Source organism: Pseudomonas sp. Irchel s3f7 (assembly GCF_900187615.1).
In the GTDB taxonomy this organism is placed as follows: domain Bacteria; phylum Pseudomonadota; class Gammaproteobacteria; order Pseudomonadales; family Pseudomonadaceae; genus Aquipseudomonas.
This window is the reverse complement of the sequence record NZ_FYDO01000006.1, coordinates 1-113,393: the sequence shown is the minus strand read 5'-3', so window position 1 is coordinate 113,393 and position 113,393 is coordinate 1. Positions and strand designations below refer to the sequence as shown.

The following is a 113,393-nucleotide window of genomic DNA, read 5'->3' as shown; positions in this document are numbered from 1 at the left end:
ACAGCAAGGTCGGCCCGAACACGCGCATCGAAGTGGTCACCGAAGGCATCCTTACCCGGCGCCTGCAGGATGACCCGGCGCTGGATGGCGTGGGCTTGCTGATCTTCGATGAATTCCACGAGCGCAGCCTCGACGCTGATCTGGCGCTGGCCCTGAGCCTCAATGGCCGGGAATTGTTCCGTGATGACCAGCCGCTGAAAATCCTCTTGATGTCGGCCACGCTCGAAGGCGAGCGCCTCGCCGGGTTGCTCGACGACGCGCCGATCCTGCGCAGCGAAGGGCGCATGTACCCGGTGGCGATGCGTTGGGGGCGGCCGTTCCAGTCCGGTGAATTCATCGAGCCGCGTCTGGTGCAGACCATCCTCGAAGCCTTGAACGACGAGACCGGCAGCGTGCTGGTGTTCCTGCCGGGGCAGGCTGAAATCCGGCGCGTGCATCAACAACTGGCCGATGCGTTGGGCGAAAACACTCAGGTCTTACTTTGCCCGTTGCACGGTGAACTGGACCTGGCCGCGCAGCGTGCGGCGATCGATCCGGCACCCGCGGGCAAGCGCAAAGTGGTGCTGGCCACCAACATCGCCGAAACCAGTTTGACCATCAACGGCGTGCGCGTGGTGATCGATGCCGGGCTGGCGCGGGTGCCGCGTTTCGATCCGGGCAGCGGCATGACCCGCCTCGACACGCAGCGCATTTCCAAGGCCAGTGCCACCCAGCGCGCGGGTCGTGCCGGGCGACTGGAGCCGGGTGTGTGTTATCGCTTGTGGTCGCAGGATCAGCACGAGCAACTGGCCGCTTACGGCAGTGCAGAGATTCTTTCGGCGGACCTCGCGGGGCTGGCCTTGCAACTGGGACGTTGGGGCGTGACACCGGGGCAATTGGTGTGGCTCGACGTGCCGCCTGCGGCCGCTTATGCACAGGCTCAGGATTTGCTGCAGCGCCTCGGTGCGCTGGAGGGGGAAACGCTGACCCGTCACGGTCAGTCCATGGCCGAGCTGCCGGCGCATCCGCGCATCGCCCATTTGCTGTTGCGTGGTCAGGCGCTGGGGTTGGCGGACATGGCTTGCGATGTCGCGGCGCTGCTTGGCGAACGCGATATTTTGCGTGGCGCCGGGGCGGATCTGCACAGTCGGTTGACGCTGTTGTCTGGCGAAGAACGTGCCGCTCGCGGTGCGCAGGGCGGGGTACAACGAGCCCGGCAACTGGCGCGACAATATCGCGGTTATCTGCGCGGTAAAGCCTCGGAGCCGGTCAGCGATCCGGATCATCCGCGCTGGCTCGGCGCATTGCTGGCGCTGGCCTATCCAGACCGCGTGGCCCAACAGCGCCGGGCCGGTGGCGCGGAGTATCGCCTGGCCAACGGTCGCGCCGCGTTGTTCGCCGAAGCCGACAGTTTGATGAAACAACCGTGGCTGGTGATTGCCGATCTGGGCAGTCGTCAGGGGCAGCGTGAAGAACGGATTTATCTGGCGACGGATTTCGATCCGGCGCTGTTCGATTCAGTGCTGGCCGAACAGGTTCGCTGCGTCGATCAACTGGATTGGGACGAACGCGAGGGCGTGCTGCGCGCCGAACGTCAGCGCAAGGTTGGCGAACTGATCCTCAGCCGCGAACCGCTGACCGGCCTCGACGAAAGCGCCCGCAACCAGGCGCTGGTCAATCTGGTGCGACGCAAAGGTCTGGAGCTTTTGCCGTGGACGCCGGAGCTGCGTCAGTGGCAGGCGCGGGTCGCGATGTTGCGGCAACTGGATCTGGCCGCCAAGGGCGAAAGCGAATGGCCGGATGTCAGTGATGCCGCGTTGCTGAAGAGTCTCGAAAACTGGTTGATGCCGTATCTGGGCAAAGTCTCGCGGCTCAGTCATTTTGCCAATCTCGACCTGTCGAGCATCGTGCGCAACCTGCTGCCGTGGCCGCTGCCGCAACACCTCGACGAATTGGCGCCGCACCATTTAAACGTGCCGTCGGGCTCGTCGATCCGGCTGGACTACAGCGAGCAACCGCCGATTCTGGCAGTGCGGTTGCAGGAGTTGTTCGGCCTGGCCGAAACCCCGCGCATCGCCGGTGGCCGGCAAGTGGTGAAACTGCACCTGTTGTCCCCGGCACGGCGACCGGTGCAGGTGACGCAGGATCTGGCGAACTTCTGGCGCAGCACCTACTCCGAGGTGAAGAAGGATTTGAAGGGGCGTTATCCGAAGCATTATTGGCCGGACGATCCACTGGTGGCTGAGGCCACTGCGCGGATCAAACCGCGTAAATAATTCAAACGCCGATAGCACGCTGCGCGCATACCTTGTAGGAGCCGGCTTGCCGGCGAAGAGGCCCTTGAGACTTGCTTCGGCCTGGATGACGCCATCGCTGGCAAGCCAGCTCCTACAGGGGAGGGTGTGAGCTTTCGGATTTGGCGGTGAGTTGTTCGCGGCAATAATCGGCAAACAACTGCGCCGGTTTGGTCAGTTGCCCGCGCTTGAGCCATGCCGCCACCAGCCCTGAACCGGTGACCTCTTCTGCAATGTTCACGCACACCACTTTCTTCCCGTCGTAGGTGCACTCCGAGTGTGGCTTGGTGACCAGGATCGAGAAGCCGAATCCCTGGCCGACCATGCCGCGCACCATCTCAATGGAAGGCGAGCTAAAGGCGATGCGTGGGGTCAGGCCCAGCTCATCGAACAGGCTGACGAAGTAGGTCCGGCTCGGTTGCACGTCCAGCAGAATCATCGGTTCCAGGCACAAATCCCGCAGCGACACCTGCGCCTGCTGGGCAAAGCGGTGATCGGCCGGTAGCAGCGCGTAAGGCCGTTGTGCCGGCATCAATGGTTCGGTCTCGATGGTGCCGTCGAGATCGTGCTCATACAGGATCGCCAGATCGAACGCGCCGGACGTCAGGCCTTGCACCAGCTCTTGCTGCTCGCCGTCGCGGATGCGGATTTCCACCCCCGGGTACAACGCCGAAAACCCGGCAATCAATTGCGGCAGGTACAGCGGCGCGACCGTTTCGAAGCAGCCGATATCGATTTGTCCGGACACCACATCGTTGTCGGCCAAAGCGTTCTGTTCGAACTCCTTGGCCATGCGCAGCAGTTCCTGGGCCTTGCGGTAGAAGCGTGCACCACTGGGGGTCAATGACACGCCCTGTGCATGGTGACGAATCAGCAGTTGCACGCCGAAGCTGTCTTCCAGCCCTTTAATGGCGGTGGAGATCGATGGCTGGGCGATGTACAGCTTGCGCGAGGCCTCGGCGACGCTGCCGCACTCGACGGTGGTGATGAAGTATTTCAGTTGACGCAGATTGTAGGCAGCCACAGCAAACCTCGGGGAAGAGCGGATCAGTCATCCTGGCAATTTGCGCGCCACCCCGATCCGCTCGGGTGGCGATTTGTTGTGTTTGAACAATAACCACATGCTGCGCCAGTGGGGAGATTGGCTAAGCAGTTTTTTGTTGGCCTGCGAACACATATTTACTGGTTTTCCACCGCTTGGGCCTGAGCGACTATCCAATACACAAGAATGTCCACCGGAGCATCTGAACGTGTTCGAGCTTGAGTATTGGCAACGCAAGGCCGCTACGCTGCGGTTTCCCGACCTGGCGGTGATCGACGGTCAGCACCTCCCGGCGCAGTCGGGGCAGACGTTTGCCGCGATCAATCCTGCCACCGGGCAATGCCTGGCCAACGTTGCCGCGTGCGGCGAAGAAGATGTGCATGTGGCAGTGCGCAATGCGCGGCAAGTCTTCGAGGCCGGCACCTGGGCTGCGCGGTCACCGAGCGAACGCAAGCAAGTGCTGTTGCGCCTGGCCGACTTGATCCTGGAAAACCGTGAAGAACTGGCGCTGCTCGATTCGCTGAACATGGGCAAACCGGTCACGGACGCCTACAACATCGACGTGCCGGGTGCCGCCGGGGTGTTCCGCTGGTACGCCGAAAGCCTCGACAAACTCTACGATCAGGTCGCACCCAGTGCGCACAACGTGCTGGCAACCATCACCCGCGAAGCCCTTGGCGTAGTGGCTGCCGTGGTGCCGTGGAATTTTCCGCTGGACATGGCCGCCTGGAAACTTGCCCCGGCCCTGGCCGCTGGCAACTCCGTCATTCTCAAACCTGCCGAGCAGTCGCCGTTTTCCGCTCTGCGCCTGGCTGAGCTGGCGCTAGAGGCGGGGATTCCAGCAGGAGTGCTCAACGTGCTGCCGGGTCTCGGCGAACAAACCGGCAAGGCCCTCGGTCTGCACCCGGACGTCGACTGCCTGGTGTTCACCGGCTCCACTGAAGTCGGCAAATATTTCATGCAGTACTCGGCGCAATCGAACCTCAAGCAGGTGTGGCTGGAGTGCGGCGGCAAGAGCGCGAACCTGGTGTTCGCCGATTGCCAGGACCTCGATCTAGCCGCCGAAAAAGCCGCGTTCGGCATCTTCTTCAATCAGGGCGAAGTGTGCTCGGCGAATTCGCGGTTGCTGGTGCAGCGTTCGATTCATGACGAGTTTGTCGAGCGCCTCAAGGCCCAGGCCGAACGCTGGCTGCCGGGCGACCCGCTGGACCCGTCGAGCGCCGCCGGGGCCATCGTCGACAATCGTCAGACCGCGCGCATCATGAAGTTCATCCAGCAGGCCGAACAGCAAGGCGCGACCAAAGTCTGTGGCGGTCGGCAGTCGATTTTCAACGGCTCCGACAACTTCATTCAGCCGACAATTTTTACCGGCGTGACGCCGGACATGCCGTTGTTTCGCGATGAAGTGTTTGGCCCGGTATTGGCGATCACGCCATTCGACGACGAGGCCCACGCGTTGCAACTGGCCAACGACAGCGTCTACGGTCTGGCGGCTTCGCTGTGGACCGACGACCTCAACCGCGCCCACCGGGTGGCGCGACAATTGCGAGCAGGCACGGTGTCGGTCAACAGCGTCGATGCGCTGGACGTGACCGTACCTTTTGGCGGCGGCAAGCAGTCCGGTTTCGGTCGCGACCTGTCGCTGCACTCATTCGATAAATACACCCAGTTGAAGACCACCTGGTTTCAATTGCGCTGATAACAAAACGGAGAACCGGCGATGACCACACCACGTGAAACCCGCGACTACCAGGCCGCCGACGCTGCGCACCACATCCATGCGTTCGTCGATCAGAAAGCCCTCAACGACGAGGGGCCACGGGTGATGGTCCGTGGCGAACGCCTGCACCTGTGGGACAACGACGGTCGGCGTTACCTCGACGGCATGTCCGGGCTGTGGTGCACCAACCTCGGTTACGGGCGCAAGGACCTGGCCCTCGCGGCGAGCCAGCAACTGGAGCAGTTGCCGTACTACAACATGTTTTTCCACACCACCCACCCGCAGGTGATCGAGCTGTCCGAGCTGCTGTTCAGCCTGCTGCCAGCTCACTACAGCCACGCGATCTACACCAACTCCGGCTCCGAAGCCAACGAGGTGTTGATCCGTACGGTGCGTCGTTATTGGCAGGTGCTCGGCAAGCCCGAGAAGAAAATCATGATCGGCCGCTGGAACGGTTACCACGGTTCGACCCTGGCCGCGACGGCGCTGGGCGGCATGAAGTTCATGCACGAAATGGGCGGCATGATTCCGGATATCGAGCACATCGACGAGCCGTACTTCTTCGCCCACGAAGGCAACCTGACGCCGGCCGAATTTGGCCTTCGCGCAGCACAGCAACTGGAAGCGAAGATTCTTGAACTGGGCGCAGACAAGGTCGCTGGCTTCATCGCCGAGCCGTTTCAGGGCGCTGGCGGGATGATCTTCCCGCCGGAAAGCTACTGGCCGGAAATCCAACGCATCTGCCGCAAGTACGACGTGCTGCTGTGTGCCGATGAAGTGATCGGCGGCTTCGGTCGTACCGGCGAATGGTTCGCCCATGAGTATTTCGGTTTCGAGCCGGACACCCTGTCCATCGCCAAGGGTCTGACCTCGGGCTACATCCCCATGGGTGGCTTGATCCTGTCGAAGAAAATGGCCACGGTACTGGTGGAGCAGGGCGGTGTGTTTGCCCACGGCCTGACCTATTCCGGACACCCGGTGGCGGCGGCGGTGGCGATTGCCAACCTCAAGGCCTTGCGTGATGAAGGCGTGGTGACGCGGGTCAAGGACGACATCGGCCCCTACCTGCAACAGTGCCTGCGCGAAGTGTTCGGCAAGCACCCGTTGGTGGGTGATATCCAGGGCACGGGCATGGTCGCGGCACTGCAACTGGCCGAAGACAAAGACAGCCGCAAACGCTTTGCCAACGAGAACGACATTGCGTGGCGCTGCCGCACGATTGGTTTCGAGGAGGGTGTGATCATTCGTTCGACGTTGGGGCGGATGATCATGGCGCCGGCGTTGATTGCCAGCCGTGAAGAGATTGACGAACTGATCAGCAAGACCCTGAAAGCGATGGATCGCACGGCGCAGGAATACGGCCGGCTCTGATATCGCCTGAAGGTCCTTCGGACCTTGATCGCCGGCAAGCCAGCTCCTACAGGTTTTGCGTCGCCCCTGTTTTTTGGGTGCGACAAAGAACCGTAGGAGCTGGCTTGCCGGCGATCGCTATTGCACATTCAACACATTCTCCAGGTTCTGCACCCACCTCGGGCATCCCCGCCCGCAGCGCTCTTTTCCGGTGCGCGCTAAGCAGTTTTTTCATCGTCCACATCCACATATTTCCTCATTTTCCTAAGCCCTCCCATGGGCCAACATCGATCTCGCCAGCCCACCGAATGCTGCCCATCGAAGGGTCCCTTAGAGACCCCAGGTCGCAGCCGATTCAGGGCTCGCCGTACTGCCCATGACAAAACTAAATCAACAGCTTTGGGAGTGCTCCATGACCAAGTCCTTGCTCACACGCATCACTTATCCACTGGCGGTCACCGCCATCGCCGCGACGGTCGCCACCAGCGTCCAGGCCGGCACCTTGTCTATCGGTCATACCACCTGGGTCGGCTACGGCACCTTGTACCTGGCCCGGGACCTGGGCTACTTCAAGGAAAACGGTTTGACCGTCGAGTTGCCGGTGGTCGAGGAAGCGGCGATGTACATGGCCGCACAAGCGTCCGGCGAGTTGTCGGGCTCGGCGTCGACCATCGACGAAGTGCTCAAGTACCGTCCGCAATTCTGCTTCAAGGCCGTGGCCGCGCTGGATGACAGCCATGGTGGCGACGGCGTGCTGGTGGGCAAGGACGTCAAGAGCCTGCAGGAACTCAAGGGCAAGTCCGTTGCGGTGAACGAAGGTTCGACCTCGCAATTCTGGCTGTCCTATCTGCTGAAGAAACACGGCATGAGCATGAGCGACATCACCGTGCAGAACATGACGGCCGACGACGCGGCCACCGCATTCATCGCCGGCCGCGTACCCGCCGCCGTGACCTGGGAACCGCACCTGTCGATGGTGCGCGACAAGCAGCAAGGCAAGGTGCTGATCGACAGCAGCAGTACCCCAGGCGTGATTGTCGACGTGGTGGCACTGAACTGCTCGGTCATCGAAAAACAGCCGGAAGACGTCAAGGCCCTGGTGGCCGGTTTGTACAAAGCCGTGCAGTACACCAAGGATCATCCGCAAGAAGCCTACAAAATCATGGCCAAGGGTGTCGGCGGTTACCTGTCCGATCCGAAAGAGCTGGAAGCCGCCGCCCAAGGCGTACGTTTCTACGATCAGGCGATGAGCGAAAAACTGCTGGGCTCGCCGGGCAAGCCGGGTGACAGCGCACCGCTGATCAAATTGGCCAACGAGACCGCCAGCGAGCTGCAAGGCAAACCGTACAACGTCAGCAATGACGACCTGATCGACAACCGTTTCGTCACCCCGCTCTAGGAGGCTGCATGTTCAAGCGCAATTCATGGCTGAGCCGCTGCATCACGCCCAAGACCGGTTTGCCGGTCTCGGTGATCTGGAGCGCGAGCGGCCTGGCCTGGGTGTTGTTGGTCGGCCTGTGGGCCGGGTTGTCCTACGGCGGCGTGGTGCCGGGCATGTTCCTGCCGACACCGGGCGCGGTGGTCGAAGCCGCCGTGCGGTTAGGCCGCGACGGCACCCTTGGCCAGCATGTGTGGGCCAGTGTCGAAGTGGTGATGGTCGGCTTCATTGTGTCGTCTCTGGTGGCGGTGCCGTTGGGCTTGCTGATGGGCAGCTTTCGCATCGTCCAGGCCTTCCTTGAACCGCTGGTGAATTTCATTCGCTACCTGCCGGTGACCTCGTTCGTGCCGCTGTTCATCCTGTGGATCGGCATCGGTCTGGAGCAGCGGGTGTCGGTGATTATTTTCGGTGTGTTCTTCCAGCAACTGGTGATGATCGCGGACGTGTCCAAAGGTATCTCCAAGGACTTGATCAACGCTTCCTACACCCTCGGTTCGAACCGTCGTGACGCGGTGCTGCACGTGATTGCCCCGGCTTCCCTGCCAGGTGTGCTCGACACCCTGCGTGTGACCATGGGCTGGGCCTGGACTTACCTGGTGGTGGCTGAACTGGTCGCCGCTTCCAGTGGCCTGGGTTACCTGAGCCTCAAGGCCATGCGTGGTTTTCAGGTGGATGTGATTTTCCTCGCCATCGCGATCATCGGCCTGCTGGGTCTGTTCACCGATCAACTGTTCCGTTTCCTTCGCCTGAGGATCACCGCATGGGCTCAGTAACCGCCGCCACTCATCGTTTTGTCGCCCCTCAGGCTGCCCCGGTAAATGCCCCGCGGCTGAAGGTGGACAAGGTCAGCCTGCGTTACAAGAAACCCGATGGCGGCACTTTTACCGCGTTGGAGGAAGTGTCGTTCGAAGTACCAGACCAGCAATTTGCGGTACTGGTGGGGCCTTCGGGTTGCGGCAAGTCGAGCTTGCTGTACCTCACCGCTGGCCTGGCCGAACCGACATCAGGCGAGATCTACGTTGGCGGTCAGCAGGTCGAAGGCCCCGGTGCGGATCGCGGGATGGTGTTCCAGAGCTACACGCTGTTCCCATGGTTGACCGTGCGGCAGAACGTCGAGTTCGGCCTAAAACGTCGCGGCATGCCGGCGGCGCAACGCAAGGACATCGTCGATTACTACGTCAATGAGGTGGGTTTGAGCGGCTTTGCCGACAACTACGCCAAGCAGCTTTCCGGCGGCATGATGCAGCGCGTGGCGATAGCCCGGGCGTTGGCGAACGATCCGCAGATCCTGCTGATGGACGAACCCTTCGGCGCCCTCGACAGCCAGACCCGCCTGCAAATGCAGCAGCTGTTGTTGCGGGTCTGGGGCAACAGCAAGAAGACGGTTTTGTTCGTGACCCACGACATCGACGAGGCGATTCTGCTGGGTGACCGGGTCTACGTCATGGGCGCCAGACCTGGGCGGATCAAGCGGATTCTGGACGTGCCGATCGAGCGTCCGCGCAATCTGGACATGGTCATGGAGCGCTCCTTCATCGAGATGAAGCGCGAGATTTTCGGCCTGCTGCATGATGATCTGGAGGAGGTGCATTAAGCCGCCAACGCACATCCCCTGTAGGAGCTGGCTTGCCAGCGATGGCGATTGATCATTCAACGATGATGTCGACTGACACTACGTCATCGCTGGCAAGCCAGCTCATACAGGTTATGCGTTAAGGCGCAGCCGGTAGAAGGAACCGTGCAATCACCGGCAGGTGATCGGAGATGCGCAACGTATCGTCCTGCCGGACCTGTGCTTCGACCCGTTTGATTCGCGGACTGTAGAACAGGTAGTCGGCGGTCCGGTCCGGGCCGTTCAGTCTCGGATCATTCGGGTAGTGGGTCAGCCAGCGTTCGCGGTCGACGCCACCGGCCTCGTTGTTGTTCGGGATCATCGGGTATTTGTCCCACAACACATGCAAGGCGCTGTCGGCGGAGTAGGGCGTGCGTTGCGTGTCGGGCAGGCGTCGGTATTGGCCCAGCGGCAACAGATTGAAGTCGCCGCCGATCAGCCACGGTGTGCCACGGCTTTCGAGCTTGTCGAGCACCTTGGCCACGGCGCTCACCTGGGTTTGCAGCGTATCGTCGGCCTGGGCCGAGCGCTCCAGATGGGTGTTCAGAACCGCTATTTGCCCGCCGTCACTCAACGGCAAGTAAGCCACCAGCAAGGCGTCTTTCGGTTGGAACTGGTGGCTGATTGGGTTGGTCGAGGCGACCGGCAATTGCAGCCGTTCAGCATGTTCGATCTGGAAGCGGCTCAGGGTTGCCAACTGCCGGCCAACGCTGCCGAAGATATGCGTGTTGGGGACGAAATCGGCCTTCCAGTCGAAGGCGCTGGTGCTGCACGGATACAAGTCGGCGACCCGTTCCTGTAACAGTTTCAGCTGGTTCTGGTAACCGCTGGCCTTGGCGCCGTTGTCGAGTTCCTGCAACAGCACTATGTCCGGTTGCTCGTCTCGAATCACCCGCGCCACTTCGTCGAGGCTGAAGGCCATGTCTTCCGGCGTAGGGCTGTCGTCGGTGCCAGCGGCCAAGTCATTCCAGAACACATACCGCTTGCCGGCCAGGTACTGAACGTTCCAGGTCATCACCTTCAGCGCCTGGCCGGGCGCCAACGTCGGTGCCTGGTCGCTGCAATTGACCGCCAGCACTTCCTTGGCCTCGGGGCGCCAGGTCAGGCTGTAGATCGACAGTGCGATCAGACCGATCAACATCGTCAGGCCCAGCAGGGTGTAGCGCAGTAGACGGGTCATGGCTCGGCTTATTAGCGTTACAAAATTGTTCCCGAGCATACTCGAGAGTGATGACTGCGCCCAAGGTCAGAGCGGTGCGTCATTGTTCTCGGGCAGTGGGCTGATCAGCATGAACAGTCGGAACAGCACCACGCTGGTGAACAGCTGCAGGAAACTGTGGGCGCTGTCGATCAGTATGGAAACCACCGGGTTTTGAGGTTCCGGGTACGCCGCCAGCGTCAGGCCTTTGAGCAGCCACAGCGGCCCCATCACACACAGGATGCACAGCAGGATGCGCATGAAGTGACCTTTAGTCATGCGCAGGCTTTCTTTCATCGCCGCCAGTGGCGCCAGGCCCCGCAGGACCAGCAGGTATTCGCCGAATGCCAAGGTCACCATCAGGTAGATGCCCGGCAGGAAATACAGCGACAGGCCCAGCAGAATCAACACGGTGTTGAGGGCCGTCAGCAGGGCAAAGCGTGGCCACAGATAGGCGGACCGCGACAGCAGCTCGCGGTTGCTCGGCGATTCGCCCCGGCTGCGGGCATCGAGAAACAGGATCAGTGCGGCGGTGTACAACGGGTACACCAGCAGGCCGACGATCACGCTGATGCCGGGGAAACTGTCCGGCTCGGTGGAATGATCAACCACCTGTTGCAGCAACGCTTCAAGGATCACCAGCGGCAGGCACAGCTGCACGATCTGACCCAGATTGCGCTTGAAGAAATACAGGGAGTCACGCAGTACATCTAACGGATTCATCAGTCGGTATCGCTGGTTGTAATCAGGTGCACACTGTAACCGATGATGTGCAGGCGTAAGCAAACGTAAACGTTCGGTAAAGGACATTGAAACATCTTGTTTCAGCCTCCATTAAGGTCGAGCAGCTTATCCTCAATGGATGAAGGCAACGATTTTCCCGGCAATCTACGAGGTCGCCATGAACAGCGAAGAACAAACCCTGATCGATGGACTGTTTTCCCGGCTGCAACAGGCCGAAACGGACGCAGCCCCGCGCGACGCCCAGGCCGAGGCGCGGATCAAGGAACACCTGACGCGCCAGCCGGCGGCAGGTTATTTCATGACCCAGGCGATTCTGGTGCAAGAGGCGGCGATCAAGAGTCTCGATGAACAGAACAAGCAACTGACCCAGCAGGTCCAGCAATTGCAGGCTGAGCTGCAACAGGCCAGGACACAGTCGGCCCCGGCTTCAGCACCGAGCAGCGGTGGCTTTTTGTCGAGCATCTTCGGCGGCGCTTCCCGCGATCCACAGCCCGCGCCAACCCAGAGTGCGCCACCTTCGAACGCGGGCTGGCGTGAACCGGGGCGTTCGTCGTTCGGCTCACAGCAGAACTTCGGAGCAGCGCAGCAGAATTACGCCCCTCAGGCGCCAGCAGCGGCCGGGAGCAGTTTTCTCGGCGGGGCACTGAAAACGGCTGCGGGCGTGGCGGGTGGTGTGATGCTGGCACAAGGCATCAGCAGCCTGTTCCAGCACAATCAGCAACCGCAGGAAGTCGTCGAAGTCATCAAGGAAGAGCCGGCCCAGGTCAACGACCAGAGCAACAACACCTGGGGCGATGACCAGCGCATGGCGGGCAACGATCAGGGCGGCTTCGACGACGCCGATTACAGCGATGAATCATTCTTCAGCGGCGACGACGATTCCTTCGTCTGACACACCTGTGGCGAGGGAGCTTGCTCCCGCTGGACTGCGTAGCAGTCCCCTTGGGTTCTAAAGCAAGTGGGCTGCTTCGCACCCCAACGGGAGCAAGCTCCCTCGCCACATAGCCGATTATTCGCGGAATATTCCTCGACGCTGGCATACTGGGCGCCTTTCGGGCCTGGAGCCTGATTTCAGCCTTGAGGAAAGCCGGTGAAAAAAATCGCAGTGTTCGCCGATGTCCAAAACCTCTACTACACCGTGCGTCAGGCCTATGGTTGTCATTTCAACTACGCTGCGCTGTGGGCTGACATCAGCAAACAGGGTGAAATCGTTGAAGCCTATGCCTACGCCATCGATCGTGGCGACAGCAAGCAGCAGCAGTTCCAGCAGATCCTGCGCAACCTCGGTTTCACCGTGAAGCTCAAACCCTATATCCAACGCAGCGACGGCTCGGCCAAGGGCGACTGGGACGTGGGTATCACCCTCGACATCATGGACGCCGCCGACCATGTCGACGAAGTCGTCCTGGCCTCCGGCGACGGTGATTTCGACATGCTGCTCGAGCGCATCATCAACAAGCACGGCGTGCAAGCGGTGGCCTACGGGGTGCCGGGCCTGACCGCCAACTCGCTGATCCGCGCCGCCAGCCGCTACGTGCCGATCGAAGGCGCATTGCTGCTCAAGAATTGATTTTTACGGAGTTGAAACAGGTTTGGAACGCATCGCAGTCATCGACTTTGAAACCACCGGGATCTCCCCAAGCAGCAGCTGCCGGGCCACGGAAATCGCCGTGGTGATCCTTGAACAGGGGCGCATCGTCGAGCGTTACCAGAGCCTGATGAACGCCGGCGTGCGCGTCCCGGCGTTCATCGAGCAACTCACCGGCATCAGCAACGCCATGCTGCGCACGGCGCCATCGGCGGAGCAGGTGATGAACGAGGTCAACGAGTTCGTGGGCACCACGCCGTTGCTGGCGCACAACGCCGCGTTCGACCAGAAGTTCTGGGACTTCGAACTGGGGCGGATCAAGCGCACGCGGTTGCAGAACTTCGCGTGCTCGTTGCTGTTGGCCCGACGCCTGATGCCTGCGGCGCCGAACCACAAACTCGGCACCCTCACCACGTTTGCCAACCTGCCCAATACCGGCAAGGCCCACCGGGCCATGGCCGATGCCGAGATGGCGGCCAACCTGACCACACACCTCGCCGAAGAGTTGTTGCAGAAGCATGGCTTGCGCGAGCTGTCCCATGATTTGCTGTGCAAGTTGCAGAAAGTACCGGCCGCGAAAGTAACCGAGCATCTCCAGCGCTATCGCTGACCCCGAGTACACCGCACATCCCCTGTAGGAGTCGGCTTGCTGGCGAAAGCGGTGAATCAGCCAGCATTGGGTTTGAATTTGAATCCGTCATCGCTGGCAAGCCAGCGCCTACATGTAACTATTTGCCATTGCCTTCGATATGCCCCAACGGCACGCGCTTCTCTATCGCACTCGACAACACAATCGACGTCTTGCTGAACCCGAACGTGGCAATCCGGTTGATCAGCTCTTCCAGCTCCGGCATCGAGCCCACCGCCGCTTGCATGATCACGCACGGATCACCTGTCACCCGATGGCACTCGGTCAATTGCGGGATTTTGATCAGGTCGTCGTAGGCCTTCTGGTTGCCGTGCTGGTTCAGGCGCAGTTCGATCACGCACTGGATCGGCAGGCCTAGCTTGGCCATGTCGACTTTCGCCTGGTACCCGGTGATCACGCCGCTGGCTTCGAGCTTGGCCACGCGTTCGGCCACCGCCGGGGCGCTCAGGTTGACCTTGCGCGCCAGGTCCGCGTAGGACGCGCGACCGTTTTCCAGCAGGGCGCTGAGCAGCATGCGGTCGTATTTGTCCATGGTGGCGACTCCTGAAAATGACTGACTTTCGAAAGCACGGCTTAGCGCAATAATCTCCGTGGTTTGAAAAGTGTACCGGCCCTATAAACACGTTTTGTAACTTATTTTCCGCCGTTGGCCTTTCTAGAATAGCCGTTCACTTGTCTTGCCTGCGAGCTGCTCCCCATGCCTGGCCTCCGTCGTTTTCCCTTACCGTTGATCGCTGCCTTTTTCGCGTTGTACGTGATTTGGGGTTCGACTTATCTGGTGATTCGCATTGGCGTGGAGTACTGGCCGCCGTTGCTGCTGGCGGGCGTTCGTTTCGTGATTGCCGGGACGCTGATGTACGCCTACCTGCGTTGGCGCGGGGTACCGGCACCGACCTGGGCGCAATGGAAAGCCGCGGGCATCATCGGGATCTTGTTGCTGGCGTGTGGCAATGGCGCGGTCACTGTGGCGGAACACACCGGCGTTGCTTCCGGCGTCGCAGCGCTGGCGGTGGCGACGGTGCCGCTGTTTACCTTGCTCTGCGGATATTTCTGGGGCGCACGTAATACCCGTCTCGAATGGGCCGGGATTGTGCTCGGGATCATCGGCATCGCCATGCTCAACCTGGGGTCCAACCTGCAATCGAGTCCATTGGGGGCGGCGTTGCTGATTTTTGCAGCGGCGACCTGGGCCTTTGGCTCTGTTTGGAGCAAACACCTGCCGTTGCCTCAGGGCGCGATGGCCAGCGCGGTGGAAATGCTGGTGGGCGGCGTCGTGTTGTTGATTGCCAGCGCAGTGAGCGGGGAACACCTGGAAAAAATGCCGCCGATTGAAGGCTGGGCCGCGTTGGCGTACCTGACCGTGTTCGGTTCGATCATCGCTTTCAACGCTTACATGTACTTGTTGAAGCACGTGCGCCCGGCGGCAGCGACCAGCTATGCCTACGTCAACCCGGCGGTGGCGGTGTTGCTGGGCATCGTGTTTGTCGGTGAAACCATCGGCATCGAAGAAGCGCTGGCCATGCTGGTGATCATCAGTGCGGTGGTGTTGATCGGCCTGCCGCAGTGGCGTCGTGCACCGCAACGGCCAGTGGTGACGGCAGTGCCGACAGAATCCCGCGTGAATTAGGGTAAACTGCGCGGCATTGCACACCCGCGCTGATTTTTCCTACGGTACTCCCATGACTTTCGCCACCCTTGGCCTGATCGAACCCTTGCTGCGCTCCCTCGAGACGCTCGGCTACCAGACTCCGACGCCGGTTCAGGCGCAAGCCATTCCGGCGGTGCTGGCCGGTCGCGACCTGATGGCCGCCGCCCAGACCGGCACCGGCAAGACGGCCGGTTTCGCCTTGCCGCTGCTGCAACTGCTGGCCATGGAAGGGCCGAAAGTCACGGCCAACTCGGTGCGTGCGCTGATCCTGGTGCCAACCCGCGAACTGGCGGAACAGGTTCACGAAGCCGTGCGCCAGTACGCCGAAAACCTGCCATTGCGCACTTACGCGGTGTACGGCGGCGTCAGCATCAACCCGCAAATGATGAAGCTGCGCAGCGGCGTTGATCTGCTGGTGGCAACCCCGGGGCGTTTGCTCGACCTGTTCCGCCAGAACGCGCTGAAGTTCAACCAGTTGCAAACCCTGGTGCTGGACGAAGCCGATCGCATGCTCGACTTGGGCTTTTCCGAGGAGCTGGCGAACATTTACCGTGCGCTGCCGAAGAAACGTCAGACGCTGTTGTTCTCCGCGACCTTCTCCGACGACATCCGCCTGCTGGCCGGGCAGATGCTCAACGACCCGCTGACCGTTGAAGTGAGCCCGCGCAACGTCGCGGCCAACACCGTCAAGCAATGGATTGTGACGGTGGACAAGAAGCGCAAGCCGGAACTGTTCGTGCACCTGATGCGCAAGGGCAAGTGGAAGCAAGTGCTGGTGTTCGCCAAGACCCGCAACGGCGTGGACGCGCTGGTGGAAAAACTCCAGGGCCTGGGCATCAACGCCGATGGCATCCACGGCGACAAGCCCCAGGCAACCCGTCAGCGCGCACTGGACCGTTTCAAGGCCAGTGAAGTGCAGATCCTGGTCGCTACCGACGTGGCCGCCCGTGGCCTGGATATCGAAGACTTGCCGCTGGTGGTCAACTTCGACCTGCCGATTGTGGCCGAGGACTACATCCATCGCATCGGTCGTACCGGCCGAGCGGGCGCGACCGGCGAGGCGATTTCGCTGGTGTGTGCTGATGAAGTGAATTTGCTGTCGGCCATCGAGATGCTGACGCGCCAGACCTTGAAGCGTCAGGGCGAGCCTGATTTTGAACCCGAACACCGCGTGCCGGACACCGATGCCAGCGGTCAGGTGGTCAAGAAGCCGAAGAAACCGAAGAAGCCCAAGGCATCCGGTGGCGGCGGTGGTAAGCGCAATCTGGGTAAATGGGTCGATAGCGGGGAAGCGGCGCCAGTGGAACCTTCGATCAAGCCTGTGCGCAAAGTGCCGGTGTTCAACACTGGGCCGCGTAAGCGTAAGCCTTAATTTCGCACTGCGTCCGTTAGGTCGTCATCGCCAGCAGGCTGGCGCCCACAGGTTTTTGTGAACGACACAAATCCCCTGTGGGAGCCAGCCTGCTGGCGATGGGCGCTGCGCGGTCTTCAGCCCTTGCGCTGCAACCACTGCAACATTCCCAATCCGGCCGCCCGGCCACTGGCGAAACACGCGGTCAGCAAATAGCCGCCCGTCGGCGCTTCCCAGTCGAGCATCTCCCCGGCGCAAAACACGCCAGGCATTTGCTTGAGCATCAATCGCTCATCCATTGCTTCGAACAAAACTCCACCCGCGCTGCTGATGGCCTCATCGAGTGGACGGGTTTTCACCAGCGTCAGGGGCAATGCCTTGATCGCGTTGGCCAGCAGGGCCGGGTCAGTGAATATTTCGGCAGGGGTCAGTTCCCGCAGTAGCGCCGCTTTCACGCCATCGATGCCCAACTGACTGTGCAAGTGCTTGGCCATGGAGCGTGAGCCCCGGGGTTTGCTCAATGCCGCCGTCACTTTATCCACAGGCCGGCCCGGTAACAGGTCCAGATGAATCGTTGCCGAACCGTGCTGGTTGATTGCTTCACGAATCGGTGCCGACAGGGCGTAGATCAAACTGCCTTCGATGCCGGTGGCGGTGATCACGCATTCACCCAGCCGTGGCACGTCGTCGTTGAGACCGATGGCGATGTTTTTCAGCGGGGCGCCGGCGAATTTGCTGACCATCAAATCGCTCCATGCCTGCACCTCGAAGCCGCAATTACTTGGCTGCAAGGGCGCGAGTCCTACACCGCGTTGCTCCAATGGCAACATCCACGCACCGTCCGAGCCCAGGCGCGACCAGCTGCCGCCGCCGAGGGCGAGGAGGGTGGCGTCGGCTTGCACGGTTTTTTCGCCTTCCGGGCTGTCGATGCGCAAGTCACCTTGGTCATTCCAGCCCAGCCAACGGTGACGGGTGTGGATAACGACGCCGCTGTCCCGCAGGCGCTTGAGCCAGGCGCGCAGCAAGGGCGCGGCTTTCATGTCGGTCGGAAACACCCGGCCGGAACTGCCGACGAAGGTTTCGATGCCCAGATCATGAATCCATTGGCATAACGCATCGGCACTGAAACCTCGCAGCAACGGCGCGATCTGCGGGGCGCGTTCGGCGTAGCGTGAGAGAAATGCCGGATAGGCTTCGGAATGGGTGATGTTCATGCCGCCGACACCGGCCAGCAGGAATTTTCGACCGACTGAAGGCATGCCGTCGTACAGGTCGACCTTGATCCCGGCCTGGCTCAACACTTCAGCCGCCATCAAACCGGCGGGGCCACCGCCGATGATGGCGACCGTAGAAGGGGAGGTATTTGAAGGCTGGGTCATGGAATGCGCTGCGGTTTGGCTGGATAAGTCGCGCATTCTACCAGCCCGATACCCTGTAGGAGCGAGCGTGCTCGCGATAGCGGTCTGTCAGAAGGTTATGCCTTGAATGTGCCTACGCCATCGCGAGCACGCTCGCTCCCACAGGGGGAGCGGTGTTTTCTAATGCTGGTTAAAAAACAACCACTGTTCTGTAGCCTTTAAGTAGCAAGGGCTGTAGGCCCTTTCACTCAGGTTATCCACAGGCAGTTCCACAGGCATTGTGGGTAAAGCATCCACACGTCAGTGACAACCTGATGACGCCCAGACCCGTTGCGCGCTGTGATGGAGGATGCCGTGCCGACGAGCCAGCGCCAGGCGGTCCTTGCTGTAGCCGCCGCCGATCACCCCGACTACCGGGATGTCCCGGCCCAGGCAATGACGCATGACGCTTTCATCCCGGGCGGCGACGCCTTCGTCTGTCAGCTTCAGATAACCCAGGGCGTCGTCTTTGTGCACATCGACGCCTGCGTCGTACAGCACCAGGTCCGGTTGGTAGAGCGGCAACAGATAATTGAGCGCGTCATCCACCACTTTCAGGTAATCCGCATCGCCCATGCCCTTGGGCAGTGGAATGTCCCAGTCACTTTCGGCCTTGCGTGCGGGAAAGTTCTTCTCGCAGTGCAGGGAAACGGTCACCGCTTCCGGGGTGTTGTGCAGAATTCGTGCAGTCCCGTCGCCTTGGTGCACATCGCAATCGAAGATCAGTACCCGGTTCACACGACCGCTTTGCAGCAGGTAATGGCTGATCACCGCCAGGTCATTGAAGATGCAGAACCCGGCCGGGTAGTCGTAGTGAGCATGGTGGGTGCCGCCCGCCAGGTGACAGGCCAGGCCATGTTCCAGCGCCTGTTCGGCCGCCAGTATCGAACCGCCGACCGCCCGCACCGTTCGCCGCGCCAGCGCTTCGCTCCACGGCAGGCCGAGGCGGCGCTGATCTTCGCGGGACAAATCGCCACTCATGTAGCGTTCGATATACGAAGGGTCATGGGCGAGGGCGAGAATCTCTGCCGGGCACAGCGGCGGGCGCAGCAAATCGGCGTCGCGGGTCAGACCACTGTCTATCAGGTGATCGCGCAGCAGGCGAAATTTGTCCATGGGAAAGCGGTGATCCGCCGGGAATTCAGGACTGTACTCTTCGTGATAAATCAGCGGCAGCGGCATGATGATTTCGTGCGGGAATGAGAGACGGATCCTACCAGCGTTGTAGACTTGCAGCATGCAAACGGAGGGGCGGGGAACGATGGAGCCAATACTGGAACTCGAAAGCGCTCGGCTGCTGTTACGCCAGTGGCGAGACGAGGATTTGCCGGAATTTGCGGCGATGTGTGCCGATCCGCAGGTGATGCGTTACTTTCCGGAGCCTCTGAGCCGACTGGAAAGTGCATCATTGATCGGGCGAATCCGTGGTCATTTTGCCGAGCATGGTTTCGGTCTCTGGGCCCTGGAACGCAAGGACACGGGCCAGTTCATCGGTTTTACCGGGCTGGGCGTGGTCGGTTTCGACGCACCGTTTACCCCAGCGACCGAAATCGGCTGGCGCCTGGCCCGCGAACATTGGGGGCTGGGTTATGCCAGTGAAGCGGCATGGACCGCTCTGCGCTGCGGGTTTGATCGCTTGTGCGTGAATGAAGTCGTGTCGTTCACCGCTGACAACAACCTGCCCTCGCAGAAAGTCATGCAGGCGATCGGCATGCATCATGATCCGGCCGATGACTTCAACCACCCGAAACTCTCCGCGGATCATCCCTTGCGTCACCACGTGCTGTACCGCATCAGCCGTGAACAATGGCTGCAAACCTTGCATGGCTAAGCCGGCACGGACGTTTACAATGGCCACCATGGGCCGGTCCGGAAACTGTATCGACCGCCGCAGCCAAGACTGCGCGGCAATGTGTTGTGTGAGGAGAGTCTGAATGAGCCAAGTGTTGGAAGATCTGGTCGACCTGTTGACCCTGGAACCGATCGAAGAAAACCTGTTCCGTGGTCGCAGCCAGGACCTGGGTTTTCGCCAGTTGTTCGGCGGCCAGGTGCTCGGCCAGTCGCTGTCGGCGGCCAGTCAGACCGTTGAAGAGGCGCGCCATGTGCATTCGATGCACGGCTACTTCCTGCGCCCGGGCGACGCCGGTTTGCCGGTGGTGTACCAGGTTGACCGGGTGCGCGATGGCGGCAGTTTCAGCACGCGCCGGGTGACGGCGATCCAGAAAGGCCACCCGATCTTTACGTGCAGCGCGTCGTTCCAGTACGACGAAGAAGGCTTCCAGCACCAGACTGAAATGCCGAAAGTGGTCGGCCCGGAAAACTTGCCATCGGAGCTGGAAATCACTCAGCAGCGCGCCCATCTGATCCCCGAGACGATGCGTGAAAAGCTGCTGTGCCCCAAGCCGATCGAGTTCCGCCCGGTGACCGAAAAAGATCCCTACAACCCGCTGCCGTCCGACCCGGTCAAGTACGTCTGGTTTCGCGCCGACGGCGCCTTGGCCGACTCCGCGGCACTGCACAAATATCTGCTGGCCTATGCCTCGGACTTCGGCCTGCTGGTGACTTCCATGCAACCTCACGGCAAAACGGTCTGGCACAAGGATATGCAGGTCGCCAGCCTCGACCACGCGCTGTGGTTCCACCAGGATTTGCGCGCGGACGACTGGTTGCTCTACGCGATGGACAGCCCTTGGGCCGGCAACTCGCGGGGCTTCAACCGTGGCAGCGTGTTTAACCGTGCCGGGCAACTGGTGGCGTCGGTGACCCAGGAAGGGCTGATCCGTCATCGCAAGGATTGGGCATGAGCCTGGCCGACGTGCGTCATTGGGTGTTCGACATGGACGGCACCCTGACCGTGGCGGTGCATGACTTCGCGGCGATTCGTGTGGCGTTGGCGATTCCGGCCGAGGACGACATCCTGACCCATCTCGCCGCGTTACCGGCGGATGAAGCGGCGGCCAAACACGCTTGGTTGCTGGAGCACGAACGAGACCTGGCGCTGGGTTCGAAACCCGCGCCGGGTGCCGTGGAACTGGTGCGTGAACTGGCGGGTCGCGGTTATCGCCTGGGCATCCTCACGCGCAACGCCCGCGAGCTGGCGCACGTCACGCTGGAAGCTATCGGTCTGGCCGACTGCTTTGCGGTGGACGATGTACTGGGTCGCGATGAAGCGCCACCGAAGCCACATCCCGGCGGTTTGCTGAAACTGGCCGACGCGTGGAACGTGCCGACGAGCGAGATGGTGATGGTCGGTGACTACCGGTTTGACCTGGATTGCGGCCGCGCAGCGGGTACGCGGACGGTACTGGTGAATCTGCCGGACAATCCGTGGCCGGATTTGACCGATTGGCATGCGGCGGATTGTGTGGCGTTGCGGCAGATGCTTTGCGCTTGATTTCTCTGCATCAAAAGATCGCAGCCTTCGGTAGCGCCTACTGAAGGCTGCGATTTTTTAATCAAACAACGCCTTCTGCCCCTGCGGCGATGTAAACATCCCGTCGCCGTCATGCCCGACCCCGGGCACTTCTATCAGTTGCTGATGCAGTCCTTTGGGTTGCAACCGCTTCAGATAATCAAAATAGAACCGCCCCCGCGCCAACCGATACGGCCCTTGAGCCTTGGCCTCACAGCTTTTATCCAGCGCCGGATGATTCGGGTCGGTGTCCTGCTGGCCCAACAGGTAAACGATGTCACGCTTGAGGTACTTTTCCTGCAACTGCGCGGGCGATTGTCCTTCGCCGTACGCGGGTAAATCAGCCAATCCATATTTCCAGCGATTGAACTGCGGGCAACCGGCGTGGCTGAACGCCACCGGCCGACGCTCATCGAAATAGGCGTAAGACGACGGGTTGGCAATCACATATCGCACCTTCACACCCGCCGCTTCGAGGGCTGGCTGAGCGTGGCCAAGCAGTGCATAGCGCTGAACCACCTGCGCGCCGCCGGAATGCCCGGCAACCACAATCTGCTTCACATCCGCAAACTGCTGGCGGTCACCCAGGCGGGCGATGATGTCGTCCAGCGCCTGGTAGGCGCTCATGCGAAACGGCGCCGTGGATTCGCCGCCGGCCATCCACTCGTTGCCTTGCCAGCGTAAAACGGTGTCCGCCACCGGTTGCAGCGCGACGTCGGTTTCGTTGAGAAACTGCGGGGCGATCACCAGGGTCGTTGCGCTTTGCCCGGCCAGCTCGACCGCGCGTTCACCCGTCTGCAGATAGGTTTGCGCGTTGCGCGAGCGACCGTGGAGGATGATCAGCACCCGCTCGATTTTTTCCGGCGCGGGGCTGATGCCCACCGCTATTTCGCCGGATCTCAAGAGCAGGCGTCCGGGACTGACTTCCTTGACCCCATGCTCGGTGGCCTGGGACGTTGTGCAAGTGAACAGCAAAAACAACAACCACTTCTTCATTTACAGATTTTTCGCCGCAAAGGTATCGCACTGGCCCACCTGGCCCTGGGCGAAACCGGTTTTGAACCAGCGCATTCGTTGCGCCGACGTACCGTGGGTGAACGAGTCCGGCACCACACGGCCCTGACCTTGTTGCTGCAAACGATCGTCACCAATGGCGTTCGCTGCATTCAGTGCTTCTTCGATATCGCCCGGTTCCAGCCAGTTCAGGCGTTTTTGTGCGTTGTTGGCCCAGACCCCGGCCAGGCAATCGGCTTGCAGCTCCTGGCGGACCAGCAAGCCGCCGTCACCTTCCATCTGCCGACCCTGTTGACGTGCTGCCTGAATTTTCGCGGAGACGCCGAGCAAGGTCTGCACATGGTGTCCGACTTCGTGAGCGATCACGTAGGCCTGGGCGAAATCGCCAGCGGCAGAAAATCGTCGGGACATCTCCTCAAAGAACGCCATGTCCAGGTAAACCTTCTGGTCCGCAGGGCAGTAGAACGGGCCGGTTGCGGAGGTGGCCAGGCCACAGGCCGAATTGACGCGGTTGCTGAACAGCACCAGCGTCGGCTCCTTATATTGACGACCGGCCTGCTGGAAGATCTGGCCCCAGGTGTCTTCGGTATCGCCGAGGATCGAGCGTACGAACTCAGCCCCTTGATCGTTGGCCGGTGGTGCCTGACGACTCGGGTTGGTCGCCGGTGCCGATTGCTGATCCATTTGTCCGGTCAACTGCCCGAGGATTTGCAGCGGGTCCTGGCCGGTGATCCAGCCGATGCCGACGATCAGGAGGATCGCCGTCAGGCTCAAACCCTTGCCGCCACCAAAACGCATGCCGCCACCGCCACCGCCGACATCATCACCGCGGGCATCGACCACGTTGTCGCTGCGTCGGCCTTTTTTCCATAGCATGTAGAAATCCTCTGGTTGTCCGTGCGATGAGTGTTGCTGTTGAGTAGGACCGGCGCCAGTCCGGTCGTCAGACTGCTCGTTGTGCTTCTGGTTCCAGATTTCGCTTCATTGGTCTTATCTTCTAGAATCAGCAAAATTTCGTTTTGGAACGTCCCATGGCTGGCAGTCAGATCGAGCGTGTCTTCAGCGTGTTGGAAAGTCTCACGGGGGAGCCTCAGGGGCTGCCGATGCAGACGTTGGCCGAGCAACTGGATATCCCCAAAAGTGCGACTCATCGTCTGCTCGCCGAGCTGATCCGTTTGGGCTACGTACGGCAAAATCCGGAAAACCTGCGCTATCACCTGTCGACCAGACTGGTCGCCATGGGGTTTCGTTATTTGTCGGTCAGCGGCGCGGATATCGTTCAGCCGGTGCTCGATCGTTTGGCCCGGGAAACCGGTGAACTGGTTCGACTGGGCGTCATCCAGGGCGAGCGACAAGTCTGGATCGCCAAATCCCAAGGCGCCCGCTCGGGCCTGCGTTACGACCCGGACATGGGACGCGACGCGCCGTTGTTCTACACCGCTTCCGGGCACGCGTGGCTGGCCAGCATGAGTGATGCCGAGGCATTGTCGCGGGTGGAGCAGCAAGCACAAGAATTGCCTTACGACATCGGGCCGAATGCGCCACGCTCGAACATTGAATTGCTGGAACGTTTGCGTCTGGCTCGGGAGCAGGGTTATGCCTGGGTCGAAGAAAGTTCGGCAGTGGGCACATCGGCGATTGCGGCGGTGATACGCCACCCGCTGGATAACCGTGTGATCGGCGTGCTCAGTGTGGCGGGGCCGAGTGCACGATTGCCTGGTGCGCTATTGCATGAACTGGCACCCACGTTGCTGAAATACACTGAGGAGTTGTCGGAGGCGAGCCAGGCGTCTGAGTTGTTTATTTGAGCGCGTGTCATCTGCTTCACTATGAAGCGTGCGGTGTTCGCCCGTTATTTCGCTTTCCCTGTGTGAAAAAGTGGAACCAGGTTCTAGATTGTTCGAATCGCGCATCAACTTTAAAAGGACTTCGTCTTGACGTCGCTTAACAGCACCCCGCTTTCCGGCGTCAATCAGCCCTTCAAAGGGATCCTGTTGATCGTTGTCGCCACCTTCCTGTTTTCCACTCACGACGCTTTTTCCAAATACCTCTCTGGGTTCTATCCAATCGTCATGGTGGTGTGGGCGCGTTACGTGGTGCACACATTGCTGATGGCCGGGATTTTCCTGCCGCAATCCGGGCTGCGGGTGCTGCGCACCAAACGGCCGTGGCTTCAGCTGATTCGCGCATTGTGCCTGTTGGGCACCAGCCTGTTTTTTACCACGGGGTTGATGTACATACCGCTGGCCGAAGCCACCTCGGTCAACTTTCTCGCGCCGGTGCTCGTTACCGCGCTGTCGGTGCCGCTATTGGGCGAACGAGTGACGCGGGGGCAGTGGCTGGCGGTGATTTTCGGGTTTGGCGGGGTGCTGATCATTGTGCACCCGGGGGGGGATTTGTTTACCCCGGCGGTGTTGCTGCCATTCTGCTCGGCGTTGTTTTTCTGCTTCTATCAACTGCTGACGCGCAAGCTCAGCGAGATCGACAGCCCGACCACCAGCAACTTCTTTGCAGGCTTGTGCAACACGCTGGTGATGAGTGCGCTGGTGCCGTTCTTCTGGCAGACGCCGAACCTGGAGCATGGCGCGATGATGTTGGCGCTGGGCGCCTGCGGGATGACGGCCCATCTGTTTTTGACCCAGGCGTTCCGTCTCGCGGCACCGGCGCTGCTGGCGCCGTTCAGCTATTGCCAGATCATCTTTGCCGGCCTGCTGGGCTGGCTGCTGTTTTCCCACACGCCGACCTTGACCACCGTGATCGGTATCGCCGTGATTTGCTGTAGTGGGTTGGCGGCGGCGTGGCAGCAAAGCCGCCGGTAAAAGCCCAAAAAGAAACGACCTGTAGGAGCGAGCCTGCTCGCGATGTTCGTTAACGATGACGCGGGTTGTCTGGATACCCGCATCGCGCTCGGTTTTTCGCGAGCATGCTCGCTCCTACAGGGGGTAATGCGCCGAACGTCAGTCGGTGATGGTCGGAATCTTGCGCGGCGCCATGAAGTACATCCAGGTCAGCGCAATGAAGTACATCGCCGGAATCATGGTGAACAGCACGGTGTAGTTGTTATTGGTGACGGTCAGGATATGGCCGACCAACTGAGTCATGAACATCCCACCAATCGCCGCACACATCCCGCCGAAACCGAACACCGTACTCATCATGTGCTTGGGCGTGTAGTCCATGACCAGGCTCCAGATGTTCGCGGTCCAGGCTTGATGCGCACCGATGGCCAGGGAGATGGCGGCTACCGCGACCCACAGGTTGCTGGAACCGGCCGCCATGATCACGCCGATGATGCAGCAGGCGAACAGGAACATCGACATCAGCCGCGCCTTGATCGGGTTGACTCCGCGCCCGATCAGGAACGAGGAAAGGATGCCGCCGCCGACGCTGCCGAAGTCGGCAGTGAGGTAAATGATGATCAGCGGGATACCCATCTGGGTCACGTTGATGCCCAGGTTGTATTGCTGATTGAGGAACGGTGGCAGCCAGTACAGGTAGAACCAGAAAACCGGCGCGGTCATCGAGTAGGCGAGGGCGAAGGCCCAGGTGCCGCGCATGCGCAGGATTTTCGAGAACGGTACGCGGGTTTGTTCCGGTTCGACTTCGTTCTGGATGTAGTCGAGCTCAGATTGATTCACGCTCGGATGATCTTCCGGGTTGAAGTATTTCAGGCCCCAGAACAGCAACCAGATCCCGCCCAGTGCCGACATGCACATGAACGCGGCTTGCCAGCCCCACACATGCAGGATCAGCGGCAACAGCATGGGGGTGAACATTGCCCCGACGTTGGTGCCGGCGTTGAAGATACCGGTCGCTACGGCGCGCTCGCCGGCCGGGAACCACAGGCGCGTGGTCTTCACGCAGGCCGGGTAGTTCGCCGCTTCCGTCAGGCCGAGGATGAAACGGCAAACCATAAAGCCGACCGCCGAAGTGGCGAGGCCGTGTGCGCCGGTCGCCAGGCTCCAGAGCAGCACGGCGCAGAAGAACACGCGCTTGACGCCGACCCGGTCGATCAAGCGCCCTTGCAGCACGAAACCGATCGCATAACCGACCTGGAACCAGAAGTTGATGTTGGCGTAGTCCATCGCCGTCCAGCTCATTTCCTTGGCCAGGATCGGCTGCATCACGCCCAGGGCGGCGCGGTCTATGTAGTTCAGGGTGGTGGCGAAAAACACCAGTGCCAGCATGCCCCAACGGGTTTTGCCAACCGCCATGGCGCCGCGGATTTTGTCGCCGATACCGCCGGCAGTGACGCTCATGGCCGGAGCCATGCGTGAGCTTTGGGAAGGAATCATGTGTGCCACCCGTTTTTGAATTTGTTATGTGGTGTTCTGAAGCATCGAACTCGTTGTTATTCACCGCGACCGGTATGGCCTCAATGTGGAGTCGATGTTGGGCAGTGGACGAAAAACCGTCAATTCGCCTACGGCCATTTTGTTCGATAATCGCACACAAAACTAACTGGATAGTACACTTTGAATTGCTGTGTCAGCCTGTCAGCTCAATAATTCTCGCAAGCCAAACGCGACCCTCTACTCAAAGCGTGCAACGCCCTTAACAAGATTGCCTCCACCGGGAGCCGAACCATGCAGCGTTCCATTGCCACCGTGTCCTTGAGCGGTACCCTGCCGGAAAAACTCGAAGCCATTGCCGCCGCCGGTTTCGACGGCGTCGAGATTTTCGAGAACGACCTCCTCTACTACGACGGCAGCCCGCGGGAAATTAAACAGATGTGCGCCGATCTCGGGATCGCCATCACCCTGTTTCAACCGTTTCGCGATTTCGAGGGCTGCCGCCGCGATCGCTTGGCACGCAACCTGGAGCGGGCTGAGCGCAAGTTCGACCTGATGCAGGAACTGGGCACTGACCTGGTGTTGGTGTGCAGCAACGCCTCGGCCGACTCCGTTGGCGATGAACAAATTTTAGTCGATGACTTGCGCCTGCTGGCGGAACACGCCGGTGCGCGTGGTTTGCGCATCGGCTACGAAGCGCTGGCCTGGGGCCGGCACGTGAACACGTATCAACAGGTCTGGAACATTGTCCGTCAGGCGGATCATCCGAGCCTCGGCGTGTTGCTCGACAGCTTCCACACGTTGTCGCTCAAGGGCGATCCGAGTGCCATCGCCGAGATTCCGGGCGACAAGATCTTCTTCGTGCAAATGGCCGACGCGCCGATCCTGGCCATGGACGTGCTGGAGTGGAGCCGGCATTTCCGTTGCTTCCCCGGCCAGGGCGAATTCGATCTGCCGGGGTTCCTCGCGCCGATCATCAAGAGTGGCTACACCGGGCCGTTGTCGCTGGAAATCTTCAACGACGGCTTCCGCGCCGCACCACCGAGGGCCAATGCCGCCGATGGACTGCGTTCGCTGCTGTATCTGGAAGAGAAAACCCGTGAGCGTCTGGCCATGGAAACCCAGCCAGCGACCAATACCGAGATCCTGTTCGAGACGCCCAAGGCCAGTGAATACAACGGCATCGAATTTCTCGAATTCGCCGTGGACGAAAGCCTCGGCGCCAAACTCTCCCATTGGCTGGAACGGTTGGGTTTTGCCAAGGCCGGGCAACATCGCTCCAAGAGCGTCAGCCTGTTTCGTCAGGGCGATATCAACCTGATCCTCAACTCCGAACCGTACTCGTTTGCCCACAGTTTTTTCGAGGCCCACGGTCCCTCGCTGTGTGCCACCGCTGTTCGGGTCACGGACAGCGCCAGTGCGCTGGCCCGGGCCGTGGCTTACAAGGGGCAGCCGTATCGCGGACTGGTCGGCCCCAATGAGCTGGAGCTCGCCGCTGTGCGCGCACCGGATGGCAGCCTGATCTACCTGGTGGACCAGCACGCCGATGTGTACGGCACCGACTTCAATCTGTTGGCGGATGCAGTGGCTGGTGGCGGACTCAAGCGCATCGATCACATGGCCATGGCATTGCCGGCCGACAGCCTCGACAGCTGGGTATTGTTCTACAAAAGCCTGCTGGATTTCGAAGCGGACGATGAAGTGGTGTTGCCCGACCCGTATGGTCTGGTGAAGAGCCGGGCCCTGCGCAGTCGGGACAGTTCGATCCGTCTGCCGCTGAACATTTCCGAGAACCGCAACACCGCGATCTCACACGCGCTGTCGAGTTATCGCGGCTCCGGGGTGCATCACATCGCGTTTGATTGTGACGATATCTTCGCCCAGGTCAGCCGAGCGAAAGAGGCGGGCGTGCCGCTGCTGGACATCCCGCTCAATTACTACGATGACCTGGCGGCACGCTTCGATTTCGACGATGAGTTCCTCAGCGAACTGGCGTATTACAACGTGCTGTACGACCGCGATGCCCACGGCGGCGAGCTGTTTCATGTGTACACCGAGCCGTTCGAAGGGCGGTTTTTCTTCGAGATCATCCAGCGCAAGAACGGTTACGCCGGTTACGGTGCGGCTAACGTAGCGGTGCGGTTGGCGGCGATGGCAAAATCCAGAAGCGGCGCCGTACGTCAGACAAAGTTGTAGGAAAATCGTAATCACGGCGACAAAAGCGCTACCGCGCGGCTTCCTTCACTGTGCCGCGCGGCCCATAATCGCCAGCCTGTGCAGTGATGGCCGTGAGCCCGCGATGACAACTATTTCAGAACCCTCCCCAGTGCCCGACCAGACCGTTGCCGAGCCGCGCAAGAGTCGCAAGAACAACCCGGAAAAGACCCGCGAAAACATCCTGCAGGAGGCGATCGTCGAGTTCGTCCAGCAGGGGCTGTCCGGTGCCCGCGTCGACGCAATCGCCGAGCGCATCCACACCTCAAAGCGCATGATCTATTACTACTTCGGCAGTAAGGAACAGCTCTACGTCGAGGTGCTGGAGAAGCTCTACGGCGATATTCGCAACACCGAAAGCCGCTTGCACCTGACAGAGTTGGCGCCGGTAGAAGCGATTCGACGTCTGGTTGAATTCACCTTTGATCACCACGACCGTAACGTTGATTTCGTGCGGATTGTCAGCATCGAAAACATTCACAACGCCGAGTTTGTGAAGCGTTCCGATGCGATCAGGGCGATGAACAACACCGTGCTTGATTCCCTCGGAGTGATTCTGCGTCGGGGTGTCGAGGAAGGTGTTTTCCGCGCAGGCCTGGTGCCGCTGGATGTGCATCTGCTGATCAGCTCGTTCTGCTTCTATCGGGTTTCGAACCGCCATACCGTGGGTGAGATTTTTCAGATCGACCTGCCGGCCGAGGCGGTCAAACAACGTCATCGCGAGATGATTTGTGAGTCGGTGTTGCGTTACTTGCAGGCTTGATTGTCTTGGTTCTCAACCAATCACATTCACGCAACACCCTGTAGGAGCTGGCTTGCCAGCGAAGGCGGCTGACCTGATTCACCGCATCGCCTGCTTCGCCAGCAAGCCGGCTCCTACGAAACATCCAGGGTTGGCGCTTCAGTCATTCATGCTCTGGAAATGCTCAAGCATGCGCTGGGCATCCGGCACCACGCCGCTGAACAACTCGAACGCCTTCACCGCCTGAAACACCGCCATGTTGCCGCCATCCAGCGTCCGGCAACCGAGGGCGCGGGCGTTGCGCAGCAGTTCGGTTTCCAGCGGGAAGTAGACGATCTCCGCGACCCACAGTTCGGCGCGCAGCAGCTCCACCGGCACCGGCATGCCCGGCAGTTTTTTCATGCCCATCGGCGTGGTGTTCACCAGACCATCAGCCTGGGCCAGCGTCAGCGCCAAATCATGCCCGGCCACCGCACGACCATTGCCGAAATGCTGGTTCAGATTGTCGGCGAGGCTTTGGGCGCGGCTGATATCCACGTCGAAAATACTCAGCTGTTGTACGCCTTCGCTCAACAATGCGTGGGCCACCGCCGCACCTGCTCCGCCGGCGCCCATCTGGACGACACGCTCAACGGCAACGCCTTTCAGGCCCCGGCGAAATCCCTCGGCAAATCCAAGGCAATCGGTGTTGTGGCCGATGCGCTTGCCATCCTTGAGCACCACCGTGTTGACCGCACCGATGCCGCGCGCCTCCGGCGACAGTTCGTCGAGGAGCGGGATGATCGCCTGCTTGCACGGAAAGGTAATGTTCAGCCCGGTGTAGTTCATGCGCTCGGCCGCCATCAACAGGTCGGGCAGGGCATTGCTGTCGAGCTTCAACTGATCAAGGTCAATCAAGCGATAGAGATAACGCAGACCTTGGGCATCGCCTTCATGCTCATGCAGCGCAGGCGTGCGGGAGGCCTGAATGCCGGCGCCGATCAGCCCGGCCAGGATCACGGAGTTCTGAGTCACGGTGGTCACCCCTTCAAACGCTGACTGAAATACTCCAGCGCCAGGCGATAGCCATGGCTGCCGAAACCGGCAAGCACGGCCGTTGCGATGGCGGATACAAACGAGTGGTGGCGGAAGGGTTCACGGGCGTGGACGTTGGACAAGTGGACTTCGATCACCGGCAGTTCGCTGGCAACCAACGCGTCGCGGATGGCGACGGAAGTGTGCGTCCACGCCGCCGGGTTGATCACGATCCCGGCGCAGCGACCACGGGCGGCGTGAATCCAGTCGAGCAATTCGCCTTCATGATTGGTCTGGCGAAACTCCACCGTCAGGCCGAACTCCTCGCCCGCGCGTCCGCACAGGGCCGAAATATCGGCCAGGGTTTCATGGCCGTAGGTTGCCGGTTCGCGGGTGCCGAGCAGGTTCAGGTTCGGGCCGTTGAGCACCAGAACGATAGGGGACATCGCAATCTCTCCACTTATTATTTTTGGAATCGGCCGAAGATTTCAGCCTGTGGAGATAAATTGTACTAACTGGTTAATTCGGTCAATTGACGTGAATGCTCGCGGGCTGTTTCTGGGCGGTGATCGGACACTTTCAGCGTTTAACGCGGCAAACGCTCGACGAGGAAATCGATGAACGCCCTCAAGCGCAGCGGCACATGGCGACTTTGCGGGTACAGCAGAGTAAACGGCCGCGAGCGCTCGCCATAAGGCTTGAGCACTTAATACAAAAAAACCGTCACGAGGACGGTTTTTTTGTAGGTTGCAGATGCAATCAACGCCGGGTCAACAACACTCCGGATTCCATGTGGTGAGTCCACGGGAACTGGTCGAACATCGCGCATTGGGTGATGCGATGCGTGTCGTGCAGTTGGGCGATGTTGGCTGCTAGGGTCTCCGGGTTGCAGGAGATGTACAGGATGTTGTCGAAGCGTCGGGTCAGCTCGCACGTGTCCGGGTCCATGCCGGCGCGCGGCGGGTCGACGAAGACGCTGCCGAACTCGTAGCTCTTGAGGTCGATGCCGTGCAGGCGACGGAACGGGCGCACTTCGTTCAGGGCTTCGGTCAGCTCTTCGGCGGATAAACGCACCAGAGTGACGTTATCCACAGCGTTTTCGCTGAGGTTGCTCAAGGCTGCGTTGACCGAGGTCTTGCTGATTTCAGTGGCCAGCACTTTGCGCACGCGGGTGGCGAGGGGCAGGGTGAAGTTGCCGTTGCCGCAATACAGCTCTAGCAAATCATCGGAGCGATCGCCAAGCGCATCGTATGCCCAGTTGAGCATTTTCTGGTTCACCGTGCCGTTGGGCTGGGTGAACGCGCCTTCTGGCTGGCGGTAGCTGAAGGTGCGGCCGCCGACTTCCAGCTTCTCGACGACGTAATCGAGACCGATGACTTCGCGCTTGCCCTTGGAACGGCCGATGATGCTGACGTTCAGGTCGGCTGCCAGTTTTGTGGCCGCCGCGTGCCAGTGCTCGTCCAGCGGACGGTGATAGCACAAAGTGATCATCGCATCGCCGGCCAGGGTGGTCAGGAACTCCACCTGGAACAGCTTGTTGCTCAGGGGCGCACTGGCTTGCCACGCGGCCTTGAGCTTGGGCATCAGTTCATTGATGCGCAGGCTGGCAATCGGGAACGCTTCGATCAGGATCGGCGTGCGTTTGTCTTCCTGGGAAAACATCGCGTAATGACGATCGCCGGCTTCACGCCACAGGCGAAATTCGGCGCGCAGGCGGAAGTTCTGCAGCGGTGAGTCGAACACGGTCGGCTCGGGCGCATCGAACGGGGCCAGCAGGTCACGCAAGCGCGTGACCTTGTCTTCGAGCTGTGCGGCGTAGGCCTGGGAATCAAAAGTCATGCGTTGAACCAACCGAGCTTGATCACGAACAGAATCGACAGGATCACCAGCGCCGGGTTCAGCTCACGGCCGCGACCGGACATCAACTTGATGGCGGTCCAGGCAATGAAGCCAAAGGCGATGCCGTTGGCGATGGAATAAGTGAACGGCATGGCCAGCGCGGTGATGACCACCGGCGCGGCGACGGTGATGTCGTCCCAGTCTATTTCGGCCAGGCCGGAAGTCATCAGCACGGCGACGAACAGCAGCGCTGGCGCAGTGGCGAAGGCGGGAACGCTGGCGGCCAGTGGCGAGAAGAACAACGCCAGCAGGAACAGGATCGCCACGACGATGGCGGTCAGGCCGGTGCGGCCCCCGGCACTCACGCCCGCAGCAGATTCGATGTAACTGGTGGTGGTCGAGGTGCCCAGCAGGGAACCGGCCATCGCGGCTGTACTGTCAGCGATCAGCGCACGGCCCATTTTCGGCATATGGCCGTCCTTGCCCATCAAGCCGGCGCGCTTGGCGACGCCGATCAGGGTGCCGGAGTTGTCGAACAGGTCGACGAACAGGAAGGCGAAAATCACGCTGACCAGACCGATGTCCAGTGCGCCTTTGATATCCAGTTGCAGGAACGTCGGCGCCAGCGATGGCGGCATCGACATCACGCCGCCGAACGGGGTGAAGCCCATGACGATGGCAATAATGGTCACCACCAGAATGCCGATCAGCACCGCACCGCGCACGGCGAGGGCTTCAAGGGCGACGATCAGGGCGAAACCGAGGGTGGCGAGGATCGGTGCCGGTTGTTTCAGGTCACCGAGGCCAACCATGGTCGCCGGGTTGCTGACCACGATGCCGGCGTTGTGCAGGGCGATCAGCGCCAGGAACAGGCCGATACCGGCGGCAATCGCCGAGCGCAGCGGCAGCGGGATGCTGTTGATGATCCATTCGCGGATGCGGAAGATCGACAGCAGGAAGAAGCACACCGCCGAGATGAACACCGCACCCAGCGCCACTTGCCAGGTATGGCCCATGTGCAGGACCACGGTATAAGTGAAGAAGGCATTGAGGCCCATGCCCGGTGCGAGCGCGATCGGGTAGTTGGCGATCAGGCCCATGACTGCGGAGCCGATAGCGGCTGCCAGACAGGTGGCGACGAACACCGCGCCCTTGTCCATGCCGGTCTCACCGAGGATGCTCGGGTTGACGAACAGAATGTAGGCCATGGCCAAGAAGGTCGTGACGCCCGCCAGAATCTCGGTCCGCACGTTGGTGTTGTGTGCCTTGAGTTGAAACAGCCTTTCCAGCATGTCTGCTCCCCGTGGCGCGCCCGGCGCCGTGAATGTATCGACCTCAACAGCAAAGCACAGACCGCAGAACGCGCCTGAAAAATACTGTGGACCGGAAAAAGCCGCGCATCATACCAGCAGCGTGGGGTTATGGCTGCTTATGGCTGTGATCGTCGTCGATGTTTTGCGAGAAAGCCAAGTGCGCCATACTGCGCGCTGTTTTTTGAGGTGGACAGGTCCTGCATGAAAAAGCGTCTGGCTGGCGTATTTGGCGTATTGATGGCGTTGTTTTTCGGGACCCAAGCGGCCGAGGCAGCATCGGCCCCGCGCTTGAGTGAAGTGAAGGTGCTCAAGGTCGCTTCACCTTCCTGCGGCGTCGAAAGCATCGACGAGGGACAAAAACAGACGCGCTGTGACCACAGCGGCTCGAACATTCTTGTTTACGTGCTGGAAGTCGGTTACGGCCGTGAGCCCCGTGTCGCGCTGGACGGTTTCGAAGTGAATGGCACCCGCACGCCGGTCTGTGCTTTCAGGAATGGCAACCTGACCACCTGCACCCCGGGGGAAAAAACCGTCGGCTATTTATATGCCTTCGATCTCGCGGGCAAACAGGAAGGCACTTTCAGCTTCAGCAACACCTCGCTCAACGCGCCGGGCAATACGCTGTCGACGCAGCTTCACATCAAGTAACGACCAGTCCCGAACAGGGGCGGGAAAGCTGACTACGCTTTAAGAATCATTCTTTGGATCGTAGCCCATGACCTTTCGTGCCTTGATTGCCCTCGCCGAGGGCACCGATGATTTGCAAACAGTTATGCTGATCGATGTGCTGCGCCGCGCTCAGGTCGAAGTCGTGGTGGCGAGCATCGAGGGCCGACGGATGTTGACCTGCGCCCGCGGTACCCGCCTGACCTGCGATGCGATGTTGGTGGATTTGCTCGCTCAACCTTTCGACCTGATCGCCTTGCCGGGTGGTGCGGTCGGGGTGCAGCACTTGGCGGGCCATCAACCCTTGCAACAATTGATCAAGGACCAGGCCGCAACCGGTCGCCTGTTCGCCGGTATCGCCGAAGCGCCTGCGGTGGCGCTGCAAGCCTTCGGTGTATTGCGGCAACGGCGCATGACCTGCCTGCCTTCGGCCAGTCATCAGCTGTCGGGTTGCAATTTCGTCGATCAGCCGGTGGTGGTCGACGGCAATTGCATCACCGCCCAAGGCTCGGGCGCGGCATTGGCGTTTGCCCTGGCCCTGGTCGAGCAACTCTGCGGCAAAGCCACGCGTTCGGCAGTGGCGGGGGAGTTGTTGGTCAAGTGAGGGTCAGGCCTTCACTTCTTCCTTGGGCACATGCATCCGGTCGCGATTGGCCAGGCTCGGGAACAGCTTGATCCAGGTGCCGGTCACCACCAGCGTACCGATGCCACCCATGACCACGGCCGGTACGGTACCGAACCAGTGGGCGGTCAACCCCGATTCAAATTCGCCCAGCTGGTTGGAAGCACCGATGAACAACCCGTTCACGGCGCTGACCCGGCCGCGCATTTCGTCCGGGGTTTCGAGTTGTACGAACGACGCGCGGATCACCATGCTGATCATGTCGGCGGCGCCCAGCACCACCAGCACGGCGAGCGAGAACCAGAACGAGGTCGACAGGCCGAAGGCGATGGTCGCCACGCCGAACACACCCACGGCCGTAAACATCACGCGGCCGACGTTGCGTTCCACGGCAAATCGCGCCAGGAACAGTGACATCAGCAAGGCACCCACTGCCGGTGACGAGCGCAACAGGCCGAGCCCCCACGGTCCGGTCAGCAAAATGTCCTTGGCGAATACCGGCAGCAGCGCCGTTGCACCCCCCAGCAGCACGGCAAACAAATCCAGCGAGATAGCCCCGAGAATGTCCGGTCGGCTGCGAATGAAGCGAATACCTGCCAGCAGCGAATCCAGCGTGGCCTTGCCTTTGTTCAGCGGCGTTTGCCGTGCGGGCAGGTTGAGCATCAAGGAACAGGCGATCACGTAAAGGAGCACGGTGGGGCCATACACCCAGACACTGCCGAAGGCATAGAGCAAACCGCCGAGGGCTGGCGCGACGATGGTTGCCGATTGCTGGGCCGACTGCGCGGCAGCAACAGCCCGGGGAAACAACGCGCTGGGCACGATGCTCGGCAGCAGGGCCTGAGTGGTCGGCATTTCGAAGGAGCGGGCCGCACCGAGCAGAAAGGCGAGGATGAAGATCAATTCCCGAGTGACATGATCGGTCGCACTGCCAATGGCCAGCGACAGGGCGATCAGTGCTTGCAACGACTGGCAGATCGCCGCGACCTTGCGCCGGTCATAGCGATCCGCGACGTGCCCGGTGTGCAGCATGAACAACACGCGTGGGGCGAACTCCACCAGGCCGACCAGCCCGAGGTCGAGTACGTTGCCCGTCAGTTGGTACAGGTTCCAGCCGATGGCCACCGTGAGCATCTGAAAACCGCTGGCGGTGAAAACCCGGGCCAGCCAGAACGCTAGGAACGGACGATGGTGACGTAACAGCAAGGGCTCTTGGCTGGGCATCTGCGGCAAATCTGGGGGAGGGGAATGGCGAGGTTATCATCAACCTGTAACAGGAAGTTGCAGTGACGGAAAATTTAGTTAGCCAGACATCGATTGTCCACTCAATGGAAAATCATGTGGCGAGGGAGCAGGCTCCCTCGCCACACCAAGAATGTTTCAGGCCATTTCGCCAACCCTGAGGCAACTTGTCACGCGGCAAAAGACCACGCGAGTCATCCCCGGAAATGGGACTACTCTTTCAACGTTGATTGATCCAGATCAAAACCCTCAAACGGAATTGATCCGGTGGCCGGTTGGCCAGACCCTGCGTTGTGATGCGTATAAAAAAAGAACAAACAGAGATTCGCCACAGTCCATACCCGTGGGGGCCGTGGGTGCAGGCTTTCAGCCCGCAGCCGTACTACCTGACAGAGGAAGACTTATGTTCGGTTTAGAGGCACTTGATCTCGCCCGAATTCAGTTCGCGTTCACCATCTCGTTCCATATCCTGTTTCCGGCCATCACCATCGGTCTGGCGAGTTACCTGGCGGTACTCGAAGGCCTGTGGCTGAAAACCCATAACGACATCTACCGTGACCTCTACCACTTCTGGTCGAAGATCTTTGCCGTCAACTTCGGCATGGGGGTGGTCTCGGGCCTGGTCATGGCCTATCAGTTCGGCACCAACTGGAGCCGCTTCTCGGACTTCGCCGGGTCCGTGACCGGTCCGCTATTGACCTATGAAGTGTTGACCGCATTCTTCCTCGAGGCCGGGTTCCTCGGGGTCATGCTGTTCGGCTGGAACAAAGTCGGACGCGGCCTGCACTTCTTTGCCACGGTCATGGTGGCCATAGGCACACTCATCTCGACCTTCTGGATTCTCGCGTCCAATAGCTGGATGCAGACCCCGCAAGGTTTTGAAATTATCAACGGCCAGGTGATTCCGACCGACTGGCTGGCGGTGATCTTCAACCCGTCGTTCCCGTACCGCCTGATGCACATGGCAACGGCGGCGTTCGTTGCGACTGCGTTCTTCGTCGGCTCCTCGGCGGCCTGGCATTTGTTGCGCGGCAAGGACAACCCGGCGATCCGTAAAATGCTCTCGATGGCGATGTGGATGGCCCTGATTGTCGCGCCGATCCAGGCCGTCATCGGTGACTTCCACGGCCTTAACACGCTCAAGCATCAGCCAGCGAAAATCGCCGCGATCGAGGGACACTGGGAAAACAAAGGTGACGAGGCGACGCCGTTGATCCTGTTCGGCTGGCCGGACATGAAAGAAGAGAGAACCAAATTCGCCGTCGAAATTCCGTACCTCGGCAGCCTGATCCTCACGCACTCGCTGGACAAACAGGTGCCGGCGCTCAAGGAGTTCCCGCCTGAAGACCGGCCGAATTCGACCATCGTGTTCTGGTCGTTCCGGATCATGGTTGGTCTGGGTTTCCTGATGGTCTTCACCGGGTTGTGGAGCTTGTGGCTGCGCAAGCGCGACAAGCTCTACACCTCGCGACCGTTCCTGTACCTGGCGTTATGGATGGGACCGTCCGGCCTGATCGCGATTCTCGCTGGCTGGTTCACCACGGAAATCGGCCGTCAGCCATGGGTGGTGTATGGCTTGATGCGCACGGCGGACGCGTCCTCCAACCATAGCTTCATGCAGATGAGCATCACCCTGATCCTGTTCGTCGTGGTGTATTTCGCGCTGTTCGGCGCCGGTCTTGGCTACATGATGCGCCTGGTGCGCAAAGGGCCGAAGATCGACGAAGGCAAGGAAACCAACGACGGTGGCCCCGGCCAGAAACGCACGCCCGCCCGTCCGCTGTCCGCCGCCGACGACGATCACGCTGATGCCGGCCACACCGTGACCAAGGAGATTTGAATCATGGGTATTGATCTTCCGCTGATCTGGGCCGTGATCATCATCTTCGGCATCATGATGTACGTGGTCATGGACGGCTTCGATCTGGGTATCGGGATTCTCTTCCCGTTCATTCCGGGCAAAACCGACCGTGACGTGATGATGAACACCGTCGCCCCTGTGTGGGACGGCAACGAAACCTGGCTGGTACTGGGTGGTGCAGCGCTGTTCGGCGCCTTCCCGCTGGCTTATTCGGTGGTGCTTTCGGCGTTGTATCTGCCGCTGATTTTCATGCTGATCGGGCTGATTTTCCGTGGTGTGGCCTTCGAGTTCCGCTTCAAGGCCAGGGACGACAAACGACACTTGTGGGACAAGGCGTTCATCGGTGGCTCGGTCACTGCAACATTCTTCCAGGGTGTTGCGCTCGGGGCTTTCATCGATGGGCTGCCAGTGGTCAATCGGCAGTTTGCTGGTGGTTCACTGGACTGGCTGACACCGTTCACGATGTTCTGTGGTGCGGCCCTCGTCGTGGCGTATGCGCTGCTCGGTTGTACATGGCTGATCATGAAGACCGAAGGCAAGTTGCAGGAACAGATGCACGACCTGGCGCGGCCCTTGGCGTTCGTGTTGTTGGCGGTGATCGGCATCGTCAGCATCTGGACCCCGCTGGCCCACGCCGAGATTGCGGCGCGCTGGTTCACCTTGCCGAACCTGTTCTGGTTCCTGCCGGTACCGATTCTGGTGTTGGTCACGATGTACGGCCTGATCCGCGCCGTCGCACGCAACGCGCATTACACGCCGTTCCTGCTGACGCTGGTGCTGATCTTCCTCGGCTACAGTGGGCTGGGTATCAGCCTGTGGCCGAATATCGTGCCGCCGTCGATCTCGATCTGGGACGCCGCCGCACCGCCGCAGAGCCAAGGCTTCATGCTGGTAGGCACGCTGTTCATCATCCCGTTCATCCTGGGTTACACCTTCTGGAGCTACTACGTGTTCCGCGGCAAGGTGACCCACGAGGATGGTTACCACTAAAGGAGGTCTAAACAATGAGCGGCAAACACACCTTGCACGACATTGAAGAAGCCGAAAAAAAGCCGCTGTGGCAGCGGCTTGGCTGGTTGGCCATGATCTGGGCGGGCAGCGTCGGTGCATTGTTCATCGTCGCCAGCCTGATGCGCATGTTCATGAACGCCGCTGGCCTGACCACCCACTGAACCACCAGACATCCCATCCCGTCGCCATCAGGCGCGGATTTACAACCCTCCGGCTGGAGGGTTTTTTTTGCCTGTTACTTGCGTGCCTTGAGGATCACGAATTTCGGATTGGCCGCCACTTGCTCGACACCACGGAACAACCGCGCCAGTTTGCTGTGATAGCCAAGGTGACGATTACCGACGATGTACAGCGCGCCCCCCACGACCAGCGCTTCCCGGGCCTGCTGAAACATCCTCCAGGCGAGAAAGTCGCCCACGACCTGTTGCTGATGAAAGGGTGGGTTGCACAGCACCACGTCCAGCGATTGCGGTTCCTGCCCGGCCAGACCGTCATCGGCGCGCACGATCACTTCCCGGTCACTCAGCGCCGCGCGCCAGTTTTCGCCGGCCGATTGCACGGCCATGTACGATTCATCCACCAGCGTGTAGTGGGCTTGCGGATTTTGCAGGGCGCTGGCGATAGCCAATACCCCGTTGCCGCAGCCGAGATCGGCGACCCGCGCCGTACCCAGGTTTTTTGGCAGGTGCGGCAAGAAGGCTCGCGTGCCAATGTCCAGGCCTTCGCGACAGAACACATTGGCGTGGTTGAGCAGTTCAATCGCAGGCGTTTCGAGTCGATAACGAGTCGGGTAGGGTGAAGTGGCGGGCGCTTTGGTTTCGGCTGTTGCGATCAATAAACGCGCCTTTTTCACCGCCAACGAGGCTTGCACCGGACCGATGTAACGCTCCAGCAAGTCGCCCGCCGCCCTTGGTAAATGCTTGATCATGGCACCGGCAATCACTTGAGCGCCGGGCGCCAATTGGCTTTGCAGGCGGATCAGTTGCTCTTCCAGCAGTGCCAGGGTTTTCGGTACCCGGACCAGCACGCGATCGAACGGCCCGACCAACGCTTCGCTGGCCGGCACGCTCGCCACGGCATCAAACGCCAAGCCGTTGCGTACAAGGTTTTTTTCCAGCCCCTGTGCGGCCAGGTACGAATCACCACTGCTGATCACCTGGACTTTTCCTGCCAGACTGGCGGCCAAAGCGCCGAAGCTGTCGTTGAGCACCAACACCCGGGTGTCCGCTGTCGGTTGCTGTTCGGCCAGATAGTTGAGCAGGTATTCGTCAGCGGCATCGAAGGCTTGCAGCGGTTCGTTTTGCTGTTCCGGCTGACGGATCAGGTCAAGGTTGGCGAAAGGTGTTTCGAGCAAAGGCATGGGGCGGGGCTCTGGGTTGTCAACGGATGTTCCGCAGCCCGAGGGCGTTGAAGCGGGCGGAGCCGTCCGAGTGTATTGCGTCGCGAAAGGATCACGCGTCATCACTCAGGAGGGTCGCAAATGGTACTTTTTTTTCGGTGGGATTACTCGCAGGTTTTCCCGCTGGTGAGCGTTTTCAGATGGCTCCGGACCTGGTCGCGGCGATGACTGCCGCCATTTTGTTGTTAACGCCTAGCTTCTGGATGGCTTTGTGTACATGAAAATTGACTGTGCGTTCACTCAAACTGAGAATCTTGGAGATCTCAAAGGCGGTCTTGCCATCGGCTGACAGCCTCAATACTTCTATTTCCCGCACCGATAATGGTGATGTCTCGAGGCAGGGCGGTTTTTTCGGGTGTGTCCGGGCTGCCAAGGCGTGCAGGTGGCGGCTGATGAAAACCGTGAACCCCATGTTTTCATACAGCTCAAAGGCTGAAATCGGGCAGTGGCTTCTTGCCAGGCTCAGGATGCTGAGCAATCCTGTTTCTTCATCGTGGATCGCTTGCGACCAGCCGTGGTGCAAACCTTGATGTTGCAGCGTTTGCCAAAGCCGTGGCACCCGGGAAAAAAGCTCTTCGCTCCAGAGAATCGGCAGCTCGGATTGATTGCAATGGGCTACTATCGGGTTTTTGTGGATAACGCTGTTTGGTTCAGGCGGATGACTCCTCATCCGAGGGAAATTGTTCAGGTTCACAATATTTAAATCTGCCGCACTGCTGTTAGACGTTACTGAAAATCCACAAAATTCGTATCCGAGATTCCTGATAAAATTAAGCGACAATCGGTAGGCAGTATTGATCTCTTGTGTATGTGAAAGCGTTTTAAGCTGTGATTCCTTCCAGATCTCCATTCTTGCTCTCCATTTGCGCGAGTCCTCTGGGTGCTTTCTTGGATCCGAAATCCGGCACGCCACGAGTGTAGGATAATTCCTAGCGCAACGCTGTGACTTTTTTGCTCTTGTAAATAAGAAAAAGTACACCTCTGGTTCTTAATCAGAAGAGTACTATTGAAATGCCATCTGACATTTAATGTTGTTATCGAACGTGATAATTCAATATCAATAACTTACAGGCATTAAAGACATTACAAACTATGGGTGGTTACGCTCCGGACTTTGCGGGACACTGCCCGTATCTGTTGAATGGAGCGCCCCATGACCGCCAGCGAAGAGAAATTCACGCATCAGACCTTGCTCGACGTACAGCCGTTGACGGAGAACCTGTTCACGTTGCGCACCACCCGTGATACAGGCTTCCGTTTTCGCGCAGGGCAGTTTGCACGGCTGGGGGTTATCAGAGCGGATGGCAGTACGGTATGGCGCGCCTATTCCATGGTGTCATCGCCCTTTGATGAGTTCCTGGAGTTCTTTTCCATCGTCGTCCCGGGAGGCGAGTTCACCAGCGAGCTCAGTCGCCTGGGTATCGGCGATACACTGCTGGTTGACCGCCAGGCCTTTGGTTACCTGACGCTTGACCGTTTTGTCGACGGGCGTGACCTGTGGCTGTTATCCACCGGCACGGGCATTGCCCCGTTTCTTTCGATACTTCAGGACTTCGAGGTCTGGGAGAAATTTGAGCGCATCATTCTGGTCTACAGCGTGCGTGAAACCCGGGAATTGGCCTATCAGGCGCTGATTGCCGGGCTGGCACAACGAGAGTATCTGGCGGAGTACGCACATAAACTGCAATTCATCGCGACGGTCACGCGCGAACTGCATCCCGGAACCCTGAACGGACGAATCACGACGCTCATCGAAAATGGCGAGCTGGAGCGGGCGGCTGGCGTAGCGCTGAGCCCTGAGCACTCGCGGGTGATGCTGTGCGGTAACCCGCAAATGATCGATGACACACGCAAACTGCTCAAGCAGCGCGACATGCACCTGAGCTTGAGCCGACGACCCGGGCAGGTGGCGGTGGAAAACTTCTGGTAAAAAAAACGGCGCCTCACGGGCGCCGTTTTTTATCCAGCCAATGCATTCAAGGCCTGTTGTTCTGGGCCTTCAGCAGGTCGCGGATCTCGCCCAGCAACTCTTCTTCCTTGGTCGGAACCGGCGGCAGGGAAGGCGCCACGGATTCTTCGCGCTTCAGGCGGTTGATGGCTTTGACACCCATGAAGATCGCGAAGGCGACGATGATGAAGTCGATGATGGTCTGAATGAATTTGCCGTATGAAAGCATCACCGCCGGGGCGGCACCGTCCGCAGCTTTGAGCGTAATCGCCAGGTCACTGAAGTCCACGCCACCGATCAGCATCCCGATTGGCGGCATGATCAGGTCGCCGACAAACGACGTAACGATCTTGCCGAAAGCAGCGCCGATGATGATGCCGACAGCCATGTCGACCACGTTGCCTTTGACCGCGAAGGCCTTGAATTCATTGAGCACGCCCATAGGTTATTTCCTTGTTACAGATGAGATTGATGAGGGCAGTGTAAATCAGCTGATCGCTTCTTGCTCGAAACAACCTCTCACAGCATTAGCGTGCTATCAGCCAGGCCATCGGTGAAAAGGGCGCAGGGAGTGCTCGAAGATGGGGCCCGGGTTGTGGACGGCCCTGAAGTTTCATCATGAATGTGCCGAGCGATATTCAGCGCTATCTGGCAGGTTCGGTCAGTTGTATTTATTAGGCGTTTAGACGGCTAATTATCTAAAGAGTTAGTTTGTGCAAGTGCTGTGAACGGTGCATTGAATTGTTGCGCAGCGTGAAGGTTGTAATGGAAAGGTATTAGGTTTGAATGTCTTGTTTAAAATAATTCAAACAAGAAGCGTTCTCTCTGGCTAATTGTGCAGTGCATATTGAACTGGTTAAAGGTTGTATAGGTTTTGTGTGGGATCCTTGGTGATCATCGTCGGGTTTGTATAGGTTCTGATACAGAAAACTTATACAAGAGTTAATTGCGCAGTGATCGTGTCTCGATAAATGCCAGTTAAACGGATACATCATTGAACTCCAAAACATCAGTCATCATCTTGCCGCGCTGATGGGCTCAACCTGAGCTATCATCGCGTTTTTTTCCGGGAGTTCCGATGGCCAAGGCCAAGCGCATGTACGGCTGCACCGAGTGCGGCTCAACCTTCCCCAAGTGGGCTGGCCAGTGCGGTGAATGCGGCGCCTGGAACACGCTCACCGAAACCATGGTGGAAAGCGGCGGGGCAGCAGCGCCCAGCGGTCGTACCGGTTGGACCGGCCAGCAGGCGCAGATCAAGACACTGGCAGAGGTCAGCGTCGAGGAGATACCGCGTTTCTCTACCGCGTCCAGCGAACTGGATCGGGTACTGGGCGGAGGCCTCGTCGACGGTTCGGTCGTGCTGATCGGTGGTGACCCCGGCATCGGCAAGTCAACCATTCTGTTGCAAACCTTGTGCAACCTCGCCAAAAGCATGCCCGCGTTGTACGTCACTGGCGAAGAGTCCCAGCAACAAGTAGCCATGCGTGCCCGGCGACTCGGTTTGCCCCAGGATCAGCTGCGGGTCATGACTGAGACCTGCATTGAAACCATCATCGCCACGGCCCGGGTGGAAAAACCCAAAGTGATGGTGATCGATTCGATCCAGACCATCTTCACCGAGCAACTGCAATCGGCTCCCGGCGGTGTATCCCAGGTGCGCGAGAGTGCGGCGTTGCTGGTGCGTTATGCCAAGCAGAGCGGCACGGCGATTTTCCTGGTGGGCCACGTGACCAAGGAAGGCGCTTTGGCCGGTCCGCGAGTGCTGGAACACATGGTCGACACCGTGTTGTATTTCGAAGGTGAGTCCGATGGCCGTTTGCGCCTGTTGCGGGCGGTGAAGAACCGTTTCGGCGCGGTCAACGAACTGGGCGTTTTCGGCATGACCGACAAAGGCCTGAAAGAAGTCTCCAACCCGTCTGCGATTTTTCTGACCCGTGCTCAGGAAGAAGTCCCGGGCAGTGTGGTCATGGCGACTTGGGAAGGCACCCGGCCGATGCTGGTGGAAGTCCAGGCGCTGGTGGATGACAGCCACCTGGCTAATCCGCGTCGGGTCACGCTCGGGCTGGATCAGAACCGCTTGGCGATGTTGCTGGCGGTGTTGCACCGTCATGGTGGCATCCCCACCCACGATCAGGATGTGTTTCTCAACGTGGTCGGTGGGGTGAAAGTGCTGGAAACCGCGTCAGACCTGGCGTTGATGGCGGCCGTGATGTCCAGCCTACGCAACCGTCCGCTGCCACACGATTTGCTGGTATTCGGTGAAGTCGGGTTGTCCGGTGAAGTCCGTCCGGTGCCGAGCGGTCAGGAGCGCTTGAAAGAAGCCGCCAAGCACGGCTTCAAACGGGCCATCGTGCCCAAGGGCAATGCGCCGAAGGAGTCGCCGGCAGGGTTGCAGATCATTGCAGTGACGCGACTGGAACAGGCCCTCGACGCGCTCTTCGAATAAAATACAGTCCCTCTACGTGATCAGATTTCGATCAGTTCGCCCAACTCGCGTTCAAGCGCCTGCTCGTCGGCCAGGTTGAGCTCGATCAGTCGACGCAGGCGCTCAATGGACTCCAGGCTTATGTGCCGGCAGACGAAGCCGATCTGGCCGTGTTCTTCGTGGGTCAGGTGCACATCCATGAAAATGTTGATGTCTTCGCTCAAATGAATGTCGACTGAAAAGTCCTGCTCATCATTGCCCAGCCAAGGTTCAGGTCGCTTGATCAGCAAGCCCTTGAGCGACACATCAATCAACTTCACCGGCCAGATGTGCTCTCCCTGGCTCAGTTCGGTTCGGGCATCGAACGCGATACGTTTGAAGCGACGGCGATCGGCAGCGTGCTCGCTCATGGCGCAATCCTCTTGATGTTCGCTGACTATAGACCCGCATTGTCGGTACCTGCCAGCCAGGGCAGGGCTCTAGACCAACGTTGGGTATGGCCTTTGTCGTCAGGAGCGCTAAACTCGTTGTGGCTGTCTTCTTGTCCACTCTGGCTGGAATAAAAAAATGAAAAATAATAATAGCCTGCTACGCCATTTACCCTGGTTGTTGCTGGCAATCATAGGTGCGTGCGCGCTGGGCGTTGTGGCATTACGCAGGGGCGAGGCGATCAACGCCTTGTGGATTGTGGTCGCTGCCGTGGCCATCTATCTGGTTGCGTATCGCTACTACAGTCTGTTCATCGCCAACAATGTGATGCAACTCGACCCGCGACGGGCCACCCCCGCCGTGCTCAACAACGACGGTCTGGACTACGTTCCAACCAACAAACATATCCTTTTCGGTCACCACTTCGCGGCCATCGCCGGCGCGGGGCCATTAGTGGGCCCGGTGTTGGCGGCGCAGATGGGTTATCTGCCCGGCACGCTGTGGCTGATCGCCGGCGTGGTGCTGGCGGGTGCCGTTCAGGACTTCATGGTCCTGTTCATGTCCACCCGTCGCAACGGCCGTTCCCTGGGGGACATGGTCCGCGAGGAAATGGGCCGCATTCCCGGCACCATTGCGCTGTTTGGCTGCTTCCTGATCATGATCATCATCCTCGCGGTGCTGGCATTGATCGTCGTGAAAGCCCTGGCCGAAAGCCCGTGGGGTATTTTCACGGTGATGGCGACCATCCCGATCGCGATGTTCATGGGCATCTACATGCGCTACATCCGACCGGGTCGCATCGGTGAGATCTCGGTGATTGGCGTGCTGTTGCTGCTCGGGTCGATCTGGCTCGGCGGGCAAATTGCTGCGGATCCGGTGTGGGCCAAGGTCTTTACCTTTACCGGCATCCAGATCACCTGGATGCTGATCGGCTACGGTTTTGTCGCGGCGGTATTGCCGGTGTGGCTGATCCTGGCACCGCGTGACTACCTCTCTACCTTCCTGAAAATCGGCACCATCGTCGCCCTGGCGATTGGCATTCTGGTGACCATGCCCGAGCTGAAAATGCCGGCGCTGACCCAGTTCGTCGACGGCACCGGTCCGGTTTGGAAGGGCGGTCTGTTCCCGTTCCTGTTCATCACCATCGCCTGTGGTGCGGTCTCGGGTTTCCACTCGCTGATCGCTTCCGGCACCACGCCGAAGCTGCTGGATAACGAAACCAACGCCCGTTACATCGGGTACGGCGGCATGCTGATGGAGTCGTTCGTCGCCATCATGGCCATGGTCGCCGCGTCGGTGATCGAGCCAGGCGTGTACTTCGCCATGAACAGCCCTCCGGCCGTGGTCGGTGGTGATGTGGTCGCAGTGGCGCAAGCCGTCAGCAGCTGGGGCTTTGCAATCACCCCGGAAGCGCTGCAAGCGGTGGCCCACGACATTGGTGAAACCACCATTCTGGCCCGTGCCGGCGGCGCACCGACCCTGGCGGTCGGTATTGCGCAAATCCTGCACAGCGTCCTGCCGGGTGAAAACACCATGGCGTTCTGGTACCACTTCGCGATCCTGTTCGAAGCGCTGTTTATCCTGACCGCAGTCGACGCCGGTACCCGTGCCGGGCGTTTCATGCTGCAGGACTTGCTTGGCTCGTTCGTGCCAGCGCTGAAACGCACCGAATCCTGGACCGCCAACCTGATTGCCACCGCCGGTTGTGTGGCGATGTGGGGCTGGTTGCTGTACCAGGGCGTGATCGATCCGCTGGGCGGCATCAACACCTTGTGGCCGCTGTTCGGTATCTCCAACCAGATGCTGGCCGGTATCGCGCTGATGCTCGGCACCGTGGTGCTGATCAAGATGAAGCGCCAGCGGTATGTCTGGGTCACCATGTTGCCGGCCGTGTGGTTGCTGATCTGCACCACCACCGCAGGCTTCATCAAGCTGTTCGACGCCAACCCGGCGATCGGCTTCCTGGCCCTGGCGAAGAAATACAGCGATGCCCTGGCCAACGGCCAGATCCTCGCCCCGGCCAAGAGCGTTGAGCAAATGCAACACGTGATCTTCAACGCCTACACCAACGCAACGCTGACCGCGCTGTTCCTGTTCGTGGTGTTCAGCATCCTGTTCTATGCGCTCAAGGTTGGCATCGCCGCCTGGGGCAAAAAAGAGCGTACGGATAAAGAATCGCCATTCCAGGCACTGCCGGACGCGTAATCGAGGATTTGCACCATGTTCAATGACCTGAGTCGCCTCGGTAAATACCTCGGTCAGGCTGCGCGCCTGATGGTCGGCATGCCCGACTACGACAACTACGTCGAGCATATGCAGACCAAGCACCCGGACAAACCGATGATGGATTACGAAGCGTTCTTCCGCGAACGTCAGGAAGCGCGTTACGGTGGCAAGGGTGGGCCCAAGTGCTGTTGAAACAAGGCACTTAGGCAACAATCATCTCTGTAGGAGCCGGCTTGCTGGCGATGGCGTTCTGGAAATCGCCATCGCCAGCAAGCCGGCTCCTACAGTTTTTTCTGCACCTTGGAGACCTTATTGTGTCAGCGCCTATTCCAGTCACAATCCTCAGCGGCTTCCTCGGCGCTGGCAAAACCACCTTGCTGCGCCATCTGCTCAAAGCCGAGCACGGCCTGAAAATCGCCGTGATCGAGAACGAATTCAGTGACGCCGGTATCGACACCCAACTGTTGGGCGACGAGCCGGTACAAGTGATGACGCTGTCCAACGGCTGCGTCTGCTGCACCATTCACACCGACCTGACCAAAGCCTTGTACCTGCTGCTCGAGCGCCTCGACAGCGGCGACATCGCCTTCGACCGCCTGGTGATCGAATGCACCGGCCTGGCCGACCCGGCCCCGGTGGCACAGACCTTCTTCATCGACGAGGAACTGCGTGAGCGCTACATCCTCGACGGCATCATTACATTGGTCGACGCCGCGCACGCCGACGTTCACCTGACCCAGACCATCGCCCAGGCGCAGATCGGTTTCGCCGACCGCTTGCTGGTGAGCAAACGTGATCTGGTCGACGAGCCAACCTTCACCGCATTGAGCGAGCGCCTGACCCGGATCAACCGCCGTGCACCGATCCGCGTGGTCGACCACGGCAAGATCGATTTGGCTGAGTTGCTCGACGTGCGCGGTTTCAACCTCAATGCCGACCTCGGAGGCGGCGTGAGTTTGCGTCCGGTCAGCCAGGGCCCCTCCATCGATCGTATTTCCAGCCTGGTGCTGCGCACCGAAAAGCCGCTGGATATCGACAAGCTCAGCGAGTTCATGAACGAACTGCTCGAGGAGCATGGCAAGCAATTGCTGCGTTACAAAGGTGTGCTGAGCATCCTGGGCGAACCACGCCGCATGGTGTTCCAGGGTGTGCTCAAACTATACGGTTTCGACTGGGACACCGAGTGGGCAGAGGGCGAGGCACGTGAAAGCGTGATCGTGTTCATCGCCGATGATTTGCCGGAAGAAAAAATTCGTGAAGGGTTTGCGCGAGTTGCCGCGGATTAAGTAAGCACGAACCCAATGTAATTCAAATAATTGATATCAAGCGCCCGCCTTAAGCGGGCGTTTTTTATGGGGGTATTTCTGTTCTCTATCTTTTGTTTGATGTTTTTGCTTTTTTGTAAGGGTTGATGTGGGGGTTAGTGTAGGCAGGGTTGGTTTTATTGATATTCGGGTGGTGTGGTTGTATTAAGTGTTGCATTAGATTGAATGAGGGTTTTAATCTGTTTTTGATTGTGCTGGCTGGGCTATTTACATTCGGTTTTAAATGATGGGCTGTACGGATCTTTAGTGAGTGGTAAGTTTGCTGGTGCCAACTAAGGCAATTATTTTTGTCAGGAGAAATACCATGCAAGAGCAAATTATGGATCTGTCCGGTGAGCTGGATTCCGAGTTCGAAGCCTATGTAAGTGCTGGCCAGGCTGACGTCGGTGGTGAAACCATGTGCACCAATATGTCGTGCGGGACCCTGAGTTGCACCGTTCTCGGCTGCGGCTGCTGACCTAACCTGAATACAGGGCCGGTTTTTCCGGCCCTGTCTATTTCGAGTGCTAGCGATGTTGACGGATACTCTGAGTTTCAAACAGCGAAAAACCGGGAGTGTTGCAAACGCTCCAGATCATGAGGCGATGCGCAAGACAATTGATCTTCTACACAGAGATGATAAAGGCGTTCTGCGTTACTTTGGGGTTGATCGGCAAGCATTACTGAATGGGTCTGCATTTTTATCGTTGATGGAATGTGAAGGTGATGATTGTTTGCAAACGAGGTATGAGCAGAATATTGGAGTTCTTGCATCGTTACCTTTTGAAGCTAAAGTAAGTGATTGCGACGATTTCGGTGTCTTTTGTGCTCGTTGGTATAATTATCTGAAACATGTTTTTGAAAGCGATCTAAAATATACGCGAACTTGTGAATGGATTAATGTCGAGTCATTTCTGCCCAGCCTTCGCACGAGCATAATCTCCAGTATCAACTATCTATCCGAGAAGTCGCTGGTTCACCAATTGAACAGCCGGATCGCCGAAAGCCCTGATCTTGATCTGCAGGCGTTCAATCGAGAATTCGCAGGTGAGGCGCTGGCGCCGTTCCTGTCTGCCTACCCGGTGTTGACCGATCTGCTGTTTCAGCGGATCGACGACACGGTGGCTTACCTTTACAAGGTCATCGATCACTTCAGCACCAATATCGAGCGGCTCGGCGCGGCTTTCCCGCTGAGCGGCAGACGCATCGATTCAATCGTCCTGGGGCTGGGCGACTCCCACGCCAACGGCGAAACGGTCTGCTTCGTTCAGGTCGGCGATCAATCACTGGTGTACAAGCCCCGCAGCAACCGAGAAGCGCTGTTTTACGGTGTACTGCTTGAAAAATTGCACACCAGTAGCGGTCACGTGTGTTTTGACATTTATTCCCCTGTGATGGTCTCGCTGGACGATCACTGCTGGATCGAAAAACTCGAAAACCGCGCGTGCGAAAGCGTTGGGGACCTGGCGCTTTTCTTTCAGCGACTGGGTGCTCAGGTTGCGTTGATCCATGCCTTGAACGGCATCGACTTTCACTACGAAAACATCATTGCCTGTGGCAGCAGCCCGGTCATGATCGATCTGGAGTGCCTGTTCACCGCGGCCATGATTGATGTGAGGACGCCACTGGCCACTAGCCGCGCGCTGTTCAAAACCATCAAGCTCAATGCACAGTCGGTTTTTTCCAGTGGCTTCGTGCCTTACACCCCGGATGCCGACAATGACTACAGCGGCCTGAGCCGGCAGCGACACTTCACGGGCAAGAGGAAGCAGTTGGTTCGCGAACAACGCTTCTATCGTTTGAAACTTGTTGAGTTCGAGAGCCACCCAATCATCCGACACTTGCCGATTCTCGATGGCGAGACGCACTCGGTCGCCGGTCACCAAGACGCATTTTTCCTTGGTTTTGACCGTGCTTACGATGAATTGGTGAAGCGTCGGGAAGCCGTGCTTGAGTTGTACGCACAGCATGCCGCCACCCTGAAAACCCGCGTCCTGATCAAAAACACCCAGCGTTATGCCGACTTCATCGCGATGATGCTTCACCCGCGGTTTACTCAGTGCCGCCTCCAGCAGCAATTGCTGTTGGCGACGCTGTGGTCGGACCTGCCAGAGACACTCAACGATTATCAAATTCCCCGGCATGAAATCAGAGATCTGGAGAAGGCCGACATCCCTTGTTTCACCCTGCCTTTATTGTCCAGCCACTTGATCAATGCCCACGGCGAGGTGGTCGCTCCAATGGCGATCGAGCGTCCGTTCGACAGTTGTCGCCGCAAGCTGGAGAGCCTTTCGACCAGCGATAAAGCCTTCCAGCGGCATGTATTGCAAATGTGCCTGTTTCCCGTGGCCAATGAAGCGTTGCCGATGAACCGGGAGCATCATCTCAAAGCCGTGCCGGACCTGAGCTCCCGGCAGTACCTGGACGGTGCGATGAGCATTGCCGAGATCATCACAAAGATGCGCATTGACGGTGAGGAGGGCGATGCTGGCTGGCGGTTCATGGACACGCATCCACGCACGAACCGGCACTTCCTTTCGCCTATGGGATGCGGCCTGTACAACGGCATGGGTGGTCTGGCGATTTTTTACTTGAGCCTGTACCGCGCCACCGGCACAACCCGGTACCTGGAGGATGCCGAACGCATTCTTTGCGCAATGGCCAAGTCCCACGGGCATTTTTCCAGTGAGCTGACGGTCAGTGCCTATTTCGGCCTGACCTCCTATGTGTATGTGCTGGTCAATTACCAACTCATGACCGGCCGCCAGACCTATCAGGCAAAGGTCGACGAGTTATTGAGCAAACTGGTAGATGTTCCACACATCGCCGATGACTTCGATTTCATTCATGGCTGGTGCGGGGCGGTGACCGTACTGGTGAACCTCTATCAACTTGAACGGCGTGAAACTTTGCGCCCCCTGATCGAGCGGTTCTCGCAATCCATTCAATCGGCGGTAACGCTGGAAAACGGATTGTTGCTGTTCAAGACCACGGGCAAGCCGCTGTGGACCGGTTTTTCCCACGGTATTTCCGGCGCTCTGTATGCGTTGGGCAAGGTCTGGGAGGTGACCCGCGATCCGCTGCTGGCGCAATTGATAGCGCAATGGGTGCGCGCCGAAAATCGCCTCACCGTCGAGGGGTACTGGCTTGATTTGCGTGAAAGCGCCAAGTCCTCGTCCACCATCAAGTGGTGTCATGGCGACGCCGGAATTCTGATTACCCGACGCTGGTTGATCCGGACGATGGGTGACACGCTGGACGTCGAAACCAGAACCCTGCTCGAGCAGGACGTCGAACATTGCGAGCGTCACCTCTGGGAACAGGGGCTAGAGTCGGGTTACAGCCTGTGTCACGGTGATTTCGGCAATCTGATGTGCTTGCTGAATCTGTATCGCGCCACGGATAACGCGCAGGGCATTGCCAGGGTCAAGCGTGCACTTTCTCAAGTCGCGCATAACTTCTTCAATGAAGACTTCCTGGAGGAGCGCAACGTCCCCGACCTGGGCTTGATGCTGGGGATTACCGGCGTCGGTCAGGCCCTGTTGCAGGCGGTGGATAGTACGTTGCCCGATGTGTTGTCCATGGCGTTTGCAGCGCCAATAGCCGTGGCTTGAGGGTTCTGCTGTGCGCCACAGTAGCGACGTCGTTTCCTCTCGAGGCGTTTAAAGGGCGAAAAAAAACCGGCCATCTCTGGCCGGTTTTTCAAGACTGCGATTTAGCGGGCTGATTAAGCGCCGTACACCGGCAGCTTCTTGCAGATGGTCTTGACCTTCTCACGAACGGCATCGATTACCGCTTCGTTGTTCAGATCAGCCAGGATGTCGCAGATCCAGCCGGCCAGTTCCTTGCACTCTGCTTCCTTGAAGCCACGAGTGGTCACAGCCGGGGTGCCGAAGCGCAGGCCGGAGGTGACGAACGGGGAGCGTGGATCGTTTGGCACGGAGTTCTTGTTCACGGTGATGAACGCTTTGCCCAGTGCGGCGTCGGCGTCTTTACCGGAGATTTCCTGCTTGATCAGCGACAGCAGGAACAGGTGGTTTTCAGTACCGCCGGACACCACGTTGAAACCGCGTTCGATGAACACGCCAGCCATGGCCTTGGCGTTTTTCACCACTTGTTGCTGGTAAGTCTTGAACTCAGGCTGCAGCGCTTCCTTGAAGCAGATCGCCTTGGCCGCGATCACGTGTTCCAGCGGGCCACCCTGGGCGCCCGGGAATACCGCGGAGTTCAGCTTCTTCTCGATGTCGGCGTTGGCGCGAGCCAGGATCAGACCGCCACGTGGACCGCGCAGGGTCTTGTGGGTGGTGGTGGTCACGACGTCAGCGAACGGAACCGGGTTCGGGTAGACGCCAGCGGCGACCAGACCGGCCACGTGGGCCATGTCGACGAACAGGTAAGCGCCAACCTTGTCAGCGATTGCGCGGAAGCGTGGGAAGTCGAGGATCTGCGAGTAGGCAGAGAAACCGGCCACGATCATTTTCGGCTTGTTCTCGACCGCCAGGCGCTCGACTTCGTCGTAGTCGATCAGGCCGTTGGCGTCGATGCCGTACTGGATGGCGTTGTACAGCTTGCCCGAAGACGAAACGCTGGCACCGTGGGTCAGGTGACCGCCGTGGGCCAGGCTCATGCCCAGGATGGTGTCACCGGCCGACAGCAGGGCCAGGTAAACGGCGCTGTTGGCTTGCGAACCGGCGTGCGGCTGAACGTTGGCGTAGTCGGCGCCGAACAGCTCTTTGGCGCGATCGATAGCCAGCTGCTCGACGATGTCTACGTACTCGCAACCACCGTAGTAGCGCTTGCCTGGGTAGCCTTCGGCGTACTTGTTGGTCAGTACCGAGCCTTGAGCTTCCATCACCGCAGGGCTGGTGTAGTTTTCCGAAGCGATCAGCTCAATGTGCTCTTCCTGGCGCTGAGCTTCTTGCTCCATGGCGGCAAAGAGATCGGCGTCGTACTTGGCAATAGTCAAATCACGGCTGAACATGGCGGTCCTCAAGGATCGGGGGCAGAAAAGGGGGGCATTCTACCCCAACGCGTTTTGGAAGGCATATGAAACGGCATCATGTCGCAGACAAGTGGCTTTCATGCGGGGATCAGCGGTGAATGTGGCGAGGGAGCTTGCTCCCGCTGGGCGGCGAAGCGGCCCTGAAATCTTGTGAACGCTGCGCACTCAAGCGGGAGCAAGCTCCCTCGCCACATTGATTGCGAATCAGTCGAGCATCAGGAGCGCATCACTGCTGAATTGCATTTCAAACTTGTTGGCCGGCATCGGCCGTCCGAACAGGTAGCCCTGCACCTCGTCACAGCCGTGCTCACGCAGGAAATCAAGCTGCTCCTGGGTTTCCACGCCTTCGGCGATCACCGCCAGGTTCAGGCTGTGGGCCATGGCGATAATGGCACGGGCAATCTGCGCATCCTGCTCGCCGGACGGCAGGCCGTCGACGAAGGTGCGGTCGATCTTCAGCACGTCGATCGGGAACTGCTTGAGGTAGTTGAGTGATGAATAGCCGGTGCCGAAGTCATCAACCGCAATGCTCAGCCCGAGGTTTTTCAGACCGTCGAGGATCTGCATCGCCTCGCTGACTTCGCGCATCAGGATACTTTCGGTCAGTTCCAGCTCCAGGCACGCCGGCGGCAGGCCGGTTTCCTTGAGGATGGTGGCGATCCGCATGCCGAGCTGGCCATCGGAGAACTGCCGTGCCGAGATGTTCACCGACACCTTCGGTACGCGCACTTTGGCCTGGTGCCAGGACTTGAGCTGACGGCATGCTTCGCTGATCACCCAGTCACCGACATCCACCACCAGCCCGAGCTCTTCGAGCACCGGAATGAAATCCCCCGGCGGCACCAGCCCGCGTCGCGGATGGCGCCAGCGCAGCAGGGCTTCGGCGCCGGTCAGGTGTTTGCCGTCACCACTGAATTGCGGCTGGTAATACAGCACGAACTCGTTTTGCTCCAGGGCGTGGCGCAAGTCGCTTTCCAGCTCCAGCCGCTCCAGCGCGCTGGCATTCATGTCGGCCTGATAGAACTGGAAGTTGTTCTTGCCGCGCTCCTTGGCGTGGTACATCGCGGTGTCGGCGTTCTTCATCAGTTGACTGAGTTCGTTGCCGTCCTGCGGGCTCAGGGCGATGCCGATACTGGCGGTAACGAAGAACTCGCGGCCTTCGAGCACGAAGGGTTTCACGAGGCTGGCGAGAATCTGTTCGGCCACATGAATCGCCCGGTTCAAGGCGATTTCACGGTTGGCCCGCGGTTGCAGGAGCAAGGTGAACTCGTCGCCGCCCATACGCGCCACGGTGTCGTCATCGTCGACGCAGCCAAGCAGGCGCGTGGCCATGTCCTTGAGCATGCGATCACCCGCGGCGTGGCCGAGGGAGTCGTTGATTGGCTTGAAACGATCGAGGTCGAGGAACATCAGCACGACCCACGACTTCTGGCGCTCGGCGGCTTGCAACGCGGTGTGCAAGCGATCCTGGAACAACGTACGGTTCGGCAGGTGGGTCAGGGCGTCGTAATAGGCGAGACGGTGAATGCGCTGCTCGCTGGCCTTGCGCTCGCTGATGTCGCTGAAGAAACACACGTAACTGGCCAGGTCGCCCTCGTCATCCAGGACGGCGGTGATGCCGACCCAGGCTGGATAGTGTTCGCCATTGCGACGGCGCAGCCACACTTCACCTTCCCAGGTGCTGTGCTGATTGAGTTGCTTGAGCACGTAACGCAGGTGGGCTTCCTGCTTTTCGTCGACGGTCAGCATGTTCGGCAACTGGTCGAGCACCTGCTCCACGGCGTAGCCGCTGACACGACTGAATGCTTCGTTAGCCTGCACGATGTAACCGGCGGGGTCGGTGATCAAAATCGCCGACGTCGAGTGCTCGAATACCGTGGCGGCCATGCGCAGGTCTTTTTCCGCCCGGCGTTGCTGGCTGATGTCGCGACCGACGCCGAGCACGCCTTCGAACGTGCCGTGTTCGTCCCAGACCAGCACCAACCGCAGCTCGATGGGAATCTTGCGCCCGTCGGCCCGCAGGCAGTCGAACAGGAACAGTTGGGTTTGCACCTGGCTGCGCAACAGGGCAAGTTGATCGGCCGAATCCAGCGCTTTGCTGACCCGGTCCATCAGGCTGTAGATGCCCGTCAACTGCTGCGGGTTGGCGATGGTCGATTGCCAGCCGTTCTGGAAAATCCACTCGGTGTCATAGCCCAGCACCGCTTGCACCGATGGGCTGACGTAGTTGAGTGCCAGCCGGCTGTCGGTGGAGAAAATCACGTCGCTGATGCTTTCGGCCAGCATCCGGTAGCGCTGCTCACTGTCGCGCAGGGATTCGCTGGCTTCGATCTGGTCGGTGATGTCCTTGGCCACGCCGATGATCCGCGTGACCTGATTGTCCTTGTCCCGTGCCAGCGCCTGCTCGCGAATCTCGAAACGTCGCCACCGACCATCCTGATGGCGGAAGCGCAACTGACATTGCATCAACTGACGGTAACCGGCCTGGCGCTGGGCTTGACGTGAGCGGTGGTAGTAATCGGCGTCTTCGGGGTGCAGCAGGATTTCCCAGAAGTACTCGCCCATCTGGTGCAATTCGGTGCGGTTGTAACCCAGCGTCTGGCCCAGGTGGTGGTTGCTGAAGATCATGCGCTGGCTGATCACGTCTTGCACATACAAGTGATCCGGGACAGTGCGCACGACGTCCGACCAGAATCCTTCACGTTCCAGCAGTGACAATTCGATGAGTTTGCGGCTGGTGATGTCGTTGATGCTCAGGATCACCGCGTTGTACTCGGCCTGATCCTCCGGCAGGCGCAACACCAGCCACAGGTGCTGATCCCGGCCATTGGCATTTTGCAGCTTGATTTCCAGTTCAAGCTGTTTCTGCTGGTTGAGCGCCGCTTCGAGCACTTGATTGCCGATGGCGGTGCCGTCAAGCGGGTTGCCATCGATCAGCAGCTTCCAGGCCTTGTCGGAGGAATCGACATTGAGCAATTGCAGCGCGACCTGGTTGACCTCGGTGATGCGCAGCTCCTGGAGTAATCGCTGGCGCTGCTCCGGCACGGCCAGCCATTCGTGCAACTGCTCGCTGCTCTGCAGCTGTGCCTTTTGGAAAGCGTTCTGCAGCCCGGACATATCCAGTACGCACAAGGCGACGCCAGTCCCTTCGAAAATATCCTGATAGCGGCGGCGGCCTTCATGCAACTGGCGTTGTCGGCGGCGCATGTTGAGCAGGGCGATGAACGGCAGCATGGAAAACGCCAGGCCCAGCAGGCATTTACCAATAAACGCCGGCAGCAGTTCTTCAAGCACGCGTTGTCGATCGAACAACCCGCGCAACTGCCAGTCGCTGCTGCTCAAGGGAACGGTCAGCACACTGTTGGCAACATCGTCTTCGGTCAGGGTGCCCGGGTTGACCGAAGGCATCGATTCATCGCGGCTGATGATCTGATGATTGATGCGGTTTTCCACCAGCCACAGCGGACGATCACTGGCTTGTGATTGCTTGGTCAATGATGAAAAGAACGTGGGTGTCAGGCGCAAGGCCCAGTAACCGCGGGAACTGCCGCTGGCCTGGTGCAGCAGCAAATGCACCATCGAGCCATCGCTGGCGTTGCTGAAATAATGCGCCTGGGCATGACTGCGACGAACCAGTTCGGCCAGGTAGTCGGTGTCATCGTTGTTGATAGCGCTGTCGCTGATGACCTTGCCCGAGGGGCTGAGCAACGCCAGGCTGCGCAAGTCCGGCAAGGACTGTTGCAGCTTGCGCAACAGCGCCTGCAGTTCATCGGCGTCCTGCGGCTGTTCGATGATCGGTAGCAGGTTGAGCGCGATCTGGGCGTTGAGAGCCATGTTCAGGCTGACTTGAGCGGCCAGATCGGCGGTGTAATCGATGGTGTACTGGCGCTGGTTCTTCTGGGTTTCGCGCAGTTGATCAAACAACTGCCAGAACAGCAGTGCGAGCAGCAGCAAAACGAGAGTTGCCAGGGTACCTTTCAATGTCCCGCGCAGAGGGGAGCCGGGCGCGGTGGTCGGCGCACTGGAAGTCAGGGACGAAGGAACGTTGGACAAGCTGTCATCCTGCGGTTTGGCTGGACTGGCGCGACGTGCACTATAAGCCGGACGCCCGAAGGGCGGTTAGCATGCCTTGAGTTGTGGCGAAGTGCCAGCCCCTGTCCGTCGGCTGGACTGCCACTGGTCAATCAGGTAGCTTTGCCGGTTACGCGGGAGCGTTCCAGCTCCTAGACTCAGACTTTTTCAGCGCGCACGTATTGATAGCCTCAAGCGAGCGACGCGCACGGTCTGGCCGGGCATCCGCCTGCGCACCAATCATTCATCTGTCACTGACCCAAGGTTCTCCATGGCTCAATACGTATTCACCATGCATCGGCTGGGCAAAGTTGTTCCGCCGAAGCGGGAAATCCTGAAAAACATTTCTCTGTCTTTCTTCCCGGGCGCCAAGATCGGCGTTCTCGGCCTCAACGGTTCGGGTAAATCCACGCTGCTGAAAATCATGGCTGGCGTCGACACCGAGTTCGAGGGCGAAGCCCGTCCGATGCCGGAGCTGAACATCGGCTACCTGCCGCAAGAGCCACAACTGGATCCGACCAAGACCGTGCGTGAAGTGGTCGAGGAAGCGGTCAGCGTGATCAAGAACGCCCAGGCGCGCCTGGACGAGGTCTACGCGGCTTACGCTGAAGAAGACGCCGACTTCGACAAACTGGCTGCTGAACAGGCCAAGCTCGAAGCCATCCTGCAGGCCAGCGACGGTCACAACCTCGATCGTCAACTGGAAGTCGCCGCCGACGCGCTGCGTCTTCCGGCCTGGGATGCCAAGGTCGAATTCCTCTCCGGTGGTGAAAAGCGTCGTGTGGCCCTGTGCCGCCTGCTGCTGTCCGCACCGGACATGCTGCTGCTCGACGAACCAACCAACCACCTGGACGCCGACTCCGTTGCGTGGCTTGAGCATTTCCTGCACGACTTCCCGGGCACCGTGGTCGCGATCACGCACGACCGTTACTTCCTCGACAACGTCGCGGGCTGGATTCTGGAACTCGACCGCGGCGCGGGCATTCCTTACGAGGGCAACTATTCGGGTTGGCTCGAAGCCAAGTCCGATCGCCTGGCTGCCGAATCCAAGCAGCAGTCGGCTCACGAAAAGGCCATGAAGGAAGAACTGGAGTGGGTGCGCAAAGGCGCCAAGGCCCGCCAGTCGAAATCCAAGGCTCGTCTGCAACGCTTCGAAGAAATGCAATCGCAGGAATTCCAGAAGCGCAGCGAAACCAACGAGATCTACATCCCGGCCGGCCCACGCCTGGGCGACAAGGTCATCGAATTCAAGAACGTCTCCAAGGGCTACGGCGATCGCGTGCTGATCGACAACCTGTCGTTCTCCATGCCTAAAGGTGCCATCGTTGGCGTGATCGGCGGTAACGGTGCCGGTAAATCGACCCTGTTCCGCATGCTGATGGGCAAGGAACAACCGGATTCGGGCAGCATCGAAGTCGGCGAAACCGTGCAGCTGGCTTGCGTGGACCAGAGCCGCGAAGACCTGGACGGCAGCAAGACCGTGTTCCAGCAGATCTCCGACGGTTCGGACCAGATCCGCATCGGCAACTACGAGATCCCGTCGCGTACCTACGTCGGTCGCTTCAACTTCAAGGGCGGCGATCAGCAGAAGTTCGTCAAGGACCTGTCCGGTGGTGAGCGCGGTCGCTTGCACCTGGCCCTGACCCTGAAAGAGGGCGGCAACGTCCTGCTGCTCGACGAACCGTCCAACGACCTCGACGTTGAAACCCTGCGTTCCCTGGAAGAAGCCCTGCTGGACTTCCCGGGCGCCGCCATTGTGATCTCTCACGATCGGTGGTTCCTTGACCGTGTCGCGACGCACATCCTGGCGTACGAAGACGACTCGCAAGCAGTGTTCTTCGAAGGCAACTACACCGAGTACGAAGCCGACCGTAAAAAGCGCCTCGGCGAAGCCGCTGCACAGCCGCACCGTGTACGGCACAAGAAACTGGCCTGATTTCGGGTTGGTTGCATAGAAAGCGGAGCCTTCGGGCTTCGTTTTTTTTTGCGTTTTTTCAGTGAGACCGGGTTGGATTCATCGCTGGCAAGCCAGCTCCTACAGGTTTTGTGCAATGCCTCGCAGGTGTGAGCAACCACAAAACTGTGGGGGCTGTCTTGCCAGTGATGACGGTGTAACTGTTGGTGCATGACTTGGATCTGATCTCCCTATTCAGGTGCGGAAATATCCAAAAACCCGGTTAATTTATATCCAGCGCACCATTTAATTTCATAAATGCGACGTTCTGCGCTGTTCTTGTGCGTGAATCCTTTGATACAGTCCGGCCAAATCTCCTCCAACGACAATAAATTTTCCGAGACATTTCCATGATCGAATCCGTCGAGTCCTTCCTTGCGCGCCTGAAAAAACGCGACCCGGACCAACCCGAGTTTCACCAGGCAGTCGAAGAAGTCCTGCGCAGCCTGTGGCCGTTTCTTGAAGCCAATCCGCATTACCTGACCTCGGGCATCCTGGAGCGCATCTGCGAGCCGGAGCGGGCGGTAGTGTTTCGGGTTTCCTGGGTCGACGATCAGGGTAAGGTCCAGGTCAATCGCGGCTTTCGCATCCAGATGAACAGCGCCATCGGCCCGTACAAGGGCGGCTTGCGTTTCCATCCGTCGGTGAACATGGGCGTGTTGAAATTCCTCGCCTTCGAGCAGACCTTCAAGAACTCCCTGACCTCGCTGCCGATGGGCGGCGGCAAGGGTGGTTCGGACTTCGATCCGAAGGGTAAGAGCGACGCGGAAGTCATGCGCTTCTGTCAGGCCTTCATGAGCGAGCTGTACCGTCACATCGGCGCGGACGTTGATGTACCGGCCGGTGACATCGGCGTCGGTGCCCGTGAAATCGGGTTCCTGTTCGGCCAGTACAAGCGCCTGAGCAACCAGTTCACCAGCGTGCTTACCGGCAAAGGCCCAAGCTACGGCGGCAGCCTGATTCGCCCGGAAGCCACCGGTTTTGGTTGCGTGTATTTCGCCGAAGAAATGCTCAAGCGTCGTGGCTTGGCGGTGGAAGGCAAGCGTGTGGCGATCTCCGGCTCCGGCAACGTTGCGCAATACGCGGCACGCAAGGTCATGGACCTGGGCGGCAAAGTGATTTCGCTGTCCGATTCCGAAGGCACGCTGTACTGCGAAAGCGGCTTGACCGAGGAACAATGGCTGGCCGTGCTGGAGTTGAAAAACGTACAGCGCGGGCGCATCCGTGAGCTGGCCAGCCGTTTTGGCCTGGAATTCCGCGCAGGTGAACTGCCGTGGAACCTGAGCTGCGACATCGCCTTGCCATGCGCCACGCAAAACGAACTGGATGCCGACGCTGCTCGCACCTTGCTGCGAAATGGCTGCATCTGTGTCGCAGAAGGCGCGAACATGCCGACCACGCTTGAGGCCGTCGACTTGTTCATCGAGGCGGACATTCTGTTCGCACCGGGAAAGGCGTCCAACGCCGGCGGCGTTGCGGTGAGCGGGCTGGAAATGTCGCAGAACGCCATGCGCCTGCTGTGGACCGGTGGTGAGGTGGACAGCAAGCTGCACGCGATCATGCAATCGATCCACCATGCTTGCGTGCACTACGGCGAAGAAAATGGCCGGGTCAACTACGTCAAAGGCGCCAACATTGCCGGCTTCGTCAAAGTGGCCGATGCCATGTTGGCCCAGGGCGTGGTTTAAGCCGGTTCGATGCGGATCACTTCAATCAGTTGATCCCCGGCAGGGCGCTGCCACAGCACTTCATCATTGAGTTGTGCTCCCAGCAGTGCCCGACCCAGCGGCGAATCCCAATTGATCAGGTCATGGGCGGAATCGGCCTGATCCTCGCCCACCAGCTGCACCCGGCGCTCGGTGTCGTGTTCGTCGGCAAAGGTCACCCAGCTGCCGATCTGCACCTTCTCGGTCGAGGTCGCGGCTGGTACCACCTGCGCACTGCCCACGCGCTGTTTGAAGTAGCGCAAATCACGCTCCAGGTCGGCCAGGCGCTGCTTGTCGGCTTGATCTCCCTTGGCCGATTGCTCGGCATGCAGGCTTTGCAGCTCGGCGACTTTACTTTGCAACAGGCTCAGACCTCGCGGAGTGACGTAGTTGGGTTGCGCGCTGACCTGCCGCTCGACGGGCTGATCGGCTTGTGCGGCGGCATTATCTTCATTGACGAAAGCACGGCTCATGGTTTCCTCCCGTAATAGAGGTTGGGCCATGTTCGCAGGCCTTTGGTTTCACTGAATGTCGCTTAAAAATCCAGAAGTGAAGAGCAAAAGATCGCAGCCCAATGTCGATCAATAGTGATACCACTTCAGCTCAAGCATCACTTCGTTCTCGGGCGTGGCCCAATGGCTGAATTCGCGCTGTGCACTCAAGCGTAGCCCGAGGTTACGGGACAACTCCCACTGCTGATTCAGGCTCAAACTGCGGCGCACTTCGCCATTGGTGAAGAAGTCGCCCTTGGCCTCCAGACTGAGGTTGCCCAGCGGGTTTTTCCACAGCACGCCTGTGTTGAAACCCGCCGCCGGGGAAATGAATTCAGCGAAGTCATTGTTGTGCTCCACGCGCACGGTGCCCAGGGCGAAACCGAGCATGTCATCGGCCAATTGCCAGGTGCCGCCACCGCCGCCGTTGACGTGGCTGACCAGGTTTTCGTCATCATGTTTGCCCGGCACCCGCTCCAGGCCGCCGGTGACTTGCCAGGACCACGGTTGCAACAACTCATTGCGCGGGGTCAGCGAGCGGATGGTTGCCAGGTCCAGTTGCTGGACCTGCCAGTCATTGCCTTCGTATTGGCGCAGTTTCAGTTGCAGGATTTCGATCTGCGCGCCGAGGGGAAAGCTTTCGGCGTTGTCATTGAGGTCGTGGTAGGCCATGCGCAGGCCATATTCCCCGAAGGCTTTGTCGCCGCGCGTGCCGACGCCGAGTTGCCAGGTCCTGGACTCATGACCGTCTTCGGGCAGGCCGGGTTGCGGGATGTCCAGCTCCGGCGCCGGGTTCTGGTTGATCGCCCGCAGCAATTCGAAACTGCGCTGGGCGCGTTGCGGATCGCGTTCCTGACCGTTGGCGCGGTAACGCTCCAGGCGATAAGACGCATCGATGATCAGCGCCTGACGGTCGCGGGGCTGCGCTTTGAATTCCGGTGTTTGCAGTTGCTTCTGGTCAGCGCTGACTTTCAGCACCCACTGTTGCTCTTCATCAGACAACGGCTCGGCACGGCTGAGCAGTTCACGCTCCCGCGACGGACGATACTCGATGGATTCCACCAGCCCGGCGTCTTTCACCGCTTTGACGGTGTCGGTGGGAATCGCCGTGATCGGGAATTGTTCCGTCAGGCGCAGGCCCGGGCGTGCCACTTGCAGCAGTTCGAGCAGGCGATAGGAGCAGTTTTCGTCGAAGAAGAAGTAGTCGAATTTGATCTGCTTGAGTTCCCAGACGTGCTCGACCATGCGCGCGGTTTCTTGCTGGGTCAGGTTCAGTCGGTATTCCCACAGGTCGCGGTTTTCGAGGCTGCGGTATTCCGAGAGTTTTTCCTGATAGGGCACCAGCGCGAACAAACCGGGATAGCCGCCCATCAAGCCTTTCCACGCGTAAAGAATGCTGTTGTCCGAGCCTTCGATGTAAGCGCCGAAGTTGATCGCGTAACTGAGCAGTGAGGTCTTGTCGCTTTGCACATCGGCCTGGTCGATGCGCAGCAGGGTGTGACCGAACATCGAGGATGGACTGTTCAAATAGGCCGCCGGGAAGATCATCACCGCGCTGTGGGGCGAGACGTCCTTGAACCACTGCTTGAACTCGGCGCAGTCCGGCGCCGGCAAGTCGGTCAGATTGAGTTGCGTTTTCAGCCAGCGGGTGCGGGCCGGGTAAACGCATTGCGCATGCTGTTCGCCCTTGCTGACGGGGGCGTAGAGCGCCTGCACCGTGGCGGCCAGTTCATGGTCGGGATGCTCATTGCCATCGGCAGCGAGGAAAAATTTCGGGTCGCTGACATAACTGCGCCAGCCACCGAGCTTGGCGGTTTCGTAATGGCCCAGGGATATCCAGAAGGGGTCGTTGGCCAGTTGCTGCAAACGTTGAGGGTCGATCTGAGGCGCGGCGGACAGCGGGGCGCAGACACACAGCGCCAGCCAGGCAAGGCGTTTGAGCATAAATGGCAACTTAAGTCGAAAAGAAACAAAGACCCGGCGCGGTGGGAGACGTTGGTCTTGTAGGCGCTGGCTTGCCAGCGATGGTCGTTAACGATAACGCGTGTCGTCTGAATAAACACAGCGCCTTTGAAAACATCGCTGGCAAGCCAGCTCCTACAGACTGCGGCGTTACCCAAAGGGGATCACGTCCAAAAAACAAAACCCGCTTCCCGAAAGAAGCGGGGCGGATCGAGCTTAAGCCTGGGTGGCGTACTTGGCCAGTCGAGGGTCGTTCTTCAGAACGGCCAGTGTGTTGGTATGCACATCTTCCGCCGTCACATCAGCCTTGCTGAAGATCTGCTGGAAGTGCTCGTGAGTCACCGCGGCGAAATGCGCACGGTCTTCCGGCGCCACGCCCAGTACCACGGCGTAAGTGGTCAGCGCTTCGCCTTGGCCTTTGGCCATGTCTTCGGACAGCTCGTTCATCATGCCATTCATGGCAAACCAGGATTTGCCGCCATAAGTCAGCGACGAGTTGGTTGCACAACCGTTGGTACCGGACGTCATACCGAAGGTTGCGTTGCCGGAAGTGCCGTTGGTGGTGGATGCCAGGAAGTGAGCCGGAGTACCACGCTGACCTTCGAACAGCATGTTGCCCCAACCGCAATCCGGGCCGCCTGGTGCTTGTGCCATAGCGTTGATGGATACAGCGGTGAAAAGAGTACCGAGAAGAATCCGTTTCATAGCTTTGTTCTCTTTATGTGCATACCAATGGACAAAGTCTGGCCCGTACTGGTGCCAGTGGGCCGGTCATTAGTCCAGCCGCGCAGCTTGGAGTTTAGGCACGATCACGAGGTTCCGTGATTTTTTGCATAACATTCGTTGGAAACTGTGATTTTCGCCCGCTCTGCCTGGGGATATCGGCTTGTCTTTGCTCTGGCCTGCGGCGCTTCTTGCCAGTCGGGTGCGGGCAGCGCCAGAATGCTGCCATCTGCCCCGCCTGATTGTTAAGGAAGCCCGATGCCTGATCCTGTTGCTGCCAGCTTGCGTCTAGCGCCCGAAGCGCTGACCCGTCCGTTTTCCGCTGAACAGTTCAGCTTCTCTACCACCAATGATCTGGAGCCCTTTCGCGGTGTGCTTGGCCAGGAACGTGCGGTCGAAGCCTTGCAGTTCGGTGTGGCCATGCCACGCCCCGGTTACAACGTGTTCGTCATGGGCGAGCCCGGCACCGGCAGGTTCTCGTTCGTCAAACGCTACCTGAAAGCTGAAGGCAAACGTCTGCAGACCCCAGCAGACTGGGTCTACGTCAATAACTTCGATGAACCGCGTGAGCCGCGCGCCCTGGAGTTGCCGTCGGGCACCGCCGGTGCTTTCATCGGCGACATCAACGGGTTGATCGACAACCTGCTGGCGACGTTTCCGGCGGTGTTCGAGCACCCGTCCTATCAACAGAAGAAAAGCGCCATCGACCGCGCTTTCAACCAGCGCTACGACAAAGCACTGGACGTGATCGAACGCCTGGCCCTGGAAAAGGACGTCGCGCTCTACCGCGACGCCAGCAACATCGCATTCACGCCGATGAGCGACGGCAAGGCACTGGACGAGGCGGAATTCGCCCAATTGCCGGAAGCCCTTCGCGAGCGCTTCCACGACGATATTTCGACGCTGGAAGAGCGCTTGAATGAAGAGCTCGCCAGCCTGCCGCAGTGGAAGCGCGAGTCGAGCAATCAATTGCGTCACCTCAACGAAGAAACCATCACCCTGGCCTTGCAGCCGTTGTTGTCGCCGTTGTCCGAGAAGTATGCCGAGAACGCAGCCGTGTGCGGCTACCTGCAAGCGATGCAGGTGTACTTGCTCAAGACCGTGGTCGAGCAACTGGTGGACGACAGCAAAACCGACGCTGTTGCACGCAAAATGCTGGAAGAGCAATACGCACCGAGCCTGGTGGTCGGTCACTCGTCCAGTGGTGGTGCGCCGGTGGTTTTCGAACCGCACCCAACCTACGAAAACCTGTTCGGCCGCATCGAATACAGCACTGACCAGGGCGCGATGTACACCACCTACCGCCAGCTGCGGCCGGGTGCGCTGCACCGGGCCAACGGCGGGTTCCTGATTCTTGAAGCGGAAAAAATGCTCAGCGAGCCATTCGTATGGGACGCGCTGAAACGTGCCCTGCAATCGCGCAAACTGAAAATGGAATCGCCACTGGGCGAACTGGGTCGTCTGGCCACCGTGACCCTCACGCCGCAGCACATTCCGTTGCAGGTCAAGGTCGTCATCATCGGTGCCCGCCAGCTCTATTACACGCTGCAAGACCTCGATCCGGACTTCCAGGAGATGTTCCGCGTCCTGGTGGATTTCGACGAAGACATCCCGATGGTCGACGAGAGCCTGGAGCAGTTCGCCCAGCTGCTCAAAACCCGAACGTCCGAAGAAGGCATGGCGCCGCTGACTGCCGATGCCGTGGCGCGTCTGGCGACGTACAGCGCGCGTCTGGCGGAACATCAAGGACGTTTGTCGGCGCGTATCGGCGACCTGTTTCAGCTGGTCAGCGAGGCGGATTTCATCCGTCACCTGGCCGGGGATGAAATGACCGACGCCGGGCACATCGAACGTGCGCTCAAGGCCAAGGCCACCCGCACCGGACGCGTGTCTGCGCGGATTCTCGATGACATGCTCGCCGGTATCATCCTGATCGACACCGATGGCGCGGCGGTCGGCAAGTGCAACGGTTTGACGGTACTGGAAGTCGGCGACTCGGCCTTCGGTGTACCGGCGCGGATTTCCGCCACGGTTTATCCGGGCGGCAGCGGCATCGTCGACATCGAGCGTGAAGTCAACCTCGGTCAGCCGATCCACTCCAAAGGCGTGATGATCCTCACCGGATATCTGGGCAGCCGTTACGCCCAGGAATTCCCGCTGGCGATATCCGCGAGCATCGCGCTGGAGCAGTCCTACGGTTATGTCGATGGCGACAGTGCGTCCCTCGGTGAGGCATGCACACTGATTTCAGCGCTGTCGAAAACCCCGCTCAAGCAGTGCTTTGCCATCACCGGTTCGATCAACCAGTTCGGTGAAGTGCAGGCAGTGGGCGGCGTGAACGAGAAGATCGAAGGGTTCTTCCGCCTCTGTGAGGCCCGCGGGCTGACCGGTGAGCAAGGGGCGATCATCCCTCAGGCCAACGTCGCAACGCTGATGCTCGACGAGAAAGTGCTGGCGGCAGTGCGTGCGGGGCAGTTCCATGTCTACGCCGTGCGTCAGGCCGACGAAGCCCTCAGCCTGTTGGTCGGCGAGCCGGCCGGCACGCCGGACGAGAACGGCGAGTTTCCTGAAGGCAGCGTGAACGCGCGAGTGGTTGAGCGCCTGCGGGTTATCGCGGAAATGATCAGCGAAGAAGACCTGAAGGAAGCCGAGAAAGACGCCGCACTGGAAGCCTTGGTCGAAGCCAAACCGGCTTGAGGCAGTACTTGAACCGTTGAACTGTGGGAGCAAGCTTGCTCGCGAAGACGGACTGACATTCACCTCTGTGGTGACTGAAACTCCGCCATCGCGAGCAGGCGCGCTCCCACATTTTTTTTGTATGAAAGTGTGAAAAAGCGCCGTCGAAATGACGTCAATATTCACACTGTGACCGCTCGGCGCCTTCTGGTCTTGTTGGGCGTCCGCGGCAGACTTTTCTTCTATTCTCAGCTCAGGGATGTCGACAGTAATCACTGGATCGAAACAGCCTTCCCGTGGGGGCTGAATAACCGCTCTACCGAGGGTCGCCGCCATGTCGCGCAACCTCTGCCTCACCCGTCAATGCCTGGGCCTTGTGACCCGTATCGAGTGCGCCGTCCGCCCATTGGCGGGGGACACGGGCATGTGGACCTTGCTGTTCGCTGCCGGAATGGCCGGTGAACAACCTTCGGCCATCAAAGCCCAAGGCCCGTTTCATGGCCCGTTTGTGGCCGAATCCATTCTCGACACCATCGTAGAAAGCCTGACCCTGCACGGTTACGAACTGGCTGACGATCCACAAATCTGGTGCCTGCACCTGCAAGCCCAGCTGCGTGAAATCAACGGCGGCCGCTGCCGCAATCTGGGTGGCTTCGAGTTTCGCCCCGAGCATTGAGTCGCACTATTGATCAAGGCGAGACATGTCGGCCTGGTCGAGTTTGACCTCATAACCATATTGCACGGTGGTGAGGTCAGTGCGTTGATAGGTTTCCAGGCGCGTTGGCTGGCCGTAGAAATAATGCACGGCAAACAGCGCCGGACCTTGTGCGCTGGCTTCATGGTTGACCGATAGAATTTCCTTCAAGTAATGACCGCTGTCGTCCTTGGCGAAAAAACGCCAGTCCTGGGCGGGAAACGCCTTCAGATCGACCACCAGTGCATTGCCTTTGAGCTCCAACCCTTTGGGTAATTGATGAGCATCGACGGTTTTTTTGTCGACCGTGGCCAGGAACAGGGGCATGGAGCCCACTGCATAGGCCGGTGCTTGTGGGAACAGGTTCAGGTCATAGGTGATGGTCCCGCGCAAGGGATCGATCTGATAAGCCTGCGACGGCAACTCAATCGGCTCGTCCCGTTTACCGTGACTGTCTTCGGTAAAAAAACTCACCGGACTTTCACCGGGGCTGAACGAGGTGCCGAGCAGTTCATCATTGAAACTGCGCAGGTGACTGAACTCGATGCGTGCAGCGCTGGGGTCGTCGACCGACTGGGTGATACTGACGCCTTTCTTCAGTTGCTCCTCACTCAACGTGGCCCCTTTGAGCCAGGTCGGCGCCTGGTCGTCATACACCACGACGGACAGGTCCAGCGGCTGGAGGGTTTTTGCCGTGGTGCTGGCTTCGAAATGCCGGACCGGCAGATTCAGGTCTTTGCGGGTCACGGTGGCGGTGGAAAAGTCGAGCAGGCTGACTTCGAGGGTTTCGATTGTTCCGTTGAAGTACACCTTGGAATAGTGCCGCGCTTGCTGCTTCTCAAAGGTGCGCTGTTCTTCGTTGAGCTGCTTTTCCAGGGCCGGGCTCCAGCTCTTCTGCTGCTGCATTTTCGCGAGTTGTTGTTGATAGAAGGCAATTTGCGTGGCGGTTTCGTTGATCGAGCCGGCGCGTGTGATGAATTGGCCAGTGCTGTCCCTCGCCTGGACAATCAACGGGTTCAGCGGTGTTTCGCTGACTTCCGACGCCAGCGGCAGGCTGTTGTTGTATTCGATTTCTGCGTAGTTGTTGGTGAACTTCAGCAAGGTGACGCTCAGGTTGTCATTGGTGCGCGTCTGCCCGACATCCTTTTTCGTCAGGTCGAAACTGTAGAGCCGGCGCGGTGCAATGACCTCGACTTTACCCTGCAGGCTCACCGGTTGCGGCTGCTGCTGTTTGTCGACGTCGAGACCGTCGATGAAGGGGTAGGCCACGGTCAGGTCATCGGGGTTGGTCAGGTTGGAACTCGACGGGCTCAGCTGAATGCCGGGATCGGTTTCCGACCATTCCGGCTGGAACGGGATCACCCGTTTGTTGCTCAGGGTGACCGATTGCCATTCCAGCCCGTGGGGAAACAGAAACGCGGCGGGAATACCGAATGTAAAAGGGAACACCGGTTGCAGGTCGATCAGGTAGTCGGAGCTGGAGTCTTTTTGCAGCACGAACAAGCCGTTGATATAGGTGTCGACCAAGGCTTGTGGCGTGGGGTAATGCTTGAGAATGGCAAGCACGTCTTCGCCGTACTCGGTTTCCGCCGGTTTGGTGTCGAGTTTGAGTTGTGCGCGTTCAAGCAGCAGCAGCGAGCCGCCCAGCTCCGCCACGGCGTCCTTGAGTTTCGGGTCCGTAATGGTATCCAGCGACTGCTCGAACTGCGCCGTTTTTTCTTCGAGGCTGACCTGGCGCTTTTCATCGCTGGGTGAGCAGCCACTTAGCAGCAGCGCCAGGCAAATACCGGCACTCGTTAAAGGCAATCGCACATCCATTTCCAGTCTTCCTGTCGGATACCGCTGGGCGGTCAATGATTTGGACACTAGCAGAAAAACGTTGATACACCGGCGCAGGTGACGGATTTTTCGATAGTTTCTGGCAGCTTCTGGCTATTGACAGGGGGCTGGTATACTCGCGGCGATTTCCAGACCAACATGTGAGATTCAATGGAACGCTTTATCGAAAATGCGATGTACGCCTCGCGCTGGCTGCTGGCGCCGATCTATTTCGGCCTGTCCCTCGGGTTGCTGGCGCTGGCGCTGAAATTCTTCCAGGAAGTTTTCCACGTCATTCCCAATGTCTTCTCGATGGCCGAATCGGATCTGATCCTGGTGCTGCTGTCGCTGATCGACATGGCGCTGGTGGGCGGCTTGCTGGTGATGGTGATGATTTCCGGTTACGAGAACTTCGTCTCCCAGCTGGATATCGACGACAGCAAGGAGAAGCTCAACTGGCTCGGCACCATGGACTCGTCATCGTTGAAGATGAAAGTGGCCGCGTCGATCGTGGCGATTTCGTCCATTCACCTGCTGCGCATCTTCATGGATGCCAAGAACGTCGATCCCGAGCATTTGCAGTGGTACGTGATTATCCACATGACCTTCGTGGTATCGGCATTTGCCATGGGTTATCTGGATAAAGTCACCAAGCACTGATCCGGACCAGCTCCCTTGTGGCGAGGGAGCTTGCTCCCGCTGGATTGCGTAGCGATCCCGCTTTTATTGGGGCCGCTGCGCAGCCCTGCGCGAGCAAGCTCGCTCGCCACAAAATACCCCGATAACAGATAAATGGTCTGTCCAGAGACTTGTACTTTGCCGCCCCGAGGCATATCCCTGTAGGGGTAATGGCTCGTCACTGCGGGAGGTGCGTCCATGAACCTGCAAGAGTTGAATGCTTATGCCATCGCCGGGAAGGTCGATGAGCTGAACCTGATCTCGATGGAGGGAGGCATCTACCTGCTGGAGGCGCGGATGCACGGTGCGGCGTATCCATTGAGCGATACACACGGCCACATGATGAGCCTGCGTTCAGTGGAGCATGCACGTGATGTTCTGCGATCCTTTCCCAAATTGCATTTCAACCTGGTGCACACCGTGGTTCATGACGAGATGTGCGGGTTGGTTGTCGATGTCGAGGAAAACCTGAAGGTGCCGATCGCCTGACGTCCCTCATCAACGCCATGACAACTGTGCTAGTCTGCTGGCCCTTTTGGTTCCGGGCGCTCCGGGACGCGCTGTGCACGCACGGCATGTCTCCGGGCCGTCCGCACAGCGGAGCAGTGTCATGTCCGAAGTAAATCTGTCCACCGACGAAACGCGCGTCAGCTACGGTATCGGCCGTCAGCTGGGCGACCAACTGCGCGACAACCCGCCACCGGGCGTTAGCCTGGACGCAATCCTGGCAGGCCTGACCGACGCGTTCGCCGATCTGCCAAGCCGTGTTGGTCAGGAAGAAATGTCCGCCAGCTTCAAAGTGATCCGCGAAATCATGCAAGCCGAAGCTGCAGCCAAGGCTGAAGCGGCCGCTGGCGAAGGCTTGGCCTTCCTGGCTGAAAACGCCAAGCGTGATGGCATCACCACCCTGGCTTCCGGCCTGCAGTTCGAAGTTCTGACTGCCGGTGAAGGCGCCAAGCCGTCCCGTGAAGACACCGTGCGTACTCACTACCACGGCACACTGATCAACGGCACCGTGTTCGACAGCTCCTACGAGCGCGGCCAGCCTGCAGAATTCCCGGTTGGCGGCGTGATCGCCGGCTGGACCGAAGCCCTGCAACTGATGAACGCCGGCAGCAAATGGCGTCTGTACGTGCCGAGCGAACTGGCTTACGGCGCTCAAGGCGTTGGCGGCATTCCACCGCACAGCGTACTGGTGTTCGACGTCGAGCTGCTCGACGTTCTGTAAGACCCGGCCTGTCTGCATGACTCGCTGATGTGGGAGCCAGCCTGCTGGCGATAGGGGCGACCGGTTTTTTCTTCAGGACCGCGTTGATACCATCGCCAGCAGGCTGGCTCCCACAGTTTTTTGCGAGCTGCTCATACTTCGATCTTGTTGTGCACTTCACTCGTCGGGCGCAACGCCCGGGCATAGCAGAACAGAAACAGATTGCGCACCAGCTCCTTGAGCACCACCGGTTCGCTGGAACTCAAACCGTTGAGGTCCAGATCACCTTGATCCTGCAATTCGCTCAAGGCTTCCTCTTCCAGTACCGCACAGACTTCCCCGGTTTCCCGATGCAAAATCCTGAGGTAGGGGTGCGGACGGTCCAGCCAGGCGTCGATCAAATAAGTCATGAGTTCTCATCTCCATTGATTGGTTTCAATGAGAATAATTCCTATTCAATAAATAGCAAGGCCCTATTGGCGGTTTGGACTTTTTTGTGGGTAAAGATTGCGTCAGGTCAAAACGGCTGGCGTTTGGCTATTGCCAGGGTTTGCTGAGCGAAACGGAGGAGGGTGAAGCACCATCCCGCGTCGGGCGCGGGATGGAGTACAGCGGATTCAGACTTTTCTGACGAACTCGGATTTGAGCTTCATCGGGCCAATGCCGTCGATCTTGCAGTCGATATCGTGATCGCCATCGCACAGGCGGATGTTCTTGACCTTGGTGCCGACCTTGACCACCAGCGATGTGCCCTTGACCTTGAGGTCCTTGATCACGGTGATGGTATCGCCGTCCTGCAGGACATTGCCGACCGAATCTTTCTTCACCGCGTCATCAGACGCAGCTTCGGCTTCGCCACCGGCGGACCACTCGTGGGCGCACTCGGGGCAGATCAGCTGAGCGCCGTCTTCATAGGTGTATTCGGAATTGCATTTCGGGCAGGGTGGCAACGTGCTCACTAAGGCTCCTTGGATTCAGGATCGCTAAAAGCGCACATTATATAGGGTTTTAGAGCCGGAAGGTGGGACTGTAGGAGCCGGCTTGCTGGCGATGCATGCAACTCGGTGTGTCAGGAACGCCGGGATGATGCAATCGCCAGCAAGCCGGCTCCTACAGAGCGCGTATCAATGCGTACGCGCGACCGCGAACTCGCTCAGTTCAACCAGTGCATCGCGGTATTCGCTGGCAGGCAGCGCGTCGAGGCACTTGATCGCACGAGCCACGTAATCACGGGCCAGTTGTGCGGTGTACTCCAGCGAACCCGAGGCTTCCACGGCTTCGCGGATGCTTTCCAGGTCTTCGATACCACCTTTCTGGATCGCCTTGCGCACCAGGGCGGCCTGTTCCGGCGTCCCTTCGCGCATGGTGTAGATCAGCGGCAGGGTCGGCTTGCCTTCGGCCAGATCGTCACCGACGTTCTTGCCCAGGGTTTGCGCGTCGCCCTTGTAGTCCAGCAGGTCGTCGACCAACTGGAAGGCCACACCCAGATGGTCGCCAAACGTGCGCAGGGCTTCAGCCTGTTCCGGCGTCGCTTCGCACAGGGCTGCAGCACTGTGGGTCGAGGCTTCGAAGAGCATCGCAGTCTTGCCGCGGATGACTTCCATGTAGGTTTCTTCGGTGGTGCTGGCGTCACGGACCTTCGACAGCTGCAGCACTTCACCTTCGGCGATGATGCGTGTGGCTTGCGACAGGATCTTCATCACCGGCATCGAGCCCAGTTCGACCATCATTTCGAACGAGCGCGAATACAGGAAATCGCCCACCAGCACGCTCGGCGCGTTGCCCCACATGGCGTTGGCAGTCGAACGGCCACGGCGCATGCCGGACATGTCGACGACGTCGTCATGCAGCAGTGTCGCGGTGTGCAGGAATTCGATGGTCGCGGCCAGCAAACGCAGTTCGTCGCCTTCGCGACCCAGTGCCTTGCCACACAGCAACACTAATAGAGGGCGAAGGCGTTTTCCGCCAGCCGAGGTAATGTAGTCGCCGATTTTCGATACCAACGGTACTCGGGAAGTCAGCTGCTTCTTGATGATGCCGTCGACGGCGCTAAAATCGTCCGCCACCGCGCGGTAGAAAGCTTGGGGTTGCATCAGAGACAGTCGCTCCAGAGGGGTTGCGCGGCATGCTAGGACCCACGCTTGCAGGTGTCAAGGCGCGATAGACGGCCCCTTGCAAGCGGGGCGTGGCTTGCGTACAATCGCGCACCCTGAACTTCCTGGGCAGCACCTGCCTTACGCAATTGCAAGCGGGCCTTCCAGCCCCATGCAGCCATGCCAGCCAATACCTCTTCTTATAAAGAGCTGGGTGAGCAGGATTATCGGAGAAATACCATGTCTTATGCAGTAATCGTTACTGGCGGCAAGCAGTACAAAGTCGCCCCAGGTGAATACCTGAAGATCGAAAAACTGGAAATCGCTACCGGCGAATCCGTTACCTTTGATCGCGTTCTGTTGGTTGCCAATGGCGACGACGTGAATATCGGCGCTCCAGTTGTTGCTGGCGCTACCGTTGTGGCTGAAGTGATCTCCCAAGGTCGTCACGATAAAGTCCGCATCATCAAGTTCCGTCGCCGTAAGCACCACATGAAGCGTATGGGCCACCGCCAGTGGTACACCGAGATCAAAATCACCGGTATTCAGGCTTAATTTCAGCCTAATTCCTCACTAGGAGAATTGAACTCATGGCACACAAAAAAGCTGGTGGTAGTACCCGTAACGGTCGCGACTCAGAAGCCAAACGCCTTGGCGTGAAGATGTATGGCGGCCAGGTTATCATTCCGGGCAACATCATCGTGCGTCAGCGCGGCACCCAATTCCACGCTGGCTACGGCGTTGGCATGGGCAAAGATCACACTCTGTTCGCTAAAATCGACGGCGTGATCAAGTTCGAAGTAAAGGGCGCCTTCGGTCGTCGTTACGTAAGCATTGTCCCGAAGACTGAAGTCGTCGCGGCATAATTACGTGGTTGCTGGAAAAGCCCTGTCTTGCGACGGGGCTTTTTCGTTTGTGGGGTGAGTCTCTTGCAAAGCTGTTTGAAGGTGGGCTCCAGCGCTGTATTCGCGGTCGTTGATTGAGGTCGCTGCGCTCATTTTTGCAAGAGTCTTATGTCTAGATTTTTTCGGCTCGTCCGTATGGCGAGAGGCGTTTTGTTATGAAGTTTGTTGATGAAGTATCGATTCGAGTAAAGGCCGGTGACGGCGGCAACGGTTGCATGAGCTTCCGTCGCGAGAAATTCATTGAGAACGGCGGCCCGAACGGCGGTGATGGTGGTGATGGCGGCTCGGTCTACATGATCGCCGACGAAAACCTCAACACCCTGGTCGACTACCGTTACACCCGGCACTTCGATGCCGAGCGTGGCTCCAATGGCGGCAGCACTGACTGCACCGGTAAAAAAGGTGAAGAGCTGGTGCTGCGCGTGCCGGTCGGCACCACGGTGATCGACTCCGCCACTCAGGAAGTGATTGGCGACCTGACCAAGGCTGGTCAGAAGTTGCTCGTGGCTCATGGTGGCTGGCACGGTCTGGGTAACACCCGATTCAAATCCAGTACCAACCGTGCGCCACGCCAGACGACCCCGGGCAAGCCAGGCGAACAGCGTGACTTGAAGCTGGAAATGAAAGTGCTGGCGGACGTGGGTCTGCTGGGCTTGCCGAATGCCGGCAAGAGCACATTCATTCGTTCGGTGTCGGCCGCCAAGCCGAAAGTCGCTGACTACCCGTTCACTACCTTGGTCCCGAACCTGGGTGTGGTCAGTGTCGATCGCTGGAAAAGCTTCGTGGTTGCGGACATTCCGGGCCTGATCGAAGGTGCTTCCGACGGCGCAGGCCTGGGGATTCGCTTCCTCAAGCACTTGTCGCGTACGCGTCTGCTGTTGCACCTCGTCGACATGGCGCCGTTGGATGACACCAGTGCACCGGACGCGGCGGAAGTCATCGTCAACGAGCTGACCAAGTTCAGCCCGTCCTTGGCTGAGCGTGATCGCTGGTTGATCCTGAACAAGTGCGACCAGATCCTCGATGAAGAGCACGATGCTCGCGTCAAGGAAATCGTTGATCGCCTGGAGTGGACCGGTCCGGTCTACGTGATCTCGGCCATCGCCAAGCAGAACACCGAGCGCCTGTGCCACGACATCATGCGTTACCTGGAGGATCGTGCCGATCGTCTGGCTAACGACCCGGCCTACAAGGAAGAGCTGGCTGACCTCGATCAGCGCATCGAAGACGAAGCCCGTGCTCAGTTGCAGGCGCTGGATGATCAGCGTGCCCTGCGTCGCAGCGGCGTGAAGTCGGTCCACGACATCGGCGATGATGATTGGGACGAAGAAGATGTGGATGACGAAGACGGTCCGGAAATCATTTACGTGCGTGACTGATTCGTTGCGATAAACTTAAGCGCCGCTCAATCGAGCGGCGTTTTAGTATCTGGAAATCGATTGTTGGTCACGAATAACCACGAATAACGTCACGGGCGGTGCTAGGTCGCGCTGCCCTCAAGCTAAGGTTGAAGATGATGCGGAGCAAGGTGACAGGTGCGCAGCGTTGGGTCGTGAAGATCGGCAGCGCTTTGCTGACGGCGGACGGCAAAGGCCTGGATCGCGCGGCAATGGGTGTCTGGGTTGAACAGATGGTGGCCTTGCACGAGGCGGGTGTCGAGTTGGTGCTGGTGTCCTCCGGGGCGGTGGCGGCTGGCATGAGCCGTTTGGGCTGGACTGCGCGACCCAGTGCAATGCACGAGCTTCAGGCCGCTGCTGCCATCGGTCAGATGGGGTTGGTGCAGGCGTGGGAATCGAGCTTTGCCGAGCATGGTCGGCACACCGCGCAGATTCTTCTGACTCACGATGACCTGTCCGACCGCAAGCGCTACCTGAATGCCCGCAGTACCTTGCGTGCGCTGGTCGAGCTGAAGGTTATCCCGGTAATCAACGAAAACGACACCGTGGTCACCGACGAAATCCGTTTCGGCGACAACGACACCCTGGCGGCATTGGTCGCCAACCTGGTCGAAGCTGATCTGCTGGTGATCCTCACCGATCGCGATGGCATGTTCGACGCCGATCCGCGCAACAACCCGGATGCCCAGCTGATTTATGAAGCGCGGGCCGACGATCCTGCGCTCGATGCGGTCGCGGGCAGTACGGGTGGTGCGTTGGGTCGTGGCGGCATGCAGACCAAATTGCGTGCGGCGCGTCTGGCTGCGCGTTCCGGTGCTCATACCATCATCGTTGGTGGGCGCATTGAGCGCGTGCTGGATCGCCTCAAGGCGGGCGAGCGCATCGGTACGCTGCTATCGCCTGAGCGCGGCATGCTCGCGGCGCGCAAGCAGTGGCTGGCCGGGCATCTGCAAACCCGCGGTACCCTGGTGCTCGATGCGGGGGCGGTGACGGCGTTGTCCCAAGGCAACAAAAGTTTGCTGCCGGTTGGCGTCAAATTGGTCCAGGGCAGTTTCCGTCGCGGCGAAATGGTTGTGTGCGTGGCGCCGGACGGTCGTGAAATTGCGCGTGGCCTGGCCAACTACAGCGCGCTCGAGGCGCAAAAAATCATCGGTCAGTCGTCTGATGCGATTGTCGGTCTGTTGGGTTACATGGCGGAACCGGAACTGGTTCACCGCGACAACCTGATCCTGGTCTAAAAGGAATAACTGAATGCGCGTGGCAAAAGGATTGTTGGGGTTGCTGTTGGCGATGCCGCTGCTGGCTTCGGCCGAAGAGATTGGTCAGGTGTCGACGGTGTTCAAATTCGTCGGGCCGAATGACCGGATTGTGGTCGAGGCTTTTGACGATCCCAAGGTCGAAGGTGTGACCTGCTATCTGTCCCGCGCCAAGACTGGCGGCATGAAGGGTGGTCTTGGTTTGGCCGAAGATCGTGCCGAGGCGTCTATCGCTTGTCGTCAGGTTGGGCCGATCAGCTTCAAGGGCGAGCTCAAGGATGGTGACGAGGTGTTCAAGGAGCGTACCTCGCTGGTCTTCAAGACCATGCAGGTGGTGCGCTTCCTCGACAAGAAGCGCAATACGCTGGTGTATCTGGTGTACAGCGATCGCTTGATCGAAGGCAGCCCGCAGAATGCGGTGACGGCGATTCCGATTTTGCCGTGGGCTCACGCTCAGTAATCGGACGTCAATCGAACTGTAGGGGCGAGCTTGCTCGCGATAGCGGATATCCAGCCAGCACAAATGCTGAATGTTAATCCGTCATCGCGAGCAAGCTCGCTCCTACAGTTTTGTGTGTCCGCCAAATCGCAGGCAATAAAAAACCGACCCTGAGGTCGGTTTTTTAATGAACGAGTCGCTTAGGCAGCAGCGGCAACGTTCAGGGCCTTAACGTGGCCATTCAAACGGCTCTTATGGCGAGCAGCCTTGTTCTTGTGGATGATGCCTTTATCGGCCATACGGTCGATAACTGGCACAGCCAGAACGTATGCAGCTTGAGCTTTTTCAGCGTCTTTTGCGTCGATGGCCTTAACTACATTCTTGATGTAGGTACGAACCATGGAACGCAGGCTGGCGTTGTGGCTGCGACGCTTCTCAGCCTGTTTTGCACGTTTTTTGGCGGAAGGTGAGTTGGCCACCGTCGAGCTCCTCGAAAGACTTTTTAGGAAATAGCAAACAAAATAGGCCGCGAATCATGCCGATGAGTTGAGGTCTTGTCAAGGGCGGTTGAGACGTTCCGCTAAGTGGTAGGTGATGCAAGCTTGGAGATTTCTTTCCAGCGTGCGACCTGTAAACTCGCGAGCTTTGGCTCTGTGCTGTTGCGGCGCGGAGTATCGCATAAGTGGGCGCTTTATTCGCCTGCTGTTTATCGACAGGCACAAACTCTTTCAATGAATCTGCTCAAATCGTTGGCCGCCGTCAGCTCTATCACAATGCTTTCCCGGGTTCTTGGGTTTGTTCGTGACACCCTCATTGCGCGCACATTTGGCGCGGGAATGGCGACTGACGCCTTCTTTATCGCCTTCAAACTGCCCAATCTGCTGCGCCGGATTTTCGCCGAGGGGGCGTTTTCTCAAGCATTCGTGCCGATTCTTGCCGAATACAAGAGCCAGCAGGGTGAGGAGGCGACACGAACCTTTATCGCTTATGTCTCGGGCCTGCTGACGCTCGTGCTGGCGCTGGTGACGGTGCTGGGGATGATTGCTGCGCCGTGGATTATCTGGGTGACGGCACCGGGTTTCACCGATACACCGGAAAAATTCGAGCTGACTACCAGCCTGCTGCGGGTCACCTTTCCCTACATTCTGCTGATTTCCTTATCCTCACTGGCTGGCGCGGTCCTCAATACCTGGAACCGTTTTTCGGTGCCGGCCTTTGTGCCGACCCTGCTGAACGTCAGCATGATCATCTTTGCGCTGTTTCTGACGCCGTACTTCGATCCTCCCGTGATGGCGCTCGGCTGGGCCGTATTGGCGGGCGGATTGGCGCAGTTGCTCTATCAGCTGCCGCACCTGAAAAAAATCGGCATGCTGGTGCTGCCGCGCCTGAGTCTGCGCGACAGCGGCGTCTGGCGGGTGATGAAGCAGATGTTGCCGGCGATTCTCGGCGTGTCGGTGAGCCAGATCTCGCTGATCATCAACACCATTTTTGCTTCGTTCCTGGTCGCCGGCTCCGTGTCGTGGATGTACTACGCCGACCGTTTGATGGAATTGCCGTCCGGCGTACTGGGCGTGGCGCTGGGTACGATTCTGTTGCCAACGCTGGCCAAAACCTATGCCAGCAAGGATCGCCACGAGTATTCGCGCATCCTCGATTGGGGGCTGCGCCTGTGCTTTGTGCTGGTGCTGCCGTGTTCCCTGGCGTTGGGGATTCTGGCCGAGCCATTGACGGTTTCGTTGTTCCAGTACGGCCAGTTCAGTGCGTTTGACGCGGCGATGACCCAGCGTGCCCTGATTGCCTATTCGGTCGGATTGCTGGGGATTATTGTGATCAAAGTGCTGGCTCCCGGCTTTTATGCGCAACAAAACATCCGGACGCCGGTAAAAATCGCGATTTTCACGCTCGTCGTGACTCAATTGTTCAACCTGATGCTGATCGGGCCATTGGCTCACGCCGGTCTGGCGCTGGCTATCAGTGCCGGTGCCTGCCTGAATGCGGGGCTGTTGTTCTATCAACTGCGCAAGCAGCAGATGTACCAGCCGCAACCGGGCTGGGCGAAGTTCGGCTTGAAGCTGGTGATCGCGGTCTCGGTGATGTCTGGCGTATTGCTGGCCGGGATGCATTTCATGCCGGCCTGGGGCGAGGGGCAGATGCTCGAGCGTTTCCTGCGCCTGGGTGCCTTGGTGGCCGCTGGTGTGGTGACGTATTTCGGCATGTTAGTGTTGATGGGCTTTCGTTTGCGCGACTTCAATCGCAAGACGCTGGGCTGAGGTTCGGGCCTCAATAAACAGGGGCGAGCCGACGGTTTGGTCGGCTCGATCACTTTGGGTTACGGTGTTGCCTGTCGTCGGCCGCCGGGTGTGGTTATAATCGACCACTTTATGAGCAAGAAGCGCGTTATGCAGCTGGTTCGAGGCCTCCACAATCTGCGCCCCCAGCATCGGGGCTGCGTCGCCACTATTGGCAACTTTGACGGTGTACACCGTGGCCACCAGGCTATCCTGGCGCGGCTGCGTGAGCGTGCGCTCGAGTTGGGCGTGCCCAGCTGCGTGGTGATTTTCGAGCCGCAACCGCGCGAGTTCTTTGCTCCGGACACCGCACCGGCCCGTCTGGCCCGCCTGCGGGACAAACTGCAGTTGTTGGCCGCCGAAGGCGTTGATCGCGTTTTGTGCCTGGCTTTCAACCAGCGTCTGAGCAAGCTCAGCGCCAGTGAGTTCGTCGATACCATTCTGGTGGACGGCCTCGGCGTGCAGCATCTGGAGGTCGGTGACGACTTCCGTTTCGGCTGTGACCGGGCAGGGGATTTCGATTTTCTGCTGCAGGCCGGCATGGTTCAGGGTTTTACCGTTGAAGCGGCGCAGACAGTCGAACTGGATGGCATCCGTGTCAGCAGCACGCAGGTGCGTAACGCTCTGGCCGCCGCTGACTTCGCCCTGGCCGAACGTCTGCTGGGTCGACCTTACCGGATCGCCGGTCGGGTGTTGCATGGTCAGAAGCTCGCCCGGCAGTTGGGTACACCCACCGCCAATATTCAACTCAAACGCCGTCGTGTGCCGTTCACCGGGGTGTACCTGGTCGACGTCGAGATCGACGGCAAGAACTGCCCCGGCGTCGCCAATATCGGCGTGCGGCCTACGGTCCAAGGTGATGGCAAAGCCCACCTGGAAGTACATCTTTTAGATTTTGCCGGCGATCTGTATGACCGGCGGTTAACGGTGGTTTTCCACCACAAGCTGCGTGAAGAGCAGCGTTTCGCCTCTCTGGAGGCGCTGAAAACGGCGATCAGCGCGGATGTCGCCGCCGCCCGTGCACTAGCCGCACCTAGCGCCCATCGCTAATGAAGAGCCTTAAATGACCGACTATAAAGCCACGCTAAACCTTCCGGACACCGCCTTCCCAATGAAGGCCGGCCTGCCACAGCGCGAACCGCAGATTCTGCAGCGCTGGGACAGTATTGGCCTGTACGGAAAGTTGCGCGAGATTGGCAAGGATCGTCCGAAGTTCGTATTGCACGACGGCCCTCCGTACGCCAACGGCTCGATTCACATCGGTCATGCGCTGAACAAGATTCTCAAGGACATGATCATCCGCTCGAAGACCCTGTCGGGTTTCGATGCGCCTTATGTTCCGGGCTGGGACTGCCACGGTCTGCCGATCGAGCACAAAGTCGAAGTGACCCACGGCAAGAACCTGGGCGCGGACAAGACCCGCGAACTGTGCCGGGCCTACGCCACGGAGCAGATCGAAGGCCAGAAGTCCGAGTTCATCCGTCTCGGCGTGCTGGGCGACTTCGCCAACCCGTACAAGACCATGGACTTCAAGAACGAGGCCGGTGAAATCCGCGCCTTGGCCGAAATCGTCAAGGGCGGTTTCGTGTTCAAGGGCTTGAAGCCTGTGAACTGGTGCTTCGACTGCGGTTCGGCCCTGGCTGAAGCGGAAGTCGAGTACGAGAACAAGAAGTCCTCGACCATCGACGTGGCGTTCCCGATTGCCGATGAAGCCCAACTGGCTGCCGCTTTCGGCCTGCCGTCGCTGGCCAAGCCTGCCTCGATCGTGATCTGGACCACCACCCCGTGGACCATCCCGGCCAACCAGGCGCTGAACGTTCACCCTGAATTCAACTACGCCCTGGTCGATGTCGGCGACAAACTGCTGGTGCTGGCTGAAGAGCTGGTCGAGTCGTGCCTGGCGCGCTACTCGCTGCAAGGTTCGGTCATTGCGACCACGACCGGTAAAGCACTGGAACTGATCAATTTCCGTCACCCGTTCTACGACCGTCTGTCGCCGGTTTACCTGGCCGACTACGTTGAGCTGGGCGCTGGCACTGGTGTGGTTCACTCCGCTCCGGCCTATGGCGTGGACGACTTCGTGACCTGCAAGAAGTACGGCATGGTCAACGACGACATCCTCAATCCGGTCCAGAGCAACGGCGTGTACGCGACCTCGCTGGAGTTCTTCGGCGGCCAGTTCATCTGGAAGGCCAACCCGGCCATCGTCGACAAGCTGACTGAAGTCGGTGCGCTGCTGCACACCACCATCATCGAACACAGCTACATGCACTGCTGGCGCCACAAGACCCCGCTGATCTACCGCGCCACCGCGCAGTGGTTCATCGGCATGGACAAGCAGCCAGTGACTGGCGACACCCTGCGCCAGCGCTCGCTCAAAGCCATCGAAGAGACTCAGTTCGTTCCGGCCTGGGGCCAGGCGCGTCTGCACTCGATGATCGCCAACCGTCCTGACTGGTGCATTTCCCGTCAGCGCAACTGGGGCGTGCCGATCCCGTTTTTCCTGAACAAGGAAAGCGGCGAGCTGCACCCTCGTACCGTTGAACTGATGGAAGAAGTCGCCAAGCGCGTTGAAGTCGAAGGCATCGAGGCCTGGTTCAAGCTGGACGCCGCCGAGCTGCTGGGCGATGAAGCGCCGCAGTACGACAAGATCAGCGACACGCTGGACGTCTGGTTCGATTCGGGCACCACGCACTGGCATGTCCTGCGCGGTTCGCACCCTATGGGCCACGAAACCGGTCCGCGCGCCGACCTGTACCTGGAAGGTTCGGACCAGCACCGTGGCTGGTTCCACTCGTCCCTGCTGACCGGTTGCGCCATCGACAACCACGCGCCGTATCGCGAGCTGCTGACTCACGGCTTCACCGTCGACGAGTCCGGCCGCAAAATGTCCAAGTCCCTGGGCAACGTCATTGCACCGCAGAAAGTCAACGACACCCTGGGCGCCGACATCATGCGTCTGTGGGTTGCATCGACCGACTATTCGGGCGAAATGGCCGTTTCCGAGCAGATCCTGCAACGCAGTGCGGACGCCTACCGGCGTATTCGTAACACCGCGCGCTTCCTGCTGTCGAACCTGACCGGCTTCAACCCGGCGACCGACATCCTGCCAGCCGAAGAAATGCTCGCGCTGGACCGTTGGGCCGTGGACCGCACCTTGCTGCTGCAGCGCGAGCTGCAAGAGCACTACGGCGAATACCGTTTCTGGAACGTGTACTCGAAGATCCACAACTTCTGCGTGCAGGAGCTGGGTGGTTTTTACCTCGACATCATCAAGGACCGCCAGTACACCACCGGCGCCAACAGCAAGGCCCGTCGTTCGGCGCAAACCGCGCTGTTCCACATCTCCGAAGCGCTGGTTCGCTGGATCGCACCGATCCTGGCCTTCACCGCCGACGAGCTGTGGCAATACCTGCCGGGTGAGCGTAACGAGTCGGTAATGCTCAACACCTGGTACGAAGGCCTGACCGAATTGCCGGAAGGTTTCGAACTGGGTCGCGCGTATTGGGACCGGATCATGGCCGTGAAGGTTGCGGTCAACAAGGAAATGGAAATCCAGCGCGCCGCCAAGGCTGTCGGTGGCAACCTGCAGGCCGAAGTGACACTGTTCGCCGAAGACGCGCTGAGCGCCGATCTGGCCAAGCTGAGCAACGAGCTGCGCTTTGTACTGATCACCTCGACCGCCGCTGTTGCACCGCTGGTGCAAGCGCCGGCCAATGCCGTGGTGACCGAAGTCGGCGGCTTGAAGCTGCAAATCGTCAAGTCGAGCCACGCCAAGTGCGCCCGTTGCTGGCACTGCCGTGAAGACGTCGGCGTGAACCCGGAGCATCCTGAAATCTGCGGCCGTTGTGTCGATAACATCAGCGGCGCAGGCGAGGTTCGTCACTATGCCTAATGCCATTGGCCGTTTCGGACGGCTGAGCTGGCTTTGGTTGAGCCTGCTGGTTCTGGTCATCGACCAGGCCAGCAAGTTTTACTTCGAAGGCAAGCTTGAGATGTATCAGCAGATCGTCGTGATTCCCGATTTGTTCAGCTGGACCCTGGCCTACAACACTGGCGCTGCGTTCAGCTTCCTGGCTGACAGCTCTGGCTGGCAGCGCTGGTTGTTTGCCCTGATCGCCATCGTGGTCAGTGCAGTGCTGGTGGTCTGGCTCAAGCGTCTGGGACGCAACGAAACCTGGCTGGCAGTTGCCCTGGCACTGGTGTTGGGTGGCGCGCTAGGCAATTTGTATGACCGCATTGCCCTGGGCCATGTGATCGATTTCATTCTGGTGCATTGGCAGGATCGCTGGCGTTTCCCGGCCTTCAACGTTGCCGACAGCGCCATCACGGTTGGTGCGGTAATGCTGGCACTGGACATGTTCAAAAGTAAAAAGACCGGAGAAGCCGTAAATGACTGAACAGGTATTGGCTGAGCAACGCATCGGCCAGAACACGGAAGTCACCTTGCACTTCGCATTGCGCCTGGAGAACGGCGACACGGTGGACAGCACCTTCGACAAAGCCCCGGCGACCTTCAAAGTCGGTGATGGCAACCTGTTGCCAGGTTTCGAAGCGGCATTGTTCGGTTTCAAGGCCGGTGACAAGCGCACGCTGAACATCGAGCCGGAAAACGCTTTCGGCCAGCCGAACCCGCAAAACGTACAGATCATCCCGCGCTCGCAGTTCCAGGACATGGAGCTGTCGCCCGGTTTGCTGGTGATCTTCAACGATGCGGCCAATACTGAATTGCCTGGCGTGGTGAAAGAGTTCGACGATGCTCAAGTGACCATCGACTTCAACCACCCGTTGGCTGGCAAGACCTTGACCTTTGACGTGGAAATCATTTCCGTCAAAGCGCTGTAATGTAACTGATCGGACACGATCAAAAATGTGGGCGCGAGCCTTTGTGGCGAGGGGGCTTGCCCCCGTTGGGGTGCGAAGCGCCCCTGAAATCGGCCGCGTCGCTTCTGAATGAGCCTGCGGTGTCTGTTTACGATTGCTACGCAATCGAACGGGGGCAAGCCCCCTCGCCACAGCAGGCTCGTTCCCACAATGGTTTTTCATTGTTTTCGCGCGCAAGACACGAGGCACAGCATGCAAATCAAACTCGCCAATCCCCGTGGCTTCTGCGCCGGTGTGGACCGGGCGATCGAAATCGTCAACCGCGCCCTGGAAGTTTTCGGGCCACCGATCTATGTGCGCCATGAAGTGGTCCACAACAAGTTTGTCGTCGAAGACCTGCGCTCCCGTGGCGCGATCTTTGTCGAAGAACTGGATCAGGTGCCAGACGATGTCATCGTGATCTTCAGCGCCCACGGCGTTTCCCAGGCCGTGCGTACTGAAGCGACGGGGCGTGGGCTGAAAGTATTCGACGCCACTTGCCCGCTGGTGACCAAAGTCCATATCGAAGTTGCGCGGTACAGTCGTGACGGCCGTGAGTGCATCCTTATCGGCCATGCCGGTCACCCGGAAGTCGAAGGCACCATGGGCCAGTACGACGAGGGCAATGGCGGCGCGATCTATCTGGTCGAAGACGAGAAAGATGTGGCTGCGTTGCAGGTGAATAACCCGGAAAAGCTCGCGTTCGTGACCCAGACCACGCTGTCGATGGACGATACCAGTCGCGTTATCGACGCACTGCGTGCGCGTTTCCCGGCCATCGGTGGTCCGCGCAAAGATGACATCTGCTACGCCACGCAAAACCGTCAGGACGCAGTCAAGCAACTGGCCGACGAGTGCGATGTGGTATTGGTGGTCGGCAGCCCGAACAGCTCCAACTCCAATCGCCTGCGCGAACTCGCCGAGCGCATGTCTACGCCGGCCTATCTGATCGACGGCGCCGAAGACCTGCAAAAGAGCTGGTTCGACGGTGTAGAGCGTATTGGTATCACCGCGGGCGCTTCTGCTCCGGAAGTGCTGGTGCGTGGCGTGATCCAGCAGTTGCAGGCTTGGGGCGCCACCGGTGCCGACGAGCTGGCTGGTCGCGAAGAGAACATCACGTTCTCGATGCCTAAAGAGTTGCGCGTCCGCTCGCTGCTCTGAGTTTCTTCCCTTCTGTGCATAACGCCTGTTCAGCCTTGTCGCTGCGCAGACTGACGCGACCGGAGGGCGCCAGCACGACTTGCTGGTGGCTCACCGGTTCGTGGGCTGCGCAAATGTGTAACGTCCCCGCTTGAAAGCCCCCTTTGGCGAACTGCGGTTCGCCCAAACTGCTGAATCTGACGAAGTGCCGGACAGTTTGATTCCCGGCAACGGGCACTTGCGCAGCGCTCAGACGCTCGGCCAGCAGCGGATTTTGGCTGTCCTTATACCCCTTGCCACTGATATCCAGAATGATCCGCCAGCCCTGGCTCCAGTCGCCGTTGATGCCGTAGATCACCACGGCCTGATTGCGGGTGATGGCTTCGGTCCTGGCGGTGCGTATTCCACCGTAAAGCGACTGTGCGGCTTGCTCGCGATGGTTCGATTCATTGAGTGCAGCAAACGCCGGGCTGACCAATTGCAGAACAATTCCGGCAATTGCCAGTCCCATGAGCAGTTCAATCAGGCTGAAACCTCGTTGATGCATGACGTCCTCCTCCCTGGAGTGCTGTGGCTTACGCGTTCCTTGTGTGAGCGCCGGCCGAATGTGCAGGCGTGTTAATGCAGGTATAGCCGACGGCAACGGAGGACATCGATGGATCATCGTACAAAAGGTTTCACGCTGATCGAGTTGCTGCTCGCAATTGCGATCTTGCTGGTACTGATGACGCTGGCCGTGCCGGCATTTACCCGGTCGGCGCAATCGACCAAGGCTGATACCGAAATCAATGATCTGCAACGCGGCTTGAACTTCGCCCGACTCGAGGCCATCGATCGAGGCGCCACTACGCGGCTTCGACCGATGGCAGGGGACAGTGTCTGGACCGGGGCGCTGGCGGTTTATGACGGTACTGGCAAATTGGCCAATGTGTTGCGGGTTATTCCGGCGATGAGCAGCGGTGCAAACCTGACGCTAACCTCAGAGGTCACTGCCATCGATTTCGATCCACTGGGCGGGTTGTCATCACCGTCCACAGGGGTGGTGATCAGTCATGTGCTGGGCGAGCAAAGCAGGACGCTGAATGTGTGTTTGAACGGACGGATTCTTTTGGGTGGAAGTTGCGGATGAGGGCAGGGAGCAGGTCTGTACAAAAGGGCATGACGCTGATCGAGGTCCTGGTGGCGTTGTTGATACTCGGCGTGGGGTTGCTGGGGGCGGCGGCATTACAGCTCAATGCGCTGAAGTACACGGACAGTTCACGCATGAGCAGCCAGGCGAGCTTTATCGCCTACGACATGATGGACCGCATTCGCGCCAACGCGACTGCCGATTACACCGTTGCGCCACCCGCGTCGGGCAACCTGAACGTTACCCGGGATCAGGATCTTTACGACTTCAACACCAATATCATCGGTTTTGGCGGCCCCACTGCCACCGGCAGCATCACCGTCAATCAACGGGTGTACACGATCACCATCGAATGGTACGACTCGCGAGCGGCCAACATGGCTGATTCGCGACGCAGTTTCGTCCTGACCAGCCGCGCAACCGTCGACCCGGTGATGACCCCGTGAGCCGCGGCAGCAAAGGCTTTGGCCTCATCGAATTGCTGATCGCCCTGGCGCTGAGCCTGATCGTCGTGCTGGGTGTAGTGCAAGTGTTCATCGCGTCCAAAAACACGTATCTCAGCCAGAACGCCGCAGCCACCATGCAGGAAGATGCGCGTTTCGTGCTGAGCAAACTGATCCAGGAAATCCGTATGGTCGGCATGTTCGGCTGCCAGGGGACGATCACCGATTCGAGCTTGAAAAAGGACTTCGCGGCAAGCCAGATGTCGCCGATTCGTTGGGACAACTCCGCCCGCAAATTGACGTTGATAACGGCGGATGTCGGCAGCAATGGCGGCAAGCCCAGCTGGACGGTGATTTCCGATTGTCGCAACAGTGCAACGGCACATAGCGAGGCCTCGACGCCCCCACCGGGGCAACTGGCGTTTCCGATCCGGCGGGTGATTTACCGCTTCAGCAACAATCAACTGTCGATGGGGAGCGGAGAGGGCGCGCAACAGGTGCTGGTGAATAATGTCAGTGCGTTCGATGTGAGCTTCGGTCTCGCCAGTTCCGCCACTGACATCGGCGCGTCCAGTTACAGCAGCAACCCGACGGACCCTGCGCGCATCCGCAGCGTTCGTCTGACGCTGACGCTGTATGACCCCAACCACAGGGTCCGTGATCAAACCTTCAATGTGGTTGCCGCCTTGCGCAACCGCTTGCTGTGAGAGGGCGATCAATGAGTTGCCAATCCGAGCGCGGCATGGCGCTGCTGGTCAGTCTGGTGTTTTTGTTGTTGCTGACGCTGATCGGCATTTCATCGATGCAGAGTGCCACGCTGCAGGAAAAAATGGCCGGCAGTGTGGCTCTGCGCAATCAAACGTTCCAGAGCGCCGAAGCCGTGCTGCGAGTGGGCGAAAGCGCAGTGCAGCGAGACAGCTATTCGCTGCCGGTGTGCAGCGGTGTTCGCCAATGCGCGCCACCGGCTGAGTCGTCGGTGATAACGGCAGCAGGGTTCAATACCACGTCGGGGGTGACGTGGATCGCATCCGGCAAGGGCTTTTATGGCGTGCAAAATTTAGGTGTCGTACGAAATGTGGTGAACGTGCCGATCAATACGCCAGCGACGCTGTACCGGGTAACAGCGGTAGGCATTGTGGGCAGTTCTCGCAGTGTGGTGGAGAGCACTTATGCGAAATATTGAGCAGCGCGTAGGTTTTCGGATTCGTGTGTGCGGCGCTGTTTTGGCGATGTGTCTTGCAGTTCCCGCCTGGTCCTTTTCACCGCCGGACAAGCCCGCCCTGAACCGGGAGCGTTGCCTGGCCTCTGGTCACTGGTATGGTTTCTATCACGACAAAGTGGGGTTGAGACCAATCTGCCTGAAGCTGCCCGAGGCGTTCAGCGTTAAGATGCTCGACAGTAATGGCGATGGCGTGGTCGATAACCCCGATGCGATTTCAAGCGGGGTTGTGTTTGTCGGAGAGGACACAAGCGCCATTGACGATGACAACACCGAAATCGACAGTGACTCCAGTGGCGACAACGCCCAAGGGGTGGAAAAAACCGGCGGCGGCAGCCGTCGCATCATGTGGCGACAAATACAGTAAGTGAGAGTTGAGGCATGCACAGATTCAACCGCGGCTTTACCCTGATCGAAATCATGATCGTGATTGCAATCATCGGTATTGTCATGACCATTGCTGCACCGAGTTTTACCGAATATCTGCAGAAAGGGCGACGCGCCGAAGTGGCCGGGCTGCTGTCTGAACAAGCGCAGATGCTTGAACGCTTCTACTCGCAAAAAAATGCCTACACCGGTGCTGCCGGCCTGAGCCCCGGCAACGACTACTACACGATCACTTCGACGCTGACCGACCAGTCCTTCCTGCTGACGGCTGTGCGCAAGGCGGACGGCAGCATGGCCACAGACAAGTGTGGTGATTTCACCATCACCAACACCGGTGTGCTCGGCATGGTCAACGCCGCATCCGGCCTGACCACCAAGGATTGCTGGGGGCGTTGAGATTTCTTTCGGGTGCCTTTTGCGCCCTATGTCTAATGAATGGTTGGATCAGAACATGACCAGGCAACAGCAAGTGGTGATTGTCGGCGGCGGTGTGATTGGTTTGCTGACGGCATTCAATCTGGCGTCCGAAGTGCAGAGTGTTGTGCTGCTGGATCGTTCGAGCGTCGGCCAGGAATCTTCCTGGGCCGGCGGCGGGATCGTTTCGCCACTTTACCCGTGGCGCTACAGCCCGGCAGTGACTGCGTTGGCTCATTGGTCCCAGGATTTTTATCCACAGCTGGGCGAGCGCTTGTTTGCAGCGACTGGCGTCGATCCTGAAGTGCATATCACTGGCCTGTACTGGCTCGACCTGAATGACGAGGCCGAAGCGCTGGCTTGGGCCGTTCGGGAAAACCGTCCTTTGAGGGCTGTGGATATCTCGGCGGCTCACGACGCGGTTCCGGTGCTGGGCGGCGGTTTTTCCCGGGCGATCCACATGGCCGATGTGGCCAATGTGCGTAATCCACGCCTGGTGAAGTCGCTGAAGGCCGCGTTGCTGGCGCTGCCGAACGTGACGATTCATGAGCAATGCGAAGTCAGCGGGTTTGTTCGTGACGGCGATAAAGTGGTCGGCGTGCACACGGCCACTGGTGTCATCCATGGCGATCAAGTGGTCTTGACCGCAGGCGCATGGAGCGGTGATCTGCTCAAGGGCCTGGGCCTTGAACTGCCCGTCGAGCCCGTGAAAGGGCAGATGATCCTCTACAAGTGCGCGGCGGATTTCCTGCCGAGTATCGTTCTGGCCAAGGGGCGTTATGCGATACCCCGGCGCGATGGTCACATCCTGATCGGCAGCACACTGGAACATGAAGGTTTCGACAAGACACCCACCCGGTCGGCGCTGGAAAGCCTCAAGGCCTCGGCGGAGGAATTGATTCCTGCCCTGGCCGACGCCGAAGTGGTCGGACATTGGGCCGGATTACGCCCGGGATCGCCGGAAGGCATTCCTTACATCGGTCGAGTACCGGGGTTTGAAGGGCTCTGGCTCAACTGCGGGCACTACCGTAACGGGTTGGTGCTGGCGCCAGCATCGTGTCAGTTGTTTGCCGATGTGATGCTGGGGCGGGCGCCGATTATTGATCCGGCGCCGTATGCGCCGAGCGGGCGGATCTGACGTAAAGTCAAAAGATCGCAGCCATGCAGGCGCTGCCGAAGGCTGCGATCTTTAATGCTTAATCCAACCCTAATTTCTTCAATCGATACCGCATCGACCTGAACGAAAGGTTCAACCGCTGAGCCGCCGCCGTGCGGTTCCAGCGGGTTTCTTCCAGCGCCTGAAGCAGCAACTGGCGTTCGACGTTTTCCAGATAGGTTTCCAGATTGTCGATCTGCGTCAGATCCGGCAGGCCGCCTTCGACGGCGCAGTTGCCTTCGGCCAGGCGCAAGTCGCTCGCTTCGATCTGCTTGTTCTCGCACAACGTATGCGCACGTTCGAGCATGTTTTCCAGCTCCCGGACGTTGCCAGGGAAGCGGTAGCTTTTCAGCGCATCGAGGGCTTGCGGGTGGAGTTTTGCCGCAGGTTGACCGGTGTCGGCGGCGAGGCGTTTGAGCATGTGACTGGACAGTGTTTCGATGTCATCGCGGCGCTCGCGCAAAGGTGGCACTCGAATCTCGATGACGTTCAAGCGGTAGTACAGATCCTGTCGAAAGCGCTCGGCGGCGACTTCGGCATCCAGGTCCTTGTGCGTTGCACAAAGGATGCGTACATCAACCAACGTCTCCTGCTGCCCGCCGACACGACGCACGGCTTTTTCCTGAATGGCGCGCAACAGTTTGACTTGCATCGCCAGTGGCAGATCAGCCACTTCGTCGAGGAAAAGGGTACCGCCTTGGGCCGCCTGGAACAGGCCGGGCTTGTCTTCGATGGCACCGCTGAAGCTGCCTTTGCGGTGGCCAAAAAACTCGCTTTCCATCAGTTCCGACGGAATCGCTCCGCAGTTGATCGGAATGAACGGTTGGTTGGCGCGGGGGCCCTGGTCATGGATCAGGCGCGCGACCAATTCTTTACCGCTACCGGATTCGCCACTGATGTACACCGGTGCCTGACTGCGCGCCAGTTTGGTGATGTGCTTGCGTAGCGTGCGCATCGGCAATGAATCACCGAGCAAACGTCGGTCAATGGCGACCTCTGCTACGGGGAGCAGCAGGGCGTTGGTGACCAGTTCGCGCAGGCGGGTGAGGTCCACCGGTTTGGTCAAAAAGTCGAAGGCCCCGGCCTTGAGCGCATTGATCGCGGTGTCGAGGCTGCCATAAGCCGTGATCATCGCCACGGGCACCTGTGGATAACGTTGCTGGATGTATTGCACCAGCTCAAGGCCGGAGCCGTCCGGCATACGCATGTCGGTCAGGCACAGGTCGAAGGTCTCGCGTTTCAATAGCGCCAGCGCCTCGGCAACATTGCGGGCACTGAAGGTCTCGAGTTTCATCCGTCCCAGGGTGATTTCCAGGAGTTCGCGGATGTCCGGCTCGTCATCGACGACCAGGACTTTTTGCCGTAGTCCCATGTTCAACTTTGTTTCCGTCCGTGAGCAAAGGTGATGCGAAAGCAGCCGCCCTCTTGGTGTGGCTTGAAGTCCAGGCGGGCCTGATTGCTTTCGCACAGCTCACGGGACAGATACAACCCCAGGCCTGTGCCTTGCGGGCTGGTGGTGAAAAACGGTTCAAACAGATGCGTTTGCAACTCCGGGGCAACTCCGGGGCCGTTGTCGAGGATGTCGAGGGTCGGTAGTTGGCTGTCGCGGTCGATGAACAGATCAAGCCGAACCTGCGCTTGCTCCTGGCTGCTGTGGCGCCAGGCATTACGCAACAGGTTATCGAGGATCTGGCTCAACTGGTTCGGGTCCATCAGGGTTTTGAAATCCCCGGCGCCGATGTTCAGATGAATGTGCTGGTTCTGGCTTGTTACTTCGCGGGCCTGCGCCACGAAGTGCTCCAGCCACGGTTTCAGGTCGAGCCGTTGCGGCACGGTTTGTTCGCGGCGGGACAATTGCAGGACGTTTTCGATGACACGATTCATGCGCTGGGAGTGATCTTGAATAATCTGCGTCAGACGGCGATCGGCAGCGTTCAGTTCCTCTGATTCGCGCAACAGTTGTGCGGCATGACTGATGGCGCCCAGCGGATTGCGGATTTCATGGGAGATGCTGGCGGTCAAACGGCCCAGGCCTGCGAGCTTCAATTGCTGGGCCTGCTGTGCGATGTGGGCAAGGTCTTCGAGGAAGACCAGCGTCTGGTGTTGTGGGCTTTGGTCTAGCGCTATGAAGTTCGGTTGCAACTCCAGGCCGGTGCGTTCGATTTTAAGGCTCTGGGGGCGACGAACCGGATTGTCGAGCCACCGTTGCAGGCGCTCGACCAGGGCTGGAGCGCAGTCGTCGATCGATCGGCCGTCGAGGGTGCCGCAACCAAGCAGGTTCAGGGCGCCGTGGTTGGCCAGTTGCACGTATCGACGTTCGTCGAGCACCAGGATGCCGGTGCGCATGCGTTGCAGGATCAGGGTATTGAGGGTTTCGAGGCCGACCACTTCGCTGGCCCGCTGTTGCGCCAGGGTTTCGCTGACTTCAACGCGCCGTGTCAGGCCTTGCACCAGCAATGCCGCTGCAAAGCACAGGGTGCCGAGCGTACCCACTTGCAGGTAATCATTGGCGCTGGCGGAATGATCGAGGCTCAGGAGTACGCTGAAACCGCCAATGCCCAAAGCACCGACAGCGGCAATCAACAGGCCGAGACGCCTTCGCAACAGGGTATTGCTGATGGCCACCGAGACGATCAGGAGATTGCCAATGGCGCTGGCGACACCGCCGGCGGCGTAGAACAGGCCGCTGAGCAGTAGAACGTCGATCAGCGCCAGACTGAACATTTGCCCGGGGCGTCGTGTGTTTCCGGGAAACACCACCAGCAAAATATTCAGGGCCAGATACAACCAACTGCCACTGCGCAATAAAGCGTCGTTGGCAGACGTCAGCAGTGGGTTGTCCATGTCGCTGGAAATCAGCACCAGGATGATGCCAATGGTCAAACGGTACAGATGATAGAGGCGCAGCAGTCGCTTGGCCTGTTTGTCGCCGGGACTGATTGTCTCAGCGGTCACTGGAGCCTGGGCCTTGCTCAAGATGAGCCTGGCTGCAATACCATTGTTGTTCCAGATTCAGGGCACGGTCGCGGGGCAGATGTACACCGCAATGGGCGCAACGGACCATCGGCGCGGCTTCTCGCTCGCCAGGAGATTTTGGGGCAGAGGACTGACCCTTGAACTTGCGCCAGAACCATACTGCTGCGGCAATCAGGGCAATCCAGAACAATAGACGAAGCATGGTGAGCTGCTTTTTGAATGATGAGTTGGCAGTTTAGCCAAGGACCTCGCAGGCGCACAGCGTAATAAAACGCTGAAATAAAAAAGGGAGACTCGAAAGTCTCCCTTTTTATGCAACCCAGGTGTCAGTCGAACACACCGAAGGTCATGTAGCTGAACCAGGAACGGTCGTCGTTGTTGCCTTCCGCCTCGTGATTTTCTTCTTCGATCACGTCGCCTTCGGCGTCTTTAGGCTTGAGCTCGCTAGGGATTGCGTCCTTGGCGGCCTGGAACTGCCGCTGCACGTCCTGGTTGGCGCGGGTTTCGCCTGGTGGCAGCGGCGGACGGGACTCGATCACACCCAGGGTCGCCTTGCTCAGCCACGAACGGTTGTCGGCTTCGGCCACCGACGGTACGAACTGACCATCTACCAGACTTGGGTGGTTCGGGTAGTTGAGCTTCAGGGTTTCCAGGCTGGTGGCGGCCAGTTCATCCAGGTGAAGGCGCATGTAGGACTCGGTCATCACTGCCAGGCCGTCGCCGACCGCAGGGGTTTCCTGGAAGTTTTCCACCACGTAACGACCGCGGTTCGCAGCGGCGACATAAGCCTGACGGGTCAGGTAGTAGTCGGCCACGTGAATTTCGTAGGCGGCCAGCAGGTTGCGCAGATAGATCATGCGCTGCTTGGCATCCGGTGCGTAGCGGCTGTTCGGGAAGCGGCTGGTCAGCTGGGCGAACTCGTTATAAGAGTCGCGGGCGGCGCCCGGGTCACGCTTGGTCATGTCCAGCGGCAGGAAACGCGCCAGCAGGCCGACGTCCTGATCGAAAGAAGTCAGACCCTTGAGGTAGTAAGCGTAATCGACGTTCGGATGCTGTGGGTGCAAACGAATGAAACGCTCCGCAGCAGACTTTGCAGCCTCTGGCTCGGTGTTCTTGTAGTTGGCGTAGATGAGCTCGAGTTGCGCCTGATCGGCATAGCGACCGAACGGATAACGCGATTCCAGAGCCTTCAGCTTGGCGATGGCGCTGGTGTAGCTGCTATTGTCCAGGTCGGCTTGAGCCTGCTGGTACAGCTCCACTTCACTGAGGTTTTCGTCTACGACTTCCTTCGATGAGCAAGCAGCGGTCAATGCGAGGATGGCGATCAGCAGCAGGTGTTTCACTTGCATGGCGGCTTGCGTCCCTATGACGGCCGCTGTCTTGGGCGTGGCCGTCCTGTTATGATGAGCGCCCCGTTGAATAGCCTCGGGGCAAAAGACGCCGTATTTAACCACAAGCGCGCAGCCGAAACCAAAGGCTGTGCCGACGCCTAGTCTGAGCATGTCCGATAAAATTGAACTTCGCGCAGAGGTGCCGTCCGAATTGGGCGGCCAACGCCTCGATCAAGTCGCCGCACAATTATTCGCTGAGCACTCGCGCTCGCGCCTTTCCGCCTGGATCAAAGACGGCCGCCTGACTGTGGATGGGGCGGTTATCCGCCCGCGAGACATCGTCCATGGCGGCGCCATCCTTGAGTTGACTGCCGAGCAGGAAGCTCAAGGTGAATGGGTCGCTCAAGACATTGCCCTGGATATCGTCTATGAAGACGACGACATCCTGGTGATCAACAAGCCTGCGGGCCTGGTGGTGCATCCGGCTGCCGGTCATGCCGACGGCACGCTGCTCAACGCCTTGCTGCACCACGTGCCGGACATCATTAATGTGCCCCGCGCCGGTATCGTGCATCGTCTGGACAAGGACACCACCGGTCTGATGGTAGTGGCCAAGACCATTCAAGCGCAGACGCAGCTGGTTACACAGTTGCAGAGCCGTAGCGTCAGCCGCATCTATGAGTGCATCGTGATTGGTGTGGTGACGGCCGGTGGCAAGATCAATGCACCGATCGGTCGCCACGGCCAGCAGCGCCAGCGCATGGCGGTGATGGAAGGTGGCAAGCAAGCCGTCAGCCATTACCGTGTGCTCGAGCGTTTCCGCTCCCACACTCACGTGCGGGTGAAGCTGGAAACCGGTCGTACGCACCAGATTCGCGTGCACATGGCGCACATCAACTTCCCGTTGGTCGGAGATCCTGCCTACGGCGGCCGTTTCCGCATTCCGCCAGCCGCCAACCCGACCATGGTCGAGTCGCTGAAAAGCTTCCCGCGTCAGGCGCTGCATGCGCGTTTCCTGGAACTGGATCATCCGACGACCGGTGTGCGCATGAGCTGGGAATCGCCGTTGCCGGAAGATTTCGTCTGGTTGCTGACCCTGCTCAAGCAAGACCGTGAGGCGTTCATCGGATGAATGACTGGCTGATTCCTGACTGGCCCGCGCCGGCCGGGGTCAAAGCCTGCGTCACCACCCGTGCGGGCGGCGTCAGTCTGGCGCCGTTCGACAGCCTCAATCTCGGCGATCATGTCGACGACAGCCCCGAAGCTGTCGCCGAAAACCGCCGTCGTCTTACCGAGCATTTCTCCATTCAACCGGCCTGGCTGCAGCAGGTCCACGGCACTGTCGTGGCCCATGCGGACCCAAGCCGGGTGGTCACGGCCGATGCCAGCTGGACGTCGACACCCGGTATCGCCTGCACGGCGATGACGGCTGATTGTCTGCCAGCGTTGTTTTGTGACCGTGCCGGCACTCGCGTCGCAGCAGCCCATGCCGGTTGGCGTGGGCTGGCGGCGGGTGTACTGGAAGCTACCCTCGACAGCCTGGCGGTACCACCTGCCGAAGTATTGGTCTGGCTTGGCCCTGCTATCGGCCCGCAAGCTTTTGAAGTGGGGCCTGAGGTGCGCGAAACCTTCGTGCAGCAGTTGCCGCAAGCGGCTGATGCCTTCGTGCCGAGTCAAAACCCCGGCAAATTCATGGCTGACATCTATCTGCTTGCACGCCTGCGTCTGGTCGCTCGCGGCGTCACCGCTGTCTTCGGTGGCGGTTTTTGCACCGTGACCGACCCGCGTTTCTTTTCTTACCGCCGTGCCCCTCGCACCGGTCGGTTCGCCTCCCTGATCTGGCTCGCCCACTAAGCTTCCCTGACCTGCATCAACGTCGCGACGCTTGAAACTCCCAGAATCGACCTCATCTATTGTGGTATCTGGCAGGTTTCTTCATTCAGGACGTTTTATAGGTCCGGCCTGCTCAAAAGGAAGGTGACCCATGCGTATAGACCGTTTAACCAGCAAATTGCAGTTAGCGTTGTCCGATGCCCAATCCCTGGCAGTCGGCCTCGATCATCCGGCCATCGAGCCCGCGCACTTGATGCAAGCTTTGCTCGAGCAGCAGGGCGGTTCGATCAAGCCCCTGCTGATGCAGGTGGGCTTCGACATCAACAGCCTGCGTAAAGAGCTGACCAAAGAGCTCGACCAGCTACCGAAAATCCAGAACCCGACCGGTGACGTGAACATGTCGCAGGATCTGGCGCGCCTGCTGAATCAGGCCGACCGTCTGGCGCAGCAGAAAGGCGACCAGTTCATCTCCAGCGAGCTGGTGCTGCTTGCCGCTATGGACGAAAACAGCAAGCTCGGCAAGCTGTTGCTCGGCCAGGGCGTGAGCAAGAAAGCCCTGGAAAACGCGATCAACAACCTGCGTGGTGGCGAGGCCGTCAACGACCCGAACCATGAGGAGTCGCGTCAGGCGCTGGATAAGTACACCGTCGACCTGACCAAGCGCGCCGAAGACGGCAAGCTTGATCCGGTGATCGGCCGTGACGACGAAATTCGCCGCACAATCCAGGTGCTGCAACGCCGCACCAAGAACAACCCGGTGCTGATCGGTGAGCCTGGCGTGGGTAAAACCGCCATCGCCGAAGGCCTGGCCCAGCGCATCATCAATGGCGAAGTGCCGGATGGTTTGAAGGGCAAGCGCCTGCTGTCCCTGGATATGGGGGCGTTGATTGCCGGTGCCAAATATCGCGGTGAGTTCGAAGAGCGCCTGAAATCCCTGCTCAATGAGCTGTCGAAGCAGGAAGGGCAGATCATTCTGTTCATCGACGAACTGCACACCATGGTCGGCGCCGGTAAAGGCGAAGGCTCGATGGACGCAGGCAACATGCTCAAACCGGCCCTGGCGCGCGGTGAGTTGCATTGCGTCGGTGCGACCACGCTCAACGAGTACCGTCAATATATAGAGAAGGATGCGGCCCTTGAGCGGCGCTTCCAGAAAGTACTGGTGGACGAACCGAGCGAAGAAGACACCATTGCGATCCTGCGTGGCCTGAAAGAGCGCTACGAGGTTCACCACAAGGTGGCGATCACCGACGGTGCGATCATCGCGGCGGCCAAGCTCAGCCATCGTTACATCACTGACCGGCAGTTGCCGGACAAGGCCATCGACCTGATCGACGAGGCCGCCAGCCGCATCCGCATGGAGATCGATTCCAAGCCGGAAGTGCTGGACCGTCTGGAACGTCGCCTGATTCAGCTGAAGGTGGAATCCCAGGCGCTGAAGAAAGAAAGCGACGACGCGGCGAAGAAACGTCTGGAAAAACTACAGGAAGAAATCGCTCGGCTTGAGCGTGAGTACTCGGATCTGGAAGAAATCTGGAACTCGGAAAAAGCCGAGGTTCAGGGCTCTGCGCAGATCCAGCAGAAGATCGAACAGTCCCGTCAGGAACTGGAATCCGCCCGCCGCAAAGGCGACCTGAACCGCATGGCCGAGTTGCAGTACGGGGTGATCCCGGACTTGGAACGCAGCCTGCAAATGGTCGACCAGCACGGCAAAAGCGAGAACCAGTTGCTGCGCAGCAAGGTGACTGAAGAAGAGATCGCTGAAGTCGTGTCGAAGTGGACCGGTATTCCGGTGTCGAAGATGCTCGAAGGCGAGCGCGACAAGCTGATGAAGATGGAAAGCCTGTTGCACCAACGTGTGATCGGCCAGGAAGAAGCGGTGGTGGCCGTTTCCAACGCAGTGCGGCGTTCCCGTGCCGGGTTGTCCGACCCGAATCGGCCGAGCGGATCGTTCATGTTCCTCGGCCCGACCGGTGTCGGTAAAACCGAGCTGTGCAAGGCGCTGGCCGAATTCCTCTTTGATACAGAAGAGGCGATGGTGCGGATCGACATGTCCGAGTTCATGGAGAAACATTCCGTGGCTCGCTTGATCGGCGCGCCACCAGGATATGTTGGTTATGAAGAGGGCGGTTACCTGACCGAGGCGGTGCGTCGCAAGCCTTACTCGGTGATCCTGATGGACGAAGTCGAGAAGGCGCACCCGGATGTGTTCAACATCCTGCTGCAAGTACTTGAAGACGGTCGCCTGACCGACAGCCATGGCCGCACGGTGGATTTCAAGAACACCGTGATTGTCATGACCTCCAACCTGGGGTCGGTACAGATCCAGGAACTGGTCGGTGATCGTGATGCGCAGCGTGCGGCGGTGATGGATGCGCTTTCCAGCCACTTCCGGCCGGAGTTCATCAACCGGGTCGACGAAGTGGTGATCTTCGAGCCTTTGGCGCGGGATCAGATCGCAGGCATCACCGAGATCCAGTTGGGTCGTCTGCGCAGCCGTCTGACCGAACGGGAGCTGAAGCTTGATCTCAGCCCCGAGGCGATGGATAAGCTGATTGCGGTCGGTTACGACCCGGTGTACGGCGCACGGCCGCTCAAACGAGCGATCCAGCGCTGGATCGAGAACCCGCTGGCGCAGTTGATTCTGTCCGGTCGGTTCATGCCGGGCGATACCGCTCACGGTGTGGTGGAGAACGACGAAATCGTATTCGTTTGATCCATAACCGCGGGAAAATCGAAAAGGCCTCGCATTGCGAGGCCTTTTTTTCGTTAGGCTGTTGAACTCAAAGGAAAAGGCTTGTAAAGTGCGCCCCGCAGTAAGTCACCCGCCAGGGTTTCCGCTCCCCAAGCAGGAATCCAAAATAAGTTGCAAATCATTAACTTGAAAGCAATTTAGGGGGTTGACAGAGGTGCTGAAGATTGTAGAATAGCGCGCCTCAGACACACGAACGCAGCGATGCGAACGGGTCGAAGAGAACGCAGTAAAGCTTCAAAGTTGTAAATTGAAATGTGTAGTTCCGTGATAGCTCAGTCGGTAGAGCAAATGACTGTTAATCATTGGGTCCCAGGTTCGAGTCCTGGTCACGGAGCCAATTTCAAACCGGGGTATAGCGCAGTCCGGTAGCGCGCCTGCTTTGGGAGCAGGATGTCAGGAGTTCGAATCCCCTTACCCCGACCATTTTTGGGTCGTTAGCTCAGTTGGTAGAGCAGTTGGCTTTTAACCAATTGGTCGTAGGTTCGAATCCCACACGACCCACCATTTTTGAAACCAGTCAACGCTGGAATCGAATCTTAAGATCAGAGGCCAAAAGCGCTGATCGAAGAAGGCGACTTTTGAAAGGTCGCCTTTTTTTACCGGGGTATAGCGCAGTCCGGTAGCGCGCCTGCTTTGGGAGCAGGATGTCAGGAGTTCGAATCCCCTTACCCCGACCATATTAAAAATCCTCGTATCGAAAGATACGGGGATTTTTTTTGTTCCGGTTTTTTGTGGCGCCCATGAGAAGCTTCGCTGGCAAGCCAACTCCTACAAGATCGATGCAGTCCTGTAGGAGCCGGCTTGCCAGCGAAGAGGCCCTCGGATCTTAGTGCAGTTTCAAGCGTGGCTCGGTGCCACGCCCGATCTTGCTGCCCAGCATCAGCATCGCCGTGCGGAACGGTCCGTACAGCGCCATCTGGTGCATGCGGTACAGCGACACGTAAAACATCCGGGCCAGCCAGCCTTCGAGCATCACGCTGCCGGTGAGGTTGCCCATCAAGTTACCCACAGCCGAAAAACGCGACAGAGAGATCAGCGAGCCGTAATCGGTGTACTTGTACTCTGGCAGCGCTTTGCCTTCGATGTGCAATTTCAGCGATTTGGCCAGCAACGAAGCCTGCTGATGCGCCGCTTGAGCACGTGGCGGGACGTTGCGATCACTGCCCGGTTGCGGGCAGGCCGCGCAGTCACCGAAGGCGAAGATGTTCTCGTCGCGGGTGGTTTGCAGGGTCGGTAGCACTTGCAGCTGATTGATGCGGTTGGTTTCCAGACCATCGATGTCCTTGAGGAAGCCCGGTGCACGAATCCCCGCTGCCCAGACTTTCAGGCTGGCCTTGATCTCGTTGCCATCGGCGGTGATCAGGCTGTCGGCCGTGACTTCACTGACCGCCGCATTGGTCATGACGTTGACCCCGAGCTTCTCCAGGGTTTTATGCACAGGTCCACCAATCCGTTCCGGCAGTGCGGGTAATACCCGTGGGCCGGCTTCGATCAAGGTGATGTGCATGTTTTCCGGTTTGATTCGGTCCAGACCGTAAGCCGCCAATTCGTGAGCGGCGTTGTGCAGTTCGGCGGCCAGTTCGACCCCGGTGGCACCGGCGCCGACGATGGCTACGCTGATCTGCTCGACGGTATCGGTCTGCCCCGCATGGGCGCGCAGGTAGTGGTTGAGCAGTTGTTGGTGAAAGCGCTCGGCCTGTTTGCGGGTGTCGAGGAACAGGCAATGCTGCGCCGCACCTTGAGTGCCGAAATCATTGGTGGTGCTGCCGACGGAAATCACCAGCGAGTCGTAAGGCACTTCACGTGCGGGTACCAATTCCAGACCGGCTTCGTCATAAGTGGCGGCGAGCTGGATTTTCTTGTTCGCACGATCAAGCCCGCTCATGCGCCCCAGCTGGAACTCGAAGTGGTTCCATTTCGCCTGGGCTACATAGTTGAGTTCGTCTTCGGAGGAGTTCAGGGAACCGGCCGCCACTTCGTGCAACAACGGTTTCCAGATGTGAGTCAGGTTCGCGTCGACCAGCATCACGCTGGCCGTGCCGCGCTTGCCCAGAGTCTTACCCAGGCGGGTAGCCAACTCCAGACCGCCGGCGCCGCCGCCGACAATAACAATACGATGGGACATGGGGATAACTCGCAAGGCTAAAGGAAATCTTTGTCGTTACCCAAGCGAGCGCAAGGCAGCTCATAGCGTCAGGTAACTGATAAGTCGGCTCAACAGGCCCAGACCAATGGTCACTGCCAGGACCAGTACAAGGAGCATCCACGGCCGGAAAGGCCGGCGCTCGACTTGGTGCTGGGACAAGTGCAGGTACTCTTCGACATGTTTCTGGTCGTCGGGGTTCAGGCGGCTGGTCATATTTGGGCCTCGTCAGTAGACGTTGCTAAATGTGTAGAAGCTACAGGGGTTTTACCCGGGGTTGAACGCAGCATAGCCGCTGTCCGGAACAGGCTCGACGCTCACTGTATCGTCCAGGCGAATGATGCCACTTTGTAACACCCGGGCGGTGATTCCGCCATGCCCCCGCACGGCCTGGAAGGTGCCGGGGCCGAGGTTGTTTTCAAGGCGCGCGCAGGGTTGGCACCAACCGGTGGTTTCGAAAATCGCCTGGCCGATGCGAAATCGCCGACCCTTGAGGCTGAACAGGTTGATCCCACTGATAACGAGATTGCGCCGCAGATCTTCAGGCCCGACCGGATGATCCTGGGCACGGCCCAGCAGCGAACTGATCACGGCCAGATGTTCCCACTGAATGAGTGTCACCTGCCGCGCATTACGCACGCCGGGGCGGGCGTGATCGCCCGTCAGGCCGGCTTCAAGTCGTGCTTCCACGGCGTCCAGTTCAATCATCTGCGTATGTGATTGGGGGCGTACGCCAATCCAGCGCACGCGCCCTTGTTGCGGCACGTCGGCAATCAGTTGCTGCAATGGGCTCACAGGCTGATTCCGACGTCGAACACAATGCTGCGCCCCAAGTTGCTGCGCAGGAAATCCGGTGCCTCCGGGTGGGCGAACAGCACGCGGGCGAACGTTGGGCCGACTAGCGACAACGATCTCCAGCCCTGGCGCAGATATTCAGTGGGTGGAGGGAAGTGGCTGTTGAGGTCCAGCACCTCTCGCTTGAGGCTGGCGAAGGCGATGATGTCCAGCTCGCCCAGGTCCATGCCGCGTTCTTTGTAGTTGTGGGCTTTTTTGCGCAAGGTCGGCGCCAGTCGCAGCAGGAACTCGTTGGCGGGAATGCGTCGTGGCTTGGCCTCGCGGCGCACCAATTGGCTCAGGGAAAACGCGCTGCGTCGACGTTGCAGTTCGTCGCGCCATTCATCGTTGAGGCGCCGGCCTTCATCGAGCACAAAGAACACTTCGAAGTTGGCGTCGCGAAACAGCACGTCCGGCGGCTCCCCGGCAGGGGCGAACTCGTCGGCGCGGTAGGGGATGTTCAAGCCTTGCAACAGGCGCTGGCAGACCCAACGCTCACGCTCCCATTTGCGGGCATTGGACAGGAACGCGTTGGCTTGCTCGGCCGCGATGGTCAGCAGGCGTAAATAATCTGAGTCATCCATAGGCCCAAGCTTAGCGTTCAAATGTGATCGCAAAGAAGACAATTTTCTCGCAGAGGCTCATAGCCTTCCGCTCCCATGCCCGTTTCAGGGCTCTGCACAAAACGGATAGTGATCTGCGCTCACTGGCTATTGCCACGTGTCGGGCGGCTCTACCCTCGGCTGTACGGACGTAAGCCGTGTTACCGACGCTCTAAAAAAACAACAACAAGAGATATATGCCATGCGCAAGATCGACGTACATGAGGTTATCGACAACGCTCGCTTCAACCGTTTTCACTGGATGGTGCTGTTCTGGTGTGCCCTGATCATCATCTTCGACGGTTACGATCTGGTGATCTATGGCGTGGTTTTGCCGATGCTGATGAAAGAGTGGGGGCTCAGTCCTCTGCAAGCCGGTGCACTGGGCAGCTATGCACTGTTCGGCATGATGTTCGGCGCGCTGTTCTTCGGACCGCTGTCGGACAGGATCGGCCGCAAGAAAGCCATCACGATCTGCGTGATGCTCTTCAGTGGTTTCACGGTGCTCAACGGATTTGCCCGCAACCCCACGGAGTTCGGTCTCTGTCGCTTCATTGCCGGGCTCGGCATTGGCGGCGTGATGCCTAACGTGGTGGCGCTGATGAACGAGTACGCGCCGAAAAAAATCCGCAGCACGCTGGTCGCGATCATGTTCAGCGGTTACTCGGTGGGCGGCATGCTGTCCGCCGGGCTGGGCATTGTGCTGATCCCGAGTTTCGGCTGGCAGTCGGTGTTTTACGTGGCGGTCCTGCCGTTGCTGTTGTTGCCGCTGATCATGTATTTCCTGCCCGAATCGGTGGGCTTCATGTTGCGTCAGGGGCGTAATGAAGAAGCGCGAAACATTCTTCAGCGCATCGATCCGGCCTACGTCGCGCAAACGTCTGATCAATTGCACATGGCCGAAGTGAAAGGTACGGGCACCCCGGTGTTGCAGTTGTTCCGTGAAGGCCGCGCGCTGCGCACGCTGATGCTGTGGCTGGCGTTTTTCTGCTGCCTGTTGATGGTGTACGCGCTGAGTTCCTGGTTGCCGAAACTGATGGCCAACGCCGGTTACAGCCTGGGTTCGAGCCTGTCGTTCCTGCTGGTGTTGAACTTCGGTGCGATCTTCGGCGCGGTCGGCGGCGGGGTGTTGGGCGACAAACTCAATCTGCCGAAAGTGCTGGCGGTGTTTTTCGCCATGGCGGCGGTGTCGATCACGCTGTTGGGCTTCAACAGCCCGATGCCGGTGTTGTACCTGCTGATCGCCATTGCGGGTGCCACCACCATTGGCTCGCAGATTCTTTTGTACGCCTGCGCCGCGCAGTTTTATTCGATGACGATTCGTTCTACCGGTCTGGGCTGGGCGTCGGGCATCGGGCGCAACGGGGCCATCGTCGGTCCGCTGCTGGGTGGTGCCCTGCTCGGGATCAGCTTGCCCCTGCAACTGAACTTCATGGCGTTTGCCTTGCCCGGTGCTGTAGCGGCCCTGGCCATGACCGTGTTCGCCATCAGCAGCCGACGCAGCGCCGCTGGCGTCAACCCGGCTCTCTCAGCGACCGGTGCCTGAAATCATGAAAGCGTTTTTCCAGGACTTCTCGTTGTCAGCCGCCGTGGCTGGATTCATTGCCACGGTGATTTCCTATGCCGGTCCGTTGGTGATCATCTTTCAGGCGGCAGAAGCGGCACATCTTTCGCGAGAAGTGTTGTCGTCCTGGATCTGGGCGATCTCCATTGGCAGCGCTGTGCTCGGTATCGGTTTGAGCCTGCGCTACCGCGTTCCGGTGATCATCGCCTGGTCGGCGCCGGGCTCGGCGTTGTTGGTGACGCTATTGCCGGACATCTCCATGGCAGAAGCGGTGGGGGCTTATCTGGTCAGCAGCCTGATCATTTTCGTGGTGGGCATCTCGGGCGCTTTCGACCGGATCATCAGCAAGCTGCCCTCCGCCATCGCCGCGGCGATGCTGGCGGGGATCCTGTTCAGTTTCGGCACCGGGTTGTTCGTGTCGATGCAGCACAAGCCGATGCTGGTCCTGGCGATGTTTGCCACGTACCTGATCTGCAAGCGTGTGATGCCGCGTTATGCGGTGATGATGGTGTTGTTGGTGGGGTGCTCGATTGCCGCGATCTCCGGTGATTTGCATCGTGAGGCGCTGGTGATCGGCCTGGCCACACCGGTGTGGATCACGCCGGCGTTCAGCCTGGGCGCGATCCTGAACATCGCCTTGCCGTTGGTGATGGTGGCGCTGACCGGTCAGTTCGTGCCCGGTATGGCGGTGCTGCGTGCCAGCGGATACCCAACGCCGGCGAGCCCGATCATCGCCAGCAGCGCGCTGGGCACGGCACTGTTGGCACCGTTTGGTTGCCATGGACTGAATCTGGCGGCGATCACTGCGGCGATCTGCACCGGTCGCGAAGCCCACGAAGATCCTCGTAAACGCTACGTGGCCGGGGTCGTCGGCGGGCTGTGTTACCTGCTGCTGGGGATCTTCGGCGCCACATTGGTCTCGCTGTTTTCAGCGTTCCCCAAAGAGCTGATCGCGGCACTGGCCGGGCTGGCCTTGTTTGCCGCCATTGCTGGCGCGTTGACGGGCGCGATGGCGGTGCCGAGCGATCGCGAAGCCGCGCTGGTGACCTTTCTGGTCACGGCGTCGGGCATGTCGTTGTTCGGTTTGTCTGCGGCATTCTGGGGGCTGATTTTCGGCATGGTCACCCATGTGCTTTTGAGCGCCCGTCGTCCCGTCCTCCCTCGTAAATCCACTGCACCTGAAGTCCTTCAACCAGTCGAAAAATAACAACAAGAGAAAAACGATGAAACAGATTCTCCCAACAACCGGTTCAGCGTTGTCCCTGGCTGTCGTCTCGAGTTTCTCCACCGGCACGATGGCGGCCGAAAAAGGCTTTATCGAAGACACCACGGCGACGTTGCAGGCACGCAATTATTACTTCAGTCGCGACTACTCCGACATCGTCGGCGCTAACCAGCAATCGAAGGCAGAAGAGTGGGCGCAAGGCTTCATTCTCAACGTGAAGTCCGGGTACACGCAGGGCGCCGTCGGGTTGGGTGTGGACGTCATCGGCCTGCTCGGCCTCAAGCTCGATAGCAGCCCGGACCGGGTCAATACCGGTTTGCTGCCGGTGCAGGACGACGGCCGGGCGGCGGACAACTACAGCCGTCTGGAAGGCGCGTTGAAGATGCGCTACTCCAAAACCGAGCTGAAAGTCGGTGAGCTGCAACCCAATCTGCCGGTGTTGGCATTCAGCGATATTCGCCTGCTGCCACCGAGTTATCAGGGCGCAAGCATCACCTCCAACGAGATCAATGGCCTGACGCTGCAAGGTGGTCATTTGAGTTCAACCAGCCTGCGCAACGAGGCGGGCGACGAAAAGATGCAAGCGATGCTGGGTCATGTGCCGCAGCGTCAGGTCAGCAGTGACGGTTTCAATTTTGCCGGCGCTGATTATGCGTTCAACGACAAACGCAGCACGGTCAGCGCCTGGTACGGGCAATTGGAAGATATCTACAACCAGCGTTTTCTCGGTTTAAAGCACAGTGAGCCGGTGGGCGACTGGGTCTTCGGCGCCAACCTCGGTTACTACGACTCGCGAGAGGACGGCAAAAAACTGCTGGGCAACATCGACAACCAGGCGTTCTTCTCGTTGCTGTCGGCCAAGCGTGGCGGCCACACGCTTTACGTCGGCTATCAGGGCATGTTCGGTGACAGCGCGTTTCCACGGGTATTCGCCAACATCTCGCCGCTGGGCAATGAAGTGCCGACGTACGAGTTCGCCTATACCGATGAGCGCTCCTGGCAAGCGCGCTACGACTACGACTTCGCGGCGCTCGGCGTACCGGGGCTGACCAGCACAGTGCGCTACATCAGCGGCAACAATGTCGATACTGGCAAGGGGTTTGAAGGCAAGGATCGCGAGCGTGACCTGGACGTCGGCTATGTGTTGCAGAGCGGCAGCCTCAAAGGCCTTGGCATCCGTGTGCGCAACGCGATGGCGCGCTCAAACTACCGCAGTGATATCGACGAGAACCGCTTGATCCTCAGCTATACGTGGACCTTGCTGTGAGCCATTGATCACAGGCTGCTGGTGCAATCACCGATGACGTTGTAGGTCACGCGGTGGGTCTGGCCCTGATGATCGACGTACTCCATGGTCGCCGGTACAACCCCGCACGCGGTTGCGGTGTCCGACACCGAAACCACCTTGGCGATGTCCAGTGGCTGCGCGGGGTTGTACTGGCCCGCGAGAGGGGCGTTGTCGGCGGCCATGGCCGAGGTGGCGATGACTGTCAGCAACAGGCTGATCAACGTTTTCATGTTGGCGTGCTCCGTGTCGGTTTCGATGTTTGAATTTTAGTCTTTGCCACCCACGGATAAAGGGGCGAACGGCGGATGCAGCCTTACATGAAACGTAACAATCACCGTTCGAAGGAGGCTTATGGATCCCGATGAACGATCCGCGCACTGGGCTTGAAGTCGAAGGGCAGGCGAGGGGCGGTGTAGACTGAGGGTCTGTTGTTTTTCGCTCAGGAGGCGCGCATAGCCATGATCGGTGCAGAGTTGCTGTCATCGCAGACCCTTGCGGTCGGCTGGCTGATCTATGTGCCGGTGTTGATCTGGGCGATCTGTCGCGCACCGTGGGTTGAATTGTTCACCGACAGCCGGCGTCAGCATCTGCTGTTTGGAACGGTGTTCGCGCTGTTTCTGTTGTGGCTGGTGCGGCGCGACTTCGATACCGGCGTGTCTTACCACTTCATCGGCATGACAGCGGTGACGCTACTGCTGGACTGGCCCTTGGCGCTGGTCGGCGGGTTGGTTGCACAAATGGGGCTGGTGCTGCTCGGGCGTCAGGACCTGGCGGCCGTCGGGGTCAATGGCGCGCTGCTGATTGCGTTGCCGGTGCTGGTCACCGAGTGTTGCGCGATCCTGGTGGAGCGGGCACAGCCGCGAAATCCCTTTGTGTATATCTTCGTTTCCGGTTTCTTTGCCGCCGCGCTATCGGCGTTGCTGTGCCTGCTGCTGGCGCTTTGGCTGCTGTGGTTCGACGAGCGTTTTGCCATGCCGTACTGGCTGGAAGATTTTGTCGGTTACCTGTGGCTGATCATTTTTCCCGAAGCGTTTATCAACGGCATGATCGTCAGTGCGCTGGTGGTGTTTTGCCCTGAGTGGCTTGAAACGTTCAACCGCACACGCTACCTCTCGGCGCCGTGGAACGACGACGATCCCAAGCCCTGATCGACATCAAGGCCTGGGATCGCCCACTCGATGGATCAGTGACGCGGGTCGAAATCACCGCTGAACATTTCGTCCTCGGCATCGGGTGCCACCGGGATTTTGTGTTCTTCCGACGCCCAGGCGCCCAGGTCGATCAGTTTGCAACGGTCGGAGCAGAAGGGCCGGAATTTGCTTTCGGCAGTCCATTCCACAGGGGCGCCGCAGGTCGGGCATTCGACGGTTGTTGGTTGGCTCATGACTGGCCTCCACGCAAAGTAAGATAAAAGTGATGCAGGCGTTCGACCTCGCTGTGCAGCCAGGCGAGGTCACGGTCATTGACCACGACGTCGTCGGCATGGCTCACGCGATCCTGACGGCTGGACTGCACCTTGAGGATCGCCTGGACTTGCTGTTCACTGGTCTGGTCACGCTGACGGGTGCGTTCGATCTGGAGCTGTTCGGGAGCATCGATGACCAGCACTCGCTGCGTCATGGCGTACTGTCCGGACTCGATCAGCAGTGGCGAAACCAGGATCGCATACGGTGATTTTGCCTGCGCCAGGTGGTGAGCAATCTCCTCGCCGATCAGCGGATGCAGCAAGGCTTCCAGCCAAAGGCGTTCATCCGGCACTTCAAAGATCAGCTTGCGCAGTGCGGCGCGGTCCAGTTGCCCATCGGCTTGCAGCACGCCGGGGCCAAAGTGTTCGGCAATTTGCACCAGTGCCGGACGCCCCGGCTCCACCACCCAGCGGGCAGCATGATCGGCGTCGACCACGTGCACGCCCAAGTCGATGAAGTGTTGGGCGGCCGCGCTTTTGCCGCTGCCGATGCCGCCGGTCAGACCGAGAATCCAGGGTTTTTCCACAGGGGTATTCATTTCAAACCGACAGACTGCCAATAGAAGCCGGTTATTTGACCACCCCAGAGCAAGGCAATCCAGCCGGCAATTGCCAGATAGGGGCCAAAAGGGATCGGCGTCGAGGTTTTTTCGTTGCGAAGGCGCAGGCTGATCAACCCCAGAATGGCCCCCACCAGCGAGGACAACAGGATGGTCATCGGCAGGATCTGCCAGCCTCCCCAGGCCCCCAGCATCGCCAACAGCTTGAAATCGCCGTGACCCATGCCATCCTTGCCGGTGATCAGCTTGAACAGCCAGAACATCGACCACAGCGTCGTATAGCCAGCGATTGCGCCCCATAGCGCGGTTTGCAATGGCACGAACAGGCCAAAGCTGTTGACGATCAGCCCCAGCCACATCAATGGCAGTACCAGAACATCCGGCAGTATCTGATGTTCGGCATCAATCAGGCTCATCGCCAGCAAGCCCCAGGTCAAGACCAGCACCATGCAAGCCGCCCATCCGAACCCGAAATGCCAGGCGATGAAGGCCGATAACAGGGCGCAGGCCAGTTCAGTCAGCGGATAGCGTTTGCTGATCGGTGCCGAGCAGGCCGAGCAGCGTCCCCGCAGAAACAGAAAACTGAGCAGCGGAATGTTTTCCCAAGCGCGGATCCGGTGTCCGCAGTGCGGGCATTCAGAATGCGGCAGCATCAGGTTGTAGGTCGGCAGCGATGGTTCATCGGCCAGCCCGAGAATGTCATGGGCTTGCATGCGCCAGTCGCGTTCGAGCATTTTCGGCAGGCGCCAGATCACCACATTGAGGAAACTGCCGAGCAGCAGGCCGATCAGCCCGGCAACGATGACGAAGGCCTGCGGGTGAAGCGTTAGAATGTCGTTCAAGGGCATGTCAGATCGCTGAGCCGAGTTGGAAGATGGGCAGGTACATGGCAACTACCAGTCCGCCGACGATAACACCCAGGACCACCATGATGAATGGCTCCATCAGACTGGTGAGGTTATCGACCATGTTGTCGACCTCGTCCTCGTAGAACCCGGCGACCTTGTCGAGCATAGCGTCCAGCGCGCCGGACTCTTCACCGATGGCGGTCATTTGAATCGCCATGCTCGGAAACACACCGCTTGTGCGCATGGCGAAATTCAATTGCATGCCGGTCGAAATGTCTTGTTTGATGCGCAGCACGGCACGCTTGAACACGATGTTGCCGGTCGCGCCGGCCACGGACCCCAAGGCCTCCACCAACGGCACGCCAGCGGCGAAGGTGGTCGACAACGTGCGGGCAAATCGGGCCACGGCGGACTTGTACATCAAGGTGCCCACCAGCGGCAGCTTCAGCTGCCAGGCGTCCATTCGCTCGCGAAAGCCCCGGGACGTCTTGACCGCGTGGCGCACACCGAAGACCGCACTGAGCAAGCCGCCAAGCACCGCCCACCACCAGGCCTGCATGAATTGCGACAGGCCGATGACCATCACCGTGAACGCCGGCAGTTCAGCGCCAAAGCCCTTGAATACGGATTCGAACTGCGGCACCACGTTGACCAGGAGAATCCCGGTGACAATGGCCGCAACTAACACCACCACCTGCGGGTAGGTCATGGCTTTCTTGATCTTGGCCTTGAGGCTCTCGCTTTTTTCCTTGTAGGTCGCAACGCGCTCCAGCAGGGTGTCCAGGGCGCCGGCCTGCTCACCGGCGTCCACCAGGTTGCAGTACAGATCATCGAAATATTGAGGTTTCTTGCGCAGGGCAGCGGCGAAGCTATTTCCGGCCGCGACGTCTTGTTTCAAATCGTCCACGAGGCTGCGCATGGCCGGGTTATCGAAGCCTTCAGCGATGATGTCGAACGACTGCAGCAACGGCACGCCGGCCTTCATCATCGTCGCCATTTGCCGGGTGAACAGCGCAATGTCCCGGGCGTTGATGCGCTTGCCCATGCTGAAAAGCGACGGCGTTTTCTTGCGCACCTTGCCCGGGGTGATGCCTTGCTTGCGCAATTGCGCCTTGATCAGCGCGGGGGCCTGCCCGTTGAGCTCGCCGGTGACTTTCGTGCCTTTGCGGTCCGTACCTTCCCAGGCGTACACACTGATTTTTGCTGCCTTGACCGCCATGTTCCGCCCTTGGTGACCCGGTTGATTTAACACTGCCCCGCGAGACTTATAGCCTAGTCAAACGATGAAGCCCAACCCACGTCGGTCAGGTGACAAAAAGCGTCAGATAGTGCGGATCCTGGGGGTAGGAAAGAGCGTTGTGCGGGCCGCATTCCTCGCCAACACGGGACCGGCGGCTTGGCACAACCTGTGCTCCGTTACGTCAGATCATGAGATTTCGACTCATGCACGGAGCTTTCTATGAACGACCAAAGAGGTTTTACCTTGATCGAGCTGCTGATCGTCGTGGCGATCATCGGGATCCTGGCGACCTTTGCTTTGCCGATGTATTCCAAGTATCAGGCGCGGGCCAAAGTCACGGCCGGGCTGGCCGAAATTTCCGCGATGAAGGTTCCGTTCGAGGATGTGATCAATCAGGGCGGTACGCCGGCGACGGCTAATGTGGTGCCGGGTGGCGGGACCTCGACCAGCAACTGCGCGCTGACGGTGACAGGTGTTGCCGCGTCGGGTGCCGGTTCGATTGTTTGCACGCTGCAGAACGCACCCGGCCAGGTTCAGGGCAAAACCATTACCCTGACCCGGGACGGCACCACCGGTTGGTCATGCGCGAGCACGGTTGCGCAGGATTATGTGCCTAAGGGTTGCATCGGTTCTGCGACCTGATGCACTTCCTTTGTGGGCGTGAGCTTGCTTGTGGTGGTCGTTAACGATAACGCGTGAACGGGTTAAACGCGGCGATCTTGAGTCCATCGCGAGCGAGCTCGCGCCTGCAGGAATGCGAGTGATCGCAGGTTATGTTGTCTGCCGAGAACTCATCTCATTTATTAAGAAAAGCTCAAAAAATTCATGAGCTTAGGAACTTTCCACAAAGCCGCAACTTGCATGCAGTGTTTGAGCGAGTCATGCATTTTGCATGATTTTGAAAAAAGCCTGTTTTGTTAAGTATTTGATTTTTATGATTTTTTATCGATGTGGAAAGTTGGCACACCGTTCGCAATATCTCCGGTAACCCTGCTGACATGACACCCGGCAGACTTTTCCGAAAAACAGGAGTTACTCGTATGAAGAAGTTCGCTATCACTGCCGCTGCTGCTACCGCGCTGACCCTGACCCTGGCCAACACTGCCTTTGCTCAAACCACCCAGGCTACCCAGTCGCCAATGGTGCTGGCTGCCGGTGAAGTGACCGAAATCAAGGAAGACACTTCCGATACCTGGATCACCACCAAAGTTAAAGCCGACCTGATGACCGAAAAAGGCATTCCAGGCAGCGACATCAAAGTTGAAACCAACAAAGGCGTGGTGTCCCTGTCGTCCACCGTTGCGGTCACTGATGCGCAAAAATCCACCGCCGTGGCGATCACCAAGAAAATCAAAGGCGTCCAAGCGGTTTCTGCTGACGGCCTGAAAGCCCAGTAAGGCAAGTCTGGAAGACTCAACATACAACCCTGTGGGAGCGGGCTTGCTCGCGAAAGCGGTCTTTCATTCAACGTATGTGTTGAATGTCAGTCAGCCATCGCGAACAAGCTCGCTTGTATGTTTAGACTTGAAGGGGTGGGTGGGACTAAAGCCTCGCTTCTGACTCTGACCAGTACAGACCGTGGGAGACATCGTCCCACCCCTTCACCTAATGCGCCGATAAGGAATGCATCGGCTC

Annotated in this window: 106 protein-coding genes, 4 tRNA genes and 1 pseudogene (1 of these 111 running past the window's edge); 68 read left to right on the top strand and 43 right to left on the bottom strand. The window is 59.2% G+C overall.

The annotated features are described in order from the left end of the window. On the top strand, nt 1–2,255 hold the 3' portion of the coding sequence (gene hrpB, locus CKW19_RS07000; RefSeq protein ID WP_095057230.1) for an ATP-dependent helicase HrpB. It extends 262 nt beyond the left edge of the window; only the last 2,255 of its 2,517 coding nucleotides appear in the window; the start codon falls outside the window, past its left edge; it ends in the stop codon at nt 2,253–2,255. A 112-nt stretch (nt 2,256–2,367) separates the two neighbouring features. On the opposite strand, the gene CKW19_RS06995 is transcribed toward hrpB, so the two are convergent. Continuing rightward, nucleotides 2,368–3,297 (bottom strand): LysR family transcriptional regulator, encoded by a 930-nt coding sequence (locus CKW19_RS06995; protein WP_095057229.1) that lies wholly within the window; start codon nt 3,295–3,297, stop codon nt 2,368–2,370. 226 nt (nt 3,298–3,523) lie between these two features. Between CKW19_RS06995 and CKW19_RS06990 the strand changes: the two genes are divergently transcribed. The 5 genes from CKW19_RS06990 (at nt 3,524) to CKW19_RS06970 (ending at nt 9,417) form a co-directional block, all read left to right on the top strand. Continuing rightward, complete coding sequence (locus CKW19_RS06990) at nt 3,524–5,014, top strand: aldehyde dehydrogenase (protein WP_095057228.1); 1,491 nt, start codon at nt 3,524–3,526, stop codon at nt 5,012–5,014. 21 nt (nt 5,015–5,035) lie between these two features. Beyond that, nucleotides 5,036–6,406, top strand: coding sequence for an aspartate aminotransferase family protein (locus CKW19_RS06985; protein WP_095057227.1), 1,371 nt, complete (start codon nt 5,036–5,038; stop codon nt 6,404–6,406). Nucleotides 6,407–6,797: 391 nt separating this feature from the next. Continuing rightward, nucleotides 6,798–7,784 (top strand): ABC transporter substrate-binding protein, encoded by a 987-nt coding sequence (locus CKW19_RS06980; RefSeq protein WP_095057226.1) that lies wholly within the window; start codon nt 6,798–6,800, stop codon nt 7,782–7,784. A gap of 8 nt (nt 7,785–7,792) precedes the next feature. Beyond that, nucleotides 7,793–8,596: an ABC transporter permease gene (locus CKW19_RS06975; RefSeq protein ID WP_053162649.1), complete on the top strand. Its 804-nt coding sequence runs from the start codon at nt 7,793–7,795 to the stop codon at nt 8,594–8,596. After that, nucleotides 8,584–9,417, top strand: a complete 834-nt coding sequence (locus tag CKW19_RS06970; protein WP_095057225.1) for an ABC transporter ATP-binding protein — start codon at nt 8,584–8,586, stop codon at nt 9,415–9,417. Before CKW19_RS06975 ends, CKW19_RS06970 begins: the two co-directional genes overlap by 13 nt. Nucleotides 9,418–9,535: 118 nt before the next feature. On the opposite strand, the gene CKW19_RS06965 is transcribed toward CKW19_RS06970, so the two are convergent. Both CKW19_RS06965 and CKW19_RS06960 read right to left on the bottom strand, forming a co-directional pair. Then, the gene (locus tag CKW19_RS06965; protein ID WP_095057224.1) at nt 9,536–10,615 is read right to left on the bottom strand and encodes an endonuclease/exonuclease/phosphatase family protein; all 1,080 of its coding nucleotides are present in this window, start codon (nt 10,613–10,615) and stop codon (nt 9,536–9,538) included. A 66-nt stretch (nt 10,616–10,681) separates the two neighbouring features. Continuing rightward, the gene (locus CKW19_RS06960) at nt 10,682–11,356 is read right to left on the bottom strand and encodes a YciC family protein (RefSeq protein WP_095057223.1); all 675 of its coding nucleotides are present in this window, start codon (nt 11,354–11,356) and stop codon (nt 10,682–10,684) included. Between the two features lie 178 nt (nt 11,357–11,534). On the opposite strand from CKW19_RS06960, the gene CKW19_RS06955 reads away from it, so the two are divergent. The 3 genes from CKW19_RS06955 to CKW19_RS06945 all read left to right on the top strand — a co-directional run bounded on the left by CKW19_RS06955 (nt 11,535) and on the right by CKW19_RS06945 (nt 13,575). Continuing rightward, on the top strand, nt 11,535–12,269 hold the full coding sequence (locus CKW19_RS06955) for a DUF2076 domain-containing protein (protein WP_095057328.1): 735 nt from the start codon (nt 11,535–11,537) through the stop codon (nt 12,267–12,269). 198 nt (nt 12,270–12,467) lie between these two features. Next, nucleotides 12,468–12,947, top strand: a complete 480-nt coding sequence (locus CKW19_RS06950) for an NYN domain-containing protein (RefSeq protein WP_095057222.1) — start codon at nt 12,468–12,470, stop codon at nt 12,945–12,947. Nucleotides 12,948–12,969: 22 nt separating this feature from the next. Beyond that, nucleotides 12,970–13,575: a PolC-type DNA polymerase III gene (locus CKW19_RS06945; protein WP_095057221.1), complete on the top strand. Its 606-nt coding sequence runs from the start codon at nt 12,970–12,972 to the stop codon at nt 13,573–13,575. 118 nt (nt 13,576–13,693) lie between these two features. Here the strand turns inward: CKW19_RS06945 and CKW19_RS06940 are convergent, their stop codons facing one another. Continuing rightward, nucleotides 13,694–14,146 carry an Lrp/AsnC family transcriptional regulator gene (locus CKW19_RS06940; RefSeq protein WP_007990688.1) on the bottom strand — a complete coding sequence of 151 codons (453 nt, stop codon included), beginning with the start codon at nt 14,144–14,146 and terminating at the stop codon, nt 13,694–13,696. Between the two features lie 165 nt (nt 14,147–14,311). On the opposite strand from CKW19_RS06940, the gene yedA reads away from it, so the two are divergent. Both yedA and CKW19_RS06930 read left to right on the top strand, forming a co-directional pair. Beyond that, a complete protein-coding gene (gene yedA / locus CKW19_RS06935; RefSeq protein WP_095057220.1) occupies nt 14,312–15,241 on the top strand; it encodes a drug/metabolite exporter YedA in 930 nt (309 codons plus the stop codon). A gap of 52 nt (nt 15,242–15,293) precedes the next feature. Continuing rightward, entirely contained in the window at nt 15,294–16,634 is a 1,341-nt protein-coding gene (locus tag CKW19_RS06930; RefSeq protein WP_095057219.1) for a DEAD/DEAH box helicase, read from the top strand. A gap of 116 nt (nt 16,635–16,750) precedes the next feature. Here CKW19_RS06930 and CKW19_RS06925 read toward each other — a convergent pair whose 3' ends face one another. Continuing rightward, a complete protein-coding gene (locus tag CKW19_RS06925; RefSeq protein ID WP_095057327.1) occupies nt 16,751–17,992 on the bottom strand; it encodes a TIGR03862 family flavoprotein in 1,242 nt (413 codons plus the stop codon). A 279-nt stretch (nt 17,993–18,271) separates the two neighbouring features. After that, a complete protein-coding gene (locus CKW19_RS06920) occupies nt 18,272–19,192 on the bottom strand; it encodes a histone deacetylase (RefSeq protein ID WP_095057218.1) in 921 nt (306 codons plus the stop codon). Nucleotides 19,193–19,271: 79 nt separating this feature from the next. Here CKW19_RS06920 and CKW19_RS06915 point away from each other — a divergent pair, with 79 nt between their 5' ends. The 3 genes from CKW19_RS06915 to CKW19_RS06905 all read left to right on the top strand — a co-directional run bounded on the left by CKW19_RS06915 (nt 19,272) and on the right by CKW19_RS06905 (nt 21,404). Continuing rightward, nucleotides 19,272–19,841 (top strand): GNAT family N-acetyltransferase, encoded by a 570-nt coding sequence (locus CKW19_RS06915; protein WP_095057217.1) that lies wholly within the window; start codon nt 19,272–19,274, stop codon nt 19,839–19,841. 103 nt (nt 19,842–19,944) lie between these two features. Further along, the gene (tesB, locus tag CKW19_RS06910) at nt 19,945–20,814 is read left to right on the top strand and encodes an acyl-CoA thioesterase II (RefSeq protein ID WP_095057216.1); all 870 of its coding nucleotides are present in this window, start codon (nt 19,945–19,947) and stop codon (nt 20,812–20,814) included. Next, on the top strand, nt 20,811–21,404 hold the full coding sequence (locus tag CKW19_RS06905; protein WP_095057215.1) for an HAD family hydrolase: 594 nt from the start codon (nt 20,811–20,813) through the stop codon (nt 21,402–21,404). Before tesB ends, CKW19_RS06905 begins: the two co-directional genes overlap by 4 nt. Nucleotides 21,405–21,461: 57 nt before the next feature. On the opposite strand, the gene CKW19_RS06900 is transcribed toward CKW19_RS06905, so the two are convergent. Beyond that, complete coding sequence (locus CKW19_RS06900; protein ID WP_095057214.1) at nt 21,462–22,418, bottom strand: alpha/beta fold hydrolase; 957 nt, start codon at nt 22,416–22,418, stop codon at nt 21,462–21,464. Then, nucleotides 22,419–23,312, bottom strand: coding sequence for a neutral zinc metallopeptidase (locus CKW19_RS06895; protein WP_095057213.1), 894 nt, complete (start codon nt 23,310–23,312; stop codon nt 22,419–22,421). Nucleotides 23,313–23,467: 155 nt separating this feature from the next. Here CKW19_RS06895 and CKW19_RS06890 point away from each other — a divergent pair, with 155 nt between their 5' ends. After that, complete coding sequence (locus CKW19_RS06890) at nt 23,468–24,244, top strand: IclR family transcriptional regulator (RefSeq protein ID WP_095057212.1); 777 nt, start codon at nt 23,468–23,470, stop codon at nt 24,242–24,244. Nucleotides 24,245–24,370: 126 nt separating this feature from the next. Beyond that, nucleotides 24,371–25,255: a DMT family transporter gene (locus CKW19_RS06885; RefSeq protein ID WP_095057211.1), complete on the top strand. Its 885-nt coding sequence runs from the start codon at nt 24,371–24,373 to the stop codon at nt 25,253–25,255. A 138-nt stretch (nt 25,256–25,393) separates the two neighbouring features. Here CKW19_RS06885 and CKW19_RS06880 read toward each other — a convergent pair whose 3' ends face one another. Continuing rightward, a complete protein-coding gene (locus CKW19_RS06880; RefSeq protein WP_095057210.1) occupies nt 25,394–26,731 on the bottom strand; it encodes an MFS transporter in 1,338 nt (445 codons plus the stop codon). A 291-nt stretch (nt 26,732–27,022) separates the two neighbouring features. Here CKW19_RS06880 and quiC point away from each other — a divergent pair, with 291 nt between their 5' ends. Together quiC and CKW19_RS06870 are read left to right on the top strand one after the other, a co-directional pair. Beyond that, a complete protein-coding gene (gene quiC, locus CKW19_RS06875) occupies nt 27,023–28,924 on the top strand; it encodes a 3-dehydroshikimate dehydratase QuiC (RefSeq protein WP_095057209.1) in 1,902 nt (633 codons plus the stop codon). A gap of 103 nt (nt 28,925–29,027) precedes the next feature. After that, nucleotides 29,028–29,705, top strand: coding sequence for a TetR/AcrR family transcriptional regulator (locus CKW19_RS06870; protein ID WP_095057208.1), 678 nt, complete (start codon nt 29,028–29,030; stop codon nt 29,703–29,705). A 138-nt stretch (nt 29,706–29,843) separates the two neighbouring features. Here the strand turns inward: CKW19_RS06870 and CKW19_RS06865 are convergent, their stop codons facing one another. The 5 genes and pseudogenes from CKW19_RS06865 to CKW19_RS06845 form a co-directional block, all read right to left on the bottom strand. Further along, complete coding sequence (locus CKW19_RS06865; RefSeq protein WP_095057326.1) at nt 29,844–30,698, bottom strand: shikimate dehydrogenase; 855 nt, start codon at nt 30,696–30,698, stop codon at nt 29,844–29,846. Nucleotides 30,699–30,703: 5 nt separating this feature from the next. After that, nucleotides 30,704–31,144, bottom strand: a complete 441-nt coding sequence (gene aroQ / locus CKW19_RS06860) for a type II 3-dehydroquinate dehydratase (RefSeq protein WP_095057207.1) — start codon at nt 31,142–31,144, stop codon at nt 30,704–30,706. 140 nt (nt 31,145–31,284) lie between these two features. Continuing rightward, nucleotides 31,285–31,404, bottom strand: a pseudogene (locus CKW19_RS06855) (LysR family transcriptional regulator); the annotation flags it as partial. Between the two features lie 53 nt (nt 31,405–31,457). After that, complete coding sequence (trmA, locus tag CKW19_RS06850) at nt 31,458–32,537, bottom strand: tRNA (uridine(54)-C5)-methyltransferase TrmA (protein ID WP_095057206.1); 1,080 nt, start codon at nt 32,535–32,537, stop codon at nt 31,458–31,460. Next, the gene (locus CKW19_RS06845; RefSeq protein ID WP_095057205.1) at nt 32,534–33,829 is read right to left on the bottom strand and encodes an NCS2 family permease; all 1,296 of its coding nucleotides are present in this window, start codon (nt 33,827–33,829) and stop codon (nt 32,534–32,536) included. The genes trmA and CKW19_RS06845 overlap by 4 nt, the downstream gene beginning before the upstream one ends. 222 nt (nt 33,830–34,051) lie before the next feature. On the opposite strand from CKW19_RS06845, the gene CKW19_RS06840 reads away from it, so the two are divergent. Both CKW19_RS06840 and CKW19_RS06835 read left to right on the top strand, forming a co-directional pair. After that, complete coding sequence (locus tag CKW19_RS06840; protein ID WP_095057204.1) at nt 34,052–34,498, top strand: DUF4879 domain-containing protein; 447 nt, start codon at nt 34,052–34,054, stop codon at nt 34,496–34,498. A 67-nt stretch (nt 34,499–34,565) separates the two neighbouring features. Continuing rightward, entirely contained in the window at nt 34,566–35,120 is a 555-nt protein-coding gene (locus CKW19_RS06835; RefSeq protein ID WP_095057203.1) for a DJ-1 family glyoxalase III, read from the top strand. 3 nt (nt 35,121–35,123) lie between these two features. Here the strand turns inward: CKW19_RS06835 and CKW19_RS06830 are convergent, their stop codons facing one another. After that, nucleotides 35,124–36,362: an MFS transporter gene (locus tag CKW19_RS06830; protein WP_095057202.1), complete on the bottom strand. Its 1,239-nt coding sequence runs from the start codon at nt 36,360–36,362 to the stop codon at nt 35,124–35,126. A gap of 421 nt (nt 36,363–36,783) precedes the next feature. On the opposite strand from CKW19_RS06830, the gene CKW19_RS06825 reads away from it, so the two are divergent. The 3 genes from CKW19_RS06825 to CKW19_RS06815 are packed head-to-tail and all read left to right on the top strand — an operon-like array spanning nt 36,784 to nt 39,413. Next, nucleotides 36,784–38,220 (top strand): cytochrome ubiquinol oxidase subunit I, encoded by a 1,437-nt coding sequence (locus CKW19_RS06825; protein ID WP_095057201.1) that lies wholly within the window; start codon nt 36,784–36,786, stop codon nt 38,218–38,220. Nucleotides 38,221–38,223: 3 nt separating this feature from the next. Continuing rightward, nucleotides 38,224–39,231, top strand: a complete 1,008-nt coding sequence (gene cydB, locus CKW19_RS06820; RefSeq protein WP_095057200.1) for a cytochrome d ubiquinol oxidase subunit II — start codon at nt 38,224–38,226, stop codon at nt 39,229–39,231. A 14-nt stretch (nt 39,232–39,245) separates the two neighbouring features. Beyond that, complete coding sequence (locus tag CKW19_RS06815; RefSeq protein WP_095057199.1) at nt 39,246–39,413, top strand: DUF2474 domain-containing protein; 168 nt, start codon at nt 39,246–39,248, stop codon at nt 39,411–39,413. Nucleotides 39,414–39,487: 74 nt separating this feature from the next. On the opposite strand, the gene CKW19_RS06810 is transcribed toward CKW19_RS06815, so the two are convergent. Further along, a complete protein-coding gene (locus CKW19_RS06810; protein ID WP_095057198.1) occupies nt 39,488–40,612 on the bottom strand; it encodes a methyltransferase in 1,125 nt (374 codons plus the stop codon). A gap of 175 nt (nt 40,613–40,787) precedes the next feature. Continuing rightward, complete coding sequence (locus CKW19_RS06805) at nt 40,788–41,501, bottom strand: LuxR C-terminal-related transcriptional regulator (protein WP_095057197.1); 714 nt, start codon at nt 41,499–41,501, stop codon at nt 40,788–40,790. A gap of 303 nt (nt 41,502–41,804) precedes the next feature. Between CKW19_RS06805 and CKW19_RS06800 the strand changes: the two genes are divergently transcribed. Further along, nucleotides 41,805–42,581: a ferredoxin--NADP reductase gene (locus tag CKW19_RS06800; RefSeq protein WP_095057196.1), complete on the top strand. Its 777-nt coding sequence runs from the start codon at nt 41,805–41,807 to the stop codon at nt 42,579–42,581. 46 nt (nt 42,582–42,627) lie between these two features. On the opposite strand, the gene mscL is transcribed toward CKW19_RS06800, so the two are convergent. After that, the gene (gene mscL, locus CKW19_RS06795; protein WP_095057195.1) at nt 42,628–43,041 is read right to left on the bottom strand and encodes a large-conductance mechanosensitive channel protein MscL; all 414 of its coding nucleotides are present in this window, start codon (nt 43,039–43,041) and stop codon (nt 42,628–42,630) included. Nucleotides 43,042–43,677: 636 nt separating this feature from the next. Here mscL and radA point away from each other — a divergent pair. After that, entirely contained in the window at nt 43,678–45,045 is a 1,368-nt protein-coding gene (gene radA, locus CKW19_RS06790) for a DNA repair protein RadA (protein ID WP_095057194.1), read from the top strand. 20 nt (nt 45,046–45,065) lie between these two features. On the opposite strand, the gene CKW19_RS06785 is transcribed toward radA, so the two are convergent. Next, entirely contained in the window at nt 45,066–45,434 is a 369-nt protein-coding gene (locus CKW19_RS06785) for a PilZ domain-containing protein (RefSeq protein WP_095057193.1), read from the bottom strand. A gap of 157 nt (nt 45,435–45,591) precedes the next feature. On the opposite strand from CKW19_RS06785, the gene CKW19_RS06780 reads away from it, so the two are divergent. The 5 genes from CKW19_RS06780 (at nt 45,592) to lanM (ending at nt 52,597) form a co-directional block, all read left to right on the top strand. Continuing rightward, complete coding sequence (locus CKW19_RS06780) at nt 45,592–47,658, top strand: carbon starvation CstA family protein (protein WP_095057192.1); 2,067 nt, start codon at nt 45,592–45,594, stop codon at nt 47,656–47,658. 15 nt (nt 47,659–47,673) lie between these two features. Further along, the gene (locus CKW19_RS06775; protein WP_003182142.1) at nt 47,674–47,871 is read left to right on the top strand and encodes a YbdD/YjiX family protein; all 198 of its coding nucleotides are present in this window, start codon (nt 47,674–47,676) and stop codon (nt 47,869–47,871) included. A 122-nt stretch (nt 47,872–47,993) separates the two neighbouring features. Then, entirely contained in the window at nt 47,994–48,965 is a 972-nt protein-coding gene (gene yjiA, locus CKW19_RS06770) for a GTPase (RefSeq protein ID WP_095057191.1), read from the top strand. Nucleotides 48,966–49,308: 343 nt separating this feature from the next. After that, nucleotides 49,309–49,461, top strand: a complete 153-nt coding sequence (locus CKW19_RS28830) for a hypothetical protein (protein WP_177408783.1) — start codon at nt 49,309–49,311, stop codon at nt 49,459–49,461. A 55-nt stretch (nt 49,462–49,516) separates the two neighbouring features. Beyond that, nucleotides 49,517–52,597 (top strand): type 2 lanthipeptide synthetase LanM, encoded by a 3,081-nt coding sequence (gene lanM / locus CKW19_RS06765; protein ID WP_095057190.1) that lies wholly within the window; start codon nt 49,517–49,519, stop codon nt 52,595–52,597. 113 nt (nt 52,598–52,710) lie between these two features. Here the strand turns inward: lanM and glyA are convergent, their stop codons facing one another. Both glyA and CKW19_RS06755 read right to left on the bottom strand, forming a co-directional pair. Then, nucleotides 52,711–53,964 carry a serine hydroxymethyltransferase gene (gene glyA, locus CKW19_RS06760; RefSeq protein ID WP_095057189.1) on the bottom strand — a complete coding sequence of 418 codons (1,254 nt, stop codon included), beginning with the start codon at nt 53,962–53,964 and terminating at the stop codon, nt 52,711–52,713. A 225-nt stretch (nt 53,965–54,189) separates the two neighbouring features. Further along, entirely contained in the window at nt 54,190–58,038 is a 3,849-nt protein-coding gene (locus tag CKW19_RS06755) for an EAL domain-containing protein (RefSeq protein ID WP_095057188.1), read from the bottom strand. Between the two features lie 289 nt (nt 58,039–58,327). Here CKW19_RS06755 and ettA point away from each other — a divergent pair, with 289 nt between their 5' ends. Both ettA and gdhA read left to right on the top strand, forming a co-directional pair. Further along, nucleotides 58,328–59,992: an energy-dependent translational throttle protein EttA gene (ettA, locus tag CKW19_RS06750; protein WP_095057187.1), complete on the top strand. Its 1,665-nt coding sequence runs from the start codon at nt 58,328–58,330 to the stop codon at nt 59,990–59,992. Nucleotides 59,993–60,360: 368 nt separating this feature from the next. Continuing rightward, nucleotides 60,361–61,698 (top strand): NADP-specific glutamate dehydrogenase, encoded by a 1,338-nt coding sequence (gdhA, locus tag CKW19_RS06745; protein WP_095057186.1) that lies wholly within the window; start codon nt 60,361–60,363, stop codon nt 61,696–61,698. On the opposite strand, the gene CKW19_RS06740 is transcribed toward gdhA, so the two are convergent. The 3 genes from CKW19_RS06740 to CKW19_RS06725 form a co-directional block, all read right to left on the bottom strand. After that, a complete protein-coding gene (locus CKW19_RS06740; protein WP_095057185.1) occupies nt 61,695–62,189 on the bottom strand; it encodes a GreA/GreB family elongation factor in 495 nt (164 codons plus the stop codon). The two genes, gdhA and CKW19_RS06740, sit on opposite strands and share 4 nt — an antisense overlap. 108 nt (nt 62,190–62,297) lie before the next feature. Further along, nucleotides 62,298–64,151: a DUF4105 domain-containing protein gene (locus tag CKW19_RS06735; RefSeq protein ID WP_095057184.1), complete on the bottom strand. Its 1,854-nt coding sequence runs from the start codon at nt 64,149–64,151 to the stop codon at nt 62,298–62,300. Between the two features lie 234 nt (nt 64,152–64,385). Next, nucleotides 64,386–64,874 (bottom strand): DUF3015 domain-containing protein, encoded by a 489-nt coding sequence (locus CKW19_RS06725; RefSeq protein ID WP_095057182.1) that lies wholly within the window; start codon nt 64,872–64,874, stop codon nt 64,386–64,388. Between the two features lie 276 nt (nt 64,875–65,150). On the opposite strand from CKW19_RS06725, the gene CKW19_RS06720 reads away from it, so the two are divergent. Together CKW19_RS06720 and CKW19_RS06715 are read left to right on the top strand one after the other, a co-directional pair. Continuing rightward, a complete protein-coding gene (locus tag CKW19_RS06720; protein WP_095057181.1) occupies nt 65,151–67,589 on the top strand; it encodes a Lon protease family protein in 2,439 nt (812 codons plus the stop codon). Nucleotides 67,590–67,902: 313 nt separating this feature from the next. Beyond that, nucleotides 67,903–68,244 carry a hypothetical protein gene (locus CKW19_RS06715; protein ID WP_095057180.1) on the top strand — a complete coding sequence of 114 codons (342 nt, stop codon included), beginning with the start codon at nt 67,903–67,905 and terminating at the stop codon, nt 68,242–68,244. 6 nt (nt 68,245–68,250) lie between these two features. Here the strand turns inward: CKW19_RS06715 and CKW19_RS06710 are convergent, their stop codons facing one another. Continuing rightward, nucleotides 68,251–70,080: a hypothetical protein gene (locus tag CKW19_RS06710; protein WP_095057179.1), complete on the bottom strand. Its 1,830-nt coding sequence runs from the start codon at nt 70,078–70,080 to the stop codon at nt 68,251–68,253. Nucleotides 70,081–70,251: 171 nt separating this feature from the next. On the opposite strand from CKW19_RS06710, the gene CKW19_RS06705 reads away from it, so the two are divergent. The 3 genes from CKW19_RS06705 (at nt 70,252) to CKW19_RS06695 (ending at nt 71,986) form a co-directional block, all read left to right on the top strand. Next, nucleotides 70,252–70,740: a TIGR00645 family protein gene (locus CKW19_RS06705; protein ID WP_007970904.1), complete on the top strand. Its 489-nt coding sequence runs from the start codon at nt 70,252–70,254 to the stop codon at nt 70,738–70,740. A gap of 216 nt (nt 70,741–70,956) precedes the next feature. After that, nucleotides 70,957–71,247, top strand: coding sequence for a DUF6482 family protein (locus CKW19_RS06700; RefSeq protein ID WP_095057178.1), 291 nt, complete (start codon nt 70,957–70,959; stop codon nt 71,245–71,247). A 121-nt stretch (nt 71,248–71,368) separates the two neighbouring features. Next, nucleotides 71,369–71,986 (top strand): FKBP-type peptidyl-prolyl cis-trans isomerase, encoded by a 618-nt coding sequence (locus CKW19_RS06695; protein ID WP_095057177.1) that lies wholly within the window; start codon nt 71,369–71,371, stop codon nt 71,984–71,986. Between the two features lie 131 nt (nt 71,987–72,117). On the opposite strand, the gene CKW19_RS06690 is transcribed toward CKW19_RS06695, so the two are convergent. The 3 genes from CKW19_RS06690 to CKW19_RS06680 all read right to left on the bottom strand — a co-directional run bounded on the left by CKW19_RS06690 (nt 72,118) and on the right by CKW19_RS06680 (nt 74,058). After that, nucleotides 72,118–72,375 (bottom strand): hypothetical protein, encoded by a 258-nt coding sequence (locus tag CKW19_RS06690; RefSeq protein WP_095057176.1) that lies wholly within the window; start codon nt 72,373–72,375, stop codon nt 72,118–72,120. A gap of 207 nt (nt 72,376–72,582) precedes the next feature. Beyond that, complete coding sequence (locus CKW19_RS06685) at nt 72,583–72,924, bottom strand: zinc ribbon domain-containing protein YjdM (protein WP_095057175.1); 342 nt, start codon at nt 72,922–72,924, stop codon at nt 72,583–72,585. Between the two features lie 165 nt (nt 72,925–73,089). Continuing rightward, nucleotides 73,090–74,058 carry a polyprenyl synthetase family protein gene (locus CKW19_RS06680; RefSeq protein WP_095057174.1) on the bottom strand — a complete coding sequence of 323 codons (969 nt, stop codon included), beginning with the start codon at nt 74,056–74,058 and terminating at the stop codon, nt 73,090–73,092. 240 nt (nt 74,059–74,298) lie between these two features. Here CKW19_RS06680 and rplU point away from each other — a divergent pair, with 240 nt between their 5' ends. From rplU to CKW19_RS06655, 5 genes are all read left to right on the top strand, one after another. Then, nucleotides 74,299–74,613: a 50S ribosomal protein L21 gene (gene rplU, locus CKW19_RS06675; protein ID WP_003176051.1), complete on the top strand. Its 315-nt coding sequence runs from the start codon at nt 74,299–74,301 to the stop codon at nt 74,611–74,613. Nucleotides 74,614–74,648: 35 nt separating this feature from the next. After that, on the top strand, nt 74,649–74,924 hold the full coding sequence (rpmA, locus tag CKW19_RS06670) for a 50S ribosomal protein L27 (protein ID WP_017340859.1): 276 nt from the start codon (nt 74,649–74,651) through the stop codon (nt 74,922–74,924). 194 nt (nt 74,925–75,118) lie between these two features. Continuing rightward, a complete protein-coding gene (gene cgtA / locus CKW19_RS06665; protein WP_053162546.1) occupies nt 75,119–76,342 on the top strand; it encodes an Obg family GTPase CgtA in 1,224 nt (407 codons plus the stop codon). Between the two features lie 137 nt (nt 76,343–76,479). Next, nucleotides 76,480–77,598, top strand: a complete 1,119-nt coding sequence (proB, locus tag CKW19_RS06660) for a glutamate 5-kinase (RefSeq protein ID WP_095057173.1) — start codon at nt 76,480–76,482, stop codon at nt 77,596–77,598. A gap of 13 nt (nt 77,599–77,611) precedes the next feature. Continuing rightward, the gene (locus tag CKW19_RS06655; RefSeq protein ID WP_095057172.1) at nt 77,612–78,076 is read left to right on the top strand and encodes a CreA family protein; all 465 of its coding nucleotides are present in this window, start codon (nt 77,612–77,614) and stop codon (nt 78,074–78,076) included. A 179-nt stretch (nt 78,077–78,255) separates the two neighbouring features. On the opposite strand, the gene rpsT is transcribed toward CKW19_RS06655, so the two are convergent. Further along, entirely contained in the window at nt 78,256–78,534 is a 279-nt protein-coding gene (gene rpsT / locus CKW19_RS06650) for a 30S ribosomal protein S20 (RefSeq protein ID WP_020798646.1), read from the bottom strand. 252 nt (nt 78,535–78,786) lie between these two features. On the opposite strand from rpsT, the gene murJ reads away from it, so the two are divergent. The 6 genes from murJ (at nt 78,787) to ispH (ending at nt 86,367) form a co-directional block, all read left to right on the top strand. Then, nucleotides 78,787–80,325, top strand: a complete 1,539-nt coding sequence (gene murJ / locus CKW19_RS06640; protein ID WP_095057171.1) for a murein biosynthesis integral membrane protein MurJ — start codon at nt 78,787–78,789, stop codon at nt 80,323–80,325. 129 nt (nt 80,326–80,454) lie between these two features. Then, nucleotides 80,455–81,393, top strand: a complete 939-nt coding sequence (ribF, locus tag CKW19_RS06635; RefSeq protein ID WP_095057170.1) for a bifunctional riboflavin kinase/FAD synthetase — start codon at nt 80,455–80,457, stop codon at nt 81,391–81,393. Nucleotides 81,394–81,406: 13 nt separating this feature from the next. Beyond that, nucleotides 81,407–84,238: an isoleucine--tRNA ligase gene (gene ileS, locus CKW19_RS06630; protein WP_095057169.1), complete on the top strand. Its 2,832-nt coding sequence runs from the start codon at nt 81,407–81,409 to the stop codon at nt 84,236–84,238. Beyond that, nucleotides 84,231–84,743, top strand: coding sequence for a signal peptidase II (lspA, locus tag CKW19_RS06625; protein ID WP_095057168.1), 513 nt, complete (start codon nt 84,231–84,233; stop codon nt 84,741–84,743). Before ileS ends, lspA begins: the two co-directional genes overlap by 8 nt. 7 nt (nt 84,744–84,750) lie before the next feature. Continuing rightward, nucleotides 84,751–85,188 carry an FKBP-type peptidyl-prolyl cis-trans isomerase gene (fkpB, locus tag CKW19_RS06620; protein ID WP_177408785.1) on the top strand — a complete coding sequence of 146 codons (438 nt, stop codon included), beginning with the start codon at nt 84,751–84,753 and terminating at the stop codon, nt 85,186–85,188. A gap of 231 nt (nt 85,189–85,419) precedes the next feature. Continuing rightward, nucleotides 85,420–86,367, top strand: a complete 948-nt coding sequence (gene ispH / locus CKW19_RS06610; RefSeq protein ID WP_095057166.1) for a 4-hydroxy-3-methylbut-2-enyl diphosphate reductase — start codon at nt 85,420–85,422, stop codon at nt 86,365–86,367. On the opposite strand, the gene CKW19_RS06605 is transcribed toward ispH, so the two are convergent. Then, nucleotides 86,336–86,893 carry a GspH/FimT family pseudopilin gene (locus tag CKW19_RS06605; RefSeq protein WP_095057165.1) on the bottom strand — a complete coding sequence of 186 codons (558 nt, stop codon included), beginning with the start codon at nt 86,891–86,893 and terminating at the stop codon, nt 86,336–86,338. The genes ispH and CKW19_RS06605 overlap by 32 nt on opposite strands. A 108-nt stretch (nt 86,894–87,001) precedes the next feature. On the opposite strand from CKW19_RS06605, the gene CKW19_RS06600 reads away from it, so the two are divergent. From CKW19_RS06600 to thiO, 7 genes are read left to right on the top strand one after another with little or no spacing between them, the layout of a single operon-like run. Then, nucleotides 87,002–87,475, top strand: coding sequence for a GspH/FimT family protein (locus CKW19_RS06600; protein ID WP_095057164.1), 474 nt, complete (start codon nt 87,002–87,004; stop codon nt 87,473–87,475). Beyond that, nucleotides 87,472–87,921, top strand: coding sequence for a type IV pilus modification protein PilV (pilV, locus tag CKW19_RS06595; protein WP_095057163.1), 450 nt, complete (start codon nt 87,472–87,474; stop codon nt 87,919–87,921). Before CKW19_RS06600 ends, pilV begins: the two co-directional genes overlap by 4 nt. Next, nucleotides 87,918–88,625: a PilW family protein gene (locus CKW19_RS06590; RefSeq protein WP_095057162.1), complete on the top strand. Its 708-nt coding sequence runs from the start codon at nt 87,918–87,920 to the stop codon at nt 88,623–88,625. Before pilV ends, CKW19_RS06590 begins: the two co-directional genes overlap by 4 nt. Nucleotides 88,626–88,636: 11 nt before the next feature. Continuing rightward, entirely contained in the window at nt 88,637–89,101 is a 465-nt protein-coding gene (locus CKW19_RS06585; protein WP_371856312.1) for a PilX N-terminal domain-containing pilus assembly protein, read from the top strand. Next, complete coding sequence (locus CKW19_RS06580) at nt 89,088–89,504, top strand: hypothetical protein (protein ID WP_095057160.1); 417 nt, start codon at nt 89,088–89,090, stop codon at nt 89,502–89,504. The genes CKW19_RS06585 and CKW19_RS06580 overlap by 14 nt, the downstream gene beginning before the upstream one ends. Before the next feature lie 14 nt (nt 89,505–89,518). After that, on the top strand, nt 89,519–89,920 hold the full coding sequence (locus CKW19_RS06575) for a type IV pilin protein (protein WP_095057159.1): 402 nt from the start codon (nt 89,519–89,521) through the stop codon (nt 89,918–89,920). 55 nt (nt 89,921–89,975) lie between these two features. Further along, nucleotides 89,976–91,076 carry a glycine oxidase ThiO gene (gene thiO / locus CKW19_RS06570; protein WP_095057158.1) on the top strand — a complete coding sequence of 367 codons (1,101 nt, stop codon included), beginning with the start codon at nt 89,976–89,978 and terminating at the stop codon, nt 91,074–91,076. Nucleotides 91,077–91,134: 58 nt separating this feature from the next. On the opposite strand, the gene CKW19_RS06565 is transcribed toward thiO, so the two are convergent. From CKW19_RS06565 to CKW19_RS06550, 4 genes are all read right to left on the bottom strand, one after another. Beyond that, the gene (locus CKW19_RS06565) at nt 91,135–92,466 is read right to left on the bottom strand and encodes a sigma-54 dependent transcriptional regulator (protein WP_095057157.1); all 1,332 of its coding nucleotides are present in this window, start codon (nt 92,464–92,466) and stop codon (nt 91,135–91,137) included. Nucleotides 92,467–92,468: 2 nt separating this feature from the next. Then, nucleotides 92,469–94,049, bottom strand: coding sequence for a PAS domain-containing sensor histidine kinase (locus CKW19_RS06560; RefSeq protein WP_095057156.1), 1,581 nt, complete (start codon nt 94,047–94,049; stop codon nt 92,469–92,471). Beyond that, nucleotides 94,039–94,272, bottom strand: a complete 234-nt coding sequence (locus CKW19_RS06555) for a PP0621 family protein (RefSeq protein WP_082344551.1) — start codon at nt 94,270–94,272, stop codon at nt 94,039–94,041. The genes CKW19_RS06560 and CKW19_RS06555 overlap by 11 nt, the downstream gene beginning before the upstream one ends. Nucleotides 94,273–94,396: 124 nt before the next feature. Further along, nucleotides 94,397–95,419 carry an outer membrane protein assembly factor BamD gene (locus CKW19_RS06550; RefSeq protein ID WP_095057155.1) on the bottom strand — a complete coding sequence of 341 codons (1,023 nt, stop codon included), beginning with the start codon at nt 95,417–95,419 and terminating at the stop codon, nt 94,397–94,399. Between the two features lie 151 nt (nt 95,420–95,570). Between CKW19_RS06550 and rluD the strand changes: the two genes are divergently transcribed. The 7 genes from rluD (at nt 95,571) to CKW19_RS06515 (ending at nt 100,666) form a co-directional block, all read left to right on the top strand. Beyond that, nucleotides 95,571–96,533, top strand: coding sequence for a 23S rRNA pseudouridine(1911/1915/1917) synthase RluD (gene rluD / locus CKW19_RS06545; protein ID WP_095057154.1), 963 nt, complete (start codon nt 95,571–95,573; stop codon nt 96,531–96,533). Further along, the gene (pgeF, locus tag CKW19_RS06540) at nt 96,530–97,255 is read left to right on the top strand and encodes a peptidoglycan editing factor PgeF (RefSeq protein ID WP_095057153.1); all 726 of its coding nucleotides are present in this window, start codon (nt 96,530–96,532) and stop codon (nt 97,253–97,255) included. Before rluD ends, pgeF begins: the two co-directional genes overlap by 4 nt. Nucleotides 97,256–97,385: 130 nt before the next feature. Then, nucleotides 97,386–99,950 (top strand): ATP-dependent chaperone ClpB, encoded by a 2,565-nt coding sequence (clpB, locus tag CKW19_RS06535; RefSeq protein ID WP_095057152.1) that lies wholly within the window; start codon nt 97,386–97,388, stop codon nt 99,948–99,950. Nucleotides 99,951–100,250: 300 nt separating this feature from the next. Beyond that, nucleotides 100,251–100,326 (top strand) — tRNA-Asn (locus tag CKW19_RS06530). Nucleotides 100,327–100,335: 9 nt separating this feature from the next. Beyond that, nucleotides 100,336–100,412 (top strand) — tRNA-Pro (locus tag CKW19_RS06525). 5 nt (nt 100,413–100,417) lie between these two features. Next, nucleotides 100,418–100,493: transfer RNA gene (locus CKW19_RS06520), tRNA-Lys, on the top strand. Between the two features lie 96 nt (nt 100,494–100,589). Continuing rightward, nucleotides 100,590–100,666: transfer RNA gene (locus CKW19_RS06515), tRNA-Pro, on the top strand. A gap of 149 nt (nt 100,667–100,815) precedes the next feature. Here CKW19_RS06515 and CKW19_RS06510 read toward each other — a convergent pair. Genes CKW19_RS06510 through CKW19_RS06495 form a run of 4 tightly spaced genes read right to left on the bottom strand, consistent with a single transcriptional unit; the run spans nt 100,816 to nt 103,550 of the window. Further along, nucleotides 100,816–102,114: an NAD(P)/FAD-dependent oxidoreductase gene (locus CKW19_RS06510; protein ID WP_095057151.1), complete on the bottom strand. Its 1,299-nt coding sequence runs from the start codon at nt 102,112–102,114 to the stop codon at nt 100,816–100,818. 60 nt (nt 102,115–102,174) lie between these two features. Beyond that, entirely contained in the window at nt 102,175–102,348 is a 174-nt protein-coding gene (locus CKW19_RS06505) for a DUF3094 domain-containing protein (RefSeq protein ID WP_085718464.1), read from the bottom strand. A gap of 51 nt (nt 102,349–102,399) precedes the next feature. Continuing rightward, nucleotides 102,400–102,927, bottom strand: coding sequence for an MOSC domain-containing protein (locus CKW19_RS06500; protein ID WP_095057150.1), 528 nt, complete (start codon nt 102,925–102,927; stop codon nt 102,400–102,402). Then, nucleotides 102,924–103,550, bottom strand: coding sequence for a DUF1780 domain-containing protein (locus CKW19_RS06495; protein ID WP_095057149.1), 627 nt, complete (start codon nt 103,548–103,550; stop codon nt 102,924–102,926). Before CKW19_RS06495 ends, CKW19_RS06500 begins: the two co-directional genes overlap by 4 nt. 220 nt (nt 103,551–103,770) lie before the next feature. Between CKW19_RS06495 and CKW19_RS06490 the strand changes: the two genes are divergently transcribed. The 3 genes from CKW19_RS06490 to CKW19_RS06480 are packed head-to-tail and all read left to right on the top strand — an operon-like array spanning nt 103,771 to nt 107,624. Continuing rightward, nucleotides 103,771–105,114 carry an aromatic acid/H+ symport family MFS transporter gene (locus CKW19_RS06490; RefSeq protein ID WP_095057148.1) on the top strand — a complete coding sequence of 448 codons (1,344 nt, stop codon included), beginning with the start codon at nt 103,771–103,773 and terminating at the stop codon, nt 105,112–105,114. A 4-nt stretch (nt 105,115–105,118) separates the two neighbouring features. Beyond that, nucleotides 105,119–106,339 carry a benzoate/H(+) symporter BenE family transporter gene (locus CKW19_RS06485; protein WP_095057147.1) on the top strand — a complete coding sequence of 407 codons (1,221 nt, stop codon included), beginning with the start codon at nt 105,119–105,121 and terminating at the stop codon, nt 106,337–106,339. Between the two features lie 16 nt (nt 106,340–106,355). After that, nucleotides 106,356–107,624: an OprD family porin gene (locus CKW19_RS06480; protein WP_095057146.1), complete on the top strand. Its 1,269-nt coding sequence runs from the start codon at nt 106,356–106,358 to the stop codon at nt 107,622–107,624. Nucleotides 107,625–107,632: 8 nt separating this feature from the next. Here CKW19_RS06480 and CKW19_RS06475 read toward each other — a convergent pair whose 3' ends face one another. Continuing rightward, the gene (locus CKW19_RS06475) at nt 107,633–107,875 is read right to left on the bottom strand and encodes a DUF2790 domain-containing protein (protein ID WP_095057145.1); all 243 of its coding nucleotides are present in this window, start codon (nt 107,873–107,875) and stop codon (nt 107,633–107,635) included. A gap of 228 nt (nt 107,876–108,103) precedes the next feature. On the opposite strand from CKW19_RS06475, the gene CKW19_RS06470 reads away from it, so the two are divergent. Next, nucleotides 108,104–108,793, top strand: coding sequence for an energy-coupling factor ABC transporter permease (locus CKW19_RS06470; RefSeq protein WP_095057144.1), 690 nt, complete (start codon nt 108,104–108,106; stop codon nt 108,791–108,793). 35 nt (nt 108,794–108,828) lie between these two features. On the opposite strand, the gene yacG is transcribed toward CKW19_RS06470, so the two are convergent. The 4 genes from yacG to CKW19_RS06450 are packed head-to-tail and all read right to left on the bottom strand — an operon-like array spanning nt 108,829 to nt 111,737. After that, complete coding sequence (gene yacG / locus CKW19_RS06465) at nt 108,829–109,029, bottom strand: DNA gyrase inhibitor YacG (RefSeq protein ID WP_007970539.1); 201 nt, start codon at nt 109,027–109,029, stop codon at nt 108,829–108,831. Continuing rightward, complete coding sequence (gene coaE, locus CKW19_RS06460; RefSeq protein ID WP_095057143.1) at nt 109,026–109,649, bottom strand: dephospho-CoA kinase; 624 nt, start codon at nt 109,647–109,649, stop codon at nt 109,026–109,028. The genes yacG and coaE overlap by 4 nt, the downstream gene beginning before the upstream one ends. Then, nucleotides 109,646–110,518 carry an A24 family peptidase gene (locus tag CKW19_RS06455; RefSeq protein ID WP_095057142.1) on the bottom strand — a complete coding sequence of 291 codons (873 nt, stop codon included), beginning with the start codon at nt 110,516–110,518 and terminating at the stop codon, nt 109,646–109,648. Before CKW19_RS06455 ends, coaE begins: the two co-directional genes overlap by 4 nt. Before the next feature lies 1 nt (nt 110,519). Beyond that, nucleotides 110,520–111,737, bottom strand: coding sequence for a type II secretion system F family protein (locus CKW19_RS06450; RefSeq protein ID WP_095057141.1), 1,218 nt, complete (start codon nt 111,735–111,737; stop codon nt 110,520–110,522). Between the two features lie 240 nt (nt 111,738–111,977). Here CKW19_RS06450 and CKW19_RS06445 point away from each other — a divergent pair, with 240 nt between their 5' ends. Beyond that, on the top strand, nt 111,978–112,400 hold the full coding sequence (locus CKW19_RS06445; protein ID WP_095057140.1) for a pilin: 423 nt from the start codon (nt 111,978–111,980) through the stop codon (nt 112,398–112,400). Between the two features lie 398 nt (nt 112,401–112,798). Further along, nucleotides 112,799–113,155, top strand: a complete 357-nt coding sequence (locus CKW19_RS06440) for a BON domain-containing protein (protein WP_095057139.1) — start codon at nt 112,799–112,801, stop codon at nt 113,153–113,155. The last annotated feature ends 238 nt before the right edge of the window (nt 113,156–113,393 follow it).

Bases quoted from the DNA above. Each gene is read 5' to 3' on its own strand.
- CKW19_RS06985 (WP_095057227.1), top strand. From the start codon at position 5,036: ATGACCACACCACGTGAAACCCGCGACTACCAGGCCGCCGACGCTGCG.
- CKW19_RS06980 (WP_095057226.1), top strand. From the start codon at position 6,798: ATGACCAAGTCCTTGCTCACACGCATCACTTATCCACTGGCGGTCACC.
- CKW19_RS06975 (WP_053162649.1), top strand. From the start codon at position 7,793: ATGTTCAAGCGCAATTCATGGCTGAGCCGCTGCATCACGCCCAAGACC.
- CKW19_RS06970 (WP_095057225.1), top strand. From the start codon at position 8,584: ATGGGCTCAGTAACCGCCGCCACTCATCGTTTTGTCGCCCCTCAGGCT.
- CKW19_RS06965 (WP_095057224.1), bottom strand. From the start codon at position 10,615: ATGACCCGTCTACTGCGCTACACCCTGCTGGGCCTGACGATGTTGATC.
- CKW19_RS06960 (WP_095057223.1), bottom strand. From the start codon at position 11,356: ATGAATCCGTTAGATGTACTGCGTGACTCCCTGTATTTCTTCAAGCGC.
- CKW19_RS06955 (WP_095057328.1), top strand. From the start codon at position 11,535: ATGAACAGCGAAGAACAAACCCTGATCGATGGACTGTTTTCCCGGCTG.
- CKW19_RS06940 (WP_007990688.1), bottom strand. From the start codon at position 14,146: ATGGACAAATACGACCGCATGCTGCTCAGCGCCCTGCTGGAAAACGGT.
- yedA (WP_095057220.1), top strand. From the start codon at position 14,312: ATGCCTGGCCTCCGTCGTTTTCCCTTACCGTTGATCGCTGCCTTTTTC.
- CKW19_RS06930 (WP_095057219.1), top strand. From the start codon at position 15,294: ATGACTTTCGCCACCCTTGGCCTGATCGAACCCTTGCTGCGCTCCCTC.
- CKW19_RS06925 (WP_095057327.1), bottom strand. From the start codon at position 17,992: ATGACCCAGCCTTCAAATACCTCCCCTTCTACGGTCGCCATCATCGGC.
- CKW19_RS06920 (WP_095057218.1), bottom strand. From the start codon at position 19,192: ATGCCGCTGCCGCTGATTTATCACGAAGAGTACAGTCCTGAATTCCCG.
- CKW19_RS06915 (WP_095057217.1), top strand. From the start codon at position 19,272: ATGGAGCCAATACTGGAACTCGAAAGCGCTCGGCTGCTGTTACGCCAG.
- tesB (WP_095057216.1), top strand. From the start codon at position 19,945: ATGAGCCAAGTGTTGGAAGATCTGGTCGACCTGTTGACCCTGGAACCG.
- CKW19_RS06905 (WP_095057215.1), top strand. From the start codon at position 20,811: ATGAGCCTGGCCGACGTGCGTCATTGGGTGTTCGACATGGACGGCACC.
- CKW19_RS06900 (WP_095057214.1), bottom strand. From the start codon at position 22,418: ATGAAGAAGTGGTTGTTGTTTTTGCTGTTCACTTGCACAACGTCCCAG.
- CKW19_RS06895 (WP_095057213.1), bottom strand. From the start codon at position 23,312: ATGCTATGGAAAAAAGGCCGACGCAGCGACAACGTGGTCGATGCCCGC.
- CKW19_RS06890 (WP_095057212.1), top strand. From the start codon at position 23,468: ATGGCTGGCAGTCAGATCGAGCGTGTCTTCAGCGTGTTGGAAAGTCTC.
- CKW19_RS06880 (WP_095057210.1), bottom strand. From the start codon at position 26,731: ATGATTCCTTCCCAAAGCTCACGCATGGCTCCGGCCATGAGCGTCACT.
- quiC (WP_095057209.1), top strand. From the start codon at position 27,023: ATGCAGCGTTCCATTGCCACCGTGTCCTTGAGCGGTACCCTGCCGGAA.
- CKW19_RS06870 (WP_095057208.1), top strand. From the start codon at position 29,028: ATGACAACTATTTCAGAACCCTCCCCAGTGCCCGACCAGACCGTTGCC.
- aroQ (WP_095057207.1), bottom strand. From the start codon at position 31,144: ATGTCCCCTATCGTTCTGGTGCTCAACGGCCCGAACCTGAACCTGCTC.
- trmA (WP_095057206.1), bottom strand. From the start codon at position 32,537: ATGACTTTTGATTCCCAGGCCTACGCCGCACAGCTCGAAGACAAGGTC.
- CKW19_RS06845 (WP_095057205.1), bottom strand. From the start codon at position 33,829: ATGCTGGAAAGGCTGTTTCAACTCAAGGCACACAACACCAACGTGCGG.
- CKW19_RS06840 (WP_095057204.1), top strand. From the start codon at position 34,052: ATGAAAAAGCGTCTGGCTGGCGTATTTGGCGTATTGATGGCGTTGTTT.
- CKW19_RS06835 (WP_095057203.1), top strand. From the start codon at position 34,566: ATGACCTTTCGTGCCTTGATTGCCCTCGCCGAGGGCACCGATGATTTG.
- CKW19_RS06830 (WP_095057202.1), bottom strand. From the start codon at position 36,362: ATGCCCAGCCAAGAGCCCTTGCTGTTACGTCACCATCGTCCGTTCCTA.
- CKW19_RS06825 (WP_095057201.1), top strand. From the start codon at position 36,784: ATGTTCGGTTTAGAGGCACTTGATCTCGCCCGAATTCAGTTCGCGTTC.
- cydB (WP_095057200.1), top strand. From the start codon at position 38,224: ATGGGTATTGATCTTCCGCTGATCTGGGCCGTGATCATCATCTTCGGC.
- CKW19_RS06815 (WP_095057199.1), top strand. From the start codon at position 39,246: ATGAGCGGCAAACACACCTTGCACGACATTGAAGAAGCCGAAAAAAAG.
- CKW19_RS06810 (WP_095057198.1), bottom strand. From the start codon at position 40,612: ATGCCTTTGCTCGAAACACCTTTCGCCAACCTTGACCTGATCCGTCAG.
- CKW19_RS06805 (WP_095057197.1), bottom strand. From the start codon at position 41,501: ATGGAGATCTGGAAGGAATCACAGCTTAAAACGCTTTCACATACACAA.
- CKW19_RS06800 (WP_095057196.1), top strand. From the start codon at position 41,805: ATGACCGCCAGCGAAGAGAAATTCACGCATCAGACCTTGCTCGACGTA.
- mscL (WP_095057195.1), bottom strand. From the start codon at position 43,041: ATGGGCGTGCTCAATGAATTCAAGGCCTTCGCGGTCAAAGGCAACGTG.
- radA (WP_095057194.1), top strand. From the start codon at position 43,678: ATGGCCAAGGCCAAGCGCATGTACGGCTGCACCGAGTGCGGCTCAACC.
- CKW19_RS06785 (WP_095057193.1), bottom strand. From the start codon at position 45,434: ATGAGCGAGCACGCTGCCGATCGCCGTCGCTTCAAACGTATCGCGTTC.
- CKW19_RS06780 (WP_095057192.1), top strand. From the start codon at position 45,592: ATGAAAAATAATAATAGCCTGCTACGCCATTTACCCTGGTTGTTGCTG.
- CKW19_RS06775 (WP_003182142.1), top strand. From the start codon at position 47,674: ATGTTCAATGACCTGAGTCGCCTCGGTAAATACCTCGGTCAGGCTGCG.
- CKW19_RS28830 (WP_177408783.1), top strand. From the start codon at position 49,309: ATGCAAGAGCAAATTATGGATCTGTCCGGTGAGCTGGATTCCGAGTTC.
- lanM (WP_095057190.1), top strand. From the start codon at position 49,517: ATGTTGACGGATACTCTGAGTTTCAAACAGCGAAAAACCGGGAGTGTT.
- glyA (WP_095057189.1), bottom strand. From the start codon at position 53,964: ATGTTCAGCCGTGATTTGACTATTGCCAAGTACGACGCCGATCTCTTT.
- ettA (WP_095057187.1), top strand. From the start codon at position 58,328: ATGGCTCAATACGTATTCACCATGCATCGGCTGGGCAAAGTTGTTCCG.
- gdhA (WP_095057186.1), top strand. From the start codon at position 60,361: ATGATCGAATCCGTCGAGTCCTTCCTTGCGCGCCTGAAAAAACGCGAC.
- CKW19_RS06740 (WP_095057185.1), bottom strand. From the start codon at position 62,189: ATGAGCCGTGCTTTCGTCAATGAAGATAATGCCGCCGCACAAGCCGAT.
- CKW19_RS06735 (WP_095057184.1), bottom strand. From the start codon at position 64,151: ATGCTCAAACGCCTTGCCTGGCTGGCGCTGTGTGTCTGCGCCCCGCTG.
- CKW19_RS06725 (WP_095057182.1), bottom strand. From the start codon at position 64,874: ATGAAACGGATTCTTCTCGGTACTCTTTTCACCGCTGTATCCATCAAC.
- CKW19_RS06720 (WP_095057181.1), top strand. From the start codon at position 65,151: ATGCCTGATCCTGTTGCTGCCAGCTTGCGTCTAGCGCCCGAAGCGCTG.
- CKW19_RS06715 (WP_095057180.1), top strand. From the start codon at position 67,903: ATGTCGCGCAACCTCTGCCTCACCCGTCAATGCCTGGGCCTTGTGACC.
- CKW19_RS06710 (WP_095057179.1), bottom strand. From the start codon at position 70,080: ATGGATGTGCGATTGCCTTTAACGAGTGCCGGTATTTGCCTGGCGCTG.
- CKW19_RS06705 (WP_007970904.1), top strand. From the start codon at position 70,252: ATGGAACGCTTTATCGAAAATGCGATGTACGCCTCGCGCTGGCTGCTG.
- CKW19_RS06700 (WP_095057178.1), top strand. From the start codon at position 70,957: ATGAACCTGCAAGAGTTGAATGCTTATGCCATCGCCGGGAAGGTCGAT.
- CKW19_RS06695 (WP_095057177.1), top strand. From the start codon at position 71,369: ATGTCCGAAGTAAATCTGTCCACCGACGAAACGCGCGTCAGCTACGGT.
- CKW19_RS06690 (WP_095057176.1), bottom strand. From the start codon at position 72,375: ATGACTTATTTGATCGACGCCTGGCTGGACCGTCCGCACCCCTACCTC.
- CKW19_RS06680 (WP_095057174.1), bottom strand. From the start codon at position 74,058: ATGCAACCCCAAGCTTTCTACCGCGCGGTGGCGGACGATTTTAGCGCC.
- rplU (WP_003176051.1), top strand. From the start codon at position 74,299: ATGTCTTATGCAGTAATCGTTACTGGCGGCAAGCAGTACAAAGTCGCC.
- rpmA (WP_017340859.1), top strand. From the start codon at position 74,649: ATGGCACACAAAAAAGCTGGTGGTAGTACCCGTAACGGTCGCGACTCA.
- cgtA (WP_053162546.1), top strand. From the start codon at position 75,119: ATGAAGTTTGTTGATGAAGTATCGATTCGAGTAAAGGCCGGTGACGGC.
- proB (WP_095057173.1), top strand. From the start codon at position 76,480: ATGCGGAGCAAGGTGACAGGTGCGCAGCGTTGGGTCGTGAAGATCGGC.
- CKW19_RS06655 (WP_095057172.1), top strand. From the start codon at position 77,612: ATGCGCGTGGCAAAAGGATTGTTGGGGTTGCTGTTGGCGATGCCGCTG.
- murJ (WP_095057171.1), top strand. From the start codon at position 78,787: ATGAATCTGCTCAAATCGTTGGCCGCCGTCAGCTCTATCACAATGCTT.
- ribF (WP_095057170.1), top strand. From the start codon at position 80,455: ATGCAGCTGGTTCGAGGCCTCCACAATCTGCGCCCCCAGCATCGGGGC.
- ileS (WP_095057169.1), top strand. From the start codon at position 81,407: ATGACCGACTATAAAGCCACGCTAAACCTTCCGGACACCGCCTTCCCA.
- lspA (WP_095057168.1), top strand. From the start codon at position 84,231: ATGCCTAATGCCATTGGCCGTTTCGGACGGCTGAGCTGGCTTTGGTTG.
- ispH (WP_095057166.1), top strand. From the start codon at position 85,420: ATGCAAATCAAACTCGCCAATCCCCGTGGCTTCTGCGCCGGTGTGGAC.
- CKW19_RS06605 (WP_095057165.1), bottom strand. From the start codon at position 86,893: ATGCATCAACGAGGTTTCAGCCTGATTGAACTGCTCATGGGACTGGCA.
- CKW19_RS06600 (WP_095057164.1), top strand. From the start codon at position 87,002: ATGGATCATCGTACAAAAGGTTTCACGCTGATCGAGTTGCTGCTCGCA.
- pilV (WP_095057163.1), top strand. From the start codon at position 87,472: ATGAGGGCAGGGAGCAGGTCTGTACAAAAGGGCATGACGCTGATCGAG.
- CKW19_RS06585 (WP_371856312.1), top strand. From the start codon at position 88,637: ATGAGTTGCCAATCCGAGCGCGGCATGGCGCTGCTGGTCAGTCTGGTG.
- CKW19_RS06580 (WP_095057160.1), top strand. From the start codon at position 89,088: ATGCGAAATATTGAGCAGCGCGTAGGTTTTCGGATTCGTGTGTGCGGC.
- CKW19_RS06575 (WP_095057159.1), top strand. From the start codon at position 89,519: ATGCACAGATTCAACCGCGGCTTTACCCTGATCGAAATCATGATCGTG.
- thiO (WP_095057158.1), top strand. From the start codon at position 89,976: ATGACCAGGCAACAGCAAGTGGTGATTGTCGGCGGCGGTGTGATTGGT.
- CKW19_RS06565 (WP_095057157.1), bottom strand. From the start codon at position 92,466: ATGGGACTACGGCAAAAAGTCCTGGTCGTCGATGACGAGCCGGACATC.
- CKW19_RS06555 (WP_082344551.1), bottom strand. From the start codon at position 94,272: ATGCTTCGTCTATTGTTCTGGATTGCCCTGATTGCCGCAGCAGTATGG.
- CKW19_RS06550 (WP_095057155.1), bottom strand. From the start codon at position 95,419: ATGCAAGTGAAACACCTGCTGCTGATCGCCATCCTCGCATTGACCGCT.
- rluD (WP_095057154.1), top strand. From the start codon at position 95,571: ATGTCCGATAAAATTGAACTTCGCGCAGAGGTGCCGTCCGAATTGGGC.
- pgeF (WP_095057153.1), top strand. From the start codon at position 96,530: ATGAATGACTGGCTGATTCCTGACTGGCCCGCGCCGGCCGGGGTCAAA.
- clpB (WP_095057152.1), top strand. From the start codon at position 97,386: ATGCGTATAGACCGTTTAACCAGCAAATTGCAGTTAGCGTTGTCCGAT.
- CKW19_RS06510 (WP_095057151.1), bottom strand. From the start codon at position 102,114: ATGTCCCATCGTATTGTTATTGTCGGCGGCGGCGCCGGCGGTCTGGAG.
- CKW19_RS06505 (WP_085718464.1), bottom strand. From the start codon at position 102,348: ATGACCAGCCGCCTGAACCCCGACGACCAGAAACATGTCGAAGAGTAC.
- CKW19_RS06495 (WP_095057149.1), bottom strand. From the start codon at position 103,550: ATGGATGACTCAGATTATTTACGCCTGCTGACCATCGCGGCCGAGCAA.
- CKW19_RS06490 (WP_095057148.1), top strand. From the start codon at position 103,771: ATGCGCAAGATCGACGTACATGAGGTTATCGACAACGCTCGCTTCAAC.
- CKW19_RS06485 (WP_095057147.1), top strand. From the start codon at position 105,119: ATGAAAGCGTTTTTCCAGGACTTCTCGTTGTCAGCCGCCGTGGCTGGA.
- CKW19_RS06480 (WP_095057146.1), top strand. From the start codon at position 106,356: ATGAAACAGATTCTCCCAACAACCGGTTCAGCGTTGTCCCTGGCTGTC.
- CKW19_RS06475 (WP_095057145.1), bottom strand. From the start codon at position 107,875: ATGAAAACGTTGATCAGCCTGTTGCTGACAGTCATCGCCACCTCGGCC.
- CKW19_RS06470 (WP_095057144.1), top strand. From the start codon at position 108,104: ATGATCGGTGCAGAGTTGCTGTCATCGCAGACCCTTGCGGTCGGCTGG.
- yacG (WP_007970539.1), bottom strand. From the start codon at position 109,029: ATGAGCCAACCAACAACCGTCGAATGCCCGACCTGCGGCGCCCCTGTG.
- coaE (WP_095057143.1), bottom strand. From the start codon at position 109,649: ATGAATACCCCTGTGGAAAAACCCTGGATTCTCGGTCTGACCGGCGGC.
- CKW19_RS06455 (WP_095057142.1), bottom strand. From the start codon at position 110,518: ATGCCCTTGAACGACATTCTAACGCTTCACCCGCAGGCCTTCGTCATC.
- CKW19_RS06450 (WP_095057141.1), bottom strand. From the start codon at position 111,737: ATGGCGGTCAAGGCAGCAAAAATCAGTGTGTACGCCTGGGAAGGTACG.
- CKW19_RS06445 (WP_095057140.1), top strand. From the start codon at position 111,978: ATGAACGACCAAAGAGGTTTTACCTTGATCGAGCTGCTGATCGTCGTG.
- CKW19_RS06440 (WP_095057139.1), top strand. From the start codon at position 112,799: ATGAAGAAGTTCGCTATCACTGCCGCTGCTGCTACCGCGCTGACCCTG.